We start from the raw sequence: 112,349 nt of genomic DNA, 5'->3' as shown, positions 1-112,349 counted from the left end.
GTCGGCAACATTCCGATTATCTTCATCATGATGGTCGCCGCGTTCCTCATCGTCGCGTTTGTCTTGGGCCGGACCCGGTTGGGCCGCCGCATCTACCTCTTCGGCGAGAATGAGGTTGCGCTGCGGTTCTCAGGGGTAAGAAGTGAACGAGTTATTCTGATGAGTTACGCGCTTATCGGGATTCTCGTGGGAATCGCAGGAATCATTATGACCTCACGTGCGAACTCGATGCGCGTCGGCGTGGGCGATTCCTATCTGCTTCAAGCCATCCTCGTCGTCGTGTTGGCAGGATTCAACCCGTTCGGTGGCAAAGGACGCATTATCAGCCTCGCGGTCGGACTCGTTCTGCTGCAGCTGTTGTCGACAGCGTTCAACGCGCTCATGTTCTCCCCCTACGCCAAGAACTTTGTCTGGGGTGCCATTCTCTTGCTCGTGATGGTGCTCAATCACTACGTGCGTCACTGGCGGCTGCGGCAGCCTCCCGAGAAACCATCGCCACCGGCATCCATTGACGAGGAAGAGTCCCGACCTTCGACAATATTGGTATCGGATCGATGAGCGCCAAAATTCCTCAAGCCCCGTTCATTCTGGGCTCCAGCCTCAAAATGTATATGGGCCATCAGTCGACTTTGGACTGGGTGCGCGGCGTGCGCGACGCCTGCCAAAACCACCCAGCGGTTCGCTCTGGTCTGGCAGAGGTTTTTCTCTTACCCAGCCACCCGGCGATCGTTCCGAGTCGGGATATCCTGGTCGGTTCCGATATCAAATGGGGTGCCCAAGACGTGTTCTGGGAGGACTCGGGCGCATACACCGGAGAGGTGGGGGCCCCGCAGTTGCGTGAAATTGGATGTACCTACATAGAACTTGGGCACGCCGAGCGACGCCGTGTCCTGGGCGAGACGGATGCGATCGTGTCGGCTAAGACGTATGCCACATTTCGCAACGGACTCATCCCCGTTCTTTGCATCGGTGAAGATTCCTTGGTGAACGCCGACGCGGCGTCCCTCGAGTGCATCCGACAGCTCGACGCTTCACTTGAAAAGAGTCGTGAGGCAGGTGCAGTCGGGCCGGTCGTTATCGCGTACGAGCCCATATGGGCTATCGGTGCGGCCGAATCCGCTCATCCCGAATATATACGTGACGTCGTTGGCCGCATTCGTGGCTACCTCACCGCGGATGCGAGCCTGGTGGGAAGTCGGGTGATTTACGGGGGAAGCGCGGGTCCCGGCCTCCTAACCCGCCTCGGCGACGGGGTAGATGGACTCTTCTTGGGCCGATTTGGCCATGACCCCGACGCCTTCGCGTTGATCCTTGACGAGGCATGGGAGTTCAGTCAAACGCTTGCCAACCAGGTGTCCTAACCGCTCGTATCGGTACTGTACAGAGAAAAGAGATCCAGGGATGACGCTAAAACCATTACGAATCGTGATCGGCAGCGATGACGCCGGACATCAGTACAAAGAGGTCCTCAAAATGGACCTTTCGGCCAATAATCTAGTGAGTTCGCTGATTGACGTCGGCGTCGATGATGATGGCCACACCGGGTACCCCACGGTTGCAGTTGCGGCAGCAGAGATTGTTGCACGTGGTGAAGCTGACCGCGCTCTGCTGTTCTGTGGAACTGGAATCGGCGTAGCAATTGCAGCGAACAAGGTCGTTGGCATTCGTGCAGCGTCTGCCCACGACAGTTTTTCGGTCGAGCGCCTTGTACTGAGTAACAACGCACAGGTGCTGACCATGGGACAGCGGGTGATTGGTATCGAACTTGCTCGACGCCTCGTTCGAGAATGGCTCACCTATCGATTTGATGAGAATTCGGCATCACAGAAGAAAGTGCAACTCATCGATCAGTACGAAGAGACAGGATCTTGCTGATCCAGGGGTTAACGCCGACGTCGATGACCCGAGAGAGGTGGTTTTGTGGCAGCCACTCTGCCAATGATGGCGGTACCAACATCACAGGCGCCGGCTCGAACGTTCGAAACCTCTTATTCACACCGGCACCAGCCCCAACCCCAGGCCCGGGAAATCCTCCAGCGTTTTAAGCTTTGCTACTACTGACTCACGCTCCTAGGTCACGTCCTTCCTCCAGCTCACCGCGTACCCGATGACTGTGGCCACGATCGCGTAGCCGAGCAGCACGAGGCCGCCCTGCCACCAGTCCAGGGGCGCGGCGCCGGCCGGGGTCATGAGGTTGAAGATGCTCGCGCCGACGAGGGCATCGGAGGCGGCACCGGGCAGAAAGTTGCCGATCTTCGCGGTGACCTCTAGAAAAGAGGCCGCGAGCCGCAGCAACGGTTCGACGAACTGAGTGAAGGCGAGCACGATCACGATCGAGGCGACCTGGCTCGGCACGAGCACGCCGAGGCCGACGCCGATCGCCGCCCACAGGGCCATGGCGAGCACCGAACGAGCAACCAGCAACCAGGTTTCCGGATCGAGGAGCAGCGCATCCACACCGAAAGCGCTCATGATGCCGCCGCCGATGCCAACGGATGCCGCCAGCGCGATGAGTCCGAATGCCGCGCCGACCAGGAGGAGTGTGACCGTCTTGGCGCCGAGCACGACCCCGCGGCGCGGTGTCGCTAGAAACGTCGGGGTCAGCGTCTGGTGGCGAAACTCGCCGGTGGTCGCGAGGGCACCGATCAGCACCGGAAAGACATAACCGATCGAGGAGGCGAAGCTATAGATGATGGGTGGGAGGCTCCCGAAACCGCTCAGCTCGCCGCCGCCGGTATTCACCGTATCGGGGCTGATCACACCGGTCTGAAGCCCGGAAAACAACACCGCGAGGCCGCCGGCCAGCAGGCCGATGTATCCAAACAGCACGAGGGCGAGAATCCACCACAGGCGGGTGGTGAAAATCTTGGCGAACTCGGCGGCAATGGAACGCAGGAACGAAGTCATAGTGAGTGGCCTCCACCGACGAGGGTGAGAAACGAGTCTTCCAGGCCGGCTTTCTGCCGATGCAGCACGCTGAGTTCGACCCCGGCTTCGAAGGCGAGGTGGCCGAGAAGCGCCGGGTCGCTCGTTGCGGCGAGCAGACCGGTACGGCCGATCGAGAAGGAGATGCCGGCCGTCGTCAGGGCGGCGGCTAGGGCGTCGCGGTTGGGTGAATCCACGATCGTCTGGGCGGCGGCATCCGTGTCGAGGCTGGAGAGCGGGCCGAGGTGAATCAGCTCGCCGCGGGCGATGATCACGACGTCGTCGACGCTCTGCTGCACCTCGGAAAGCAAGTGCGAACTAACCAAAACGGTGCGTCCTTCGGCGGCCATGTCGCGGAGAAACCCTCGTATCCAGCGGATGCCCTCGGGGTCCAGCCCGTTGATCGGCTCGTCCAGCACAAGCACACCCGGGTCGCCGAGCAGGGCATAGGCCAGGCCGAGGCGCTGGCGCATGCCGAGCGAGTAGCCGCCGACGCGCTGCGCGGCATGGGCGGCAAGGCCCACCTGGGTGAGCACCTCCAGCACCCGGGTACGCGGCAGTCCGGCGGCGATCGCGTAGACGCCGAGGTGGTCGCGGGCGCTGCGGCCCGGGTGAAAAGTCGCCGCTTCGAGGGCTGCGCCGACCGTTTGAAGCGGATGCGGCAGGTCGCGATAGCGCACGCCGCCGAAGGTGGCCGTTCCGCTACTCGCGGCGACCAGCCCGAGCAGAATACGCAGGGAAGTGGTCTTTCCCGCGCCGTTCGGCCCGAGAAAACCGGTGACCCGGCCGGGTTTGACCGTGAAGGACAGATCGTTGACCGCGGTGACACCGCCAAAGCGTTTGCTGATGTTCGTGAACTCGATGAGCGCGCCGGTTGGCATCCGACTCCCCTCTGTGCTGCTTCAAGATATAGTGCTCCCAGCCTATTGCCCGCTTGGTCGTTTTAGGCTGCCGACCGGGGTTTATTTGGTGAGGGCGTGCTCTGCGCAGGTCGGCGCAGCTAGGGTGACGCAGTGGGTACAGACCACCAGCTGCTCCCGGCAGGAGGCATCGCGACAGTTGAGCATGTTTGTGGTCGGTGCCGCGCAGACCTGACAACTACCCAGTACGGCAGTCTCCGGAGCGAAGTCGATGGACATCCGCTGATCGAAGACATAGAGCGAACCCGACCACAACCCATCGTTGCCGAAAGCCTCGCCGTAGCGCACGATGCCGCCGTCAAGCTGATATACCTCGCCGAATCCGCGCGATTTCATGAGGCCGCTCAACACCTCACAACGGATACCGCCGGTGCAGTAGGTCACGACTGGCTTGCCCTTGAGGTGGTCGTACTTGCCGCTGTCGAGCTCGGCCACGAACTCGCGGGTGTTGGCCACATCCGGCACGACCGCATCGCGAAAATGACCGATCTCGGCCTCGAAGCGATTGCGACCATCGAAGAAGACGACGTCGTCGCCGCGCTCGGCGACGAGCGCGTTGAGCTCGGCCGGCTGCAGCTTGGTGCCGCCGCCGACGACCCCGCCGGCGTCGACGCGCAGCTCGCCGGGGGCGCCGAAGCTCACGATTTCGTCGCGCACCTTGACCACGAGCCTGGGAAAGTCGAGGCTCTGGCCGTTCTGGTCGAGGCCGGTGCCCTCGCTGAACTTGAAGTCGATGTTTTTGAATGCGGGGTAGTCGCGGGTTTTGCGAATGTACTTCTTGATCGCGGGCAGATCGCCGCCGACCGTGCCGTTCAGGCCGTCTTTGGAGACCAGGATGCGCCCGCGCAGGCCGAGCCCGGCGCACAGGTCGCGCTGCCAGAGCCGCACCGCATCGGGATCGGCCAGGGGCGTGAAGATGTAATAGAGAAGAATCTTCGCAATGGCCATAAGCCCATTTTAGAAGAGCGCGCGTAGGCTAGCCGCACTGTCTGTACTGCAACAGAGCCACCGTATCAAGGAGACCAGCTGTGACCCAGGATCCGCTCGCCCGCTTCGGCGCGGTGCCCCAGTTCGTTCTGACCAGCACCGATATGACCGACGGCGGCCCGCTGCGGGCGGCTCAGTACGGCGCCGGCGCCGGGGGAGCGGATGTTTCCCCCCAGCTGTCTTGGACCGGTTTCCCGCCAGAGACCGAGAGTTTCGCCCTGACCGTGTACGACCCCGATGCTCCGACCGGCTCCGGATTTTGGCACTGGGCCGTCGCGAATCTTCCGGTAACCGTGACCGAGCTTTCTGCCGGAGTTCACGCCCTTCCGGCTGGCTCGCTCGTGCTGCCCAACGAACAGCGACTGACCTCGTTCTCCGGTGCCGGTCCGCCACCGGGAACGGGTACCCATCGCTACCAATTCATCGTGCACGCCGTCGACGTGCCGTTGCTGAACCTCGATGCCCAGTCAACGCCAGCCGTTCTCGGTTTCAACCTGCACTTTCATACACTCGCGCGTGCGGTGCTGGAGGCGACCGGGGTCGCGGGCGGGGCATCCGCTGCCTGAGTGATCTGAAACAGGGAGTTACCCCCAAATGGGGAAACTCCCGGCGGGGATTCGAGGGAGTCGACATAACCTCAATTAGTGAGTCATATAAGTTCTGTGTTCGACATTGTTCGTCCCACTGCCCCGCAGCACACACCTCGACTTCGGTGGGCAGTGCCCGCCCTGGCCGCTCGGCACCGGCCTGGCTGCACGGCATTCGTCTGCACGCCGACGGGGTGACCGTTGACCGGTCTGCGCATCGGGAGACAGGCATCCGTCGGCTGCCGGTCTGGGCGTGGCGTGCCCTCATGCTGCGTCGAGCGACGCCGGTGCACAAGTTCAACCTGCACCCGATCAACTCCGTGGAGTATGACCTCGATATTGATTACATCGGCGACGGGCAGAAGATTCACCGGCTCGACGTCATCGTGCCCAAGCGCACGGACGTCATTGCACAGCCTCTGCCGGTCTACGTGTATTTTCACGGCGGCGGCTGGACCTCGGGCGACAAGGATCCGCTGACCAAGTACTGTGCGAGCCAGGCCGCCGAGGGCATGATCGTCATCAACGCCAACTATCGCATGGCGACCCGGTTTCAGCTGGGCCATATGATGCAGGACGGCAACGCGGTGCTCGACTGGGTCGCCCGCAACGTCGCGGCCTACGGCGGCGATCCGACGCGCATCGTGCTCGGCGGCGACTCTGCCGGTGGTCACATCGCCGCGCTGATCACGGCCGCCGCCTATGCGCCCGAACTCGCCGCGCATTACGGCATTCGTCCCCGGATCGCCGCCCGCCATCTGCGCGGTCTGGTGCAGCATTGCAGACTTTTCGGTGCTGTTCGACCGCGGTTTCGTGTTGAGCCTCAACTTTGTGCGGATGCTGCTGCCCGAGCGAGGACGAGGGCTGCACCTGCGCACCGCCGCACGGTTCATGTCGCCAATCGAATGGCTGGACCGGGGCTTTCCACCGGTGTTCGTCACGACGTCCGAGCGCGACTATTTCTACCGCGCTAACCTCAACTTCATCGAGGCGCTGCGCGCGCGCAAGATCTGGGTCGACACCCTCATTTATAGTCGGCGCAGCGTCAACACCAAGCACACCTGGCAGCAGGATGATTCGCACCCAGAGTCACAGGAGGTCTACCGCCGCCTCGGCGCCTTCGTGCGTGCGGTCGCACCGCGTGCTGTGGCCGCGGTTTAGGACCGTGCGCCGGTCGCGGCGAGCACCCCGCCGAGGCCGATCATCATCACGCCGCCGGCAGAGGACAGGTTCTCGACGCGCTTCGGTGATTTCGCGAACCAGACCCGCGCCGTGCCGGCCGCGAGGGCCCAGGTGCTGTCACCGAGCAGAGCAAGCACCACGAACGCCAGCCCAAGCACTGCGAGCTGCAGCGGCACATCGCCAGCCCGGTAGTTGACGAACTGCGGCAGTACCGCGATAAAGAATACGAGTGACTTCGGATTGCTCAACCCCACCACGAACCCCTCGCGCACGAGGCGCCACTTGGTTTTACGCGCCACGCGGGCCTCGCTCATCCTGGCCGCCTTATGTCGGTTTCGAATAGCCTGCACGCCGAGATAGATGACGTATGCGGCACCGGCGAACTTCACGATCGTGAAGAGCAGCACGGACTGGGTCACGATCGCGCCGAGTCCGAGCGACACCGCGATGATTACCGGAACCAGTCCGAGAGCGTTGCCGAGAACGCTGAGAAAGCCGCCGAGGCGTCCGAGCGCGAGCGAGCGCCCGATCACGAACAGCACGGTCGGGCCAGGAATGACGATGAGCGCGATCGACGCGAGGGCGAAGGTCAGGAGGGTGGGCAGGGAAACCATGTTTGAGCATATCGTGCAGGCAAGCCGGTCTGGGGGGGGGATGGCTGCTGGCGCTCACCCACAACGGATTGCTCGCCGCAGCCGCGGCGTCGCTAGCATCGTGATCGTGCATATGTTCTTCAGAACCCTCCTCCATGCCTTGCTGTCGCAGTTCGGCCCCCGGCTCGGTCACTTCGACGTGGCGCGCACCAACTTCGTGACGCTCCCGACGGACCAGGATATTTTGCGGCACATGAACAACGGCGTCTACCTGTCGATCATGGATGTGGCCCGCTTCGACATGCTGCACCGTACCGGCGTCTGGGCCATCTTCAAGGAGCGCGGCTGGTATCCCGTCGTCGTGTCGGAGACGATCAGTTTTCGCAAGTCGCTCAAGCTCGGCCAAAAGTTCACGGTTGAGTCGCGCATCATCGGGTTCGATGAGAAAGCCGTGTACGTCGAGCAGCGCTTCGTGCGACCGGATGCCGACGGCACTCTCGAAATCTATGCTCACGGCTACATCCGCGGTCGCTTTCTCAAGCGCACCGGTGGAGTCGTCACGATCGATGAGCTGCTGGCGGCGATCGGGGTCGCTCCCGACAACGTGACGGTGCCCGACTGGCTGCTGGAGTGGGCAGCCACCGCGGCGGTTCCGCCCACGCGCTCTCCCGCCCCCAGCATCTGGAACTAATCGCGCGGATACGGTGACGTCGGGTATGCGACGTCAAACGGGATGAACCAGTTCTCGAAGGACATCGGGCACATGCCCGGAGGACCGAGTTCAGGGTCATCTTCGATTCCGTCGAGTGACTCATCAAAAAGAAACTCATGATCGAGATCCTCGAAGAGAAGGCCTTCGAGGCGCGACCGCCACGATTCCCCGAGTTCAACCTCGTAGGCCTCCGACAAGATTTCCGCTTGGTCCAGTAGGCAGCGGAGCGCCAACTCATGCGCTACCGAAGCCGGAGCCCCAAGTCTGTCGAAATGCCAGCCGTGACATCGACGGCCGCAACGAGGAATTTTTGATCAAATCTCCAGTCGTAGTGTTGCGCAAATCGACGAGGCAGTGTGCTGAGCACCACGGACTGCTCAACGTCGAACTCGTCCTCGCTCTCCGGGGCGCCGAAAAGCTCGAACAGACCTCGCGCCTTGGCCGAGTCCTTGATCAGCTGGCCTATGAAGCTGGATTGATCCGACGCTCCAGTCGACAAATCCACCCGTTCATGCAACCTCCGAAAGTGCTCGGGAGTGAAGGCGCCGACCGTTGATGAGGTGAGCTCAATGCCAGGAGTAGCGTTGATGGGACCCGAAACGTCGAAAAGGACCGTGAGCGCACTCTCCGGTCCAGTTCGCACAAATTCCAGTTCGTCCTCGACGTCCATCGGATCGGAATAGGTGCGCGACTCTACGTCCGCGACCACGGCGGCCTCCAACGTTCGGGCGTCTGTGACCTGGGGTCTAGATCTATTCGGAGGAAGGCATGGTTGGCGTCGGGGGAATCCATGCTCGCAACGCTAGGGCGACTTGACTGCGGGGTGCTTGGTCTTTCCATGAAAATCAACCTATTCGGCTCACGTGCGCCAAGGGGGTTCCGGGCTGGGCGTATTGGCCCGGTGGGTTTGGGCTGGTCGCCAGGTCTGAGACGGGTCCCACAGGACGGGGCCGAGTAGTTGGGGTCGGCCGTGGATCATGCGGATTTTCCAGCCGCTGATGTCGATCATGTGGTGGTGGTACCAACACAATAGGACCCCGTTAGGGATCAATTGCTAATATGACCTCATGAACACGAGCGCTCACGCAGCGATTTACGCCCGCATCTCCCGCGATGTCTCCGGCGAAGGATTGGGCGTCGAGCGTCAGCTCGCGGACTGCCGCAAACTCGCCGCAGACCGAGGTTGGACGGTAGCCGAAGAGTACGTGGACAACGACATCTCTGCCTACAAGGGTAAGCGTCGGCCCTCCTACGAGCGGATGCTTGAGGACATTGCCGCAGGGCAGCGTGACGCGGTGATCGTCTACAACACCGACCGGTTGACCCGCCGCCCGATCGAACTGGAAGAGTTCGTGCAGATTTGCGAGTCCGCGAACGTGCAGCAGTTCGCCACCGTCACGGCCGACATCAATCTGGGCAATGACGACGGCATGTTCATGGCGCGGATTCTCGCCGCCGTGGCTGCGAAGGAATCGGGTCGCAAGTCGGAACGACTCAAGCGCAAAGCCAGAGAAACCGCGGAGGCAGGCAAGCCCAACGGCGGGAACCTTCGCCCGTTCGGATACGAGCGCGACCAGATGACTGTGATTGAATCCGAAGCCGTCGTACTGCGTATCCTCGCAGACAGGTATCTTGCCGGTGACTCGCTGATGTCTCTCACGAGCTGGTTGCAGGAGAACGGTGTGCTGTCTGTGGCTGGTATGGCGTGGCGGACAGGCACACTCCGCCAAACACTCACCAACCCCCGAATTGCGGGGCTGCGCTCGCACAACGGCGTCGTCGTCGCCACCGCTGTGTGGCCAGCGATCATTTCCGTGGCGACACATGAGCAGTTGGTGGCGATGTTCGCCCGCAAGGCGGTCACGGGTCGCCGCGCACCGCGTCGGTACCTGTTGTCTGGAATGCTGCGCTGCGGGAAGTGCGGAAACAAGCTGTTCAGCGCCGCCCGCGAAAATACCCGCCGTTACGTGTACATGTCCGGTCCCGACCACGGAGGCTGCGGCAAGTTGACGATCGTGGCCGCGCCCGTGGAGGAATGGCTCATGGAGGCCGTACTCATGCGCATCGACAGCCCGGAGATGGCCGACACTATGCACGGGCGGGCGATTGCCGATGAACGTCACGCCGCCCTCGCCGCCGATCTGCAAGCCGATCAAGCGCAGATGAAGGAACTGACCGGGCTCTGGGCTGACAAGGTCATCTCGAGCGCCGAGTGGAAGATCGCTCGCGAGCTGATCCAACCCCGAATCTTCAATTACGAGCGGCAGATCGCGCAGTTAACTGGAACCTCTACGCTGACAGGAATTGTCGGCAATGGCGAAGCAGTCCGCGTTACGTGGGACTCGCTGAACCTAACCCGGCAGGCCGCGATCGTCGCCGCTGTTCTGGATTTCGCCACCATCTTGCCGGGGGCTGGAGGAGGTCGCCGGGAGATGGACCCGCAGAGGATTGTTCCCACTTGGGGCCGCTGACGATCGGGAGCCGCGGTCGCCGCTTCGCGGCTGCCCCGCCGCCCCTCGATCGTTCAGCAGCACCCCAATCTGAGACACAGTTCCCGGATCGGTGATCAGCACCGGAATGCCCTGAGCAACGCATGAGGCGATGAGCCATGCGCGCACCGCTTCGCGATCTAACACGGCGTCACCGGCCCCACTGCGCCCATATGGCGGGCGGACCTTGCCAGTCCTCGTTCTCCGCTGACGACCACTGATGCGCCGGAACGGCCGAGAACCGTGCCGACGCCTGCGCCAGCACGTCACCCGCAGACGATCCAGACAGCGAGATGACTTCCGGCTTGAAACCCTGCGCCACGTCATACCGATGCAGCCCCAAAACACGAGAATCCAAATCGGTGAAGGTCTTCGCCACGTACTTCGACAGGTAACCCGCCGCGCGCCGCGCTTCAGAGAGAGGGCCGGAGCCAACCGGAAGATTCCCGAGGAGCTTGATGTGCACGAAACCGTGACCCCACGCCGACTCGATCAGCGAGCGCTTGATGTATCGGCCGACAGCGAAGTGCGCATGCAGACCGTGACCGGACTTGTGCCACTCAGGAACCCACACATACGGCAGTGGCTTTCCGCCCAGTGAAGACCGCAGGGCCCGGAAGAAGTCGCCCAGGTGCGTGCGCAACAGCGCGGGATTGTGGCATCCGTCGCCCGCAAAGGTGAGCGTGCCGAGCCGGTTGAGACGATTCGCGGCGCAGTACCGGCGCAGTGACGCCCGAGCACGGCGGCCAGCTTCTGACGCTGCCCGCTCAGGATCGGAAGCGAACCCACGGGAAACATAGGACGGCAGACGACGAATGGAGCCGTGGAACGTGCCGCCGCCCTCGCTGGCACCGGGGTACAGCGAGAACGTCCACCCAGAGTCAGGGCGAGCGAGGGTGTGAAGGTGCGCGTGGGTTGAATCCGGGAGCATAGGGAACCAGAGCTAGACGCCGACAGAGGAGTGTCGAAGGAAGACGCCAACACCGTGAAACGGGGCGCACAACTTCGAATCCCGGAATTCGACCGGGTCTGGCCTCTGGATGCATCTGTTCGAGCGGGGACACTGGCCTTTTAGCGCCGCTCAACCCCAACTGGGGTTCCGTACTCTTTGCGTACTTATGCAGCGCCTCAAGCCCTGCATCGTTCCGTATTACTAATTCAGTTCTATCGGAAGAACTACATGGCTGTCATTCGTTCACAGGATTTTCCAAGCTGCCGCGCTTTTGACCGTCCTACGGACGGCCAAAAGCTTGCCCTCGATCGCCCTGCCGGGCTCCCGAGTTATGTTGCTTATTCAAGTAAAGACACGCGCTCCGCGCGTGCCACGATGAAGCTATGAAACAACAGCAGCTCGAAGCTCTGGTCATTGCGTCGATCGACCGCGCGCGTGCCGGGAATCCGATTGAAGACGACAGGATCGAGTTCAAGCGCGAGTGGCCAGACCCGACGAAGGCGCGGCAGCTCGCTGGGTTTGCCAACCGAGCCAACGGAAACTATGTCGTCTACATTGTTGGGGCCAGCGAGAGCGGGGCAGTCTTTGCACTCGACGCAACTGACCCTGCAGATTGGTGGGCAAAGCTCTCCTCGAAATTCGATGGCGTCGCTCCGGACCTTATGCACCACATTAACGTTCCGACTGGAGCTGGAGAGTCAGTCGCCGCGCTTCTATTTGGTACCGATCGCGCCCCGTATGTCGTCAACGCCGGGGGCGGAGGATCGCCTGAGCGTGAGGTCCCGATGAGGGATGGAACCCGGACGCGAAGTGCACGGAGGGACGAACTCCTTCGTATGTTGGTGCCTCAATCCTCGGTGCCACCCGCACTGCTACTCGGGAGCAGTTTCACTGCCGAATGGTATCCGGAAGCCTCGGCCCGTGAAGAGTTTCCGAATCAAGATGCGCGACCAGCTTTTTGCTCTCTCTCAGGCACGGCGCTCATTTTTCTGGAACACACTGCCGCGTCCGGAGTCATGCTTCCGTTTCACGCCATGGAGGCAAGCTTGGAAACCAGAGACCGCGCTATACCGCTTAAGGTCCGCTTGTCTCCTCAGAAGCAAGGTGAGTCCCCGCCAGATTTTGGCGTTCACGCCAGAAGGGACGGCGTAATCGCCACTGGCCCCGGACAGTTTCCGATTGGACTGAGTGCGAATGACTTGGGGTCGGAAGAGCGCGACTTCCTCGAGGGCGTGGAGAATTGGACGGTTCGCATGAAGTTCGGTGTCATTGGAGCGCCCAGATCAGTGCAGGTCGACGGAGCACTGTCACGAGACAGGGAATTCGTTCCCTTCCAAGGCGCCATGCAAGTTCAGCTGGCGCGATGGAAGCTAAGCCCAATTCGGATCGTTACTCCGTAGGGTCGTATTAACAACTTGTTCCGTTGTCGATGTTGGTTAGTCCTCCTTCGTGCCAGGGGAGGACGTGGTGAACTTCGGTCCAGCGGGCGGGGATGGTGCAGCCGGGAATGATGCAGCCGCCGTCGCGGGCGGCGATCGCGGCGCGTTGTTTGGCGTTGAAGCAGCGGATTTTGTCGCCGAGGTAGAGCACATCGCCGTCGTCGCCGAACAGGGCTTGCTGGTAGCCGCCGGCGCAGATGAGTTCTTGCACGCGGCGGAACGATACCGGTGCTTCGATGCCGTCGATCCAGCCGACGCCGCGGCCCTGGTCGAGGTCGACGGCGTTGATGTGCACCATGACGGTGGGGGCGGCTCCGCCCATGGTCGGGGTCTTCGGGTCTCGTGCGGCCGCCTCGAGCACGGCGCGGAGGATGTCGGCGCGTTTCTCGCCCGCGGTGCGGCGGTCGCCGTCGAATCGGGTGTCGCCGGTGAACGGGTCGGCACTGAATGGTTCCGTGCCGAAAGCGGCCGAGCCGGGGATGCTCTCCACCCCGTCGATGCCGTCCAGCTCGGGCTTATTGCGGCTCTCGAGCAGTTCGGTGGGGACGAAGATGGGGGTGCGGGATCGCGCCGACAGGTAAGTGTCGAAGAGGGTGTCCATAACACCGCGCAGTTCGGGGGTGACGCTGGCGTGCACCGGGTAGAGCCCGTTGCGGAGCAGGCCGAACGTCAGCGTGCTCTTTGCCTCGACGGCGTCGTCGCCCGGGGCGGTGCCGTCGGGGTCGAGCCGGCCCTGCCATTCCATCGCTTGCGCCCGCAGGTAGTCGGGTGCGAAGCGGATGCCCGCTCCCGGCAGCCCCACGGTCTCCGACGTGATCGCGCCGGTCGCCGACGCGACCAGGGCGCGTTCGACCCGGTCGAGGTCGTCCTGCCCGACTCGGCCCTGCAACGCGGTGAGGGTTGTGGCGATGATTTCCGCTGACTCTACGCCGAAGTCGCCGCTGATCAGGCCGTCGGCGATCACCGGATACCGGGCGGGCACGGGCAGGCCAAGAGGCGTGCGCTCCACCGTGGTCTCGCCGAGCTTCAGGCGACGTTTGGCCTCACGGCCGGAGATGCCGGCAAGCTGGGTAATGAAATCAACCCGGTTACGGCATCCGTTCTTGAACGCGAGCGACCCACTGCCGAGGTCGGTTTCGGCACGGGCACCAATGTCAGTGGTCGCCCGTAATCTTGCGCCATCAACCTTGCGACCCAGCCCTTCCAAGGCCGCGAGCACCGCGACAGCCTCGCTGTCGTCGAGCTGACCAAACCGCACCCCGTCGAGAACGGAGGCCAACAATACACCCGCCTGCGCTATCACCGCGACCCGAGAAACCTCGTACTCCGGCATCGAACCGGCTGCTGCGGGCGGGGCGGTGAGGGCCATGGCGTCGGTGCCTCCTTCAGCCATAATTATAGCCGAAAGAGCACCTGAAAGCGAGAGATTCTCAGTATTATGTTGAAGGTTTTGCAGAGTTGTATACGATCTTCGGGAGCGGGGTGCCTCCTCGCGGGGAGTGCCAGCCCGCTCGGCGTCGGGGGCGTGGGCAGTTGGGGCTAGGTCTGCATAAACCTCACATCGCCAGTGCCATCCGTTGGCCATAAGTGGGCAATCTCCGTGGCCAACAGCGCGGCGTTCTCCTGTCCGCCTGCGCCCACTTCGAATTGGCCGTTAGCCTGTCTGGCTGCAATAGTCGGGAGGTGATCCAATGCACCCTCCAGACCAGCCGGTTGGTGCTCATTCCGCTGGCACACGAGCTTCTCGAATACGAGGTCACCCTTGACGCAAGCCCCGGCGTCATGCGTTATCTGGGGGCCGGCTTCCCTCGGGATCGTTCGGTAGTGGAAAAGCACCATCAAGAACGGCTCGACGTAGCGCGAGACGGTCTTGGCTTCTGGGCTGGCTTTCTTGAAGCAGAGTTCGTTGGCTGGTGGCTCCTTGCGCCGGAGAACGACGATGCGCGGGGGCAAGCAGAACTGGGGTATCGCCTGATGCCAGACTTCTGGCACCAGGGATTGGCGTCTGAAGGTGCCGCCGCCCTGCTCGCTTACGGCGTCGACGACGTGGGACTGACCCAAATCTTCGCCGAAACGATGACCGTCAATGCAGGATCTCGTGCAGTGATGAGTCGCCTCGGCCTGACCTATCTGGCACTCGCGACGAAGGGATCATCCGCTCTATCCCCGGCTCCGACCAAGGCAATGTCGATTATGCAATCACGAGAGACCACTGGGCTGCGGGCGCGCGCTGAAGAAACCTCTGAGCCAGCAGCGCCAGGCACCGGACGTCGTCGCAACCCTGGGTCTGCGCCGTGAGGGCACAGACCTTGAGTAATTCGCCGAACGTTAGCGGTCAGGCGGTGCGAACTGGAACGATCAGGTCTCTGTAGAACTGGGTATGCGCGGGGTAGTAATGCTCCCACTGTGGTAGCGGCAGCCCGGCGCGCGAGGCGACCAAGCGATCGAGGTAGTAATCCCAGCCGGGGCCAACCGTGGCGGCTTCCGACGGGGACCGCAGGCGCTGCCCGAAGGTCAGGTTGGTCATGCCGTCGCCCTCGACCAGGTGGAACATGGCACGCCAGGAATCTTCGCCCTCGCCAAAGTCGCCGTTGAAGCGGTACGGAGCCTGGCATTCGCGAACGCTCACATACTCCCATTTGGCGTCGAGTTCGGCCGTCATCTTGAACTTGACCGCTCCGGTGGCGGGCGAACCGGTATAGGTGCCGATCCACTTCTCCAACTCGGCGGGGCGGGTCAGGCTCGCCCAAACTTGTTCGATCGGCGCGTTGAAGAGCCGATTGAGCATGAGATACAGGCCGTCCTCGCGGCGAACAAGACGACCGGTGGGCTTGGCTGACATGGTGACCTCCACTATGAGTGAAACGCGAGTCTTCCCTCAGGCTAGGCCACTTTCAACCCGTCGGCTACACGCGTCGATCCGTCTACTACGCACCCTCGAGCACGGCCATCGCGGCGTTGTGGCCGCCGAGCCCGCTGACCCCGCCGCCGCGCCTCGCACCGGCCCCGCAGATCAATATGCGCGGATGCGAGGTGGCTACTCCCCAGCGCTCGGCTGGCGTGCCGCGCGGCTCGTCGTCCTCGAGGAACGGCCAGGACAGCTCGCCGTGAAAAATATTGCCGCCGGGCAGGTTCAGGGCGTGCTCGAGGTCGAGCGTGGTCTTGGTTTCGATGCAGGGACGACCGGCAGCATCCGTCATTAAGAGGGGTTCGATCCGCTCGGCCAGCGCCGAATTGAGCGAAAGCAGCACTGCGGCCTGCAACTGCGCCCGCATCTCGTCGTTGTTGCCCTCGGTGAGCGCGCGATGGGGCGTGTGCAGGGCGAAAACGGTGAGCGTGTGCGCCCCTGCCTGGGCGAGTTCGGGCGCAAGAATGCTCGGATCGGTCAGCGAATGACAGTAGATCTCGCACGGCAAAACGGAGGGAATCTCCCCGGCCAGCGCCTGCTCATACGCGGCCTGCAATTGCTCGTACGACTCGTTGACATGAAAGGTGCCGCCGAAGGCGGCCTCGGACGACACGCTCGCATCTTTCAACCGCGGCAGCCTGGTCAGCAAAAGGTTGACCTTCACCTGCGCGCCCTCCGGCTTTTCTATTACAGCGGATGCCGTTCCTCCAGCGCCCAGCAGCTCTCGCAGCACCCACGGCGCGACGTTGGCCAGAACCACCGCGCCCCGCGTCCTCTCGACGCGACCCTCCCTGCGGTAATCCACCGCTCCATCGGGGGTGACCGATGTGACTTCAGACCGGAGTTCCAGCCGCGCGCAGGCAGCGCGCGCCGCCTGTTCGAGCGCTCCGGTCACGGCGCCCATGCCGCCGATCGGCACGTCCCAATCCCCGGTTTCATTGCCGATCACGTGATATAAAAAGCAGCGGTTTGTGTCGAGACTTCGGTCGCCCGGGCTCGTGAACGTGCCGATGAGGCCGTCTGTGGCCACGACGCCGCGCACGAGATCGTTCTTGAAGCGGTCGGTGATGACGGCCCCGAGCGGCCGCTCGATCAGTGACGTCCAGAGTATGTCGTCGTCGACCAGCAGCCGGGCCTCCGAGCGGGTGAGCAGCGGTTCGCAGACCGTGGGAAGCACGGCGCGGGCCAACCGAGCGGTGTCCTCGTAGAACACATTCCACGCGTCGAAATCGGCCGCAGCCCCGATGCGCGCGAACGATGCCCGCGTCGCTTCGGCATCGCCGTTGTCGACGAGCAGCCCGGCCGCGCTGGCAGCAGACGCGATGCCGTCAAGTGCGCCAGCCCTCGCCGCGCCAACCCCGGCCGCGCCTACCCCAGGAACCGGAGTATACGACGAGTACCGCCGTCGAGCCAGCTCGATCTCGATCTCGAGCCCGAGCCCCAGCTCGCGAATGATGCGCGTCGGCAGCAGGCTCACCAGATAGGAGTAGCGCGAAAGGCGCGCGCCTGTGCCGGCGAAGGCATCCGCTGAAATGGCGGCACCACCGACCTGCGGCTCGCGTTCGAGCACGAGCACGCTGCGTCCGGCCTGGGCGAGGTAGGTGGCGGCGACCAAGCCATTGTGTCCGCCACCGATGATCACGACGTCGTGGGTGCGTTCGCTCATGCCCCGAGCCTACCGAGCCGGTTCACGTCACTTCCCGTGCTCAAAAACCGTATACTATATGAACTTCTTATACTTATGGTTTCTGTTCTGGGTGGTGCGAGAAGACCACCGCAATTCTGCGCATGACCCAGCTGGCCGTGCTCCTCGAGGAACAGTGGCAGCCCGGAGGATCCTCCGATGCCAAACTGTACTTCGGCGTGTCCGAAGGGTTCAGCTGCCCCTACGAGTCCGACGCAGCGCGGGGGTCTGGCGCCCCATCAGAAACGGATGCCGTGGCGCACGCCCGCTCCGGGGTGTCCGTCTGTCTGCCAGGGAAATGCAAACGATCGTGGGTCGAAACCGGATGCGTTGGTGCTGTCTATGCCGTGGTGCACAGTGGCCAAGGACATCAGAAGTTTCTAAACCGAAGACCCGATTAACGCACGGCGGGTGACCTCCGACTTCAGGCTGGCGTTGACCCCGGGTCGAGCGTCGTCAGGCTGAAGCCGGAATGATCGGTGTGTTCGACCGTTCGCAGTTGGGAAACGTGTTGATCGCCCGCGTGCCCGAGCTCGCTCCGGCGGCTGAGATCACCGCGCGCTGCGATCAGATCAACGCGCTGCGATATGGGTGCGTGCTACGGTAACCGGCGTCGCGGCTGCCGATATCGGGGGCGGTCATGCGAGTAGCGGATGCGAGGGCAGCTCGGCAGCGGGACGGTACCCACGTTTCGCAGACATGGCGCGAGTTGGTCGATTGTGATCTCTGTAATGGTTATAGCTGGTCTGGTTATCAGCTGACAGGCTGGTCTTGACTCTCCTGTGTGATGCGTGACACTTGCGATCCCTGACCCTCTTCATTGAGGTGTCTTGCTGCCGACATGTCCGCTTCACGCATTCAGTCGAGCCGGCCTGTGACCCTCAGAGTGACTTGATTAGAAGCCCGTCCGTACCTGTTGCTAGGTCGTGACTCATTACAGAGATGTTCCCCGAGGAAATCCCAGACCGGCACGAAATAACACCCAACCAAAGGAGTTATCGTGACCATGGTCTCACAAGTTTTCGGCCACGTCGTGGGGGTGGATACCCACGCCAAGACCCACACACTCGTGGCGATAGATCAGCTGGGCGCCCGCCACGGCATCGCGCAAACGTTCCCCACCAACCCGGCCGGCCTGAAACGAGCGCAGGCCTGGATCGAGCGGGAAACGACCGTGCCGGTGCTGGTCGCGATGGAAGGCACCGGGTCCTACGGCGCCCAATTCTGCGACCTTTTGATCGCCTCGGGTGTGCGGGTCAGCGAAACAAAACCACCCAAACGCGGTGTTCGACGGGCGGGAAAATTCGACCCGATCGACGCCGAACACGCTGCCCGTTACGCGCTCGCTCTGCCCGTCGAGCAGCTGATCACCCCGCGCAACCACGCCGGCGACCACGCCGCGCTGACCGTGTTGCTCACCGCGCGCGCCGCGCTGAAACGCTCCCGCGGCTCTTCGATCAATCGCCTCACCGCGCTGCTCCGCGGGTTCGGCTTCGGCCTGGACGTGCGCACCAGCCTCACCGATGAGCAAATCAGCCAGGTCGCCGCGTGGCGTGCTCACCGCACCGACGACGCCGGCATGGTCACCATCCGGGCGGAAGCGACCCGCGAAGCGCAGGACATCCTCCGCCGAAGCGTCGAGCTCAAAGCGAACGAGAAGGGCCTCCTCAAGCACGTCTCCGCTCTCGCACCCCGCCTCCTGGCCGAGCACGGCGTCGGCCCCTACGTCGCCGCGCAGCTGGTTGTGTCGTGGTCACACAAGGGACGCATCCGCTCCGAAGCGGCGTTCGCTCGCTTCGCCGGCGCCGCGCCGATTCCGGCGTCTTCGGGCAACACCACCCGCCACCGTTTGCACCGCGGTGGCGACCGGCAGCTGAGTAACGCGCTCTACGTCACCGCGTTCTACCGCTACCACCACGACCCCGACACCGTCGCCTACTTCGCCAAGAAGACGCAGGAGGGACAGACGCGCAAGGAGATCATCCGCAGTCTGAAACTGCTACATCGCCCGCCACCTCTATCGCGTCCTGGAGAACCTCACCGGCTAGCCAGCGACACCCGCCACCCCAGCCCGGAACCGCCGACCCAGCGGGTCGAGCCGTCTTCGACGGCCCACCCCGCCACCTTGACGCGCCCAAAAACGATCAGTGAACTTGGCCATCAATCTGGGAAAGATTTACGGCCATACGCTTGACTTCTGCCATAGAAGCGTCGGCAAGCTCGACCAACGAATGGGTGGATCTCGCAGGCGGGTGCGGCGGGTTATCGGACATCTTGCGTCGGTTCGTGACGTTGGGGCGGGAAGCTAGGCGCGTTTTCAGTGACGGCTGCTTCGCGAGGGCTGAAGCAAACCTTTTACCCGCTTTCGCGGAATCCGGCTACACCGGCGCGAGGGGCTCGAACGGGCGCGGCGGCTCGAGCGGGTCGGATTCGGTGGGTTTGGCCACCTTGCTCACCGCCCGGTCGAGGGCTTCGCGCACCGCGACCACCCCTGGTCGCTGGGCGCTCGAATGGCGTGCGGCCGAAAACAGGGTGCGGTGCGGGGTGCCAGGCAAGTCGTGTAACTGTACGGCCGGCATTCGCCCGGCCCAGACCAGGTCGGGCAGAATGCCCACGGCATTGCCCGATTCAATCAGGCGGATATGTGCGATCAGGTCGGCCGTTTCGAACCGAACGTCCGGTTCGAACCCGGCCGAGCGGCAAAGCTGCGTCGCCCACTGCCGTGACGCTGTGCCCACGGGCTCCATCACCCAGGGCAGCCCGGCGGTCTCCTCCAACGTCGCTGCGTTGATCCGTCCGGAATCCGGCGGCACCGCGAGCCGCAACGCATCCGTCGCGAGATTGATGCGGTCGAGGTCGGGCCAGTGCGCTCGGGTATGGCCGGGATACTGCTCAGCGAGCACGAGGTCGAAGTCGCGCGCCGCGACCTCGAACAGGCCACGTTCCGGCTCGCGTTCGGTCACTTCTACCCGCAGGGCCGGAAAATCCTCGGCCAGAAAGGTGAGTGCCCGCGGAATCACGGCGAGGGCGGCCGACTGGAACACGGCCACCCGCACCGTGCCAGACACCGTCGTGGTGCTCGCGCGCAGGTCGGCCTCGGCGAGCTCCAACCGCTCCAGCAGAAAGGTCGTGTGTTCGACCAGAATCTCCGCCTGCTGCGTGAGCTGCACCCGCCGGCCAACCTTCTTGAGCAGCACGACGCCGGCTTCTTTTTCGAGCAGTGCGAGCTGTTGCGACACCGCGGAAGGGCTGTAGGCGAGGGCCTCGGCGACCCCGGCGAGGGTGCCGCGAATCTTCAGTTCGCGCAGCAGTCGCAGTCGCCTGACATCCAGCATCCGCTGCCCCTTACACCCATTGACCCGCCCGAAACCAAATCATTAGAAATTGTAACGAATATCATGCAGAAACAATTGCTTTTACTAAATATAGGCTGGCCACAGACTTGAACCACCAGAGCAACCCATCCGTGAACGAAAGACTAGTCTCGTGACCATGACCAACGCCTCCACCCGCCCTACCAATGAGGATTTCAGTGCGGAGGTCGTCAAGCTCGTTAAGAAATGGCTGGACGAAAGCGCTACCATCCCAACGGATGCCGCCGCCGAGCGGCTCGCCGGCGTTCTGAAGGACCCGAACGGTCTCGACTTCACGGTGGGCTTTGTGGACGGCGTCATGCGCCCCGAGGACAAGATGGTCGCCGGCTACAGCCTCGCGAAGGTTGCCAAAAAGGCACCCGGTTTTCTGCCGCCGCACATGCGCGCGGCCATCGGCCTCGGCGGTATCCTCGGACCAGTGCTGCCCTGGGTCGTCATTCCAGCCGCACGCACGGTGCTGCGCCAGATGGTTGGCCACCTCGTCGTCGACGCGACCCCCGAGAAGCTCGGCCCCGCGCTCGTGCACCTGAAAGAGGGCGGTAACCGCCTCAACATCAACCTGCTCGGTGAGTCCGTGCTCGGCGAGAAAGAGGCGCTCGAACGCCTCGAGGCAACGAGCCGCATCCTCCAGCGTCCCGACGTGGACTACGTCTCGATCAAAGTTTCCTCGATCGCCAGCCAGCTGTCGATGTGGGCCTTCGACGAGACCGTCGCCCGCGTGATCAAGCGCCTGACGCCGCTGTTTGAGTTCGCCGCGGCATCTGCTACCCCGAAATTCATCAACCTCGACATGGAGGAATACCGCGACCTTGACCTCACCATCGCGGTGTTCGAAGGGCTGCTTGACCAGCCGCAGCTCGCCCATCTTGAGGCGGGGATCGTGCTGCAGGCCTACCTGCCCGATGCCCTGAGCGCGATTCAAGGCCTGACCCACTGGGCGCAGAACCGGCGAGCGGCTGGCGGATCACCAATCAAGGTTCGTTTGGTCAAGGGTGCCAACCTTGCGATGGAGAATGTCGATGCCGCTGTGCACGACTGGCCCCTCGCGACCTTCGGCAGCAAGCAAGACACCGACACGAACTACAAGCGCGTGCTCAACTGGGCAATGACCCCGCAGAATACGGATGCCGTCAAGCTCGGCATTGCCGGCCACAACCTGTTCGACGTGGCCTGGGCGCACCTGCTCAGCGTCGCCCGCGGCGTCGACGACCGGGTCGAGTTCGAGATGCTGCTTGGCATGGCCACAGGCCAGGCGCAAGCCGTGCGCAATGACGTCGGCCAGCTGCTGCTCTACACACCCGTCGTCGATCCTTCGCAGTTCGACGTGGCTATCAGCTACCTCATTCGCCGGCTCGAAGAGAACGCGAGCTCGGAGAACTTCATGTCGGCCGTGTTCGAACTGACCAGCAACCCCGAGCTGTTCGACCGTGAGAAGGCCCGTTTTCAAGCCTCCCTCGACGCCCTCGATGACGTGGTGCCTACTCCCAACCGGGTGCAGGATCGCTCGAGTAGCTACGACTTTGATCGCCTGGCTGCCGCCCACACGGATGCCCGGAGCCAGATTTCCGAGACCGCCCCCGACGACGATCCGCAACTGACCGGCCTGCTGCTGGGCATCACCCGCGGCTCGGTGCCCACGCACTCAACCTTCCACAACGAGCCGGACACCGACCCGTCGCTGCCCGCCAACCGGGCCTGGGGCCGGCGTATCCTGGCCCGCGCCGATGCATCCACTCTCGGAACGGACACGAACCTGGCCGCTGCGGTGCCCGACGAGGCCGCGCTGAACACGATCATTGACGGTGTGCTCGAAGCCGGAATCGCTTGGGGCCAGAAGACCGGCGTCGAACGTGCTGCGGTGCTGCACCGCGCCGCCCTGGCGCTCGCCGCCAACCGTGACCGCCTGATCGAGGTCATGGCGAGCGAGTGCGGCAAGACCATCACCGAGGGTGACGCCGAAGTGAGCGAAGCCATCGACTTCGCCAACTACTACGCCGAACGAGCCAAGGACCTCGACCGTGTGCAGGGCGCCATCTTCGTGCCGTCCAAGCTCATCGTCGTCACCCCGCCGTGGAATTTCCCGACCGCCATCCCGGCCGGTGGCATGCTCGCCGCCCTCGCGTCGGGTGCTGGCGTCGTGGTCAAGCCCGCCACCGCAGCCCAGCGCACCGGTGCCGTCGTCGTCGAGGCGTTGTGGGAAGCAGGCATTCCTCGCGAACTTCTCGCGCTGGTCAACCTGCCCGACCGTGAGCTCGGCGCCAAGCTCATCGCGCACCCCGCGGTGAACCGGGTCATTCTCACCGGCGGTTACGAGACGGCCGAGCTGTTTCGCTCGTTCCGCCGGGACCTCCCGCTGCTCGCCGAAACCAGCGGCAAGAACGCCATCATCGTCACCCCCTCGGCCGACTTCGACCTGGCCGCCGCTGACGTTGTCAAGAGCGCCTTCGGCCACGCCGGCCAGAAGTGCTCGGCCGCGAGCCTGGTGATTCTGGTCGGATCGGTCGCAAAGTCGGAGCGGTTCCTCGGCCAGCTGGTCGACGCCGCGACGTCGATCAAGGTTGGCCACGCGAGCGACCCGGTTACCCAGATGGGCCCGATCATGTCGCCGGCCGACGGCAAGCTGCTGCACGCGCTGACCACCCTCGGTGCTGAAGAGAAGTGGCTGGTCGAGCCGAAGCAGCTCGATGGGACCGGCAAACTCTGGTCACCGGGCATCCGCACCGGCGTCGTGCCCGGATCGTACTTTCACCTCACCGAGTTCTTCGGTCCGGTGCTCGGTGTGATGCACGCGCGCAATCTGGAAGAAGCCATCCGCTTTCAAAACGCCGTCGACTATGGCCTGACCACCGGGCTACATTCGCTCGACGCCGACGAGCTGGCCCTCTGGGTCGACACGATCGAGGCCGGCAACCTCTACGTCAACCGTGGCATCACCGGTGCCATTGTGCAGCGCCAGCCCTTCGGAGGCTGGAAGCGCTCAGCCGTGGGAGCCGGCACCAAGGCCGGCGGACCGAACTACCTGCTCGGCCTCGGCAGCTGGGTCAACGAGCCCGGCCGCAACAGCTCGACGCTGCACCTGCGCGGGCTCGAACAGCGCGTCACCGACATCATCGAGGCGAGCCAGCCTTTTCTCGACTACGCCGACTTCGACGTGCTGCGCCGCTCCGCAGTGAGCGACGCACTCGCCTGGCGCGAGGAATTCAATGTCGTGCGCGACGCGACCGACCTCGGCGTGGAGCGCAACCTGTTCCGCTACCGCGCGCTGCCGGTCACCGTGCGCCTGACCGAGTCGGGAACGCTCGCCCAGCTGCTGCGCGTGATCGCCGCTGCGACCCTGTCGACGTCACGTTTCGACGTGTCGAGCACCATTCCGGTTCCGCCGGCCGTGCGCAACATCCTGGCCGAGCGTGAGATTCCGGTGTTCATTGAAAGCGACGACGAGTGGCTCGACCGGGCCCGTTCCGGTGGCATCACGGCCAGCCGCGTGCGCCTCATCGGCAGCGACCCGGTGCTGGGGGCGCGGGAGGCGGCATCCGCTTTTGCCGACGCCGTCAACGGCAGCCCCGACATCGCCGTGTACTCCAACGCGGTCACCCAGGCCGGCCGCATCGAGGTGCTGCCGTTCCTGCGGGAACAGGCCATCTCCATCACCGCGCACCGGTTCGGCAACCCGAGCACTCTCTCGGACGGCGTGATCTAGAGCGCACCCAGCTGCGGAGATTCTCGTCTGGCAGCCTTCAATCGCATTTTTATGGGGGTTATCGGCGAGAATCTCCGCGGTTCTACACCGAGCAATCGATAGCGCTCACAGGCTACGTGTGGTTCGCGTACAGTTTCGTAAGTCAAACTCACAGGGGACGTATGCTTACCGCTGTCCACAACTCGACAGGGGTTCACGCTTGAACGGAAACGCGACGACGACGCATCGAAACGTCGCCTTGTTGTCGATCGCGAGTCTGATGGCGCCGCTGATCATAACGTCGGAAGAGATCGACCGACGGTTGAAGCCTGCTTTGACGCGCCTCAAACTGCCGATCGGGCTGCTGCAGCGCGTCGCCGGTGTGTACGAACGCCGCAATTGGGGGCCGAATGAGACCTTCGATGACGCCGCGGTCAAGGCCGGCAAGATCGCCCTGCGCGAGGCCGGCATCAAGCCGAGCGACGTGGGCCTGCTCATCAACACCTCGGTCACCCGCAAGCATCTCGAACCCTCCGTTGCCGTGCGAATCCACCACGGCCTGGGCCTGCCGTCGTCGGCGATCAACTTCGACATCGCCAACGCCTGCCTCGGCTTCGTCAACGGCATGACCCTCGCCGCGCAGCTCATCGACAGCGGGCAGATCAAGTACGCCGTGATCATTGACGGTGAAGACGCCGATGAGATCCAGACCAACACGATCGAGCGCCTCGGTCGCCCGGGCATCAAGCGCAAAGACTTCATGAGCGAGTTCGCGAGCCTCACCCTCGGCTCCGGCGCTGCCGCCGCCGTGCTCGGTCCAGCGGATGCCCACCCCGGCGGACACCGCATTCTAGGTGGAGTCACCCGCGCGGCCACCCAGTTCAACGGACTCTGCGTCGGCAGCGTCGATGGCATGTTCACCGACGCGAAGGCGCTACTCAAGGGCGGCATGGAATTGGTCGTCTCTGCCTGGACCGAGGCAAAGCGCGACTGGAGCTGGTCCAACATGGACCGCTACATCGTGCATCAGGTCTCCGACGTGCACACCAACGCCATCGTCAAGGCGACCGGCATGGACAAAACCAAGATTCCGCTGACCTATCCGAAGCTTGGCAATGTGGGCCCGGCGTCGATTCCGATCACGCTCTCGCAAGAGGCGTCGAATCTGCAGCCGGGCAACCGGGTGCTGCTGATGGGCGTCGGTTCCGGCCTCAACACCGCCATGATGGAGCTCTGCTGGTGAACTCCGTTCTGTAACCCTGCTCGAACCCGCTCAGAAATGGCCCTGTGACTGATACCCGAACCTCCCGTCGTCTGTCTCGCACCGTTTCGGCTCCGGCGGCACTGCCGCCGGTCGGGCTGGCGGGCCTCGACCCGGAGTGGTCCCAGCTGGTCGAGGTTGCCGAGAGCAATTCAACGGGAGAGCTGCGGCACGGCTGGCACCTGCTCGACAACGGCCCGCAGCTCGACGCGCTCGGCGTGATTGCGGTCGGAACGATTCTGTGCGTGCACGGCAACCCGACCTGGTCCTACCTGTGGCGCAGCCTGCTGTCGTCGGCAACGGATGCCGCGGCGTCGGGTGCGCCCGCCTGGCGCGTGATCGCCGTCGACCAGCTCGACATGGGTTTTTCCGAGCGCACCGGAGGTTTTCGCCCACTGGCCCGCCGGGTGCAGGACCTCGGCGACCTCACCGACGCCCTCGACTTGGCCGGGCCGGTCATCACCCTCGGCCATGACTGGGGAGGAGTGGTCTCGCTCGGCTGGGCCGTCGACCACCCCGAGCTGCTGGCCGGGGTCATGCTGCTCAATACGGCGGTGCATCAGTGCGCTGGCGTTCCGATTCCGGCGCCGTTGCGGCTCGCTCTCGGTCGTGGAATTCTCGGTCCGGCGACCGTGGCGACGCCGGCTTTTCTGGCCACGACGCTGGCGTTGGCGCATCCGTCGCTATCGAATGAGGTCAAGCGCGGCTACCGAGCGCCGTACCTGACGAGTGCTCGGCGCGGGGGAATCGGCGGGTTCGTCGCCGACATTCCGGTCGCGCTAAGCCACGAAAGTCGGCCCGAACTCGACCGCATAGCGGAGGGCGCACGCGCCCTCACGGTGCCGACATTGCTGCTCTGGGGTCCACGCGACCCGATCTTTAGCGACCGCTACCTCGACGACCTGGTCGAGCGGATGCCGCACGCCCAAGTGCACCGGTTCGAGGGCGCTGGGCATCTGCTGGCCGAGGACGCGGACTACGCTGCCGCCGCGCTGCTCTGGCTTGGTGACGCCGTCTCGGGGAGTGAGGCCGCCTCGTCGGCTGCGCCCCTGTCGTTGGTCGAGCTTGCCGAGACCGCCAGAGGGGGATCGCAAGCCGCGTGGGAAGTCGCGGGGACGCATCCACTTTGGTATTACCTCGACGAGCTGCAATGCTCCGACGAGATCGCCCTCGTTGATATGCAGCCGGCGGCCCCGCGCACCGTCAGCTGGCGCTTGCTGTCGCGGCGTGTGCGCCAGATCGCGGCCGGTCTCGTCTTCATCGGCGTTAAGCCCGGCGACCGCGTCTCGCTCCTGGTTCCGCCGAGCGCAGACCTCACCGCGGTGCTCTACGCCTGCGTGCGCATCGGCGCGATCGTCGTCGTAGCGGATGCCGGCCTCGGCCTCCCCGGCCTCACTCGCGCCGTGCGCGGCGCCCGCCCTGACTGCGTCATCGGAGCCGCTCCCGGCCTCATGGCCGCCCGCGCTCTCGGCTGGCCCGGACGCAAGATCTCGACAGCGCGTTTTCCGGCACCGATGGCCGCACTCCTGAGCATCGAGCACACCCTCGCCGAGCTGACCAGGCTGGGTCAGGCGCGCCTCGACGCCGGCGACGCACTCCCGACCGAGCCCGCGCCGACCGACGCGGCGGCCGTGCTGTTCACCTCCGGATCGACCGGGCCGGCCAAGGGCGTCGTCTATACGCACGGCCAGCTCTCCGCCGTGAGCAATGCCCTCTTTCTGCAATACGGAGTTGGCGTCGGAACCGGTCTCGTCGCCGGATTCGCTCCGTTCGCCCTGCTCGGCCCGGCCCTCGGCGCCCGCTCGGTCACGCCCGACATGGACGTCACCGCCCCCAAGACCCTCACGGCCACCGCGGTTGCTGCCGCCGTCGCCGCCATCGACGCCACCGTTGTCTTCCTTTCGCCCGCCGCGCTCGTGAACGTCGTTGCGACCGCCGGCGCGCTCACCCCCACCGATCACGCGGCCCTCGCCGGGGTGCAGCGTTTTCTCTCGGCCGGCGCCCCAATCTCCGAGAGCCTGCTCACCCAGGCCGCGGCGCTCATGCCGCAAGCGACCGCGCACACCCCGTACGGCATGACCGAGGGCCTGCTGATGGCCGACATCACGCTCGAGGGCATTCGGGCTGCTGCTGCGAGTGTTTCGATGCCTTGCAGAACGGATGCCGCAGCGCACGACGACGAGCTGGCCCCGTCCGCTGCCTCGAAACCTGAGACGGTGGTCCCGGCAAGTTCAACCAGCGGAGATGGAGAGACCGCGCCGATCGCGATGCCGACTGCGACCACTGTGAACCCGGCCGGGGGAGTCTGCGTCGGGGCCTCGACACAAACCACGCGCATCCGGATCAGCGCGCTCGACGCGAGTGGGGCATCCGTTGGTGAATTGTCGGAGCAGCCCGACGTGACCGGTGAGATCGTCGTGTCGGCGCCGCACGTCAAGGACCACTACGACCGGCTCTGGCTCACCGAGCGGGCCTCGCGCCGCGGCGCCGTGCCCGGCGAACGCTGGCATCGAACCGGTGACGTCGGTCACCTCGACAGCGCAGGCCGCCTCTGGGTCGAGGGCCGCATGCCGCATGTCATCGTGACGGCTGACGGCGTTGTCACCCCGGTCGGTCCGGAGCAGCGCATCGAAACGCTGCCCGACGTTGCTCGGGCGGCCTTCATCGGCGTCGGCCCGGTCGGCACCCAGCAGCAGGTCGCCGTGATCGAAACCGTGCCGCCGGCCAGCCGCATGCACCGGGCATCCGTGCCGCTCGCCGCCGCAGTGCGCTCCGCTGTCGGCTCGCCGGTCGCCGCCGTGCTCGTCGTGCCCGGCCTGCCCACCGATATTCGGCACAACTCCAAGATCGACCGCAGCCGGCTTTCGCGTTGGGCGACCGGCATTCTCTCTGGTGGTCGCTGGGTCAAGCCATGAAAGCCAAGCCATGAAAGCCAAATCATGAAAGTACTTGTGACTGGAGCCAGCGGATTTCTCGGCCGTGCCGTCGCCGCCAGCATCAGCGCGGCCGGGCACGAGGTGCGAACCTTTCAGCGGCGGTCGTCCGGCCTGACGGGCGTCGAAGACGTGCACGGCTCCATCACGACTGTCGCCGACACACCCTACGCCGGTCTCGCCTACGCCGTGAGCGGTATGGACGCGGTCGTACACCTGGCTGCAAAGGTCTCGCTCACCGGTGACCCGGCCGAGTTCGAGGCGGTGAATGTCGGCGGCACCCACACCGTTGTGCAGGCTGCGCAGCAGGCTGGCGTTTCCCGTTTCGTCTACGTTTCATCGCCATCCGTAGCCCACGCTGGCAGCTCTATCATGGGTTCCGATGCACTGCCGGCCTCGCCGAAACACGCTCGTGGCGATTACGCCCGTACCAAGGCGCGCGCCGAGCTGCTCGCGCTCGCTGCCGATGCTCCCAAGTTCCGTGTGGTCGCTGTGCGTCCGCACCTGGTCTGGGGTCCCGGCGATACCCAGCTGGTTGAGCGCATCGTCGACCGTGCGCGCTCAGGTCGGCTGCCGTTGCTTGGCCACGGCGCTGCGCTGATCGACACGACCTACGTCGATAACGCGGCCTCGGCCATTCACGCCGCGCTCGACGCGGCTGCCTCCGTGCACGGCCAGAGTTACGTGATCACCAACGGGGAACCGCGCCCGGTCGCGGACATCCTCGCCGGAATCTGCGGCGCGGCCAACGTGGCGGCACCGACCTGGCGGGTGCCGGCATCCGCTGCCCGCGGTGTCGGCTCGCTCATCGAGGCCATCTGGCGGCGTCGCCCGGGTGTCGACGAGCCACCGATGACCCGGTTTCTGGCCGAACAGCTCTCGACGGCGCACTGGTTCGACCAGCGCCGCACTCGCGCCGACCTGGGCTGGACCCCCGCGGTCTCCCTCGACGAGGGCTTCGAGCGTCTTGCCGCGCACTATCGCGCTCGCCTCTAGCTGCGCCGGGCTGCCTCAGCAGTTCGACCGGGCGCGGGCCTGGTCGGTTTGTGCGGCGGTGTGCACGCGAGTGTTGCCGGCCTGCGGCGGGCCGCGCGCCTACGAGCGGATACCGTAGGCCTCGTACGCAACCGCGGAGATTTCCGGCCCCAGCCTCGAAAACTGCGCGTTGGGCGCACATTGCGCCCGAATTTCCGCAGTTATGTGCGGCCCTACCCGAAGCCCAGCCGCTATGCGCGAAACCCGAGGGCCGCGCGCGCGAACCCGAGCGCCTCTGCGGGGGCCACGCCGAGCTTGCGCGCCCGGTCGGCGAACGCGGCGGCGGCGGCCTGCACCTGTTGCTGGGTAGCGTTGCCACTTGCGGCGATGAAGGATCCGTTGCGGCCGCGCGTCTCGATGACCTTGTCGCGCTCGAGCTCGCGGTAGGCGCGGGCCACGGTATTGGTGGCGAGCCCCAAATCCTCGGCGAGCTTGCGTACGGTCGGCAGCTTGTCCCCGGGGGTCAGATCACCCGCGCGAACAGCGGCGAGTACCTGCACCCGCAACTGTTCGTAGGGCGGTGTGGCGGAACGCGGATCGACCAGCAGCATCATGCCGAGGTCTTCTCGCGGCTGTCCTCATCGGGCAAGTTATGGGCGGATGGGCCGCGCCGGCGCCGGATTAGCTCGGCGGCTGTCTCGGGCCACATTCGGCGTAGGTAGTGCGTGGTGCTGCGATTGCGCAAGCTCGTCACGCTCCAACCGATCAGGGCGAAGACCAGCACCGGCCCCACGATCGCGAAGGAATCAACCAGGACCTCCCCGACCGAACCGGGCTCCGGCAGGTCAATCGCGTCACTCAGTGACAGAAACAACACGCAGGTGCTGACGGCGGCGATAATGCCCGGGATTCCGATCAGGCTGCGCAGGGTGGTACTGCGAAAGGCATCGCTCCAAGCCAGTTCGATGAATGTGCTGGCCGGTTGGCCGCGGCCGAGCAGCGCGCCGGCAGCCGCCCAGGTCAGCAGGCTCGCTGCGGCCGCGAGGGCCAGCAAGAGTCCGGCCGGCCAGAGAATTGTACGCACCGAAACGTCATCGAACACTTGCTCCGGGTTGATCGCGATGACCCCGAGCACGGCAACATAGCCGAGGGTAGCCAGCGCCAGAAAGCTTAGCGAAAACGTGCGGTCGAGCGGCGTGACGTAATCGGCCAACCGGGGCAACAGGCTGCGTGCGAGTCGCGGCGCGTCGGGAACCGGGGTGAAGGCCACACGCGAATCATTGAGGATGAGGGCGATTGTCGACGTAACCGTCATCGCTACCCCGACCAGAAGCCCGTTCCATAGGCTCTCGCTGCCGTCCATTGCGACGAGTACCGCCGCTCCGACGACGAGTCCCACCATCGATCCGACCACTCCGGCACGTTCGCGGCGGTAAAGTCGGCGCGACAGCTCGGGAACAATTTCGGGCACCAACGCGAGCCCGACCTGCTGGGAGTAGGCGTGAAGCATTCGTTTGCGCGGTTCGGCCCGCGAGATATAGGCCAAACGGATGCCGAGACCCGCCATTGCCAACGCTGCCAGAATCACTAAGATCGGATTCACGAAACCCTCCTTTTGTGTGCGTTTTGTACCAGAGTAGCAATACAAACCAGCGGGGCAATCGACGCTCGGCAGAAAAAGCTGTCGCGGCCGTGCCTAACCGCAGAAACTTCGCTCCAACGTACCCAGAAGAGTGCAGCCGAGACGCTCAGGCGCGCGGACGTTCCAGAGCTTCGGTGACGAGAGCGAGCGCCTCCTCCTGGCTCAGCCCGAGCTGCTGAATGCGAGCGGCGAACGATGCGGCCGCAGCCTGGGCTTGCCGCGCCGCCGCATCGCCATTGGGAGCGATGAATGACCCGAATCGGCCGCGGGTTTCGATGACGGCGTCACGCTCTAGCTCACGATAGGCGCGGGCGACCGTGTTCGTGGCCAGGCCGAGTTCAGCGGCGAGGGCCCGCACGGTCGGCAGGCGAGTGTCGTGGGCGAGTTCGCCGGAGCGCACGGCCGCAATCACCTGACTGCGTAACTGCTCAAAGGGCGGCGTACTCGACTGGGAATCAATGGCGATAAAAGAAGCGGGCACGGAACCCTCCGTTCGACGTTAGGAACAATTTTGCCCCGCCATAACGGATGCTGCAACAGCATACCGTTGGTACGTTCCTCCAGAATATCCAAGAGACCGGGTGAATGAGTGCCTCAGCGTTCTTGAAGCAACGTTCGTGAGGCCGCGGCGGCTCGGTAGGCTCGATCCCATGACCTTTCCGGCCAATCTACCCGCTCAACTGGCCGGGCTACTGCCGACCCTGGTCGGTGTCGTGCTGCTTCTGGCGGTGGTCGTGACGGTGCTGCGTGGTTACCGCACGCAGCATCCGTTCGCGCCGGCGCTGGCCCTGCTGCGCGGCACCCTGCAGCTGGCCGCGATCAGCCTGATTCTCAGCGGAATCATCAACGATCCGCTCTGGGTCGGTGTCGGACTGCTCGTCATGTTCGCGGCGGCCGTTGGCACGGTGACCCGGCGGATCGGCTTCAACCGGCGCCATTTGGTGCGGGTTGCCGCGGCGATGGGGCTCGGCGTTGTTGTCACGCTGACGATCGTGTTCACGACCGGAGCGATTGAATTTTCACCGCGCTACGTTCTCGCGATCGGTGGCATCATCATCGGCAATGCCATGTCGATCGCGACGCTGAGCGGACGGCGCTTCACCGAAGCGGTCGGCGATCACTGGGACGAGGTTGAGGGCTGGCTCGCGCTCGGCGCCACACCCGGTCAGTCCACCCGGGAACTCGCTCGGCAAGCGGTCTATTTCGCCATTCTCCCGTCAACGGATCAGACCAAGACCACGGGGCTGGTCACCCTCCCGGGGGCGTTCGTCGGCGCGCTTTTCGGGGGAGCCTCGCCGCTCGAGGCCGGGCGGTTTCAGATCGTCGTGCTCGCTGGCATCCTCTGCGCCGGGTCGATCGCTGCAGTGACGCTGCTGCACCTGGTCGCTCCCGTGCGTCAAAAGCCCGTCCCTGCTGCTTGACCTCCGTCGTTACCCGACCGAACGGTGGATCAGACGGGACAAGACGATCGCGCTGCGGGTGTGGTCGACGTTGGGCGCGAGGCGCACCTTTTCGAGGGCCGCCTCGAGGCCTGGAATGTCCCGGGCACGAATGTGTACCATGGCATCGGCGCTTCCGGTGATCGTTCCGGCATCGACCACCTCCGGCACGCCGGAGAGAATGCGCAAGAGTTCGTCGGGGGCGACGGTGCCTCGGCAGAACAGCTCGACGTAGGCTTCGGTGCTCATGCCGTCGACAGCCGGATCAACCTGAATGGTGAAGCTGCGAATGACCTTGTCGGCCACGAGCCGATCGACGCGCCGTTTCACAGCGGATGCCGACAAACCCACGACGGATCCGATGTCACCGTAGCCGGCTCGTGCGTTCTGGCGCAGCAGGTCGAGAATGCTGTGGTCTAGGTTGTCCATGGACCGAGTCTAAGCGACTGCTGTACGCAAATGTGCGTTCCGATGGTCATTCTCGAAGATTTATTGCGCAGATCAGCGTGAAACGTTGAATCGTGCTGTGTGAGACTAAGACTGGCGTCCCGGAATGATCGCAAGTCAATCGCGCCGGGCTCTCGTGAGCGACCTGGTCCGCCATCCACCCTACGTTTCTCGGGTTGTCAGGCCCGCTAAACGACGAAGGAGCTTCATGTCGATCAACTCTCCCGCCCCCGTTCTCGCTGCAGAAGCCACCGTTCCGGTGCGCACCGCCACCAAGCGCACTATTCTCATGTGCAAGCCGCAATTCTTCACCGTGGTATACCGCATCAACCCGTGGATGGACCCGGCCGTGCCCACCGACACTTCGCTCGCCGTCGCGCAGTGGCAGACCCTGTACGACACCTACGTCGGTCTCGGCTACGACGTGCAGCTGATCGAACCGATCGACGGACTGCCCGACATGGTCTACGCGGCCAACGGTGGATTCGTCATCGACAACCAGGCCTACGGTGCCAAGTTCACCCACGTGCAGCGCCAGCCCGAGGGCCCCGCCTACATGCGCTGGTTCGGCGCCAACGGTTTCGACGTGCGCGTGCCGGTCGAGACCAACGAGGGTGAGGGCGATTTTTTGCTGGTCGGCGACGTGATTCTGGCCGGCACCGGCTTTCGCAGCGACTCGAACAGCCATGCAGAGCTCTCGGTCATCGCTGGCCGCCCGGTCATCACCCTGCGCCTGATCAACCCAAGCTTCTACCACCTCGACACCGCCGTCGCCGTGCTCGACGACAGCAACATCGCGTACCTTCCGAGCGCGTTCGACGCGGAAAGCCTCGCGATTTTGCAGGAACGTTATCCCGACGCGATCATCGTCACCGAAGAGGATGCATCCATCCTCGGCCTCAACTCCTACTCCGACGGGTACAACGTCGTCATCGCCGCCCGTGCCAAGGACTTCGAACGCCAGCTGCGTGCCCGCGGCTACAACCCGATCGGCGTCGACCTGTCCGAGCTGCTGCTCGGCGGCGGCGGCGTGAAGTGCTGCACACTCGAGCTGCGCCGATGACCGCGCCCACTCATACCGCGACAACGAACCTGAAGGAGAACGACATGACGACGAATCTGACCGACGCACCCACAGCATCCGTTTCGCCGGAAGCAGCCGCACTCATCGCCCAGGAAAGCGTGCACGCCGCGCACAATTACCACCCCCTCGAGGTCGTCGTCGCCTCCGGTGACGGTGCCTGGGTAACGGATGTTGCCGGTCACCGCTTTCTGGATTGCCTCGCCGCGTACTCCGCCGTGAACTTCGGACACTCCAACCCGGTGCTGCTTGACGCGGCCCGCGCGCAGCTTGGCCGTATCACCCTCACCAGCCGTGCCTTCTACAATGACCAGCTCGGCCCGTTCGTGACCGCGCTCGCCGAACTGGCCGGCAAAGACATGGTGCTGCCGATGAACACCGGCGCCGAAGCGGTCGAATCGGGCATCAAGGTCGCCCGCGCCTGGGGCTACCGGGTGAAGGGTGTCGCGCCCGATCAGGCCAACATTATCGTCGCCGCCGGAAACTTTCACGGACGCACCACGACCATCATCAGCTTCTCCGACGACGAGTTGGCCCGCGCTGACTTTGGTCCGTTCACTCCCGGTTTTCGCACCGTGCCCTACGGCGACGCCGCGGCGCTCGAGGCTGCGATCGACGAGAACACCGTCGCCGTGCTGCTCGAACCCATTCAGGGCGAGGCCGGGATTGTCGTGCCACCGGCGGCATACCTGCCGACCGTGCGGGAGATCACCACGCGCCTGGGCGTGCTGTTCATCGCCGATGAGATTCAGTCCGGCCTCGGTCGCACTGGCTCGACCTTCGCCTGCGATCTGGTGGGCGTTGTTCCCGACCTGTACCTGCTCGGCAAGGCGCTCGGCGGCGGAATCGTGCCGCTGTCGGCGGTCGTCGGCAACACCGACGTTCTCGGAGTGCTACATCCCGGCGAGCACGGCTCGACTTTCGGCGGCAACCCGCTGGCCGCCGCAGTGGGCCTGGCCGTCGTGAAAATGCTGGCCACGGGAGAATACCAGCAGCGCGCGACCGAGCTCGGCACGCGCCTGCACGCCGGGCTCTCGGCGCTGATCGGCCACGGCGTGGTCGAGGTACGCGGCGTCGGGCTCTGGGCCGGCATCGACATCGATCCCGCGCTGGCCCCGGGCCGCGTCGTCTGCGAAGCCCTCCTCGCCCGCGGCGTACTCGCCAAAGACACGCACGGCTCGACCATTCGCCTCGCCCCGCCGATCGTGGTCTCCGCCGACGACGTGGACTGGGCCGTCGAGCAACTGCGCCTTGTGTTGGTCGACCTCACCGCCGCCAAGTAGGCGCCCGGGCTCGGGGCCGAGCGGCCGTAGGCTGGCAGGCATGTACACCGACCTGCCCGAAGCCGAACTCCTCGCCTACCGCAGCGGCCAGGCCGACCCGCGTGACTTCGACGCGTTCTGGGCCGACACCCTCGCCGAGGCCGAGAGCCATCCGCTCAATGTCACCGTGACTCCGGTCGATGCCGGTCTGCAAACGCTCGACGTATTCGACGTGACTTTTGCCGGCTTCGGCGGACAACCGATCAAAGCCTGGCTGCGCGTTCCCGCCGGTGCCAGCGGTCCGCTGCCGACCATCGTGCAGTTTCACGGCTATGGCGGGGGACGTGGGCAGGGTTTCCAAAACTTATTGTGGGCATCCGCCGGGTACGCGCACTTCGAGATGGATGTGCGCGGGCAGGGCTTCAACGGTAGCACCGGCGATACCGCCGACGCTGCGGGGAGCGGCCCGCAGGTGCCGGGTTTCATGACCCGCGGTATCGACTCGCGCGAGACCTATTACTACCGCCGCCTGTTCACCGACGCCGTGCGTGCTGTGTCGGCGGCCCGCAGCCTCGCGCTCGTCGACGAAGCCCGGGTGGGCGTGGTCGGCACCAGTCAGGGCGGTGGGATCGCGCTCGCCGTGGCCGGACTGGTGCCCAATCTAGCCGCGGTCGTCGCGCGGGTGCCATTTCTCTGTGACTTTCCGCGAGCATCCGTCGTCACCGACGCTATGCCCTACCGCGAGCTCGGCCAATACCTCGCCACGAATCGGCTGAAGGTAGCGCGGGTGCACGACGTGCTCTCCTACTTCGACGGCGTGAACTTCGCCAAGCGCGCCAGCGCGCCGGTGACGATGACGGCCGCGCTGATGGACCCGATCTGCCCGCCGTCGACCGTGTTCGCGGCCTACAACAACTATGCCGGACCGAAGCAGATCACGGTCTGGCCCTACAACGGGCACGAGGGCGGCGCCTGGGAGGACGACGCTCTCGCCCTGCGGGCGTTCGGCGAATATCTCGCCTGAACCAGTCTCAAGAAGGATCTTGCTACCCAAACCGGGCCTACTACCATTTTGGTATGGCTATCAATGTGCGCATCCCGGAGGAACTCGATCGTCAGCTCGAAGAGCTCGCGACGGCACAACACGTATCGAAGCACGCACTGCTCCTGCAGGGCGCAACCCTGGTTGTCGATCGCTACTCGCGTCGAGATGAAATCGAGTCGGGCCTGCAGTTCGTGCTGACCCACGACGCCGAGTTGCTGCAGCGGCTCGAAGACGCATGACGCGTTACCTGGAGGTCGCTGACGCGCTTCAGGTGAGTGAGCGGTACGGATTCTACGTCCAGGACGGCGGCCTGCTTGCGTCTGCGCTGGCACGGCCGTCTGCGTCCATGTTCGGAACGGATGCCTACGCGACCTTTGACCGCAAGGCCGCAGCCCTGCTCGAATCGCTCGTTCGCAATCATTGGCTCGTCGATGGAAACAAGCGCACCGGCTGGACCCTCATGGTGCTCTCTCTGGATCAACGGCTATGCCCACGATTTCACCGCCGACGAGGGTTTCGATTTCGTGATCGGCGTCGCAGAGGGAGTCATCGACCTCGACGAATCTGAACGCCGCCTCGCGGCGCATCGGGTCAAACGGCCATAAGCTGGCGGCGCAAACCCGGGCCAGGTTGCACCGCCCGCGGCTACGGCTATGCCGTCGGGGTCGCCTTCTTTGGCGCACGCTTCACCGGCGTGCCCGTGACGGCAGTGGATGCTCTGACGCTCTGTTTCGGCGCGGCGGCTGTGCGTACTGGAGCCTCGCGTACTGGGGCCCCGCGTACTGGAGCCTTGCGCACCGGCGCCTTCCGTGCCGGAACAGCCTCGGCCGAGGCGACCATCGGGGCGGCGACCGGCATCAGGCGGGCCAGTTGCGTCACGTGCCCGGGGTTCAGCTCTTCGAGCGAGTTCACGCCGAGCAGCCGCATCGTGCGGCTGACCTGCTCCGACAGAATCTGAATGGTGCGGTCGACGCCGGCCTCGCCGCCGGCCATCAAGCCGTAGAGGTAGGCGCGGCCGATCATGGTGAAGCGCGCACCGAGCGCGACGGAGGCCACGATGTCGGCTCCTGACATGATGCCAGTGTCGAGGTGCACCTCGGTGTGCGCACCGACCTCACGCGCGACCTGCGGCAGCAGGTGGAACGGAATCGGCGCCCGATCAAGTTGGCGGCCACCGTGGTTCGAAAGCGTGATGCCGTCGACGCCAAGATCGACGAGGCGCTTGGCGTCCTGAAGATTCTGCACACCCTTGACGACGACCTTGCCCGGCCACTGCGCCTTGATCCAGGCGAGGTCCTCGAAGTCCACGGTCGGGTCGAACATCGTGTCGAGCAGGTCGGCGACGGTGCCGCTCCAACGGTCAAGGCTCGCGAAGGCGAGCGGTTCGGTGGTGAGAAAGTTGATCCACCACTCCGGGCGCGGCAGCGCGTTGACGACCGTGCCGAGCGTGAGCGCCGGCGGAATCGAGAAACCATTGCGCTTGTCCCGCAGCCGAGCACCTGCCACGGGCACATCGACGGTCACCAGAAGCGTGTCGAAACCGGCCTTCGCGGCCCGATCGACCAACGCCATCGAGCGGTCGCGGTCCTTCCACATGTACAGCTGAAACCAGTTGCGGCCGCTCGGGTTGGCGGCCTTCACATCTTCGATCGAGGTCGTGCCCATGGTCGACAGCGCAAAGGGGATTCCGGCCCTGGCCGCCGCGTGCGCCCCGGCGATCTCACCCTCGGTCTGCATCATGCGGGTGAATCCGGTCGGCGCGATGCCGAACGGTTGTGCGACCGGGCCGCCGAGCACGTCCCACCCGGTCGAAACGGTCGACACGTCGCGCAGAATCGAGGGGTGAAACTCGATGTCTTCAAAGGCCTGGCGGGCCCGGCCGAGCGAGATTTCGGCTTCGGCGGCGCCCTCGGTGTAGTCGAAGGCTGCCTTCGGGGTGCGCTTCTGGGCGATCGCGCGCAGATCGGCGATCGTGAGCGCCGCAGCGAGTCGGCGCTTCCTCGCGTTGAACTCCGGGCTCTTGAATTTCATCAGCGGGGCGAGATCTTTAATCTTGGGGATGCGTCGTTGAACCATGGTCGTCCTTTTCTAGTGATCGCGCAGGTGGGTTTCGGCGTAGTAACCGGAGATGTGGGTGTGCATCGCAAGGCGGGCGGCATCCGCTTCACCGGCGAGAATGGCAGCGAGAATGCCGCGGTGCTCCAGCATCAGTCGAGCGGATGTTGCCGGCCAGCTCGGCAGGCCCGCCGCACCGGCCCGCGCGTACCCCTCGATCGCGCTGCGGAGGCCAGCCATGGTCGCCGTGACGACCTGGTTGCCGCTCGCTTCGGCGAGGGAGAGGTGGAACGCCGCGTCGAGGGCGAGAAATTCGGCTTCGGTGAGGGGCTGGCCTTCCATCGCGGTGAGGATCTGCACGGAGGAGGCCAGGTCGGGGGAATCACCGGTCGCGAGGTCGGTGACGATCGAGCCTTCGAGCACGAGTCGGGTTTTGACCACGTCGGCCACCGCAAAGCCCTGGGCCGCGACCTGCAGGCGCATGAGCGCGGACATGCCGCCGCCGGGTCGGGCGACGATGATCGCGCCCGCTGAGGGACCCGATCCGACCGCCGTGCGGATCAGACCGAGCACTTCGAGCACGCGCAGGGCCTCGCGCACGCTGGATCGGCCGACGCCGAGGTCGGCGGCAAGGGTGCGCTCGGGCGGTAAATGGTCCCCGGGACTGAGCCGACCGTCGAGCAGATCGCGTTCGACCGCGTCGAGTACGACCTGCCAGGCGCGTGGGGCGGTCATAGGGTCCTCTCGGTGACATGTGGTCTGACCACAGGTTACACGATCACCACCCGCTCGCGCGATAGGCAAATCCGTCAAAGCTCGGGAGCACCCGCTTGGTGCACACGCGCCTGGCCTGCCACCCGGGCGCACCAAGCAGCAGCGCGACGCGCGTCTCGCGCCGCCCAGGCGAATCAGGGCCGAGAGACGTCCGCCTCCACCGCGCGTGGGAATCAGTCATTTGTTCGCGAGAGCAGCACATGGCCGGGTTGCGCCAGCCGCGTAGACCGTGGGGGTACTTACATCCTCAGCCCAAGAGCGCTGATCATGCTGCGCCCGTCGTCGGTGATTTTGTCGGGAGTCCACGGCGGCATCCAGACCCAGTTGATCCGATGGCGTTCGACCACGCCGATGAGTGCCTGCTCGGTCTGTTCCGTGAGCACCTCTTGCTCGGGGCAGCCGGCCGAGGTGAGGGTCATTTGGATGACGAGCGTATCGGTGTCGTCGTCCCAGGCCAGGCCGTAGATCAGGCCGAGGTCAAAGACGTTGATGCCGATCTCGATATCCATAACGTTCTTGAGTGCTTCTTCGATGTCATCCAGGCGTGCCGGAGTGAGTGCTGAGACCATGTTCCCAGCCTACGGTCGCGGCGGGTCGCGCTCTGCCCGACTAACGCGTCAGCACGACGTTGACGGGGCTCTCGCCGCGCAGTATTCGCTCTATTTGGTGGCGAACGAGCAGGGCCATGCGTGGCAGCATCGCGCTTGAGGCGCCCCCAACGTGGGGGGAGATAATCACGTTCGGCAGCGCGAAAAGCGGATGCCCCGCCGGCAGCGGCTCCGGATCGGTCACGTCGAGCGCGAGCCGCAGGCGGCCGCTGGTGGCGTGTGCGAGTAGCGCATCCGTGTCGGCGACCTGACCGCGGGCAATGTTGACGAGCAAGCTACCGTCTTGCATTTGCGACAGGAAGGCGTCGTCGACCATGCCGGTGGTCTGCGTCGTGAGCGGCACGCCGACCACGACGATATCGGCCCTCGAAAGCAGCTCGGGTAGGGACTCGAAGCTATAGATCATGCCGCGCTCATCGTTGCGGGCCGTGCGGGCGACCCGGATGACGGTGGTTTCGAAGGCGAGCAGCCGAGTCTCAATGGCGTGGCCGACGCCGCCGTAGCCGAGCAGCAGAACGGTGCGATCGGCGAGGCTCGCATGGTGCGAGGGTGCCGCCCACGTACCGACATCGGCGGCGCGCACGAAGTCGGGAATGCCTCGCTGGGAGGCCAGGATGAGCGCGAGGGTGAGCTCGGCGGTAGAAGTTTCGTGCACGCTGGCCGCGTTGGCGTAGACGTGCCCGGCTGGCAGCACCCGGTCGACACCGTCGTAGCCGATGGACTGGCTCTGCACGAGCCTGGTATTGACTCCGGCGAGGTGGGCCAGCCGGTCGGTTTTGCCCATGTACGGCGTGACGACGATATCGATCTCGGGAACCGGTGCTGGGCCTTCCATCGCCCACTCGATGATCTCGACGCCGTCGGGCAGATCGCCGAGGGCGGCGCGCAGTTGGGGCTCGGGCAGGCTGACGCGCAGTATTTCGGGGCTCATCGGTCAAGCCTAGACCGACACCGATGCTGCGAGCACGACCGGAGAAATGCTCTGCTCAACAGCCGAGGGGCGGTGTGTAAGGCGGCGAGGTCGCCTGGGTCATCCCGTGCCCGTCTCAGGGATTCCGAGGAAGTGCTTTCTGCTCCGGCTGAAGCCGGACGATGTTCTCTCCGGGGGCGATTGATAATATTGGCGCATGAGCAAAGACGTTGATCACGCTGCTGTCCACGATGATCGAGCTTTCTTTGGACAACCGCGTTCGCTTGCCAACATCTTCGGCGTCGAGATGTGGGAACGTTTCTCCTTCTACGGCATGCAGGGCATTTTACTGTTGTACCTGTACTTTTCGGCGGCCGACGGCGGTCTCGGAATTGCACAGGCTACGGCGGCCGGCATCGTCGGCGCGTACGGTGGTGGGGTCTACCTCTCGACGATCCTCGGCGCTTGGATCGCCGATCGTCTCCTCGGCTCGGAGCGGGTGCTGTTCTACAGTGCCATCGTCATCATGCTTGGCCACATCGCCCTGGCCAGCGTGCCCGGAGTCGGTGGGCTGGCCGCCGGCCTTATCCTGGTGGCAGTTGGCAGCGGTGGACTCAAGGCGAACGCGACGTCCGTTGTTGGCACGCTCTATGCGTCGGATGACCCGCGGCGAGACGCGGGATTCTCACTGTTCTACCTCGGCATCAACCTCGGTGCGTTCGCCGGACCGATCCTCACCGGACTGTTGCAGACGACCGTCGGTTTCCACCTCGGGTTCGGCCTCGCTGCCGTTGGCATGGCAATCGGCCTCATCCAGTATTCTCTCGGCCGCAAGCGACTACCGGATGCCGCCCGGCGGGTTCCCGATCCCCTGCCGCGTTCACGTTGGTCCCGATACATCGTCCTTGCGATTCTGGCGCTCGGCGTCATCGTCGTGCTCGAGCTCACCGGAGTGATTACCGCGAGCAATTTGGTCACTATCGTGATCGCGCTGACGATCGTCGCAACGGTCGCCTACTTCGTGGTGATTCTTTCGAACCGCCATATCACGACCGTAGAGCGCAAACGGGTCTATGCCTTCATCCCGCTTTTTATTGCCAGCGCCGCGTTCTGGTCTCTGTACCAGCAGCAATTCACGGTCGTCACGATCTACTCGGACGAGCGACTCAACCGTGAGCTGTTCGGCTGGGAGATGCCGGTGTCCTGGGTGCAGTCCATCAACCCCGTTTTCATCATCGTGCTCTCCGGCATCTTTGCCGCCCTGTGGACCAAGTGGGGCTCGAGGCAGCCTTCCACGCCGATCAAGTTCGCGGTGGGAACCGCGGTGATGGGCGGTGCCTTCCTGCTGTTCCTGCCGTTCGCCGGCGGTGCCGCGAATTCGACGCCACTCCTGGCGATGATCGGAATCCTGCTGATCTTCACGGTTGCGGAGCTGCTGCTCTCACCGGTCGGGCTCTCCGTTGCTACCAAGCTCGCACCGGAGGTCTTCAAGACTCAGATGGTGGCGCTGTTCTTTCTTTCGGTCGCGCTCGGATCCGCCGTGTCGGGGGTGCTCGCCACCTGGTACGCGACGGCGCCGGAGCGACTCTATTTCGGTGTTCTCGGCGGCATCGCTATCATGCTGGGGCTCATGCTCGCCCTGATCGCGCGTCCGGTGCTGCGCCTGATGGGCGGGGTGCGCTAAGCCCTCCGGAGCGGTGAGTGCCCAGTCGGTGCCCTCGATAAAATAGCTGGCGCGATCACTGCGTCAAGCGAAATCTCGATCCGGCACTGACGCGTGCGGCTACCGTCTGAAATTGAGTTCCGGGCCCGGGCCCGGAACTCACAGGGCTAGCGCGGAACCGTCGCCTCGATGATTGCGATCTCCCGCGTGGCGGTCTCGCGATTGTGCTCGGCGGCGCGCTCTCGGCCCAGATCGGGCTCGTCGTCTGAGTTCGACCGCTCCAGCACGGCGGTTCCGCCGCGACGACTCGGCCGCACCGGCGGCACCTCGCGCCCGTCGCCAGCGTGCAGCACGCGCACCCTCGGCGCGGTGAACGGATGCACCTGCACCCGCAGTCGGCGATACCGCACCATCCAAAACAGCACGACCAGTGCGGCCAACAGGCCCGAGACCGCGGCGAGGCCGAGGGCCCAACGGGGGCCGAAGGCATCGGCTACCCAGCCGACGAGCGGGGCGCCGAGAGGAGTGCCGCCGACGAAGATTGCCATGTAGAGCGCCATCACGCGGCCGCGCATCTCGGGTCGGGTGGTTGTCTGTACGTAGGCGTTCGCGGTGGTCATGAGCGTCAGCGACGACAGGCCGACGAGGGTGAGAGAAATGGCGAAAGTGGCATATGTCGGCATGATGGCCGACAGCCCGCAGGCCAGACCGAACATGGCAGCACCCAGCACGACGAGACGCATCCGTGCGCGGCTGCGCCGGGCGGCGAGTAGTGCGCCGATGACGGCACCAATGGCCATGATCGAGCTGAGCAGACCGAACTCCGCTGCCCCCTGTCCGAACTCAATCGTCGCCATGGTCGAGGTGAAGATGGCAAAGTTGAGGCCGAAGGTGCCGATGAGAAAGACCGCAATCATGACGACGATGATGTCGCTCCTGCCGCGCACATAGCGAAAACCGGCCAGAAGCTGACCGCTTTCGCGGGAGATCTTCGGCTGGCGACGCAGCTGGTGGGTGCGCAGCAGCGTCATGGCGAAGACGGTCGCGGCGAAGGTGACCGCGTTGATCATGAAGACCCAGCCGGCGCCGACGGCGACCGTGAGCAGGCCGGCCGCGGCGGGACCGATCAGCCGTGCGCCGTGGAACGATGCCGAGTTGAGCGCGACAGCGTTCGAGAGTTGGTCTTCGGCGACGAGCTCAGAGACGAAGGCTTGACGGGCCGGCGCGTCGATGGCGGCGACGACGCCGAGACCGAAAGCGAACAGGTAGACATGCCAGAGCTGGGCGACCTCAAGCACGGTCAAAATGCCCAGGCCGAGGGCAAGCAGTCCCATCAGGGTCTGGGTGAGAATGAGTAGCTTGCGCCGGTTGAACCGATCGGCGATGAGGCCGGACCAAGGCATGAGCAGCAACTGCGGGCCGAGTTGCAGAGCCATGGTGAAGCCCACGGCTGTAGCGTCGTAGTCGGTGAGCTGGGTCAGCACGATCCAGTCCTGGGCGGTGCGCTGCATCCAGGTACCGATGTTCGACACCAGAGCCCCAGCGAACCAGATGCGATAATTGACGACGCTCAGCGAGCGAAACATGGCACTCAACTGTCGGCGAGCTCCTTCATGATCAGAGTTGCATCGGCGAGCACGCGGTGCTGTTCGGAGCTGAGCTGGGCAATGCGCTGCACCAGCCAGGCGTCTCGACGCTTGCGGGTTTCGGTCATCATCTCGGCACCGGCATCCGTTGTGCTGAGTACAATTTTGCGCCCGTCGAGGGTTGAATCGGTGCGGGTGACGAGACCGGCATCGACCAGGCATTTCACCGTGCGAGTCATCGACGGCGGGGTCACCCGCTCGAACTCGCTGAGTTCAGTCAGTGTGAGCGGGCCGTGAACGTAGAGCACGCCGAGCGCAGAGAACTGGCCGCTGCCGAGTTCGTTCTCAGCTTTCTCCTGGCGCAGCCGACGGGCGAGGCGGCCGTTCGCCAGGCGAAACTCGTGGCTGATTTCGGCGGTGTTGTGTGCCGCGGACGGCTGGGCCTTGATAGTGCTGAGGGCGGCGGTCTTCGGGTGCATGCGGGATTCCATATATCCTTAGCATAGCAAATTAGCCTTGCTAAGTACATTTTTTCAGGCCACCGGCGCCAAACACGGCAGACTGGCCTCGTGCCTACATATACGGATGCCTCTGGCCTGGTTTTCACCTACTACGTCTGGCCGGTCGACGCCCCCAAGGCCGTCATTCAGATCGCCCACGGCGTCGGCGAACACGCCCAGCGCTATGCGGCGCTCGCCGCCGACCTCAACCAGGCCGGTTATGCCGTCTATGCCGACGACCACCTCGGACACGGCCAGACCGGACTCGACCAGCACGGCGGCGACCGCGCGTTGCTCGGCCGGCTCGGCGTTGGCGGGCTGCGCGCGGCGGTGGCCGGCGTGCATCAACTGAGCGGAATCATCCGTTCGCAGCATGAAAACCTCCCCCTCGTGCTGCTCGGACACAGCTGGGGATCATTCATGGTGCAAATGATTGTGAACGCGCACGCTGCTGAGTATGACGCGATCGTGCTCTCGGGCAGCGCCTACCGCTGGCCCGGCTACCTCGACGGCGGCGACCTCAACCGCAAACATAAAACGCTCGGATCTACCGGCGTCGAATGGCTCAGCCGGGACCCAGCGGTCGCCGCAGCCTTCGTGGCCGACCCGCTGACCACTGCGACACCGCTCGCGAAGCTGTTCGGCGTGCGCGAGGCCGCACGCATGTTCGGGCGCCCGGCCCGTGATCTGCCATCTGAGCTACCCCTGCTCGTGTTGGTCGGCGGTGACGACACCGTCGGGGGCGAACGCAGTGCGCTCAAACTGGTGAACGCGTACATTAAGCGCTCAGGGCTGCGCGACGTGCAATTGATCGTGTACCCGGGTGCACGACACGAGGTTTTCAACGAGACCAACCGGGACGAGGTCATCGGTGACCTCGTCGCCTGGCTCGACGAACGATTCAAGCCGTAGGCTGGAACCATGCATGGTGAATATAAGGTTCCGGGCGGCAAACTGGTCGTCGTTGATCTCGATGTCGTCGACGATGTCATCGTTAATTTTCGTCTGGCTGGGGATTTCTTTCTCGAGCCCGACGATGCCCTTGAAGACATCAACGCGGCGGTGAACGGCGTGCCTGCCGGCAGCACATCCGCCGCGATCGCGGACGCCGTGCGTGGCGCGCTGCCGGCCGGAGCGATTCTGCTCGGCTTCTCGTCGGAGGCTGTTGCGGTTGCCATTCGTCGGTCGCTCGCCCAGGCGAGCACCTGGCGCGACTACGACTGGCAGGTCATCCACTCGCAGACGCCGGTCGCCCCCGTGCTACAAATGGCCCTCGACGAGGTGCTCGCGATCGAGGTTGGCGAGGGACGCCGCCAACCCACTCTGCGCATCTGGGAGTGGAACGAACCGGCCGTCGTCATCGGCAGTTTTCAGTCGCTCAAGAACGAGGTCGACCCCGAGAACGCTGCGAAGTACGGCTTCACCGTGGTGCGGCGCATCAGCGGTGGCGGTGCCATGTTCATGGAGGCAGGCTCGGTCATCACCTATTCGATCTATGCGCCGACCGACCTCGTGCAGGGTATGAGCTTCGCCGACTCCTACGCATTTCTCGACGAGTGGGTCATCACCGCGCTCAAATCGCTCGGCATCGACGCGCACTACCAGCCTCTCAACGACATCACGAGCCCGACCGGCAAGATCGGCGGGGCCGCTCAGAAACGGCTCGGCAGCGGCGCCGTACTGCACCACGTCACCATGAGCTACGACATGGACGGCGAAAAAATGGTCCAGGTGCTGCGCATCGGCCGCGAAAAGCTCAGCGACAAGGGCATCACGAGCGCTGCCAAACGCGTCGACCCTCTGCGCAGCCAGACCGGCCTGAGCCGCGCTGCGATCATCGACCGCATGAAGCAGACTTTCACCGGCCTCTACGGCGCCACCGAGGGTGACGTCACCGCCGAGGAATATGCCAAGGCCACCGAGCTCGTCGCAAATAAGTTCAGCACGGAGGAATGGCTAACCCGGGTTCCCTGACGGGCGGGCGGTTACCCCAGCCCCGGCGAGCGGATGCCCGCGGCGCGGCCGCCAGCATCCGCTCGCGCACGCATGCGCGCGTCGAAAAGCACCTACCGGCCTCGTGTCAACAGGTCTTGGTATTCCGCGTGGGTGTCGATCCAGTGCGCAACATAGGAGCAGTCGGCTACCACGGCCAAGTCGGTGCGCACGCGCACGTCGTCGAGCGCCTGCTCGACCAGGATGCTCGCCAAACCGTGGGCGCGCCGGGTCGCGTCGACCTCGGTGTGCGTGAAATGCACCGCGGATTTTGTGGTGACGTAGTCGGCCAGGCCGACGCTGTCGTCGTCGAGCCAAACCGTGTATCGGTTCTGTTCCGGGCTGTGGCGCACCCGGAGCAGACCTACTCCCGGAAGATCCTGCGAGTGAATGGTCGTCGATTCAGCAGTCATCCCCACAGACTATGCCGATAGACGGCGCGGAGGCTGAAAGAATAGACAAATGCCAAATGCATGGACGCCGACCAGCCCGAGCCGTGTCATCCACGCCAACAACCTTGAGGTGTTGCCTAGCCTGCCGGGCGGCGCCTTCACCCTGATCTATCTCGATCCGCCGTTCAACACTGGTCGGTCACAGAAACGTCAGACCACCACCTCGGTGCGTTCGGTCGCCACCGACGGATCCCATGCGACCGGAACGATCACCGGGTTCAAAGGCCAGCGTTACGAGCGCATCAAGGGCGACCTGCTCGGCTACGATGACAAGTTCGAGGACTATTGGGCTTTTCTGGAGCCGCGTCTGATCGAGGCTTGGCGGCTACTGGCCGACGACGGTACGCTCTACCTGCACCTCGACTACCGCGAAGCGCACTACGCCAAGGTACTGCTCGATGCCCTGTTCGGCCGGGAATGCTTTCTCAACGAGCTCATCTGGGCCTACGATTACGGCGCCAAGTCCAAGAATAAGTGGCCCACCAAACACGACACGATTCTGGTCTATGTGAAGAATCCGGCCCGGTATTACTTCGACTCCACGACCGTCGACCGCGAGCCGTACATGGCGCCCGGCCTGGTCACGCCCGAAAAAGTGGCCAAGGGCAAACTGCCGACGGATGTCTGGTGGCACACGATCGTCTCGCCCACCGGCAAGGAAAAAACCGGCTACCCCACCCAGAAACCGGTCGGAATTCTACGGCGCATCATCCAGGCGTCCAGCCGTGAGGGCGACTGGGTGCTCGATTTCTTCGCCGGCAGCGGCACCACCGGTGCCGTCGCGGCCGCCCTCGGCCGCCGCTTCGTGCTGGTCGACCAGAACCCCGAGGCGCTTGCCGTGATGCGGGCACGGTTCGAGCTGGTGCCGGGCGTTGAATTTCTAAACCCTGACGCTTGACTCGAACCACCCTCGTGGCACTCGTTTGAGAAACCGGCACGGGTTCAAACCCGTGCCAGCTTCTCAACCATGTGTCGCGACCCGCCCCGTGATGTAAGGAAGACCTTTGAGATTTCGCATTTTCACCGAGCCCCAGCAGGGCGCCACCTACGACGACGTTCTGGCCGTCGCGCAGGCCACCGAGCGACTCGGCTTCGACGCCTTCTTTCGCAGCGACCACTACCAGGTTATGGGCGACGGCGATGGCCTGCCCGGCCCGACGGATGCCTGGACCACCCTCGCCGGGTTGGCGCGCGAGACGAAACGCATCCGTTTGGGAACCCTGGTCTCCTCGGTGACCTACCGGCCGCCGGGCATTCTGGCCATTCAGGTCGCGCAGGTCGACCAGATGTCGGGCGGACGAGTGGAGCTCGGACTCGGCACCGGCTGGTTCGAGCGGGAGCATCTCGCCTACGGTATTCCCTTTCCGGCCAAGCGGTTTGGCATGCTCGAAGAGCAGCTCGCGGTGATCACCGGCCTGTGGAACACGCCGGTCGGAGCCCGATACGACTTCGCGGGCGAGCACTACACCCTGGTCGATTCGCCCGCCCTGCCCAAGCCCACACAGGTGCGGGTTCCGGTGATCGTCGGGGGCGGCGGCGCGAAACGCACCCCGGCCCTCGCTGCCCGGTTCGCGACCGAGTTCAACCTGCCGTTCCCCGAATTCGACCAGATCAGAGCCAAATATGACGGCGTGCGCGCGACCTGCGATGCCATCGGCCGCGATCCAGCAGAGCTGAGCTATTCGGTGGCGCTGATCGCCGTCGGTGGCTCAAACGAGGCAGAGTTCGCCCGCCGGGCCGCCGCCGTGGGTCGCGAGCCGGCCGAACTGCGAGAGCACGGCCTGGCCGGCACCGCATCCGAGATCGTCGACCGGCTCGGTACCCTCGCCGATTCCGGCGTCGAGTGCGTCTACCTGCAGATCATGGACCTGTACGACCTTGAGCACCTCGACTGGTTCGCCGCCGAGGTCGTGCCACAGCTTCGCTGATCCGTAACGAGTGCCGCGAGTCGGCGGGCGGCATTCAGGACTCTGAAAGCCCCCGACGCTAAGCTCGAATCATGTTGCAGAACAACGAACCCACGGACGCCGACCAGCGGCGTACCCGGCGTCGGTTCCTGATCGGCGTTCTCATTGTTGGGGTCCTCGTCGCCCTCGCGGCGGTCGCGCTCTATCTCAGCGCTGCCTTCAGCGTCTAACCCCGCCCCCCAAAAAAACCGAAGCGCCCTCGAACGAAGTGAGTATCCTGTGCAGTTGACCCGGTGGCAACGACTCGGCCTGACGGCAGCCGTTGGAGCCGTGCTCGCGGTCGGTGCGACCGCGCTCGTCGTGCAGGCCATCGAAGGTCCCGACGCGCCCTCGACTACCGCGCATACAACGGCGCCAGCAACGGATGCCGCCACCCCCGCCGCAACGGACCGCGCCACCCCCACAGACCCGGTCGATGCGGTTGAGGTCGAATCGGGGCCGGCACTCAGCGCCGAAGTATCGGCGCAGCTGGACTACGTGCTCGCGCACTGGGACGAGAAAGACTACAACTCCGCCGACTGGGGCGTGCTCGGCATCAACGATTGCGTCAACTTCGCCAGCCAGGCCATGATCGCCCGCGGCTGGACCATGGACGATGTTTGGTCGAGCCCGAAGAACGGTAACGCCTACGACGCATCCGCCGCCTGGCGCAGCTCGACGGCCTTCATGAAGTATATTGCCGCCACAGGCAAAGCCACGGCCCTCACCGATCAGCAGCGCGACCAGGTCAAGGTCGGCGACATCGTGCAGTTCGACTGGGACAACACCGGCGACCGCGATCACACCGGCATCGTTTCGAAGGTCGAGCGTACGGGGGACGCCATCTCAATTTCGTTTGCCGGGCACACCCTAAATTCCGATTACCGCTCGGTCGACACGGCGATCACGGAGGACCACCCGGGCGGCACGGCGTACTACTGGAGCGTCCCTTGACGGCTCCCACACCTTTTGAAATCGTGGGCGTCGGTTCCGACGGCGGTCTCTTTGGAAAGGCCCTTGGATCGAGCTTGTCAGTGATTCCGGTCAGCGGAAGAAATCTCGAAAACCCAACCATTCTGCTTCGGGCGAAGCGTTACCGCTGCACCGAAAGCATGGGTTAAGCGATCGCCGTGTCGACGATAACTTTGGCCTCAAGCTGAACTTGGCGCAGGTGCTCGTCGCCGAGAAAAGACTCGGCGTAGATCTTGTAGACGTCTTCGGTACCACTCGGCCGGGCCGCAAACCAGGCGTTCTCGGTGGTGACCTTCACTCCGCCGATGGCAGCGCCGTTGCCGGGAGCAACACTGAACGCGCCGGTGATCTTCTCGCCGGCTAGCTCGGTGGCCGTGATCATCGAGCCGTCAAGCTTGGCCAGGGCGGCTTTCTGCGCGGGCGTGGCCGCGGCATCCACTCTCGCATAAGAAGGCGCGCCGAAGTGCTCGGTCAGTTCCGTGTAGCGCTCGCTCGGGGTCTTGCCGGTCACCGCGAGAATCTCGGAGGCGAGTAGGGCGAGCAGAATGCCGTCTTTGTCGGTGGTCCAGACGGTGCCGTCGAAGCGCACGAAACTCGCTCCGGCGCTCTCTTCACCGCCGAAAGCGACGGAACCGTCGATGAGACCGGGCACGAACCACTTGAAGCCGACCGGAACCTCCCACAGGTCGCGGCCGAGAAAGCCGGTGACCCGGTCGATCATCGTCGACGAGACGAGGGTTTTACCGACCGCGGCGTCGGGCTTCCAGCCTTCGCGGTGGCTGTACAGGTAATCGATGGCGACGGCCAGAAAGTGGTTCGGGTTCATCAGGCCGCCGTCGGGCGTGACGATGCCGTGCCGGTCGGCATCGGCGTCGTTGCCGGTCAGAATGTCGTACTCGTCTTTGTGCGCGACAACGGATGCCATCACCGACGCACTCGACGGATCCATGCGAATCTTCTCGTCCCAATCCAGGGTCATGAAGCGCCAGGTCGGATCGACTTTCGGGTTGACCACGACCAAGTCGATCTCATAGCGGTCACGGATGGCACCCCAGTAGCCCACGCTCGCGCCGCCGAGCGGGTCGGCCCCGATGCGGATTCCGCTGGTGCGGATCGCCCGCATGTCGATGATGTTCTCGAGGTCGTTCACGTAGTTGCCGCGAAAGTCATAGGTTTCCAGGGCGCTGGGTTCGCTCATCAGTACGCCATCCAGACCATGAGCGATGAGCTCGTTTGCCCGGTTGGCGATCCACGAGGTGGCATCGCTGTCGGCCGGACCGCCGTGTGGCGGGTTGTACTTGAAACCGCCGTCCATCGGTGGGTTGTGGCTCGGGGTGACGACGATGCCGTCGGCCAGGTCGCCGTGCTCGCCGCTGTTGTAGGCCAAAATTGCGTGCGACAGGGAGGGAGTGGGCACGTAGTCGTCGAACTCGTCCACGATCACGCGCACGCCGTTGGCGACGAGCACCTCCAGGGCGGTCGTGTAGGCCGGGCCGCTCAGGGCGTGCGGGTCGGTACCAATGAACAGCGGGCCGGTGATGCCCTGACCGGCGCGATACTCCACGATCGCCTGCGTCGTGGCGCTGATGTGATCCTCGTTGAACGCGGTGTTCAGCGAACTGCCGCGATGTCCGGAGGTGCCGAAGACGACCTGCTGGGCCGGCACCGCGACATCCGGTTTCAGGTCGTAATAGGCCTTGACCAGCCCATCAACGTTGATCAAATCAGATTCCAGGGCTGGGGTGCCCGCGCGTTCGCTCATGAGCACAGTCTGGCATCCCCAGTAGGCTGTCAGCCATGCCCGACTCGCCGAATCCGTCCCACACCCAGACTTACAGCTATCTCGGCCCGGCCGGCACCTTTACCGAAGCGGCGCTCGCCCAGGTACCCGGCGCCCGCGGCCAGATCTGGCGTCCGGTCAACAATGTGGGTGAGGCGTTCGCCGATGTCACGAGCGGCCGTAGCGTGGCGGCAATGATCGCCATTGAGAACTCGGTCGACGGCGGAGTCACGGCCACGCAGGATGCCCTCGCGAGCGTGCCGAACCTGCGCATCATCGGCGAATACTTGGTGCCGGTGAACTTCGTACTGGTCGCTCGCCCCGGCACAACGTTGGACGACGTGCGCGTCATCAACGCGCATCCGGTCGCCTATGGGCAGTGCCGTATCTGGCTCGAACAGACCCTGCCGAGCCACGGCCACATCCCCGCATCGAGCAACGTCGCCGCTGCCTCCGCCCTCTTGGACACCGATCAAGCGGATGCCGCGATCGCCCCGCCCGGAATCGACAAGCACCACGACCTCGTCGTTCTCGCCTCGAATATCGGGGACAACCCCAACGCTGTCACCCGGTTCGTGCTGGTCGGCCGCACCGCCGAACTCACCGCGCCGACCGGCGCCGACAAGACCAGTCTCATCATCGAGCTGCCGAGCGATCGCTCCGGTGCCCTGCTCGACATGCTCGAGCAGTTCGCCACCCGCGGCGTGAACCTCAGTCTCATCCAGTCCCGGCCGATCGGTGATTCCCTTGGACGGTACCGCTTCGTCGTCGACGCCGAGGGGCACATCTTTGACGAGCGGGTCGCCGACGCCCTGCTCGGCCTGCGCCGGTTCAGCCCCAAGGTGATCTTTCTCGGGTCGTATCCGCGCGCTGACAAGCGGCCGATCGAATTCACCTCCCGCTACGACGACGGCATCTTCATCGAGGCCCGCGACTGGTTGCGTGGGCTGATCGCGGGGGAGCCCACCCAATGACCGACCCGCGCTTTGACCCGAATCACGATGCCCGGTATCAGCGTGGCTATGAGCCCGGTGACTCGGCGGATTCCGGTAGCTCAAAGATGACCGAACTGTTCGCGCCTACCTCTCCCAACCAGCCAGCAGCATCCGTTGGTACAGACGGGCGCGACTCGGGCGCGCTTCCCGTGCCTGCAGACGGCACAGCTGACGACGACGAGCCTCTCGACCAATACGAGCCGCGTAATCCGTTCATCATCGCCTTGTGGATTCTTGGGCCAGCCCTCATCATCGGCGGGATGATCCTGCAGGTGCGCACGATTACTGCCACCTATTTCAGCTCGGGCTTCGCGGGATCCTCGAGTGCGGAGGTACCCATCGAGATGGTGATGCAGCAGTTGATCTACGCTCTCGCGCCCGCAATGATCTCCACCGGTCTACTCACCGTTGTGGGCCTGCTGTTCGTCCACGCCCTGCGGTGGCGTTCCCGATCGTCGCGCCTATAGCTAGCTCAGCCATCTCACTCAGGCCATCTCACTCAGGCCGGCACGCGCACGATCAGCGCGCCAGCATCGGCGTGTAGCCGCACCTTCTGCACCAGCCCGAACTCGTCGCCGTCGAGCTCGAAATCCTGGGGGTGCTCAAGAGCGATGCGAATATCGGGCCCGCGCAGGGTCGTCATCACGCGCTCATTCGATGACTCCGTAGCCGCAATCATGCGTCGCCCCACCGCCGAGCGACGCAGCACGCCGTTCTCCCAGGTCACCCGTCGCCAGATGGTCAGCCAGCCGAGCATGCCCTTGGGCTGCAGCACGGCAATGTCGAGAATGCCGTCGTCGAGGCGCGCATCGGGCAGAAACTGCAGGTTGCCCGGCAGCAGCCCGCAGTTGGCGACGAGAATGGCGCTCACCTGCGCCGGGCGGGCGGTGCGCCCAGCAACGCTGTAGCGGATGCGAAATGGCCGCGCCTTCGGCAGCGCCCGCGCCACCCCGTCAACGTAGGCGAGCCAGCCCACTTGCTTCTTGAGGTCGTCCCGGGTGTGGGCGATCATCTGCGCGTCGAGTCCGAGCCCGGCCATGACCAGAAAAACGTGTTCTTCGACCGCGCCGGCCTCGGTGGTGACGCTGGCGACGCCGAGGTCGATGGACTTGTCCGCGCCGCCGAATGCGATCACGGTGGCAGCGTCGACGCTGCCGAGGGGCAGATCGAGGTTGCGCGCGAGCAGGTTGCCGGTGCCCGACGGCACGATCGCCATGCGCACGCCGGAGTCACGCAGCGCCTCGGCTACCGCGCGAACCGTGCCGTCGCCGCCGGCCGAGAGCACCATCGAAGCGCCAGCGTCGAGCGCCTGTTTGGTGGCCGCCTGGCCGACGTTGTCCTTGCTCGTTTCGAACCACTGTGTTTCACCCCAGCCAGCGGACTGCGCGGCCGCGGCCACGCTCGCTCGCAGTTTGGCGAGGTCAACTTTCGCTGGATTATAGACGACGGCGGCGTGCTGATCGAGGCGTTCGGAGGCGGTCACGAGGCCTAGGCTACTGGGTTGACTCCGCGTTTACCCGTCCGTGTGCACTTGTAGACTGACCGGGTGATTGATCCGGTGCTGTTACGCGAAAACCCTGACCTCTTCAAGCGTTCGCAGGAGGCCCGTGGCGACTCCGTTGAAGCGGTGGATGTCGCGCTCACCGCCGACGCGCAGCGCCGCGCATCCATCACTGCGTTTGAAGATCTGCGCGCGAGGCAGAACCTGTTCGGCAAGACGGTAGCCCAGGCCCCGCCCGAGCAGAAGAAGACCCTCGTCGCCGAGGCGCGCGGTCTCGCTGCAGAAGTGAAGGCCGCTGGCGCCGTAGCAGCTGAGGCCGAGGAACGCTTCAGCAAGATCGTCAAGACCATCGCCAACCCCATCATCGACGGTGTCCCAGCCGGTGACGAGGCCAACTTCGTGACCCTGCGCACCCACGGCGAAGCCCCAGTCTTCGACTTCGAGCCGCGCGACCACCTCGAGCTCGGCGAGCTGCTCGGCGCCATCGACATGGCTCGCGGCGCCAAGGTCTCTGGTACCCGGTTCTATTTTCTCAAGGGCATCGGCGCACGCCTCGAGATCGCACTCATGAACATGGCGCTCGACCGGGCGCTCGACGCCGGCTTCGTACCGCTCATCACCCCCACGCTCGTGCGCCCTGAGATCATGGACGGCACCGGCTTCCTCGGTGAACACAACGATGAGGTCTACTACCTGCCCGCCGACGACCTGTACCTCACCGGCACGAGCGAGGTCGCGCTCGCCGGGTACCACAAGGACGAGATCCTCGACCTCTCCGAGGAACCGCTACGCTACGCCGGCTGGAGCACCTGCTACCGTCGCGAGGCCGGTTCGGGAGGCAAAGACACCCGCGGAATCATTCGGGTGCACCAGTTCAACAAGCTCGAAATGTTCACCTATGTACTGCCTGAAAACGCCGAGGCCGAGCACGATCGCCTCGTCGCCCTGCAGGAAGGCATGCTGCAGTCTCTCGGCCTGAGCTACCGGGTGATCGATGTCGCCGCCGGCGACCTCGGCTCAAGCGCCGCCCGCAAGTTCGACATCGAGGCCTGGGTGCCTACCCAGAATGCTTTCCGCGAGCTCACCAGCACGAGCAACTGCACCACCTACCAGGCACGCCGGCTGGACATCCGTTATCGCACCGAATCGGGCAAGACCGCGCCGGTCGCGACCCTCAACGGCACGCTTGCGACCACGCGCTGGCTCGTCGCGATGCTCGAAACCCACCAGCAAGCGGATGGCTCGGTGCTGGTCCCAGAGGCGCTGCGGCCGTACCTCGGCGGCCTCGAGGTGCTCACGCCGCTTGCCGTGAAGGGCGCGAAGTGACGTCGATGGTCAGCGAAGAGCCGTGGCTCGTCGCCCTCGACATTGACGGCACCACGATGCACGAGGACGGCTCGATCAGCCAGTCCGTGATTGACGAGGTCGCCCGGCTCGCCGCGGCCGGCCACGAGGTCATGCTCGCCACCGGGCGCTCGGCCGCCGCTGCCCTGCCGGTGCTCGGCCGGCTCGGAATCTCGCCGCGCTACGTGGTCTGCTCCAACGGTGCCATCACCATGCACCGCGACGACACGGCACCGCTCGGTTACCGCCGTGAATGGGTTGAAACCTTCGACCCGAGCGATGTGCTCACCTCCATTCGGGCGCACCTTGGCTCGGCCCGGTTCGCCGTCGAAGACGAGCATGGCTTTTACCGCTACACCGAACCGATTCCCGATGCCACCATCGGTATGGACAGTGAACGGGTCGACTTTGACGAGCTGCTGAAGCACCAGGCGACCCGCGTGGTCGTCATTTCGCCCGACCACGACATGGAGGATTTTCTCCAGGTGGTCGAGCGCATGGGGCTGAACCGGGTGAGCTATGCGATCGGGTGGACCGCCTGGCTCGACATCGCTCCCGACGGCGTCAACAAGTCGACGGCGATGGAGCGGGTGCGCGTGGCCGTCGGTGTTCCGCGTGAACGCGTCATGGCCGTCGGCGACGGGCGCAACGACATTGACATGCTGCAATGGGCCGCCGAATTCGGTCGCGGCGTGGCCATGGGCGAATCGCCCGATGACGTTCTCGCCGCCGGGTCGGAGATTACCGGAAACGTGACCAGCGACGGCCTTGCCACTGTGTTGCGCACACTCTGACGGGCATCCAGCCGTTTATCAGGCATCTCTGTCAGCCTGAGCAGTCTGCCATCGGCTAGAATCGGGCCAGTTCGCCCAATTCTTCCCGGCAGGGCATTTTCGTGCTGGGAATGGGCAAACCGGGAGGGCTGTCCGAGCGGCCGATGGAGCCAGTCTTGAAAACTGGTGGGCAGAAATGTCTCGTGGGTTCGAATCCCACGCCCTCCGCAAACAGTGCAAGTGAAAACAGTGCAAGTGCAAGACAGGGCGCATGCCTCAGGCTGACCAGGCCGACAACCCGACGAGAGGACATGAGTGAGCGACCAACTTCGCCCCCGCAGTGCCGGTTCCAAGAATCTCAAGACTGTTGCCCGTCATGGTCGGCTCAAGAAGTCGAACGCTGCGGTTGCCGTTGCGAAATTCATTGCGGGCAGCGTGGCCGTCGTTCTGGTCAGTGGATTTTCCGTGGCCGCCATCGCCGCCTACGACGTTGTCGCGAGCGCGCCGCCGAGCGTGCACTTGGCTAATGAGAGCAACGGCCCGGTTCCGTCGATCGGCGCCATCGACGGCGGCGTGAACATGCTCGTCGTCGGCAGCGACAGTCGCGTCGGCCAGGAGGCCAGGTTCGGCCCGGAGGATTCCACCGGGGACCTCAATGATGTGACCATGCTGCTGCACATCTCCGAAGACCACAGCAACGCCTCGGTCATCAGCTTTCCCCGCGACATGTTCGTCGCCATCCCCTCCTGCCCAAAGGAAGACGGCAGCGGGTCGTACAGTGCAATGAGTAGCCTGAAGATCAACACCACGCTCACTTATGGCGGCCTCGCCTGCACCGTGCTGACCGTAGAGAAGCTCACCGGGCTGTCCATTCCTTTTGCGGCCGAGGTGCAGTTCAGCGGCGTCATGGCCATGTCCTCCGCCGTCGGCGGCGTTCCGGTCTGCGTGGCCACCCGCATCGAAGACGAGTACACCGGCACCTTTCTCGACCCGGGCGAGCACACACTCGAGGGCTACGAAGCTCTACAGTTTCTGCGCACCCGCCACGGCCTCGGCGATGGTGGCGACCTGACCCGCATCAACAACCAGCAGTTGTTCATGTCTTCGCTCGTGCGCACAATCAAGAGTGCTGACACGCTCGCAGACCCGACCAAGGTGTATGCCTTGGCGAAGGCGGTCACAGCTAACATGCGCCTCTCCGACAGCCTGAGCAGTGTGACGACACTCGCGTCGATCGCCATCGCACTGAAGGACATCGATTTGGATCAGGTGGTCTTCGCGCAGGTGCCCACCGGCAGCACGACCGGCGGGGTGAAAGCCGTGCAGCCAGCCTTCGACAACCTGTTCGAGGCGGTTGCCGCCGATCAGCCGCTAACCCTGAGCGGAACCACCGGACGCGGCACCGAGGCCAATCCGAACGCTCCCGTTGAGCCGGACCCGGTCGCGACCGCAGTTCCCTCGGCAACGACCGATCCTGCCGCAACAGCTGATCCGACTGCGACCGAGGCTCCCGTCGCCACCGAAGACACCGGCGTCGTGCTCTCGGAGTCGGTGACCGGTCAAACGGCTGGTGACTATACCTGCACCAGGGGACGTACGCTCGAGAACCAGTAGCCGGGCGCGGGCATCCGTTTTACGGGCCGTGATTTTCATGGTCAAAGCGGATGCCCGCGTTACGGCTAAGATGAACGAGTGTGTTTGCGCAAGCAGGTACCAAGGAGACGTCGCATAGTTCGGCTTAGTGCACCACCCTGCTAAGGTGGAGTACCCGCAAGGGTACCGAGGGTTCAAATCCCTCCGTCTCCGCAGATCTTTGAACCCCTGAATCTCTGGTAAGCACGGGGGCTCAGGGGTTTTTCTTTGCCTTGAATTGCGCCACCTGTGACAAGGTACAGCCTGGTTGAGACGCTTGGCGATCGAGGGCTGACAGGGCGATTGTGCGGCCAACCTAAGCTGAACCACATGACAACCGCAGCCGCCACCCTGCTCTGCATCATCTTGGCATTTCTTGCCATCTTCCAGCTGCTGCTGATCGCAGGTCTACCGCTCGGGCGGTTCGCCTGGGGCGGCCAGCACGCGGTGCTCCCGACGCACTTGCGCATCGGCAGCGCCGTCTCGATCGTGATCTACCTCGTGTTCGCACTTCTCGTACTCGAACGGGTGGCGCTGACGTCTCTCATCCCCACCGCGACCTTCATCGGCGTGGCCGCTTGGGTGCTCACTGGGTACTTCACGCTCGGCGTGATCATGAACGGGATCTCCCGCAGCAAACCGGAACGCCTCGTGATGACGCCGGTGAGCCTCGTGTTGGCGGGGCTGTGCCTGGTCGTCGCGATCGGGTAGACATCCACTCAAATCAGCATCCGTTCGACGTGACGCAGCGGAACCTTTCAGGAAGTCCAGACAGCAGACGAGGACCGGACTACCGTGTAGGCATGCCAATCGGCGGATTCCGCGGCGTCGCCCTCAGCCTGATCCCGGGGCTGAACACCGCCCTGCATTACCAGCGCGCGTGGCTGGTGCCTGATCTGCGTGCCGGCATCGCGCTCAGCTTCCTGCTGATCCCGGCCGGTATGGGCTATGCGGAGGCCTCCGGGCTACCCGCGTACACCGGTCTGTACGCGACGGTCGTGCCGTTGCTAATCTACGCCGTCTTCGGCCCATCGCGCATCCTCGTGCTCGGTCCTGACTCGGCGCTCGCCCCAATCATCGCAGCGTCAATCCTGCCGCTGGCGCTCGGCAATACCGAGCGAGCGATTGCCCTCGCAGGGCTCCTCGGCCTGATGGTCGGCCTCACCCTGCTCAGTGCCGGCGTGCTCCGACTCGGCTTCGACACCGACCTGCTCTCCAAGCCAATCCGGGTCGGCTACCTCAACGCCGTCGCTTTGCTAGTGATCATTTCGCAAATTCCCAAGCTGTTCGGGTTCTCCATCGAGGCTCCCGGTCCGATTCAAGGGATTGGTGCAATCGTGCAGGGTGCCGCGGCGGGGAGCATCGGCGTCGTCGCAATGCTGCTCGGCCTTGCCTCCCTCGCCGTCATCGTCGGGTTGCGTTTCCTGCTCGGCGGGCGTGTCCCTGGTGTGCTGATCGCGGTCGTCGCGTCTATTGTGGTCACGGCAATTTTCTCGCTGCAGAACGTGCTGCCGGTCGTCGGCGCTATGCCGCAGGGGCTCCCCGCCCCGGCGCTCGGCGGACTCGTCTGGGGCGACGTGGTTTCGCTGATCGCGCCGGCGCTGGGCATAGCGCTCATCGCCTTCGCTGACACCGGGGTGCTCTCCCGCACACTCGCAGCGCGCCGCGGTGACAGTGTGAACGGCAGCCAAGAGATGGCCGGCCTCGGACTCGCCAATATCGGAGGCGGGTTCTTTGGCGGCTTTCCGATCTCGGCCTCCACCTCGCGCACACCCGTCGCCGAGCAGGCAGGGGCGCGCTCCCAGCTGACGAATGTCGTCGGCGCGCTGATCATCGTCATCTTCATGCTCGTTGCCCCCGGTGTAACCGGGTACCTCCCGTCGGCGACACTTGGCGCCGTGGTCATTGTGGCCGCCGCCAGCCTGGTCGATGTTTCGGGCGTCTCGCGATTGTGGCGGATCGACAAAACGGATGCCCTGCTCTCGATCGCCGCGTTCCTCAGCGTCTTTCTGGTGGGCGTTCTGCAAGGCATTCTCGTGGCGATCGGGCTGTCTCTGGTCGCGTTCGTGCTCCGCGCGTGGCGTCCGTACCGGGCCGAGCTCGGGCGCATTCCCGGTATGCGCGGATACCATGATCGCTCACGGCATCCGGATGCCGATCGCGTTCCCGGCATCGTCATTGTGCGTTTCGACGCCCCGCTGTTCTTTGCCAACGGGGGCATCTTTGATGATTACGTGCGCTCGGTAGTGCGGCGAGCGGAGCGGGAATCGGAGGCCGCTGGCAGGCCGATCGGAACGCCCATTCACACCGTCATCCTTGCCGCCGAACCGATCACCGATATCGACACGACCGCCATCGACGAACTACTCGAGCTTGACGAGTACCTTGCGTCTCGGGGGGTGTCGCTCGTGCTGGCCGAGATGAAGGGGCCGGTGAAGGACCAGCTGCAGGCTTTCGGATTGGGTGACCGGTTTTCACCCGAGCGGTTCGCGCCGACGGTGGGCGCCGCGGTTGATACTGCGAGTGGGGAGTTTCGCGACGATATCGGTGGAGCGATTTGAGATATTGTCAGTGGTTTCTGACTCGGGGCGCTGCGCCCTTCCCAACGAATGGTGAACGAACGTTTACCACTATATATAGTGTGTAAATCACACTCTAACCACTACATATGGTTCCTTCGTCCGGCTCAAGCTTTTGCTCGATCGCTGTGGGTGCTACGACTCAAGGAGACATGCTGCGCATGTTGAAGATGGAAAACCTCAGCTCAGAAACCCTCATGGTGGCCAAACGGGACGGACGTCGGGTTGCCTTCGATGAGGCGCGCATCTACGCCGCCCTCGCCAAAAGTTTCACCGAAGTGAACGGTGAGCTGACCCCGCTCACGCACCAGATCATTCGTGACGTGGTCGCTCACGTCAACCGTGAGATCGCCTCGCACTTCACGGTCGACATCAAGATCTATGAGGTGCGGAACATGGTGGAACACGCCCTGCTGGACAGCAAGGAATACGACGCCGCCGAGGCGTACATTAAATACCGCATCCAGCGGGACCTCGCGCGCAGCCAAGCCACCGACATTAATCACTCGATCGTCAAACTGATCAGCAAAGACGAATCGGTCGTCAACGAGAACGCCAACAAGGACAGCGACGTCTTCAACACCCAACGTGACTTGACCGCCGGCGCTGTGGGCAAGGCCATCGGCCTGAATATGCTGCCGCCGCACGTCGCCACGGCCCACCAAAAGGGCGAGCTGCACTACCACGACCTCGATTACCACCCCTATGCACCAATGACGAACTGCTGCCTCATCGACTTCAAGACGATGCTGAGCACCGGTTTTCGGATCGGCAACGCCGACGTCAACCCGTCGCGGTCCATTCAAACGGCGACGGCTCAGATCTCACAGATCATCGCAAATGTGTCGTCGAGTCAGTACGGCGGATGCTTGGGGAACCGCATCGACGAAGTGCTCGCTCCCTACGCCGGGAAGAACCTCGAAAAGCACCTGGGCGATGCCCGAAAGTGGATAGCGGACGAGTCCCAGCATCAGGATTACGCTGAGGAGAAGACCTTCAAGGACATCTACGACGCTATGCAGAGTCTCGAATACGAGATCAACACCCTGTTCACCTTTAACGGGCAGACACCCTTCACCTCGCTCGGTTTCGGGCTCGGCACCAGTTGGCTGGAACGCAAGATTCAAAAGGCGATCCTGCAAATTCGGATCGCCGGGCTTGGCAGCGAGAAGCGCACCGCAATCTTCCCGAAGCTGATTTTCACCGTCAAGCGGGGCCTCAACCTCGCACCGACTGACCCGAACTGCGACGTCAAGCAGCTGGCACTGGAGTGTGCCACCAAGCGCATGTATCCGGACATTCTCAATTACGACAAAATCGTCGAACTCACCGGCAGCTTCTAGGTGCCGATGGGCTGTCGCTCCTTTCTGCAGGGCTGGACCGATGAGAAGGGCAACGATGTCTCCGAGGGGCGGATGAACCTCGGAGTCGTGACGCTCAATCTGCCCCGGATCGCCCTCGAGTCCGGCGGGGACGAGAGCAAGTTCTGGAGCATTCTCGCCGAGCGAGTGACCACGGTCGGCGACGCTCTGCTGTTCAGAATTGAGCGGTGCAAGGAGGCGACCCCGGAGAACGCCCCGATCCTGTATATCTACGGTGCTTTCGGCCAGCACCTTGCGGCCGGGCAGCCGGTCGACACCCTCTTCAGGAACAAACGCTCCACGGTGTCCCTCGGCTATATCGGCCTGTACGAGGTCGCGGCGGCCTTCTATGGCGGTGACTGGGAAACCAACAGCGAGGTGAAGGATTTCACCGTCGCTGTTCTGCGTACGCTCCAGGAGCGGGCGAAGAAATTGAGCGTCGAGTACGGCTACCAGTTCAGCGTGTACGCGACGCCGAGCGAGAGCCTGACCGACCGGTTCTGCCGGCTGGACACCGAGAAGTTCGGTTTCGTGCCGAATATCACCGACAAGGACTATTGCACTAATAGCTTTCACTACGACGTGCGCAAGAGCCCGACGCCGTTTGAGAAGCTGGATTTCGAGAAGGTGTACCCGTCGTATTCCGGAGGCGGATTCATCCACTATTGCGAATACCCGATCTTGCAACAGAACCCCAAGGCCCTTGAAGCCGTATGGGACTACTCCTACGATCGCGTCGGTTATCTCGGTACCAACACTCCGATCGACCGCTGTTACGCCTGCGGCTTCTCGGGCGACTTCGACGCCACCGAGCGCGGTTTCGAGTGTCCGGAGTGTCCGGAGTGTCCGGAGTGCCGACCCCATGACCTGCGATGTCGTCAAACGAACCTGCGGCTACCTCGGCAACCCCCAGGCCCGCCCGATGGTGCACGGCCGGCACAGCGAGATCACCTCCCGGGTCAAGCACATGCCCGGCACCACCGGCATTCGGGGCACGGATGCCGCCGCCCTGGTTGCTCTGGATGCGTAATCCCCAGCCCGGTGAGTGGCTGTCGCAGAAGCTGAGCCAGCGGTACGTCGGCGACTACAAGCCGTTTGTCTTTGTCGACGGTGAGGGGGTGCGGTGCAGCCTGTACCTGTCCGGTTGCCTATTCGCCTGTGCGGGGTGCTTCAATGAGGCCACCTGGAGTTTTCGCTACGGACAGCAGTCCAGCCAGGAACTTGAGGACCAGATTCTGGCTGATCTCGGCCAGGAGTATGTGCAAGGCCTCACCCTTCTGGGCGGCGAGCCGTTTCTCAACACCGGGGTGTGCCTGTCGCTGCTCGACCGGGTGCGTCGGGAGCTCGGCACCGCGAAGGACGTCTGGTCCTGGACCGGGTACACCTTCGAAGAACTGTTGCTGGCGAGTGTGGACAAACTCGAGATGCTCGGCAAGATTGACGTTTTGGTCGACGGTCGGTTCGAATTGGCGAAGCGCGATCTCAACCTGCAGTTTCGGGGCAGCAGCAACCAGCGGATCATCGACGTCAGAAAGTCTCTGGCCCGCGGCGAGGTGACGCTGTGGGGCGGGTTGAAGGACGCGACCAGGAGCTTCGAACAGATCGAGAAGCAGAACCTGATCTAGTGGCGGAACTCCAACCCGAGCACGTGCTGGCAACGCCGACGACGCATCCACGAGGTTCTGAGCAATCTCAAATATCCTGTCGGTATGACGACACCGCGCGACCATGAGTCCGCGTCCGCGGCCGAAAACGTGACCGACTTTGCCGACGTCAAGGCGCGGTTTGACGCCGCGACGGCTGGCTCGGGTTCGCCGGACTTGCTGGGCGCCCTCAGGAGTCCCGATGACTCAGCCCTGGCGTTCATGGATGCACCGCTCAAGCCCCTCCCACTGCTGACACCACCTGAGACTCCGCTTCTGTTCCGCCTCCGCGTCGACCTCGCCGCGATCAACTCGGACCTGGCGCGGCCACTGCGGTGATCCAGACATTCCTTGGGAACGTGGGCGGCGGCATCCGTTTGACCGGTGCCGGGTATCTCCCTCCCGCGCACGTACGGGCGCTGATGGATGAGCTCGACACGGAGAAGATCTGGCGGGGGTGAGGCTAACTGGGATTCGTAAACCTACCCGCTGTTGTTTCTGCGGGAGACGGCTACGCAGCTCCAGGTCGGCGGCGTTGGGCTAGCACACCCGGCAAAGAGAAACGATGCAAGACCGAGCGCGACACTCGCGCCCTGCCTGGTTTCCATGCGTTCACCGTACTCTTGGCGCTCCACCGCAAGCATCGCCCTTTCGGACAGGGCGTGACGACCCTGCCCAGGGGTGCGGCTCATGCCCCACGGCGATGCCACAGTGTCAGCACCGGGTGCCTTGATCAGATCCGAGGCCCTCGATCAGCTGGACGGCAGGATTCACACGCTTCGCGCACGGTACTGACCAGTTCCTTCGATAAAATGAAAGTCACCTGCACGAGGAAGTGGTGGCGCAATCATTTGGAACCGGTCCCGGCGTCGTGCTGACGCTCACGCGAACGTCAGAGAACCCGACGTGAATGCTGAGCTGCCCGATCTCGAACGCACCGTCGATGAGGGCCTGCTGATCGCCGTGTCGGCCGTGCGCATGGCAGTGAAGAACGACATCATCGTTGGCGCGCTCCGCGAACACTATGACTACGACTCCGCGCGCTATGCCAACAACGCCCGCAGTGAGCTGCACCACCTGGCCCGGCAAAACGAGGAGTACGCGCGGAGGGTCAGCCGGATGAGCAAGGACCTCGCGTCAATGAAATGGCGGCTGAGTCTGACCGACGACCAGCGACACGACCTCAAGCAGTTCGCTCTGCGCTTGCGGGTGCACGAGCGGCTGGCTCTGGCCCTCGACGCCGCTGCCGATGATGACGATCAGGTGGGACGCATCGTTGCGAGTGCTCAACGGTCGGCGAGTGAAGAGGTCAGTTCGGCCGTCTCGTCGAAGCTCATCGAACTTGCCGTCGATCAGCGTGAACCCGACTATGCCGAGCATCGCAACGAGCGCCTGGAAGCGTTTGTGCAGATCAACCTGGCCATTCTGAAGGCAAAATACGAGGCCGAAACCGGGGAAGAAATCAACGAATACTAAACAATTGACCCAGCGCTTCGTCGAATGTTTGTGAGCTCAGTGCGATGAACAGCCCAACGTTGGCGACGACTGTGAGCCAGAACGCGCGGCGAAAGCTTCTCTTCTGCGTCTTGTGTCGCGCAATTTGTTGCGCCAGGATTGCCCCCGGCCAGCCGCCGACAAATCCCCAGAGCAGAAGCGTTCGCTCCGATACCCGCCGGCGTGCGGTGCCGGCCCGGCGTTTATCCACCAGGTAGAGCACGAAGCAGACCAGGCTCGCCGCCAGATACAGACCGGCTACCCACAGAGGTGGTGACCAATACCAGCCGACGCCCAGGTAGACCACCGCGAAGCCGACAATCGCGAGATAGCTGCCGCGGCCCCGGCGAGAGCGGGCGAGAACCATGACCCCATGTTAGCCAACGGGATCTCGAATCTGAAGAATCTTGAAACTGGCTGCTACCGATATTCCGGGTTCGGCTCAAACCCGAAGCGTTCGCCGCGGTCCCAGTCCTGGCGCAGGTTGCCGTAGGCCGGGATGCCGCCGTTCTGCTTCAGGATCGAGGCGAGGTGCATGAGGTTCCAGCTCATGAACGTTGTGTTGCGGTTGGTGAAGTCGTTCCGCGGACCGCCAGACCCCTCGTCAAGGTAGCTCGGGCCCGGACCGATTTCGCCGATCCAGCCGGAATCGGCGGCGGGCGGAATCGAGTAGCCAATGTGCTGCAGGCTGTAAAGCAGGTTCGACGTGCAGTGTTTCACACCGTCTTCGTTGCCGGTGATGATGGCGCCGCCGACCTTGCCATAGAAAACGTACTGGCCCTTATCGTTGAATTCGCCCGAGTGAGCGTAGAGCCGCTCCACGATGCGTTTGGTCACCGAGCCGTTGTCACCGAGCCAGATCGGCCCGGCCAACACGAGAATGTCGGCGGCCTGCACCTTCGGGAACAGCGACGGCCAGGCATCCGTTTGCCAGCCGTGTTCGGTCATATCCGGGTAGACGCCGGTGGCGATGCCATGGTCGATGGCGCGAACAAGGTCGACCTGCACGCCCTGCTCCCGCATGATTCGAGCGCTGAGGTCAACGATGCCCTGGGTGTTGCTCACCTCGGGGCTGCGTTTCAGGGTGCAGTTGATGAAGACGGCGCGCAGGCCGGAGTAGTCAAAGGCTGCCGTGTCGGCGCGGCTGGTTTCATTCACCCACCTAGTAAATCACCCGGCCGAGGCCGATAACAGGGGTTGATTTTACCGTCGATGGCGCGCAACAGCCGGCGCTGCGACCTGAAAGCCGAAGCGCCCGGCTGATATCAGCGGATGCTGCCCGCTACTGGGTCAGTAGCCCGCGTCGTCCCGCCGCGCGTCGCAGGACCAGGCCGAGACCGGCCAGGTCGTGCAGCAGGCTCAGGACCAAGAGCGGCAACGCGTTGGCCCTAGCACTGGCCAGAGTCGAGCCGAAGAGCGGTGTCATGTTCAACGCCGCGGGTGAGGAGTTGCCGGTGCTCACCGAGGCTGCATCGGTGCCGCGAAACAAGACCAATGTCGAGGCAGCCGGCATTGTGCTGGTTGTTGAGAACGGTTTGCTGGCTGAGGAATCACCGAATATTCTCCCGACACTGTCGCTGAGTGTGATCGTTGCGGACACGTCGCTGATGATCTGGCTGCCTAGATGATTCAGTCGGCTCCGGGTATGCCGTGTGCCTCGGCGACGTTGGCCGCGCAGATGCTGATGAGCGAGAGGCTCCCTACGGAAGATCGGATGCCGCGCCGGGCGTGTTGCCACCGCCGGAGTTGAGGCGGGTCGGTGCAACCACCGCAGAGTGCCGAGCAGCAGGGTAAAGCGGTGCACAGCACGGCGACGCCGGTGCGAAGCAGGGCCAGTCGCAGGATGTGCCCACGCAGTACCGAAATTATTTCGTTCATGAGACACACCCACCCTTATGGGAGATAGAGACTTCGGTAATTACTTTCTCATTTGAGAAGTGCCAACGAGTCGGTGTCATTCCCAGAAATCTCAAAACGCGATGAACGCATAAAAGGTGGTAGAAACTCTAAAAGGGTGTCTCGTGCGTGGCCGGGCACGCCCTCGCGGCACGGGGAGGTCTCGATAACTGGTATAGTTTTCAAGTTGTCTCCGAGTGTGAAAGTTCGCGGGATCGACATGCGCTCGTAGCTCAACGGATAGAGCATCTGACTACGGATCAGAAGGTTGGGGGTTCGAATCCCTTCGGGCGCACAGATAAACCCCCGCAATCATTGGGATTGCGGGGGTTTTGTGTTTCTCTCGAAAATTCAGTCACCACTTTCATTCGCCACATTGGGCCCGACGAGTTCGCCAAGTATCCCTGAGTTGTCGACGATTTTGCGGCCCTTCTTTCCGATGTAATACTTCGCGGTGACCTTCGAGCCTTCAGGTGCAGCAACCACATGCCCGAGCTGCGCTGATGCGGCAGCAAGGCCCGCTTCGTCCTCAATCCAGGTCGCGACGGAAGCGCGGAGCGTCTTCATCTCGACCCAGACGAGAGTGGAATCGGCGCGAGCGGCGCGCCATGACCGGGCGATATTGTGTGAGTTCACGAAGTTTTCGGTACCGGTAGAAAAGATGTACTCGGGGTGACCGTTGAGATTCGCCTGTCGGTGGAGTGCGTCCAGGGCGAAACGCGGCAAGGTGATCGTGCGCATACCCGCGGGGGTCTTCGTCTTAGGCTGGAATTTGAGGCCGAGTCCTTCCAATTCGACGAGAGTCCCGCACACAGCGACCGTTCCCTGCTCGTAATCGACGTCGAAGTGCCGAAGCCCCAGGAGCTCGTTGATTCGGAGCGCAGTCCCGCCCAGAATTTCAACGACGTCCGTGAGTACAAAGGAACGGTCCCGTTGTGCGCCACCGAGGCCGGCGCGGGCCGTGCGCCAGTCAACTATCAACTGCCTCATCTGCTGAAAGTCCTCAATGCTGAGAACTTCAGGTTGTTCGTGCTCGGGACGCTTCACTTTGGGCGTATCCATCACCAAGTTGTGTGGAAGCGCCTTGTCCAGCACAGCGTCCGCGAGCACTTGCTGAAGCATCCATCTTGCTCGGCGAGCCAAGGACGGCTGGTTTTGAGCGAGCGTCGTGAAGTAGCGCTTGAGTCGGCCCGCATCGAGGTTACCGACCTCGGTGTTGCCATACTTAAGTAGGAGTGACTGCCTCGCAGTTTGACGATATGCATCCCGAGTCTGTGCCCGACGTAGTGGGTCTCCATCGATTGACCGCAGCCACAGCGCGATGGCATCCCTAACCAGCGTTTCAGGCTCAATCTTCTCGATGGCCGTGGTGAACTCCTGTCGAATTGTCACACCGTCGACATCCTTGATGGGTCTGCGTTTGCGCACCGGCTCTGTCGCGGTGAGCAATTTGGCTTTCAGGGCAGCCTCCGCGAAGCCGTTATCAGCTCCTTGAGCTGTGAACGGATACAGTTTTCCGCCAATCTCGAAACGTATACGAGCCTTCGCTTGAACATTTCCGTTCGGGAGCGGTCGAAAAGATATTTTTCCAAAGGGCGTGCCGCCGACGCCAAGCGTGCGGTTAGCCACGAGCGGCGGCCTTTGCCGAGGTCTTGGCAGCGATTTTGGCAACGATATTGGCCGCCTTGTTTCCGCCGCCGGTGAACCAAGAATCGACGGCTTGCTCTGTGAATCTAAGGTGGCGCCCGACGAAATATCCCTCGGGACCTCCGCCGACGGAACGCCACTTGTACAGAGTCGCGAGAGGGACGCGGAGCCGATTGGCGACCTCATCGGCGGTGAGGAGGGTCGCCCTAGGGTGGGTAATCAAAATGGTCATGGTTCAGTGCTTCCGGTTCGACGTGTGGATCGAGGTGTTCCGCGGTCCACTCATGTCATGCGCGGCAGCTTTCAGGTTTTTGCGAGAATGGGACGAAAGTAATAGAAACTCGAACGAATAATCTTGGCAACGCTGGTCCTGCAATGTCCTGCGCCCGCGTGGAGGTCCGTCACAAGAGTCATGCGTAGACAGAGGCCGAGATTTCGAAAACAATCTCACAGGTAGGGTTCGTGTACCTTGCTCTTGCCGTTGACGTGGCCCGCATCTACCATCCCCAGCTTCTTTAGGCTGATCAGAAAATGCGCCGGCGTACGCGCCTCGAGAATCAAAACATTGCCTTTTACGGCGGTCCGTTTTGCTCGTGCCCGCGCGTGCGAGGACTGCACGAGCACGAGCGGCACCGCGCAGCTCCACACACCAGCGCTTGGGGCTTGTCCGGATTTGTTTGCGCGTAACCGATCTCGCTCCCATGTCGGTGCCGTAGCTTCATTCCACTTGCCCTCTTCTATGGCCTGCTCGATCAGTCCCTCCTGACATGCGGTGGCGGCCGCGAGGAGAAAATTGTGTCGGAGCTTCGCGCGCGCCGCATGATCAACTCCCTCGGAGTAGCCCAGTACGAGGCCCTGGATGAGCGTTTCGGTGGAGGTGGAGACCCACAACTGTCCGTCGGTGAGCAGGCCGGTCACGAAATAGAGGTATGCGTCTTTCATATGGAGGTCATGCGCGGCAATAACTCCACCCTTGTTGCTCCCATCGCGAGTACACCGCCGAGAAAGCGATCGTCGGCGTGGCGGTGGCCGCGGCAAAATCTGCGACCACCCGTGAGCGGAGGTCAATCCAGGTGTCGGCACCCCACAGCGTCAGAGGCTATTCGATTGGGAATCCAAGTTCCTTGAGGGTAAGGGTGGGGGTGCTCTGCCGGCGTTCCTCGTGCACGGCGAGCAGAATGCGAATTGCCCAATCTTGCGTCACCGTGAGTGCGCGAAGTTTTGCGAGCATTTCTGCCGTGGGTTCCTAGGTCTCAGGGTCATCCTGCATATCCTGGGCCAGGAAGGTCCCCACGTCCAAGGGCGCAGAAATGCACCCCTGATGCAAAGCGAGCCTTCCGAAGGCTTCGTCCTCGCTGAATTGTGGCCCAGCGGACAGTCCCGCGGTAACAATATTGTCGAAGGCGCCCAGCAATGATGTCGTCGGGTCAGAACCGAACTGCTTCATGTCCCGGGAGAACCAGCGTTCGAGGCTCCTCCTGCGACCTTCAGCGAATGGTGAATTCTGGCTTAAGGGAATCGTGGTCATGGTGAGCCTTTCGGTTCGGAACTGTGCCCGTATGTCTGTGTAGCGAATAACATCAACAGGTTGGTGACGTTGATTACTTCATGCGCGGCACATTCTTCCTTTCTGCGAAAGTCGATTGGAATCGGTATAAATGGTGGTCGAATGCCACCATCGCCTCGCACGTCCGGACTGCGCCGGCTTTGTGCAGTGAAGTGCGGTAACCCGATACGATCGGTTTAGATCCGGTGAAACCGGCAACGAGGGGGAGCAATGTCGGAACGATGGCTCTCGGTTGAAGACATTGCGGAACACCTCGGTGTGAGCAGAGACACTGTCTATGCCTGGATCGCCGCGAAGGACATGCCAGCTCATCGCGTCGGCCGTCTATGGAAGTTTCAATGCAGCGAAGTCGATGGCTGGGTGCGTTCCGGTGGGGCAACGGATGGCGCTGCGCCAATTGGTGGGATCAAGTGACGAAGTACAGACTCTGTTTCACTATCAGTGGGCTCTTCGTCAGGGAATCGGCGAGTGGCGCGGAACAACGCCACGGTCCGCAAATGCAGTGGGGGTGAGATCGCGTGCGCATCATCGACAACGTAAATGAGCTGCTTGGTGACGACCTAAAGTCTGAGATTCTACCCGGCTCGAAGGTTCGCATTGCTGCGTCGACCTTTTCAATCTTCGCCTTCGAGGCTTTGAAGAAAGAATTGAATGGGATCGAAGAACTTCAGTTCATTTTCACGTCCCCTTCGTTTGTCACGGCGAAGGCGACGGATCGGGTGTCCAAGGAGCGGCGCGAGTTTTTCATCCCTCACGCCCGCAATGGTGAGTCGACTCTGTACGGGTCGGAATTTGAGATTCGCCTGCGCAACAAGATGACCCAGCGGGCGATCGCGAGGGAGTGCGCAGAGTGGGTGCGTCGCAAAGTGCGTTTTAAGTCGAATACGACTGGTGCCCCGATGCAACAGTTCGCAACCGTTGACGACAAGGCGACGTACCAGCCGATCCAGGGGTTCACTGCAGCTGATCTGGGCTATGAACGCGGTAATTCGGTCTCAAACTTCGTGACCAAGATCGATGAAGCCCCGATGACATCGCAATACGTGCAGCTTTTCGATCAGCTATGGCACGACTCTGATCAACTCGACGACGTGACCGAGGCGGTCCATGACCACATCGCGTCGGTGTATGCAGAGAATTCCCCTTCGCGGATCTACTTCCTCATTCTGTACAACCTGTTCGCCGAGTTCCTCGACGACATCAGCGAGGATGTACTCCCCAACGATTTGACCGGCTACCAGGACAGCGCGATCTGGAAGAGCCTCTACAACTTCCAACGCGACGCCGCAACGGGAATCATCAACAAACTTGAAACCTACAACGGATGCATCCTCGCCGACAGCGTCGGACTCGGGAAGACTTTCACTGCGCTTGCGGTCATTAAGTACTACGAACTGCGCAACAAATCGGTCCTCGTCCTTGCCCCCAAGAAGCTCGCCGAGAACTGGACCAACTACAACGCCAACCTGACGACGAACATCTTCGCGTCCGACCGCCTCAACTACGACGTTCTTGCGCACACTGACCTGTCTCGGACAAGGGGAGAATCGTTAGGTATCCCGCTCGACCGGGTGAATTGGGGCAATTACGACCTTGTCGTGATCGACGAAAGTCACAACTTCCGGAACGCCGACTTCACGACTGAGAAGGAGACCCGCTACCAAAAGTTGATGCGGCAGGTCATTCAGCAGGGTGTGAAGACCAAGGTGCTCATGCTTTCGGCCACCCCGGTCAACAACCAGTTCACTGACCTGCGCAATCAGCTGGCGCTGGCCTACGAGGGCGACTCTCAGCAGCTCTCGGCCAAGCTCGACATTTCCACAAGCATCGAAGAGGTCTTCCGTCAGGCGCAACGGGTGTTTAACGAGTGGGCCAAACTGCCCGTCGAAGACCGCACCGCTGACCTTATTTTGGCACGGTTAGATTTCGACTTCTTTGAACTGCTTGACGCAGTCACGATCGCCCGCTCCCGCAAGCACATCCAAGCGTTTTACGATACGACTGAGATCGGTGCGTTTCCCCACCGGCTGCCGCCGGAGTCAGTGCGTGCGCCGCTGACTGACCTACCGGACGTGCCGACGTTTAATGAGATCTTCGAGCAGCTCTCGTCGCTCACATTAGCGATCTACGCCCCACTGAGCTACGTGTTCCCGAGCCGGCGCGAGAAGTACGAGCGCTTATACGACCCGCAGGGCAATAGCGCCGTGGCCAACCTGGGGCACATCAATCGAGAACGCGGCCTCCAGCGTCTGATGACTACAAACCTACTCAAGCGCCTCGAAAGCTCGGTCGAAGCCTTTCGGCTCACCCTCGGTAGGTTGGCAACGGCGCATGACGGAACTCTCGACACACTGGAGGGGCATGCGGCTTCGGTCGCGAACCTATCCGACGAGTTTGGCGATATTGAGGCCGACGACGATGACTTCGAAGTTCCAACAGGTGCGGTGGTGGGATCGAAGGTGCGCATCGAGCTGGCCGACATGGATGTGGAGTCATGGCAACGCGACCTGAATCATGACCAGGCAATTATCGCGGACCTGCTGGGCGAGATGAACGTGATCACACCCGAACACGACCTGAAACTTCTTGAACTCAAGCGACGCATCGTAGCCAAGGTGAGCTCTCCGATTAACTCAGGCAACCAAAAGGTTTTGGTGTTCTCCGCGTTCGCCGACACCGCCGACTACCTGTACCGCGAGATCGCTCCATTTCTCGCCAGCAGTGGCCTTGAAACAGGCATCGTCACCGGCAAGAACACCCCCCGCACGACCCTTGGCAAGGGCTTCAGCTTCCAGCAATTGCTGACGCTGTTTTCCCCGCGATCGAAGTCTCGTGACATCCTCATGCCCAAAGAGTCCCGAGACATCGACGTGCTCATCGGTACGGACTGCATTAGTGAGGGCCAGAACCTCCAGGACTGCGATTACCTGGTCAACTACGACATCCACTGGAACCCCGTGCGCATCATCCAGCGGTTCGGGCGTATCGACCGCATCGGCTCCACGAACGCCCAGATCCAGCTCGTGAATTTCTGGCCGGACATCTCGCTCGACGAGTACATCAACCTCAAGGAACGCGTTGAAAGCCGCATGGTGATCGCCGACCTCGCAGCAACCGCGGACGACAACATACTTACGCAGCAGTCCAGCGACACTGCCTTCCGGAGGGAGCAACTCCGCAAACTTCAGGACGAAGTCATCGAGCTAGAGGATGTGCGCACGGGAGTATCCATCACGGACCTGGGCCTCAACGATTTCCGCATGGATCTCCTCGGCTACGTCAAGGAATACGGTGACCTCGCGGCGACGCCCAAGGGGCTGCATGCTGTCGTGCCCGCTCGGCCCGAGATGGGGCTGCACCCCGGAGCGATCTTCGCGCTGCGCAACGTCAACGCCGACGAAACCATTAACCGTGGCAATCGCCTGCACCCTCACTACCTCATCTATCTCGACAATGACGGCAATGTCATCGCTGACCACACACGGGTCAAGCATTTGCTCGACCTGATCCGTATCGGATGCCGTGTGTACGACGAGCCCATCGCCAGTGTCTGTCGCATCTTTAACACCGCGACTCGTGAGGGCGCGGAGATGAGCCACTATTCCGATCTGCTCACCTCAGCAATCCGATCGATGATCGACGTGACTGAGGAACACGACCTCGACAGCCTATTCACGCCAGGTCGAACCACCGCGCTGACGCAGGCCATCAGCGGACTCGACGACTTTGAATTGGTCGCATTCCTTGCCATCGTGGACCCGGCCAGCGGAGTTGCTGAATGAGCGCCCCCCTTTATCTCTGGCCAGCGGCGGCAAGATTTGGCCGTCCCGTCCCGAAGACCAAATTCTACGAAAAGGCAACGATCTCGCCTGCCGTGCGCGGCAAATTCGTTTCCGAAATTCAGCGCATCACCTGGGCCTACAAACTCTCCGACGAAACGATCCATCTCCGCAGCAATACAGCAGTCCCGGAGATCCAGATTTTTGCAATCGATGCAAAGGATGACGATGTCACTGACGGCGTGCTCGCGGCCATCGACAAGGCAATCCCGACGCCGATCATCTTCGAGATAAACCGTGGTCTAGGCGATCACGGCACAACGCGAATGACCGCCGCCTACAAGCAGATCGGTGCGGGGATTCCGAGACTCAGCTCCTACTTCACGACGGACTGGCATAGAGCGAATGCCACTCGAGCGCTGCTGCCCCCCGCCCTCGACCTGTCCGGCCTTTACACCAGCCTGCTGGCGCCCATTCTGCCTATTGCTCTGCGCCCCGGAGAGGCTTCGTCGGACGCCTCTGGGAGGATGGAATTAGGGCGCAAGCTCGAACGCGAGATAGCAGCCATGGACAAGAAGCTCCGAACCGAGCCCCAATTCAATCGCAAGGTAGAACTGCGACGGCAGCTTCGTGACCGAACTGCCGCGCTCAATGCACTGACCGAACCTATAACGCCAAAGACCGAGGAATCCCTGTGGAGAAGTTGAAAATGCACTCGCCCGACCTGACCGCGTGGAACATCAAGAAGTTCGCCGAACTCTTCCCCACAGTTGTTACCGAGACGCTTGACGAACATGGCAACCCGATGCGCGCCATCGATTTCGATCTTCTGCGCCAGGAGTTGGCGGATCACGTCATCGAGGGACCGCAGGAGCGCTACCAACTCGACTGGCCAGGAAAGCGGGAGGCGCTGTTCGCTGCGAACGCCCCGATTGCGAAGACTCTTCGCCCCGTACGTGAGGAAAGCGTTCATTTCGACAGCACTCAGAACTTGTTCATTGAAGGGGACAACCTCGATGCTCTGAAGCTCCTGCAGGAGACCTACCTCAACAAGGTCAAGATGATTTACATCGATCCGCCATACAACACGGGCAATGACTTCATTTATGAAGACGATTTCGCGGAGACCACACAAGACTTCCTTATGCGCTCTAATCAACTGGACGAGCAGGGAAATCGTCTTGTCGCGAACACTGACTCCAACGGGCGCTTCCACTCAGACTGGCTGAGCATGATGTTCTCTCGCCTTCGTCTAGCTAGGAGTCTCCTTCGAAGTGATGGCGTCATCTTCATTCAAATTGACGAGACCGAGATTGGCAACCTGCGAAAGGTCTGCGACGAAGTATTCGGTGGGAACAACTTCCTGAATCTAATTACGGTAAAGACGAAGGTTGCGGGTGTCAGCGGAAGTCATCAAGGGGGGAGCCTTCAGAACAATACAGAATACATCGTTGCTTACGCGCGTTCAAGAGATGAATTCTCTATTGTCACGGTTCCGACCAAGAAGCAGAATCTTATGGATTACATCAACATAATGAAGATCAGCGGAAAAAGCTGGAAGTACACAAACGTACTCGTATCACCAGGCGAGGCTAAGAAAGTAGGCGATTTCCTCGACGGCGCTGGCCAATCGATTCAGGTGTATGAGCACTCGAGTCCGGTCGTCAAATCAATTCGCGCAATCGCAGACGAGGAGTTCGAAGGCGATCTTGAGCGCGCGTACTTAGCCTACTTTCATAAAATATTCAGAACGACGAATGCGCAGACGTCAATCCGCCAACGAGTTCTGTCTCTCGGGGACGTAAGCAGCAAGGACCTGCTGAGCATTGAGTACGTTCCCGGCAAGGGACGCCACTCCGGGGAACTTGTCAAAATGTACTATCGCGGGCCCAGCCGGGAACTGTTTGCCTGGCTGAAGGACGTGGTAGACCTCGAAGATGAAAAGTTGGTCAAGAAGGAATTCCGAGGCACACTCTGGGACGATATCGATTACAACAATTTGACCAAAGAAGGGGACATTGCATTTCCGAACGGGAAGAAACCCATTCGGATAATGATGGATCTCCAGGCCATGAGTTGTGGGCCCGATGATATCGTGATGGACTTCTTCGCTGGATCTTCATCGACCGCGCATGCTGTCATGCAATTGAACGCAGACGATGGCGGCAACCGCAAGTTCATCATGGTCCAAATGCCTGAAAAGTGCGCAGAGAGCTCCGATGCGTTTAAGGCTGGATATGCGACGATCGCTGAATTGAGCAAGGAGCGCATTCGCCGAGCAGGAACCAAGATTCTTGCTGGAATTACACGCGAGAGATGGAATCAAGACATTGGCTTCCGCGTCTTGAAGGTCGACTCGTCAAACCTTTCCGATGCGTACTACACGCCCGACGCCATCCAACAGGACGAGTTAAGTCTCTACGTTGACGTGGTCAAGCCTGACCGCCGCGATGAAGACCTGCTGTTTCAGATCCTCATCGACTGGGGGATCGAGTTGTCTCTCCCGTTCCGCCAGGAGGAAGTGCTCGACAGCACGGTCTATTTCGTTGACGAGGATGCCGTTGTGGCATGCTTCGCAGCACACATAACCGAAGACCTCGTCGTCGATCTGGCGGCGCGGAGGCCGCTGCGTGCCGTGTTCCGCGACTCTGGTTTCGCTTCCGATTCAGTTCGGATAAATGTTGAACAAATCTTCAAAGAAATGTCTCCCGACACTGAAGTCAAGACGGTTTAGGTCGCAAGATGAAACTCAAGTTCAAGATCCAGCAATTCCAGACCGAAGCGGTGGAGGCCGTCGTTGACTGCTTCGTGGGACAGCCATTTGTCGACGGTATCAAATACCGTGTTGATCCCGGTAAGCGTGGTGCACCGACTCTCATCGAGGACGCTGGCCTTCGTAACGCCGACATCGTGCTGAACCAATCCGAGCTCTTGGAAAACATCCACTCACGGCAGAAAGAGCGCGGACTCCAATTATCGAAGGCAATTGTGCCAAGTCCAGCGGCGCCCGTGAATCTCGATGTGGAGATGGAGACTGGTACGGGCAAGACATACGTCTACATCAAGTCGATTATGGAGTTGCACAAGCGCTATGGCTGGTCGAAGTTCATCGTCGTAGTGCCGAGCGTGGCCATCCGTGAAGGTGTTAAGAAAACGTTCGAGATCACCGCCGATCACTTTCAGAAGAGCTACGGCACCAAGCCGCGGTCGTTCGTCTACAACTCGAGTCAATTGCACGAACTCGAAAGGTTCAGTTCCGATTCTGGGGTTCAGGTGATGATCATCAACATCCAGGCGTTCAACGCCACAGGCAAGGACAACCGACGTATTTACGACGTGCTGGATGATTTTCAGTCCCGTCGCCCAATCGACGTGATCAGCGCAAACCGGCCGATCGTCATCATCGACGAGCCGCAGAAGATCGGTGCACCCAAGTCTTTGCAGGCGCTGAGTCGTTTTAACGCGCTCATGGTGCTGCGCTACTCAGCGACTCACAAGGTTGAGTACAACAAGGTCCACCGCCTCGACGCGCTAGAGGCCTATAACAAAAAGCTAGTGAAGAAGATCTCAGTGCGTGGCATCACCGTCAAAGGTCTGGCGGGCAGCACAGCGTACCTTTACCTTGAGGCAATCGAGATCGCCAAGGGTGTGAAACCGCGTGCCCGGGTCGAGCTGGAAGTGCAGACCAAGAACGGCATCAAGCGGCAGGTGAAACGATTAGACGTGGGTGCGAACCTCTACGACATCTCCGGTGGTCTCGAGGCATACAAGGGCCTGTTCATCATCGACATCGACGCCAACCTCGACGTGATCGACCTGAGCAACGGCGACGTCGTGAGCGCGGGGCAAGTTACCGAGGATGTCACCGACGAGGCCAAACGTCGCCTGCAGATTCGCGAGGTGATCCGAGCCCACCTCGACAAGGAGCGTGAGCTGTTTGCCCAAGGCATTAAAGTGCTTTCTTTGTTTTTCATCGACGAGGTAGCCAAGTACCGCGACTACGAGCGCGAGGACTCGCTCGGTGACTACGCCCGCACCTTCGTCGAGGAGTACCAGGAGCTGGTCGCGGACGAGCTGAGCCAGTTGACGCTGGACGAGCACTCCGCCGCTTTCCGCCGCCACCTTGAAGCAATTGCAGTCGAGACGACGCACCAGGGATACTTCTCGATCGACAAAAAGTCGAAGAAGCTGGTCAATGGAGAGGTGAAGAAGGCCGGCGACGAGAAAGGGCAATCGGTCGACACGGACGCCTATGACTTGATTCTGCGAGACAAGGAACGACTGCTGTCCTTCGCCGAGCCAGTGCGGTTTATCTTCTCGCACTCCGCCCTACGCGAGGGGTGGGATAACCCAAATGTTTTTGTTATGGGCATGCTCAAGAGGAGTGAGAATACCGTGTCGCGCCGTCAAGAAATTGGTCGCGGGCTGCGGCTCGCGGTCGACCAGGACGGGGAGCGCATGGACAACGCCGTTACAGTGCACGACATCAACGAACTGACCGTGGTTACTGACGAGTCTTACACCGACTTTGTGATGGGCTTGCAGAAGGAGATTAGTGAATCGCTCGCCTCCCGTCCCCGCAAGGCGAGCGTCGAGTACTTCGTCGGCAAGGCGTTCGCTACAGAGGACGGTGAGAGCGTCGTTGAGGAAGTGCTGGCAAACGCCCTGTACCACTACCTCGTGAAGAACGACTACATCAATGAGGACAACACCATTTCAGACGTTTACACCACAGCGCGCGAAGAGGGTTCCCTTGCAGAGTCGACCTCGGATGTCCTCAGGCCAGTGATTGATTTTATGTGGCCACTCGTCGATGCGCTTCAGCTAAACATCGACTTCATTAACGATGGTCGCAAGCCTAAGAAGATTCCGCTGAATAAGGAGAATTTTGCGAAGAAAGAGTTCAAAGAACTCTGGAGTCGCATCAATCACAAAGCGATTTACCAAGTCGCGTTTGACTCCGAGGAGTTGATCGGTAAATGCGTAAGTGCGTTGGATGCCCACCTCAATGTCGCGGCGATGCAGTACGTCGTGCAGACAGGCGAGCAACGCACCACAATCGATGCTGATGACCTCGCCAACGGGACTGGATTCACCGTCAAGTCGACGAGCACTCATACTGAAACAGTCTCGTCGTCGTCTCGGGTCAGATACGACCTGCTCGGCGAGATCACGGAGACTACGCAGCTCACCCGTCGCACGGCCGGAGCGATCCTGAGCAAGATTAAGCCGACGACATTCGCGAAGTATCGACAGAACCCAGAGCAGTTCATCACGGAGGCCGTGCGTCTCATGAATGAGCAGAAGGCTACCGTCATCGTCGAGCATCTGACGTACGACACCCTCGCGGAGCGCCACGACACGGCGATCTTCACACAGAACCAGACGAAGCAGGACTTCGCGAAGGCCGGGGAGAAGCTCAATAAGCACATCTACGACTACGTGATCACCGACTCCAAGATCGAGCGCGACTTTGTGACTCAGTTGGATACCAGCACGGAGGTTGTCGTTTATGCGAAGCTACCGCGCGGGTTCTTCATCCCCACTCCGGTTGGCGACTACAACCCAGATTGGGCGATTGCGTTCCAGGAAGGCCAGGTCAAGCACGTGTACTTCATCGCCGAGACCAAGGGCTCCTTGTCGTCGATGCAACTCAAGGGCGTCGAAGAAGCAAAGATCGAATGCGCCCGCAAGTTCTTCGCTGCGATCAACCGTAAGCACGACGACGCCGTGACTTACGACGTGGTCACCGACTACAGCGAGCTCATGCAACTCGTAGGACCGGGAGAATGATCGGTGCACATGCGGGCGCTCGATCAGGCCCAATAAATTCTTGGAGCAGACCAAGGTATGAGCTGTTGTCCGACCTCGGTGAAAGTGGCCAAGATGCGGTGATCGTGCAGCGTTGTTAACCTGAGGATCAGCTCTCCGGGGGGCCGGTGTTATTGATCTTCGGAACCATTGGTCGGCGGTGCAAGAGGCTTCTTGTGGCGCCACCGAAAATTTCCGTGGGGGCCATCCTCGATTCCGTGTTCACGTCGTCGTCATCGTGGACCGCATCGCGCGCAACGCTCTCCGGGTCGAGACCGGTGACCAAAATGTGAACGAACTCACCGCCGGCCAAGACGAGGTCCGGGCCCGCCGCGCGTTCGGACATTCCTGGCCCTCAACCGCGCGACGGCCTGGCACCGCAAGACAATGTCAGTGGCACCCAGAGACAATATTGAGCGGCCCCGACACCCGCAAGTACTCAGTCTTCGTCGTTGACCCGTGCTCAGGCATCGTCAAGCTCCCAGAACATCCCGGTAGAGTCCCGGCCGTTCTCGTCGCGCCCAGTGAAATCGAACCCCTCAGGCGAGTATGCGTTTCTGGTGTCTTTGTGCCAGCCTAATTTGTAAACAGAGATTGGATCCGGAGCGAGATAGAAGCTCAAGTGGATCAAGTGGGTCAAGTAGTAGCCGCCCTCGTTGAAGCCGTCCGCGTCGAACCCCTCCTTGTCGAGCCCGTCCGAGTCATAACGGGTACCCGTGGACTCGTGCAAACCGTTTCGGCCGAAACCACGGGCATTAGTCCCCTCGACATCGAGACCGTCGTGTCCGAAGCCATTGGCGTTGCCGTTAGGGAGGAAAGCGATGAACCTCTTCCTGCCGCTGGGGGCGAATTTAGTGCCAGTTTCTTGGTGGACGCCGTTCCCATCAAATCCGTTTGGGTCGAACAGGCGGCCGTCGAGATGAGTGCCGTCGATGTTCCACCCGTCGCGGAAGAAGCCGGCGCGGTCGTACCCGTAGCTCGAACGACCGGCCTTGTTGTACCCCTCAATGTCGTACATTGAGGAAAAGCTCGGGACGTCAGTCGTTTTGGGCTGGGAAAGCAGGGGCGTGAGCTGGGGAGGGAACGAATTCAATATTTTTCCTTAGTCTTGTTCTTTTCGTGAAGACTTCCAACGGAATGTAGAAGTCATTTGCGTCATGCGCGGCAGTCTGTAGCCAATTCGATGGTGGCCGTCTTGCATTCATCGTGCTGCCACATTCGCTCTTATGGCCGAGCAGTTCTCGTCCGAGGGAGTCATGCGCGGCAAGTCTTGTGCCTTTGAGAAACATCACTGTGGGTATGCGGGGGCGGGATGTCGGCTGCCCCGAACGCCGCTTGTCGGAAGACCTGCGGAGAACTGATGTGCGCCCGGCAGACAGGGGCGTGGTTATTTCCCTGTGCTCGTCTAGACGAAATTGCGTAGACGAAGGGGAGGCTTTGCCGGCCCGACACCTGGAAATCCAGGAGCGTGGGGCCGCCCCAAACTGTTTTCTGAGCCAGTTTTTGTGGGCGCACCGCCGTTCCCGAGGTGTCCGAGCGCAGCCTCCCAGAGGGGTACGGGCTCATGACCCCGACGCAGCCAGTAGGGCACCGATCCGAGCAGCGATGCGTTCTCGGCGAGAGCCAATGGCTGGAAACTGCCCCGAGGGTTGAACGGGACGTCGAAAATGTCGAGTAGCGAAGCCGGTTCCCACAGGTCTGTGGCTGGACCAGTAGGCCGTTCGCAATCCAACGTCTGGAATCCTGGCGCCGCCGCGCCGCGTACCGGAAACCAATCTTGCCAATCGGCAAGGAACATCCGTTCGGCCACCCGATTTGCACTGGTACCGGGGGAAGATCTGACCGCTGCAGTTATGGCCTTACGCACGGTGGCGAGGATGGAATTAGTCCCGTCTCGGTCTTGGACGTCTTGACGGTTGACGCACAGAAACAGCACTGTCAGGCCACTGTCGCTCATTGGCCGGTCAGCGAGGAGCCGCGCCCACCGCGCCACTTTCGCATCGAACGCGGTCCCGGACGCTGATGCTGTCAGCTCGACCGCGATCCTCGCACCGTCAGTTCTGACCAGTGTCAGGTCGGCGGTCATCTGAGAGGACGTCCGGGGCAGCCCGAGGCCGGAGTGGGCGAGAAGGTCCACCGTGGAGATCTTTTCCCCGAGCACGCTCGCTATCTCGCCGTACTCGGCTACTCGTAATCCGAACTCAGCCGCGAGTACGTTATGGCGTTCGTACTGACGGCCGGATCCCCAGGGCAGGCCGCCCGTGACGGAAAGCCATTCCGGTCGGGTCAGCAGTGGCTGTACCGAATTTTCGAAGACGCGGTTGCGCGCTGGCCGGTACAAGGCTCCCCGCAATTCTCCGAAACTGGACCGGGTTCCGTGCGCAAATCCACCGACGTCGATCAGACCATTTTGGAAGAGACCGGTCAAAGCGTTGTCTCGGCCGCTGGCGAATCGGTGGATACCGGTGAAGGCCGCGAGCTGCTCCGATGTAGCGTTTCTCCAGGAATCGACGACGCTGAGCGCGGCCAACTTCATTGGCCGGAAGGTGTCTGATTGCACCCACGAGAAGTCGTGAGGGCGAGCATTCGTGCGGAGGTAATGCTGAAGTTTTGGCCGTCCAGCCTCTTCCTGCAGGCGCGAAACGGATGCTTCCGCCCACGCCGCATTGCTGCCGGCCGACCACAAGCCGTCCCAGTACGGGTCGTGCCGTTTCGCCGCGACGAGGTCCGGGTCGGGGCATGCCGACTGCATGCTGCTAAAGGGAATTGGATCTTCACTAATGGGAGGCTTCGTTCTCGTCGCGACATGACTTTCATGTCGAAGTAGTACGTGTGCGGCGCCATTTTTTACGTGCTCAAATTCTTGCGCGAGAGCGAAATTCCGGCAGTGTATTTCCCCGGACAAATCGCCGGATGACGCGATCGCCTTCTTTGCCTTATGTGCCGCAATCGATCAAGAGCGACGCGACGCAGGATCCGGGATTCGCGCGGGGCTCCTGTTGCCGGTTGAATAGGGCTCGAGCCAGTTTGAACAAAAGCGGGCTGCATCGTCGGGGGACAATGATGACTACTAGCAAAGCAACGCAGCAGATCCCGGTTAGGGGCACGAACCCAGAGCCGGATGGCGGCTGGACCTGGGCGCTAACCGAGCATGAGATCGCGTACGTGCAGGAGTTCAACTCCCGCCCTCCGCGCCAAGACAACTGGGCCGGGTCCGAGCGCGATGAGATGCGGCTCGATGACGAAGCTGATGGCATTCGTCGGTTGCGGAAGACGAATCGGAGCCCGCGCGGAGTGAACGGCCTAGCCGCTGGCCTGACCTTGATAGTGATCGTGCTCGCCACAGCCGGCATCACCTTCGTCGCCGTCATGAATACCGTGAACGCCGAGAAGATTCGGGTCGCCACGATCTCGCTTGAGGAGCAAATCCATGGATGAGTCCCCGGCAGGTCCTGTCGAGCCAGCTCGTGAAAACAGTGAAGTGAACGCAGCGGTACCCATCAAAACGAAGAGACAACGCCGGAGGATGCCGGGCAAGGCGTTCGGATTCACTCTCGCGGCTGCGCTGATTCTCCTCTTGGGGAGCGGTGGGTATCTCGCCTGGAGTTATCAGAACCATGCCGAAATCGTCGACCATGCAACTGTCGTCAAGGCGGTGTTCGACGCGGAGGTAGAGGCGGACGCAGTTATCGCGGCGCAGGCAAAGGCGGTGGCAGCCGCGGCAGCCGCTGCTGCGAGGGTTGCGAAGGCCGCAGCTGATGAAGCCGCCACCATGGCATTAGCTGGGTACAGCCCGGCCGGAGATGGTATGTATTACCGTTTCGCCGAAGACAGTGAGTTCACCTGCGGCTATTACGACTGCAACGTTGTCGTCGTCTCGACGGCCTCCACGACGTGCACCGGCGTATATCTGGAAGCTAACCTCATCCGAAACGATGTCGTGGTTGGATTCGTGAACGACACGGCCGGCTCCCTCGGAAAATACTCGGTTGCAGTAATGACCCTCGAGGATTACCAAGACACCGGTGGTGCTTTTCGGATCACGAAGGTGAATTGTTACTGAGCTGGGATGGTCGCGGTCTGAGTCAGTGTGGCCCGCGGGGAGTACGCAGAAATTGCAATGCTCAAAGCTCGGGGTGGGACTATTCGCGCTGAGGCGCCTCGGTGCACCGCGGCCCGACATTCCGTACGACGAGAATGGATGGCGACGGGATCTCTGCTTGGACGGTGACGCCAGTCGAGGTGGACCCCAACATGATTGGTTAAGTCCTCCGGCGTCCTTTTCTACAGGGCGTCCATTTCAAAGCACATCCGTCACATCTCGTCTGTCAGACATCCACGGCGATCGCCGGCGGTCGCTCTCGCTCCCGAGGTATCCGCATGATGTTTGGGACTATTGCCGTGCGGGGGACGTCGTCGCACATTGGCAATGCGGACGGTGACCGCGTTGTCTTGCCTCCGGTGGTGGTGACCGTCACGTCTCCGGATCAGCCTTCGTCGTTTCGTCGACGTGCGTCGTTGAACGCCGACACAAACTCAGCACGCTTGTTCCCCAGCGGGAACGGGATGCCCGCCTCCTGCCGAACCGACAGCTCGGCGGCGCGGAGTGGACCGGCGAGCATGGGGTACAGGTTAGATTTCACCACGACGACCTCATCCGGGTTGAGGGCTTGTGCTCGTTTGACACAGCCGGCGACGCTCTCTCGCAGGACACGAGTTCGTGCGGCCTGTGATCCCGCGTTGACGGGGTAGGGGGCTAGGTCAATGAGGTAGAAGCCGTCGGACCGAAGGCGCTCCAGCCAGGGCCGCTTACCGCTCTGCTTGAGGTCAACCTTCGTCGTCCCGTACATCGCTTGGACGACGCTGCGGAAGAGGTTGTCGGCGCCACCAAGGTGATCGGCGTAGAAGAAATAACGTTGCGTTGGGTCGCCGCGGTCATCGGGGGCGGACTCCGCGATCAATAAAAGATGAACGCTGTCCGGCTTCCATTGCTCCCGCAACAGCGAGTACCACGGTTCCTCATCGACCATGATTCCCACCGTGTCGGTTCGAAGTCACCTGCCCAGCGTCTCTGGCTTTCCGACGGTGGTGGTTGAGCTTGGTGTGGCGGGCCATCCGGACCACGGTCGTTCGCGCGGCGCTATGGCATCCATCCAAGCCATGAACCGTCGACAACCAGTCCGGTCGTCAAGGAGCCATTGGACGGTGCGTTGATTTCGACGATCGTCGTCGCGCAATCTAAGCACGTCGGAGACATGTTTGAGGATGCGGTCGGCTTCCTTGATAGTGAAATCTGGGCTGGCCAGTAGGAGGCGCCGAAGGGGAAGGCGCATAAGTGGTCTGCCTTCTGGCGCAGCGGCGTGCTCGACGAGATCATGAATGGTGAGGACGCCGATGGTCACGGCCGTCAACCATTCGGATCTGATCTCCTGCGCGGCTGCTCGGGCTGCATTCAACTCAACGATGGCGTTTGCGGGTCGCGAAGGAGCATCCCCCGATGTCTGAGCGGCTGTGGTCGGTTCTTGGTCCTGGGCGATCTGTGAGGTCATTGTCGGATCCTTCTGGTTGGGGAAGGGCGGCGCCGCTGTGCCGCCCGTGAATCGTCCGAGGCTCCTGCAGCGGACGCTTGTTGGTGCAGAGCAGACACCAGCAACCATCGGCGCCGTCGTGCGCACGAACGCGAGGACTACGTGTGCGGCTCGCTGGTGGCGAGGGGAGTGTCGGCGTGTCTGGAAGGCGACGATTTCCATAGCCGCACACGTACGAGTCAAATGCGAACTTCACCAGGGGGTCAAGGATGAACCGGCGAAACCGACCGTGGCGTCTGCCGCACGGCAGGAGAGCAATCGAACTCGCACGGGCACACGGTCTCATTCGCCGGGCACGTACGCTGGTTTTCACATCAAGGAGCACCGGGATGGCGACAAAGGACGACCGGCGCACGGCGGATGAGCAGCAGCGTCTCCTCAACGCGGCGTTCGCCATCAGGGAGGGGCTTGACGACATCGGTGACGATGCTCGCTCAACCGACTGGCAAGTCCGTTTCGTCGTTGCCTATGTTCGATGGTCGACCACTGCCGAATTGGAGCTGCTTGCCGACGACAAAGTCGACAGAATTTCTTCAGGAGCGCGTCGGACTCTCAGGAGGCGCCGAAATTGAGTGACGTTCGTCCAACGACCCCAAGATCAGAGCGATAATCGCATTCGTTGTCGCGCCACAGCGCGCATCCGGTTCGTTGCGGCTCTAGACGCCCGGCTGACGCGTTATGAACGGACGCACGAAGCTGCGGCCGTCTTGCATTGCTGAGCGCTCTGACGGGCAACAGTGGCGTCGGATTGGGTTGCAGGCCGCGGCGGATCCGGGCCAGCAGCTGGCATCGTATGCCGCGTTGGCACGATCCAACCCCAGGTTACCGGATTACCCAGCGATTACCCGCACTGGGTAATTTGTAAATACCTGATCAAACGGCATATCGAGCGACTTTATGAGCGCATTACCGAGGTTACCAAACTATAGCGCCAATAGAGTAGTAGAAGCAGGAGGGACACCATAGGCAGAAGAGATGTCCCATCTCTCCTCTTCTATCTATCTATACCTCTTAAATATTGGTAATTTGGTAATTAAGGAAGAATTAGGCCTTGGATTCCAGTGATTCAGCGGAATTTGAAGTAACCGAGCTCCGGTTACCTCGGGTAATCCGGGTAATCGACGCCGAGGACTAATCGGCGACGTAAGGGAACCGTGTGCACCATAACGGCGACCGCCGCTCCTTGCGAGTCGGTCGCTCCGAGTTGCGATCCTGAGGTTGCGGGGTTGGCCACCCGGTTGGTTGTCGATCGGCGATACGGTGAATGATCCTGGCGTGGTGTGCCCGGATTGCAATGCATCTCCGCGGGCAAATGGATTGCCCGTTCGGATGGTGTTTCGCCGCTTTCCAGCCGATTTTAGTGTTTGCGCATAGAGACCTTATGAACACTCAAACACGGCCCACAGTTTCCCGCTCGGCTTGGGCAGCCGATTCCTATCTACCCAACGTGCGGGAATCCGGCGCGCAAGTACTCGCGACTTCCGGAATCGCACCCCTGGTAGCCGCAGCGCGCGGTTACGTGACCCTCGAAGCTCCCGACGTTCCCGAGTTCGCCAAGCAAAACAGCATCGGAGTGTCGATATCCCGGCCATACCGCCAACTCAACGGTGCTGCTGTACGCGGCGACACGACGGTCATTCCCTGGTATTCAGCTGACCTGGTGGGCGTCGCTCACGGTGAAGGACGCACGCCGTATTACTCGTCGATTCAAATTCGCCCAAGTGCCCCCGTCACTACTTCGGCCGGAAAACTTCTGTCCTTCGAGTTCGTGCAGGGCAATGAATCAGTCCTAGATGCCAATCCCGGCACCCCCAAGGAATGGCTTTTGCGTTCTCCTCGCATCCTGGTCACCGAGGGCATCCTGAACGGCGATGCAGCCCTCACGGCGTTGCTACGCGCCAACGGCATCGATGACGTCGCCCTAGAAGTGCCGGAAGAGACTACCCGCGCGGATGCGATTCGGTCGCTCCACTCGTTGATGATGCAGATTCCAGCATCAGAACGAGTGACAATCCTGTCGCTCGACCACGTGCGCCATGGGAAGGGCAGTCACGCCTGGGAGGCGTGGAGCTTGGCCGGCCGCGAAGTTCTCCTTGCGGTTGAAGGCGACGTCGACAACGGGCGCAGCGTTTGGAAATATACGAATGGCCTCTGGACTTTCGCTGAAGGTGCCGGTGCGACCGTGAAGCTCGTCAGTTTCCAGCCCGACTTGGACCACGAACTCGACGCTCTCCTGTCGGTGCCGATGCCCGGTGCGAATCAAGGCCCGATGGTGAAATATGGTTTGGCTGACTACTTGGCGAGTGGTGAAACGTGGCACAACCTGCTCGACCGCGGTCGAGATGAGATGCCCGTCCCGCCGCTGCGGAACCGCAGCGAAGTCAAAGTCGGGACCTGGCGGGTCACGGATGATGGCAACGCAGTCGAGGTGCTCGCGTCAGTACTCTACGCGGACGCTTCTAGAGCCAACGAGTGGCAGACAGCTTTTAATATCGGCGGCCGAATTATCGCGGTTGAAACTCACCGGGGGCCCACACTGCAGGAGGTGCGGACCGCTCATTTCGGGGCCGGCATGGACGAGACCGATGAGGGGGCCCGGTCAACCTGCCGCATCGAGCTCCAATGGCTGAATCAGGACGGGGAAACTGAGCGTGCAGTCGTGACGGGCCCCGCCGCCCTGCTGATGTATCCGCCCCAGGAATGGGACAAACGAAATGCCAGCATTCCCAATGCCGTACTGATGCACCCGGAGTGGCCGCCGGCCGGAAAATGGCTTTCGGCCATCAAGGACAACACCGATGTGCCCGTCCAGCACGTCGTGTCGTGGGCCACTATGGGATATGTTCCCGCTGAGAACTCAAACATCTGTAGTTTCATTTCCGGAAGAACCGTGCTGGCGTTCAATGACGCGGACCGCGGGAAAACGATAGCCGGGGTCACTGAGAATGTGCTTCCTGGAGCATCGAGTTTCAGCCTTCCACCCACGCACGGAGTCGTTGACTCGGATGAGTGGCGGGACCAGGTCAGAAACGACCTTCGGTCACTGCGGGAACACTACGTCGACCTTGCGCCGTGGACGGACGTGAATGTCGCGGCTGTGGTGATGGCCGCGGGGTTGCGCCCGGCAGTGCCTATCGACTGCACCACGGTCATCTACTTTCAAGGACCCCCAGGAAATGGGAAGAGCTGGACCGTTTCTCAAATCCTCTCATTCCACCAGAAAATAGGGACTTGGACCGCGAAGAAACTTCCGGGCTCCATGAAAGATACCGCCACGGGGGTTGAGCAGGCGATTGCACAATCGAACGTCTGGGTGATGGACGACTTGGCGCCTTCACCCGACAAACGCCTATACGCCCTCGAACTGGCGAAGATTGGCGACATCATTCGGGCGGTCTTCAACAAGTCGTCCAAGCGGCGCTCGGGGGTGGACTTGAAGGCCCGCGAGGTCTTCGTACCGCACGCGCTGCTCCTCGTGACCGCCGAAAACCCGCACACGATTAATTCTGTGCGCGACCGGACCGTTATCGTCAACCTGGGCCAAAGCTCGCTGCGAAGCGACGACGCCCGGCAACGAATGGACCGATTCCGAGATGACAACCGCGCCCCGGGTCGGTTGATGGCAGCAGGAGTGCAGGCCTTCCAGCATCTGGCATCGGTATCGACCTGGACGGAAATGATTGACTCCATCGACCGCAGTCCCAGTGCCGGACTGGACGACAACCGTGCTGGGGACGAGGTCACGCAGTCCTATCGCGCCTCCTACTTCAGACTCGCCACCACGATTATGGCCACGGTGAAAATCGAGGGAAAGTCTGACGCCCGGCACGTCGAGATGGCCGTAGACCTGATGCTCGGATTCGTGCCGCTGACAATCCTGGCCGGGCTGGTCGGTGATGCAGGCATGCTGCGCCTGCTGGACCCCGAGAATCTCGATTCCCTACCGGCTCGCGTTGCGCGCATGGTGTCGACCTCGTTCCAGAGCCAGAGTGAACAGAGTCCTGGGCTGGCCGTGCTCGAGGCATTGAAAGATACGCTGGCCGGTGGCTACGCGCACATCGAGAACTTCACTGACGCATCGAAGCCTCCTTTCCCCATAGGGAACACCATTGAAAATCGAGCACTTGGTTGGCGCACTGACGGCGACGGGAAGGCACATCCCCTGGGCTCAGCCATCGGTTTTCTACATCACCCACGAGGCGGCGACCTGAATGCAGTACTTCTCAATGCGAGGAATTCGTTTGATGTAGCCCAGAAGTACCACCCCACGGTTATCCCGGCTGGTTCCTCGGCAGTGACGACGTTCAAAAGTTTGTGGAATGAGAAATTGATTCACCCTCGGTACCTTGAAGCCGGACAAAAGGAGGGGCGCCACGACGTCCTCATCAAGCGGAACGGACGCAACATTCGCAAGGTCCCAGTCCACCTCGACCAGCTCCTTGGGACTCTGGTCGCCGACGAAGCGTGGGACCACGACGGGAGTGCTCCCGCCTAGGGTCAGGACGCATAAGGCGAGCGCAGCGGTGCGTGGGTTCGTGTTCGCCACTTGATACTGACGAACGAGGGCCCACGTCTGCAACGCAGCGCGCCCAACTTCGACTGCGGAACGCATCTATTCGCCAGCAGGCGACACGAGTCATCGCACGAGCCGGGCAAGCAGAAGTCCTCGCCACGGACTTGCATCGGGCCGTCATCTGCTCCGGAGAATCTGCCCGGCTCCCTTGTCGACGGGTGAGGCCGAGTCGGCGTTGCGCGCGAAGCCGCTCGTCTGCGCCGGCGGGGATGCGCCGGCACTGGTATCGGGTGCCGTCCCAGCCTGACTTCGCGTTGACAGTAGGGACAGGACTGCCCGAAATCTCGGGGCGATTCACCTCGCAAGCTGGTGCCGCGTCTGTTGCCTCATCCTTGCGAAGGCCAGAGCGCTTGCCTGCCGCGCATGACATCACCAAGCACCACTGGAGCCACCACCGGGTGGCCTCACCACACGAACCCACAAGGAAAACCACACATGTCTGCAATAAGAATGGCCGCTAATCTCGTCTCTGTCATGGCTGAGGTCATCTTGATCGAGCCCTTCGGGCGAGTCGGCCTCGACCCTCAGGCGCGGGTTGCGCCGACCAAGAATTTGACCATGTCAGAACCCGATTGCACGAGCGACGGTCCAACGGCACCGAGTCTTCCCGTCGAGGTCAGGAGGCAACCAGATTTCAGGTCCTCCGTCACGAACAATTTCCATGCGTACGACGCCGACCTCGAGCGGGATGGCTTCGGCACCGTTTACAAGGACGGATTTGAAGTTGATTGGCGCACGGGCGAGGTCACGAGCTGGAGAAACCACCGTGACAACATGAACACCTGGACTTTCGATGAGCGAGATGGGTGCACGAGCAGGTTCGAATTCCCGGCCCCTCTCTCCGGAGAGGCAAAGAACGGTGTCGTTGCAGACTGCTTGGATAGCATTGGATTCCTCGTTTTCGCTTACCGCCGAGACGAGCGTGAAGGTACGGCGGAAGCGCTCGATCGCATCGAGCAGATTCTCGAATGCAGCGCCGATTTCAGCGCGGATTGGCAGCATGAAGTTGCCGTGGCCTTCTCGGAGCAGATCGATGAGGCGGAGGATGAGCTGATTTTTGAAGGCGTAACCGTGCACACCGATGAGTTATATGAGTACCGGTCGCTGACGGATGACCGAACGGGAGTATCGCTGGGCGTTGACTTCACGTTCGCGTCAACGGCGTCCATTCGTAGCCAATGGAAGGTGGCCCTCGGAGTGCTCAGGGAGCTTGTGGCGGAGCACGACGACAACGAGGGGTAGCCCAATGGCACCCAGAGGGTGACCTGCGGAGTGGCCCGGTGCCCACACCGGCATCGGGCCGCTCCGCACACGGAGAATCTCGGTGCGGTACCTCTGGCTCAATACCCCTCAGGCTTCATGCCCGGCATCCAACATCGCGTTAATGACATGTTCGTATTCTGCGCCGGTGACCAGCCGATCCTGGTGGCTTTCCTGAAATCTGCTGATCGGTCCATCACTGATGAGTATGTACCAGGCTGCGTCTGGCAGCGGTGCTTGCTGGAGGATCGGGAGTGCGCATAGCTGCTCGGTAAGTTCATCGAGAGTGATATCACCAGCGTTGTACGCGACGCAAGCCGCTCGTGCTTCCGGAAACGCGCGAGGGTCACCCATTGCCCTCGACCCAGGCCTGGTCCAGGCGCTGCGCGTACACGTTGACAAGTCGCTTCGCGGCATCGCGGAGGAGGTCGGAACCTAGATCGGGATCAGTCAGCCGGAGGGGGTCTTCCTGATATCGAGGACGTGATTGAACTCTGGTCTGAAAAACGTCAAGAAGTCGTCGTCCATGTTCACCTTATCCACTCACCAATCCCATGCGCGGCACCCAACCACTCGTCCCGACCTCCGGCCTGCCACCCTGACACGGCGTGTGCCGCGCATGATGGGTGCATGACTAATGATCTGACGTTGCCCGACGAGAAAGTGGTCGCTGTACTTGGCGACATCCACGGCGACACCCGATGGACTGGCGAGATCCTGCCGCACGTAGCTCGGAAGATCTCAGGCCTGCGGACGGTCCTGCAAGCGGGCGATTTCGGCTTCTGGCCGCCGATCCGAGGCAAAGGGTTTCTGGGCACGGTCGACTTCTGGTGCAAGAGTGCAGGCATCGAACGACTCCTAGTAACGCCCGGAAATCACGAGCACTGGACGAACTTGAATTCTGAGTTCGGAAAGAACCCGGGAGGCATCGCGCAAGTTTCCGAGACGGTTTTCATGATGCCGCGAGGCTACCGGTTCACGCTTGCGGGACGGTCGTTCCTGAGCTTCGGCGGAGCGGCCTCGCTGGACTTTTCGGATCGGGTCCCGGGTCAAACGTGGTTTTACGAGGAGGTGGCCACCGACGCTGAAGTCGACCAGGCGATCGCCGGGGGCCCCGTCGACGTCCTTTTGACTCACGAGACGATCAACGGCGGCACCCCGCTTGTCGAACGGATAATCGGCGCCAACCCGATGGGCTGGAACTCAACGGAGCTCGCCTACAGCGCCGTCAGTCGTCGACGAATTACGCGCCTCTTCGAGGCTGTAAAACCGGAGATCCTCATACACGGCCACATCCACGTCAAAGACGAAACGGTCACCACCACTGGAACGCGGGTCTATTCATTGGCCTGCGACGGCGAGCTGGGTAACGTGGCCAGTTTCGACCTCGAGACCGGGGTGTGGGAATGGCTCGGCGACCCTCGCCGCCGCTAAACCTAGACCCCGAGAAAGGGGTGGCGATCGATGGACTTGACGATGCCGCCCTTGAACGAGATCGGCTGGTCGGCATGGTCGACGTCGACGAAGGTGACGGACGCGGCCTCTCCGGGCACCAGGCGAACAGCATCAACGATTGCGTAGGGGACGTCTTCGTTAGGGGAGGCGATGGATTTTCCCGTCACCCAGTTGCGGACGACCAGGATCACCTCCGTGGTCGTGACGATGCGAAAAAGTTCGACGGTGGGCTGGGCTGTGATTGTCATGGACCTTGCATGCGCGGCACAGGGTTGGTCGGAGGTGGCGGCGCGCCGAATATCGTCTGACGCACACGGTGCTGCCGAATGTCGGGACGCGCCGTTCAACCATCCGGGCGCATCAGGGCTTCGAAGCGCTGGGCGCACCGTCGGCTACCGAAGAGCTGGGCGCACCGCCGGCGTTGCGAACATCCACAACGGATTTCTGTGCGCCCGGGCGCCCGGCGTCCCGCCGACCGTCACCTACCGATCGAGCGGCTGTCGACGCATTTGTACGGGCGAGATCCAGTCGATTCGATACGCGGGGGCTTCCATCGAGAAACCGGGAACGCCTTCGTCCGGGTCGAGACCGGCCCATGTGAGCGACCCCCGTGCCCCGACGGCAAAGGCAAAGCTTGAAGTTTCGTGGGCGCGCCCATCGCCTCGGAATTCCATTCCCTCTGTTTCGAGCGCTGGTGCGCGCGCCGCTCGCGCCCCATCGCCGTTCAGCCAAACGACCACGTGCTCCTTCAAACTGAAAACCCGATACTGGCCAAACGGGGAGCCATTCAGGAGCACTTCGACCGTCTGTGCGACAGCCTCTATGGAAAGCACCCGCCCCCACGGAACGGTGACTGGGCCTCTGCGCCCCTCGGCTGTCATCGTCCAGTGGTCGCCCACCGAGATCAGCATTTGGTCCAAGTACTCTCCCGACCATTCCGGCGCTGGCCGAAGCCAGGGCTCGGGGAACGCACGGCCAAGGCCGCCGGGGCCCACCAGGACCCGGACCAGCGGGCGACTGGCGCACTGCACCAAATATTCACCGACCGGGGTCTTGGCCGTGATGTGCGATTCGTAGGTCACGACGCGGCCCGCTGCTGAGGGCCAAGGATTCTGACCGCATTCTCGAGGACATTTTCACCTATAAAGGTGCCGCGCTCGAAGGCTACGATGGCCGGTGACCCGATTTCAAAGAAGGCGCCTGTGCACGGTTCCCAGGCCGCGCCGGCGCGAACGGACGCAGAAGCCGAGCCGTCCACGTGGAGTGCATAGAAAACCAGCTCGTCCCGGCTCGTGGCAATTGCATAGGCATAGAGGACAGCGGGCCGGGGTTTCATGTTGAAGTCATGCGCGGCAGCCCAGGTGCCGCCGCGCATGATGGTCTTAGGAGAATCCCGGCGATATATGACAGGTCGCATCCTGTCCCGCCAGGCGTTCGTCCGAGCTACTGGGAGCTTCGCAGCATCTGGGTGGCCAATTCTCTCGAAGGCCTGGTCGAGTCGGCGGCCGGTGCGGCTGGACGATCCGGCGTCGGTGATGGACTGGTATGCCGCGATCATGCGGGAAGCGCTCAATGATGCGGAAGACCTCGCGCTCATGAACTGTGACTTGTGCTTGAGGGTATGGCCGGATTTGATTTTGCCCGGCAGAGTTCGCGCCGCGTGGCAAAAATCGTTTTCAGAGCTGCGTTGATCTGACGGGGGAGTGGTCCGTTTTGCCTTTGGCACGCCGGAAAATATGCGGCGTCCTCCGCGCATGTTGCGACCATGACTACGACGACTGGATCGCTTGCCCTCCTCAACTTCACCTTTGACCCTGAGCTCGGGGCGCTCCTCGACGTGATGCCTGAGGAGAGAAGCTGGTGGTGGACGGCTGCGCACACACCGATCGAGCACACGGCGTGGTCGGCCGTTTTTCTCCACGATCTCGTGTCCGTCGTCAACGCCCGAACCGGACTCCCGTGGGCGGTCTGTGGCGATACGGGCTCGGGGCGCTGGTTTCAGGTCTATGGCGAACCGGACGCCTGCACCGTGGAGCTTTCGATCGCTGGAGATACGAACGCGATGGCGATACTCGGGATTCCTGGTGGGAGTTCAGAGATGGTCGCAGTGTTCGGCGGGGAGCACACCGTCGTGGTTGAGCGCCGGCAGGTGTTGACGCTGACGGCCGCCCATGCGGCTTTAGATTCTTGGGTGCTCGGGCTTGGCTGTGTTCCTGAGGGCTTCGACGTTCGACGCGTCCATTATTGAGAGGCTCGAACGGCCGTGGCTAAAACGGTGGATTCCGAGACCGCGGCGACTGATCTCGCATCTGCCGCGCATCCTGCTCAGAAGCCGTGAACGAAACCCCTTCGTCTAAAAACTCGCGGCCAACGTGTCTGAATGTCGGCGGCCGTGACAATCGGGGCACGATCGCAAAACTCTGGCGTCAGACGCTGAACTGAACAGGACGCGAGTGCGAGGAGCGCTCCGGGCAGTTAAACGCCCAGGCTACGCAGTAGCGCAGCGACATCGGCCTGGACGCACATCCCTAATGGAGTCTCGGAATCTTTGCCGTGCTCAGTTAGGACGATGGCCGCCGGAGGGTTGCCGGCGCTCCCTCCGAAGATTCGTGCGGCTTCTACTGCCCGCAGGTCTCTCGGCTTGAGAACGAGCCTGTCGCCGTCTTCGGCAAACCTCGTGAAATCGCGAACGCGCGCGTTGTCCAACACAACACCCATGCCCGGCGTGTACTGTTCTGCGACCCATCGTGCAACAGAGTTGGTCGTGATGAGCCGCAGCTTACCGCTCACATCCCGGACGGGTGCTTGTGAAAAGTTTGTCGGCTCTCCAGCAAGCGCCAAGAATATGCTCACGTCGTCATCCTCGGAGAGCACTTGTGGGTCTCGGAGCTTGAGCACATCTTTCACCAACGGCGGGCGCTCAATGATTATGGCCTGCGCCTCCATCCACTGCACCACGTCATTACGGGGACTGGCTATTGGAACGAGCCCATCTTCGTATGGGTTGTGTACAATCGCATTGCGAAGGCGAGAGTACTGGCGGAGTCGTTGCTTTTGCCCTTCCGTGAGCTCCTTAGAATCACGAACGAGGTTGCTGAACCCTTCTTCATTCTTAGTGAACGGCTTCGTGGAACGCTCCCGGAGAACTTGCTCTATCGCATGAAATGCATCGAGGAACCGTCGTGCGTTCGTGTCGCTCATGATGCTCCTTTGGTTCGCCGGAGGCTAAGCCGCTCTACCTGCTGGTCATCGTCGTCAACACAGTGCGGTTCAGCTTTTCTATTTTATGCGGGGGTGAGTTCGGGGAGAACCACCGCCTCGTCGATGATGCCGATGGGGTCGTTCATGGTGGCCAGTTCGAGCATTGGGCCTCGGAGGAGTAGCGGCGTTCGCCAGCCGGCTTCCCCAATTGTCGTCCTGCTCGATCAGGACCGACCCTGGTGGGCCTAGCAGGGCCGCGGCGTTCGATGTGTCGGTATAGCGTGTACCCCCAACGGAACGTCAGGGCTCAGTTGGAACGTCTGTCAGACACGGCGTGTTTCAATATTTCTTGACACCGGCTGATTCGGCCCTCAGAAAAACCCTGACGCGATGACTTTCTCAAGCCGTCATGTTTTGATCTAAGAGGATCGGGGAAACCCCGTTTGTCCCGAAGACGAGCTTCGCGTGTCAAGGAGCCTATAATCGCCAGCATGATTCAGGGACCAGCCATGGCCATTGGTGAGTGCGTCGACATCGATAACGACGGCGTTACCGTAACCCTCACGCGAGAAGACGAGACGGAATGGTCCCTGACGCGTGACCGCGGCGGGCAGATTCAGCACTCATGCGCCATTTATTCGAGCACTGTGAGCGCACGGGTTGTGTGGCGGGTCGCGCCCCTTCCCGCCCGCGACAGCGTGCAACGCTTCGATGAGTGGGATCAAGCACTCCGACATGCACTGTCAATCAGGTGAGCTCAGTGACTGGGCCAGGTGGGAATGTCTGTGGAGGGCCAGACTAATGTCAACGTGGTTTGTGAAGCCGGGTGATTACGTTCGTGTTACCGAGGACGTTGGAGATGACCAAGATCCTAATGCTCACGGCGAGCAACGGGTCTATACCTTCTACGTCGCATCGACAGGCTTCTTCGACGATGTTGCACAACAAGGCCCAATGGACATCAGCTCCGATGGGGGGTTGCATTTCAGTGAAACATCACCAGAGATAAAGCTTGAAGTTCTAAAGTCGTCGCCCGTTCCGTGGGAGCAAGGGTTTCAAATCCGTGCCCTCTTGAATCAGGAATACTTTGGTTCAACTTTCGATGCTCCAGGGGAAGCTGCCTTACTGGCGGGGGAAGTAACACTGGTGCCGGGATCGCATGCGGGTCGGTGGGTCGTGGTCGAATACCGTGATTTCCTGCAGACTCTCCGTGGTGACGTTCTCGACAATGACGAGGATGCTCCCTACTATTGGAGGGATCCGGAGATTTCGCTGAACATCGTGCTGCGGGGTCGAATCTCGGCCGCGCCCACCGAATTCGTCTACGGCCTGATCGAGCAGAGTTGGTCAAAATTTGCCGAACCACCGATTGGGTTCAAGGGCGACGTTGTTGCTTATGCTGCGCGTACGGATCTCTATAAGCTCCTGACCCATGTCGATTGGGCATGCTTGCTTGGCCTTGATGATTCCATTGACGTTGATCTGTGAAGACCCTGCAGCCCTACGTGTTAGGGGCTGGTGCGCCGATGTGTTGCGACGCCTTCAACTTCAGCGACCTGACGGTGCGAAGCTGCTCTCCAAGAAGTAGTCGCGCGTCTGTGAATTTCCAGACCACCTCAGGTTGACTCGCAAGTAACGATGGAAAGGTCCATCCAACCAGCAACCTGCGAGACATAGTTGATGGAATCACCGGTCCGCGACTTTTCGTGACGCCAGGCAGTGCCGGCGTCGCGACGACGAGATGGGCGGCAACGCTTGTCTTGCGAGACAGCGGCCTGAGATCGATTGCAAATTTGGCCTACCCGTTCAGCGCGTGCCCAGCCGTGCTCGACTGCGTCGTGCATATCGCGCCTCGTGCATGCGGGGTGATTTCCGACCATACGATGAACGCATGTCCGAGAACGTATTACCTCCTCTGCCCGGGTCTGGTCATGGGGCAGGTGGGAACCTGTATATCAGGAGCTTGGCACCCCAGTTCGACGGTGATCAGCACCAGCTGTACGCGGACCTGTTGTTGAGAGCGCTGAACACTGACGGAACGAAGAACATCGCTCTCACCGGTGCGTATGGAACGGGTAAGAGCAGCATCCTGTCCAGTCTCAGGGACACACACAGTCGTCGAGTGGTCGAATTGTCGCTCTCGACCATTGCATCGGATGTTCCGGACACCGGTTATTCGGGTGGGGTGTTGTCTCGCACGAACCAGATCCAGAAGGAACTCGTCAAGCAGCTCCTTTACCGTCTTCCGGCCAGCAAGGTGCCACAATCGAGATTCCGTCGAGCCAGCGTGCCGGATAAGCGCCGTGACTGGGTGATCGCCGGCATCGGAGGCGCCGCAGCGTTCGTTCTCCTGTTCGGCCTCGGCCTCATCCAATCACTTGTCGAAGCGCTCCTTCCCATTCCTTGGCGGCAATGGGTCGCGTACGGGCTACTCCTGGCTTCCATGGTGGGCGCAACTTGGACCGTGCTCGTCATCGTGCGAGGTCGGCCTGCGCTGAGCGCCTCCGTGCAAACTGGACCGGCGACGATCACATTGTCGAAGCAATCCGAAACCTACTTCGACGAGTACCTCGACGAAATTGTCTACTTTTTCCAAGCAAGTCGCCGCGACATCGTCCTGATCGAGGACATTGACCGATTCGAGGACGTGCAGGTCTTCGACACCCTGCGCGCACTCAACAGCCTCCTGAATGAATCGACACAGATCGGGCGGCGAATCGTCTTCGTCTACGCGATCCGGGACAGCGTGTTCGAAGAGATCGGATCCCAAGCCGAAGTCAAGCCACCCACAGACCCTATGCCAGTGACCGACCGCGCTAAATCGACTCTGAAAAGGGCGAGCCGCACCAAGTTTTTCGACGTCATCATCCCAGTGGTTCCATTCGTCAGCGCCGATAACGCTCGAGACATCATGTCCGGTGCAATGGCGAGCGACGACTTCGAGATCAATCCAACGCTCATCCGACTCGCCGCCCGGCATGTGGCCGATATGCGAATGATCCACAACATTCGAAATGAATTCGAGGTGTACCGAAATCGGCTCATTGTCACGGAGAACCGGATCCCGGGGATCGACGACGACCTGGTGTTTGCGATTGTTCTCTATAAGAACACTCACCTTGCGGACTTTGAGAAAATCCGGCACCGGGAGAGCTCACTCGATCTGCTGTACTCCGTATGGAGAGCCCTCGTTCAGGAGAACATAGCGGCGGGCACAACACGACTTATGCAGCTGCGCCAGTTGCGGAGGCAGGAGTCCACGGCACAGGCGCGAGCTCGACGACTGGGCCGACAACTTGAGGAATTCGCCGGGCTTCTGCGCGCGGCAGCGCAAGCCTCCAACCCTCAGGCAACAGTGGAGCTCCAAACGCCCGCGACAGGCGCAAACATGGAGGAACCGAACGTCTGGGCGCAAATTGTTGCGGAAGGTTCGCAGACCATCAGACTGCATAACCCGGTAAGTCGATACCAAACGGCCATCGACTTGTCTTTCTCCACAGACCAGCTCAGCCAGGTTCTTCGGACGACCATCAACGATGACGATTGGGAGACTGCTGACCTGGCGAAGATCGACGCGAATATTCGTCAGGCCCAGTACGATCTCGAGTTTCTTCGGCACCACACGTGGCAGACGCTCGCTAAGGAAGCACAGCTCGCTGTCAACCCCGTTCCTTTCGCGCTAAACGACTCGACGGGTGCTCCCGTTGCCAAGAGCATCTCCTTCGACAGCGTCATCGATGCGACGTTGGAATCCGACCTAGCGCGTGAGATGGTCCGACATGGCTTCCTCACATCCCACTTCGCGCTCTATACGGCCAGCTACTACGGCAATCATCTCGGCCCGGACGCGATGGAGTACATCCGGCGGTGCATAGAGCCGGGCGAGCCCGACATGACGTACGAGATCGGCGAAGACGAGGTTGCGCAGATCCTAAGAGAGCAGGGTGCTGCTACGAGCGACGTCGCTGATCTTTTCAACGACGCCAGCATCTTCAACGTCAGCATCCTTGACTACCTTCTCTCACACCGGCCCGAGGCAGCTTCGGCTGTTGCGTATCGGCTGTCGCGCCTCGACGAACAAGAGCAGGAATTCCTGGATACTTACACCTCACATGGTGCCCACCCAAACGCGCTCCTCGCAGCGATGGCACCCCACTGGAAAGGGGTTCTCCTGTACATTGCGTCCCCGCGACTCGGCACCGACTCGCAGACTGACTCGATCAACGCCGTTCTCGGCGCACTGCCACACTCACACTACGAAACCGACGACGAGGTCGCATCGATAATCGAAGCGACGTACTATCGCATGGATGCGGTCACACAACCGACGTCCGATAAAGCAGCACACATCGTCCTCGGGGTCGTCAAAGCCGCCGGCGCCACACTCACCGATCTCGCACCACTCAACGCGACCGCACGCAAAACCGCCGTGGAACTGCACCTGTTCTCACTCACCGAACCTAACTTGCGGATCCTCATCCCTTCGGGGCCTATCGCCCTTGACACTCTCCGCAAGGACACGGCTCTTTACCAGTACGCGATCGAGCAGCTGAGCGCCTTCCTCGCCCTCGCAACGACACCGCCGAACTCGGTTCTGATGGTCTCCGACCCGAAGGCGTTCACAGCCATCCTCATTGATATCGTCGAAAGCGCGAGCTCGACACTCGTTGACGAGGTTGTCAGAAAAACTGACGCCCGATTCCAGGTCCCACGCCTCGACGACGTACCCTCCGAAGTCTGGCCGTCCCTTGCAGCCCACCTCAGGACAGACCCCACGTTCGAGAACGTCTCCACCTATCTTGCGGAATACGGGCTCGACGCCTCCCTAGCCGCTTTGCTCAACAAGGCCAAGAAGATCACCACGTGGGAAACGTACCCCGCACCTGATCGACTCGATGTAGCCCTGGCCGTTCTGAACGCACGTTCAGAGCTTCCTTCTGTCACCGTACGAATCCGCATCGCAAGAAGCATCGCTCCTGAAACGATCCCCACAGAACGGATCCAACCTGAATCCGGCGATCTGATAGCGAAGCTGATACGCGCCCACCTGGTGCCCGACGACGCCTCCACGTTCGACGAACGTCTCATGATCGACTGGAAAACCCTTGCCGCAACCATCGAAGCATCAAGAAACTTCGCAACCTTCGCTTCGCCCAGCATCCTCACCCCGGGTCACGTTCCCGCACTGCTTCGACGGCCTTCGATCCAACTCGACATCCGCCGAGGTGTCGTATCAGATCTTCGCTCCTATCTCGCCGAAGCCACCCGCAAAGAAGCCTTCGACATCGCCAACACGCTGATCGAAACCGGCTGGCAACTCTCCTACGAGCTACTCGAAGCGCTCCGAACGTCTGGAGCGAACACTGGTCAAGTCGTCGCACTCATCCACAGCCGCGGCGAGGACCTGTCCACGGATCACATGAAAACCCTCCTTCAGTCCCTCGGTAGTGAGTACTCACGGATAGCCTCCGGGGGGCGCGGCCAGCCCACCTTCACCGTCACCGATGCCCACACATACATTCTGAACCGGCTCCTCGGAGACACCATCAAAGGAATCGAAACCAAGTCCTTCAAGCTCAAGGGGCTTCAGCTGGTGGCCAGTCTTCAAACTTGACCTTATGACGCCTACCGGCTCAACCCGAGCTGTGGTGGGAGGCCGAAGGGGCGCTGGCGCGGATGCAGTGATGGTCGAAGGCGTTTGCCCTCGATTTGATCGGTTGTGTCGATGTGGGCGCCGACTTCCCCTTCGCCGTCATAGGCGAACCTTGCGGGCGGTTGGCGGATGCGAGTTCTCGGGACGTGGGGGAGCGGATACCGCGTGGAGCTCAGCGGTGCCGATGCGAATGTGTTGGCCCGCGGCAGCTCAACCAGTCCGCTGCAGAACTGCTGGCTTTGGAGGACGGACATTCACAGCCGGGGGCGCTCTGACTGCGGGGACAAGGCGCGCAGTTGCAGTTCGTGCACCCATGATTTCTTTGCTGTGGTGACGAGCTTCTGGTCGGTCTTTGACAATCGGATGACATTGCCTATCAAGTCGAAGGCGCCATTGATCATGGGGGGCAGGTCTTGGATGTCCACGGTGGAGGCTCGGTGGAGGATCTCGGCGGCGATTGCTGGCTCGACACCTTCAAGCTTCATCAGCGCGAGAATTTCACGAGCATCCTTCTGGCCCTTCTCGGAGAAGTGCCGGTCGAGGAGTGCCGCCATCTTGGTCGCGATGTGGGCCTCGAGGCGCAGGAGGGTCCACTTCTCGAACGAGAGCTCGTCGGGGTATTCGGCGAGCACCTCTACTTTCAGCCGCAGCTTGCCACCGAGTTGAGATTCGTAGGGCCGGTAGATGTCGAGGTGACCGTTGTCGATCGTTGCCCGGAGCTTTCGTCCTTGGTGGTTATTGCTGGGCGAGAGGTCTGTCATCAGCGGTTCGAGTTTGTGGAGGCACTCCTGGGAGGTGATGAAGTCGATGTCGAGGCTGATTTCGCCTCCGACTCGAGCGAACGTTGCCCACCCGCCGATGAGAATCGACGGCTCGAGGTCGTGACCCAGCCGGTCGACGAGTGCGTGGATGACTCCGTGCCCGTCTTCGTAGAGGTTAGGCACTGGTGCGTTGCTCCCAATCGGCGTCGGCGAATAGTTTTACTTTCAGCGCACCGGTGAACTCGGCGGCTTGCCATCCTGGGCTCGCCCACAGGTCGGCGTAGGTTTGCGCGAGGCTGGCGTATCCGGATCGCCAGGTGCGTGCCGCGACCGGATCTTCGGAGAGGATGATGACCTCATCGCCCATAGGAAGGTCAGCCTGCGCAAGTGCTTGGGCGGTGTAGACGATCCGTCGGCCGAGATCGGCTACCGTGTTGCGCCCTCCGAGGTAGTGGACGGCTGCTCGGCTGCCGCTCAGTGCGTAGTCGACCTCGTCAAGGAGGTTTTGGGTAGCGGGAAGGGTTGTTGACACCATCGTGTCGGCACGTAGGTTGCGGTGAGCGGCGAAGGCTTCGAGAAGTTTTTCGGGAGAGACGACGGTGTAACCGCGACGCGAATTGGCACGAACGGCTCCGATGTCGAGAAGTCGTCCCAGCGCCTGATGAGTGGTGGACGGCGCTACGGCAGCCGCGTCGGCGATAGCGCCGATGCTGGCCCAGTCTCGTTGATCGTCCAGCGCGGCGTCGGCCAACGTGCGCCAGACGATCTCCACGTTCGTCCCCGCACCATCACTGCATATTTCATAAAAATACGGAAGGCGACATCCGCATTTACACGGAGGAGAGCACGGGTCTTGAATTCCGGATGTTGGCGGGCGCACTGCTTGAATCAAGCGCTTGCTACCGTAAGCGTGAGGGTAGCTGGCGATGTCGCCGTCGCGGTAGGTGAAGACGGTTCGCCACTTTGGCCCGCCATTCGCCACATTGCGTTCGCCACTATGGGGCTCCCGGACCAGTGCGGCAATTGGCAACGGGAGTACACAAAAGCCTGATCAGACGGAGAAAACTGAACACTGCCGATCGGTATTGAATAGTGGCGAAAACCACGACCCTAGATCAGAAGGTTGGGGGTTCGAATCCCTTCGGGCGCACACTAGCCCCGGTCGACAATGCGTCGATCGGGGCTTCTTCTTTTCCCGTTTCCAGCCACACCAGGTCAACTTCCGTCTTCATGGCCCAGAGCATCAGCGTCTGGTGCGAGGGCGCGTGCCCATCGTTCATCCACGTGCTGACGGTTGCCTCGGCGACCTTCATGAACTGCGCAATCTCGGACCGGGATACCTGGGCGACTTTCAAGCTCTTCTTCATTCGATCGCCCAGCGTGAACTGCAAGGCCATTTTTCGGGTCATCGTCATCGTCATTCGTGGAGTCTCTCACAAGGTAGTGAGAATATGCAACACGCCGTATCGAGTAGTTGTCAGAATATCTAACCTTGTGAGACTCTAGGGGAATGCTCCAACTCATTACGACATCAGAATTAGCTGAAAGTCGCGGCCTCACGCCGTCGGCCATCTCGCGTCAAGTGTCTGAGGGGCGGCTCACGCCGGCCTATCAGCTGCCCGGGCTGCGCGGCGCTTTTCTATTCCTTCCCGAGGATGCCGAGCCTGAGCATTGAGCTGGCAAGCTGCCGAGTGGTTGGACAATCTGCCGTACGACGCTATGAAGCCCCTTGCAACCCGCGTGCTCCTCAAGCTCGCCAACGTTGCGGGTCAGGACGGCTCAAGCGCGTACCGCAACCTCTGGGAGGTCGCTGCCGAACTCGGTGTCGACCGTCGGAGTATCCAGCGCTCCTACCGTGAGTTGGAGGCCGCTGAACTAATGCACAAAGGCGATCAACGCACCCTCTCGCACATCAGGGCCGACCGCCGCCCCGTCGTCTACGACCTGAACTTTGGGTGGCAGCGTGAGTTCGGTCGACCGGAGTTACCGATGCCCGAGGACGGCGACCCCATCCCCTGCCCGGAGGCCTCTGAATGGGGGGATTTTCACGGGGCGACAAACGGGGCGACATATGAGGTTCCACTAGGAACTAAGAGAACTACTTACTTAACAGTTAAAGACTTAAGTACTGTTCCTGAACGTGCGCATGAGCGCGAGAGCAACACGGACGCCTCCGGCGACTCCCTCCGGGACGCTGGCGCGTCTGCCGCACCGAGACCCGACTGGGTCGGTTGCGGACGCCTCAAGCGGCGTCACGAGCTGGTGGCAGACGGCACGTGCTGCGCCGTGTGCGGAGATCGCCCGCCCCGGCAGCAGACCGCGTCATGAGTCGCCGACGCACCTACGAGGCACCCGCCCGGCACCGGTTCTCGATCCGGTCCGAACGGCTCGCCGACCAGCTCACGGTAATCCTCTGGCTGACTAACGCGGCCATCATCCTCGCGTTCGCCATCGTCATCGTTTCAATGCAGCTAACGACTGGAGCAACACAATGACCACGACACACACCTCGCCGACGTTACCGAAAGCGCAAGGTCAACGCTGGCGCGTCGAGCGGGCTGGGACGGGCCGAGGACCGGGCTACGGCCTCGGCTGGTTCGCCACGTGCATCAGCACCGAGGTAGGCGCATTCTTCCCGACGTTCGATGAGGCCCTCGCGTTCGCCAACGAGCAGGCCACCGAGCAGCTGGAACCAACGTGCTGATGCGCAGCGAGCACTGGAAACGGCTCCAGCGCATCAACGGTCGTCGGTGTGTTGACCTTGGCCTTTATGGACCGCCTCGCCAGGCGCTCACCACCGATCAGCAGGCGGAGTACACAGCGTTCTGGCACCTATTCAGCGAGGCCCACGCCATGGACCAGGTACACGAATCACGAGCAGCACGGAGAACCAAATGACCACCCCCGCCGACCTCCGCAAAGCGAGCATCCAAACACGGATGGTCGTGATCTACAAGGCATTGAACGCCGAGGCCAAGCACCATGAAGGCGCATCGCGAGCCGTCGACCTGCGAACAGCAGCTACGCAAATCCTCTCCGCATCCCGGGGCCGGGGTGCCACCCTCGCAGCTCGTGAGGCCCTGTTGGAGAGCGCGGAAAGCGCGTACTCCAAGGTGCTGATCGAGCGCTGGTTTCCCACCGAGGTCGCCCTCGCTGTCTGCCCCAAACGTGATAACTCGCCATGCAGCTACAGCGACGGATACTGCATCGACTGTGGAGGCGTCGAATGACCCCCGTCGACTCGCTCCCGGTCTGGTTTGCGCTCCCGGTCGGGGTTGTTCTGTGGGCCGTGTGGCTACTGCTGGTAGGGGCCGACCGACGCCGCGCGGGCCGCGACCTTGACTTCCTCCGCGTGCTTGCGCAGGGCGCTCAAGACAGCGCCGCGAATGATCGCGTAGGAGATCATCAGCGTCAGTACCAAACCGATCACGTACACCGTCACCCCCAGCAGGGCGTACAGGGCAATTGGCGCGGTATCGATGTTGTTGAGCATGACTCCACGGTATCGGTTCGCCAACCGTGCTGTGTCTGGGTGGCGAGCTGATGGCCGCGAAGATGCCGCTGGCCACGCCGGCCGAGGTCGCCGAGTGGCTCCAGGTGACCGTCGACCGACTGTCCAAGATGCGCAAGGCCGGCAAGGGCCCGAATTACATCAAGGTCGGCCGCACCGTGCGCTATGCGTGGCTCGACGTGCACCGCTGGTGCGAGGGCAACCGAGCAGCGCCCACGGTGCACCTAACGGCGTCTCGTGGGTGACCGTGGCGGTCGTGCCGGGGTAGCCATGACCAAGCTGGTGCTCGACACCTACGGGCGCGATTGCCACCTGAGGCTCAAGGGCTGCACCCGCATAGCCACCACCAAAGACCACCTGGTGCCCTACAGCCACGGCGGCGAGGACACTCTAGAGAACTACCGCCCAGCTTGCAAGCACTGCAACTCGAAGCGACAGAACCGCGTGATAGCCGGGTTCGGTGCATCCGTCGTCGTCGTGATCGGCCCACCTGCCGGCGGCAAGACCACCTACATCGCCAAGCACGCCAAGCCCAGCGACCTCTCCGTCGACATGGACGCCATCGCCCGCGCACTCATGCCCATACCGCCAACCCTCACGCACACCTACCCCGACCATGTGCGACACGTGGCCAGCAAGACCAGGGCAGCAGCCATCCATGCAGCCACCCGCCTCCGGGAACGTGTCACGGTCTGGGTGATCCATGCTGTGCCCCGGCCCGACGACCTCGCCGACTACCGCAAGCTCGGCTGGCAGATCATCACGTGCGACCCAGGCCGAGCCATCGTCGAGCAGCGCATCCGCGCTGAGCGGCCAGCCTCCATGCTCGCCCATGTCGCGAGGTGGTACGCCATCTACGGCGAGCCCGACACCGAGGAGTCGAGGCTGCCTGTCGAGGCTGCCGCTGCGGCCGAGCTGGTCGCCGAGGGCGTCGATCCGTGGTGAGGCCGACGACGAGACGGCCCGTTTTTCTGGCCCGTGCACGCTGGACGCCCCAGTGTCCACCGTCCTCCTCTCCCCATCAACCCCCCAAAAAAAGAAAATTCTGGCCCCGAAAATGACTGAGACAGGCACCCTGTTTGACCTGCAAATCACTGCGGATTCGCAGGGATTGACCGGGAATTACGGCCAAGGCCCGACCGAGCTTGAGACCCGGGCAGCTATCGCCGAAATCGAGGTTGCCGCTCAGCTCACCGGCGCCAGACGCACGATCAAACAGCTGTGCATTGCCCTCGCCGTCAGCATCGACAAGGGCAACACCAAAGGCCGAGCCATTGCCAACGAAGCCGGGCAACTCTTCGCCATGATGAACCAGCTCGACCCGAGCGAGACCGACGCCGGCGGCCTGGGCACCCTCACCCCCGAAACAGAACGGCTATTCAATGGCTTTGCCAGAGGTCCAATACTCGAGTCCGAGCCAGCGGATGCCGACGCCCCGCCAGGGGACCACGAAACGGAACTATAGCCGCCCAACCTACGGAGGCCACGCCGCCGCGATTGCCGCCGAACAGGGCACCCCATTCCTCCCCTGGCAGCGCTACGACGCCGACGTAGCGCTGGAGGTCGAGCCGGACACTGGATTGTTCTACTACTCGACCATCCTGACGACCGTTCCCCGCCAGGCCGGCAAGACAACACTGGCCCTGTCCACGAGCATCCAGAACGCCCTACTCACCAAGAACCGCCGCGCCTGGTACACCGCCCAATCCGGCGCACACGCCACCGAGAAGTTCCTCGAAATGGCCGACGTGTGGAGCGAATCCACCCTGAAAGGCATGGCCAAAACCCCGCGCCGGTCCAACGGGTCCGCCGCGCTGGAGCTGCTCAACGGCTCGAAGTTCCGGCCCTTCCCGCCGACCGCCGACGCGCTGCACGGCAAGCAGGGCGACAAAGTCGACGTAGACGAATTCTGGTTCTTCACCATCGTCGCCGCGACGATCCTCAAACAGGCCATCCAACCGACGATGACCACCCGCCGCATGAAAACCGGCCAACGGCCCCAAACGTGGTACTGGTCGACCGAGGGCACCGTCGAATCGACCGCGCTCAACGCCATGCTCGCCGAGGCCCGCTCGACCACCCCCGCCGAACGAACCGCATTCCTCGACTGGGGCATCGGCCCCGACGACGACCCCGACGACCTCGACCTGATCTTCGCCACGCACCCCGGCGCCGGGCACCTGTTCGACTTTTCCGACCTCGAACGATTCCGCGAAGAATTCCGCGACTCACCCGGCGAATTCGCCCGAGCGTTCGGCAACCGCCGCACCGGAGCGACCGAACGAGTCATCCCCAAAGCCGCGTTCGAGGCCGCCGAGTGGGACAAGACCCCCGCAACGCCGGGCCGGGTCTGTTTCGGCGTGGCGACCGGCGTCGACGGCGTCGACACCTCGATCGTTGCCTCCCGCAAGTACGGCCGCAGCGGCGAGGCCTCCCTCACGGCCATGGTCGACGGCGGCCACCAACCGGGCACCTGGTGGGCGCTCGACAAGCTCGAACAACTCCAGGGCCTCTACCCCGACGCCTGGTTCGCAATCGACAAGTACGGCCCCAGCGCCGCCCTCTACGACGCCGCCGAGCGCGCCAAACTCAACCTCCTCCAACTGGGCTCCGGCGACGTGATCGCCGCAACCCAAAACACCGTCAGCGGCATCACGAACCCGACCGGCCCGACCCACCGGTACAAGCCACACCCCGCGTTCACATCCGCCGCCGAGCTCGCATCGAAACGGTTCACCGGAGACGGTACCTGGTTGTTTGGCCGGCGGCTGTCAATCGGCTCGATCAGCGGACTCGAAGCATGGACGCTGGGAGCCTACGGCGTAGACCACCTACCCGAAATCGCCGGAATGCAACTCGGCTAGAGCGGCCCTGAATAGCCCTGAACGGCCCTCTAAAGCCCCGGGGAGACTCTCGGTTAGGTGCTTCGTGTCCGTGACGTTCACAGTTGCTCTCATGTCAGCCAGCCGGAAAGTCCTAGAGTGGTTCGGCCTGGCCTACCCCGCCACGGTCACCCTCGCCGCCGAGACCTCCGCCGCGACCGCCAGTACCCCCAACGACCCCCGCCAATCCACCCGCTACGCTCACGTCGGCGTCGCCGAGGCGCTGTCGCTTTCGACCGTCTACCGCGGCATCCAGATCCACGCCACCGCCGCCTGCCAACTCAGCATCCGAGTGGAACGCTCCGGCGTCACCCTCGCCGACACCCTCGCCGCCACCCCGTACCTCGCCTGGTCGCGGTCCGCATTCCTCGAGTACGCCATCGTCAGCCTCTACACCGACGGCAACGCCTTCTGGCGCATCATCCGCGCCGGAGTCAGCGCACGCAACCCCGGCGCGGTCATCGACCTGCTCCCGATCAACCCGCACGAGGTCACCCTCAGCGAAGACCCCCGCACCGGAGCGATCAGCTACGGATACCGCGGCGAAACCCTCACCGAGCGCGACATCGAACACCTCAAGCTGCTCCGCGTGCCCGGGATGCTGCGCGGCCTCGGCCCGATCCAGTCCGCACGCATGGAGCTGCGCGGAGCGATCGATGCCCGCGACTACGGCTCCATGTGGCTTTCCGACAGCCAAACCCCCGACGGCATCCTCACCACCGATCAGGTACTCGCCCCCGGCGACCCCGCCAAGTACCGCAACGTCTGGTACGGGCGAAACCCCGACGGCACCGATCCCGACGACCCCGCGCAGCGCCGCCTCAACGAACGCCTCCGCGTCATGGGCCAAGGACTTCACTACACGCCGCTGATGCTCAAACCGGCCGACGTTCAATTCCTCGAAACCCAGCAGTTCACCACCACCCAACTCGCCCGCCTGCTCGGTGTCCCCGCGTCTCTGCTTCTCGCCGCCGTCGAAGGCAACTCCCAGACCTACTCCAACGTCGAACAGGACTGGATCGCCTACGCCCGGTTCTCGCTCATGAAACCGCTCAAGGAAATCGAGGAAGCCATCACCCGACACCTCCCGCGCGGCCAGACCGCCCGGTTCAACCTCGACGCCCTCCTCCGTACCGACACCAAGACCCGCATGGAGGGCCACGCCCTCGCGATCAATGCCGGCGTCTACGACGAGGAGGAGGCCCGCGCCATCGAGGGGCTCCCACCCCGCACGGCCGCACAGCTCGCCGCCTACGCCGCCCGCCCAGCCCGTACCCCCGCCCCGACCACTGGAGCCACATCATGACCGACGCCCCGATCCACTTCATGGCCTACGGCACCAACATCACCTTGTCAGCCGAGACCCGCACGATCAGCGGAACGATCACCGTGTTCGACGTGCCCACCAATGACTACCGCCGACTGATCCTCCACGAGGGCGCACTCCGGCCCCGCCTGCCTATCTCCCGCGTCAAGATGCTCCGCGACCACGACCCGCGTGACCCGGTCGGCTACATGGCCAGCCTCTCCGCCGACACCAGTCAAGCCGTGTTCAAGGTCGCCACCGGCAAATCCGGCGACCGCGCCCTCTTCGAGGCCCACCCCGACCAGAAACTACGCGACGGACTCAGCGTCGGCATCCAGGTCCTCTCCGAACCCGGCGCATACCTCTACGACCCCGAGACCGGCGAATATCACGTCTACGCGGCCGAGCTGCTCGAAGTCAGCCTCTGCGCCATCCCCGCCTACTCCGACGCCGTCCGCGCGTCCTACGCCGCCCCAACGACCATCTACAACCTCACCACGCCAGCCCCCGCCCCGACCACAAAGGAAATCACCATGGACCCTGAAACCCTCGCCGCCCTCACCCTCCAGCTCGACGCCCACACCGCCGACCTCGACCGCACCGTCGAAACCCGCCTGACCGCGTTCACGGCCGCCGGCACCGTAGCGACCGGTCAGCAGTACCTCACCTACGGCGACTTCGTCAAGGCCTACGTTTCCGGTGTGCAGGAGGCCCGCGACTTCTCCCTCGCCTATGCCGGATCGACCAGCGCCGACGACTACACCCGCAACGTCTGGCTGGCCGATGCCATCCGCCTGGTCGAAAAGACCCGAAAGATTGTCAACACCTTCACCCGCGAACCACTGCCCGACACCGGCATGACGCTCGAATACGCCAAGCTGGCCAGCAACACCACCCAGGTCGGCAAACAGGCCGCCCAGGGCAACACTCTCCTCACCGGTAAAATCGCCCTCACCTCGGCATCGACCGACGTGGACACCTACGGTGGCTACACCAGCGTCCCCCGCCAGATCATCGACCGCGCCAACCCCGCCTACCTCACCACCACGTTCCGCGCCATGCTCATCGAGTATGCCCGCGCCACCGAGGCCGCCGTCCGCGCCATCTTCGACGCGACCGTGACCGCCGCCGTCGCCGCCGAGAACACCGTGACCCTCGCTGCCGCAGCGACCGCCTACGACTGGCTCGACTTGATCATCGACGCCTCCGAAACGTTCGAGACCCGCGGGTACGAACTGGCCGGAACCCTCGTATCCAAGGACGTGTTCAAGCGCCTCGTGCGCCTGGAGGACACCTCCGGCAACTCCCTCATGCGCGTCTACGGTCAGGGCGTCAACCAGACCGGCGAAATCGACGTGACGGCGCTTGACGGCACCCTCGCCAACGTCAAGTTCAAGCTGCTCGCCGGGGCCGCCGCGAACACCGCCGCCTTCTATAACCCGCTCGCCCTCACCACATGGGAGACCGCAAGCCCGACGCAGCTGGAGAACGGCAACGCCAGCAACCTCACCCACGACTACAGCGTTTACGGCTACCTCGCATCGGCCAGCCAGTTCCCCGACGCGCTGCTCGCCATCGACTTCGCCACCGCCGTCTAACCATGGCCGACGAGACAGCATCCGCTACCACCGACATCGGGTGGTACGTCGACGCCCTCGGGGAGGACATCGCCTACGCGACGACCTCCCAGTCGGAAGCGACCGCACTCGTCACCAACTTCATCGGGGGAGCCACCAACCCATTCAACGTTCCCGTGGCTGTCGTCGCGCGGGCCGTGCTCGAAGTCGGCGCAGACCTCTACTACCGCAAGGCCAGCCGCAACGGCATCGCCGGATTCGACGGGGTCGAGGCTCAACCCTTCCGGTTGAACCGCGACCCCATGGCAGCCGCCTACCCGCTGCTTCGCCCCTTCCTCGTGGTTGGTCTCTGATGGCCTCCCCCCGGATCGAGCAAGGCCTCGCGCTGGTCACCCTCCTGCAGGCGGCACTTACCGACGCCGGCCTCACCAAAGCGATCGCCACGATGAACGCCGCCGAGGTGCCGTCCGGCTCCCGATACGGCGTCGTCGTCGTCGCGGCCCCCGAACTCGACTTCGCCACCTGGAACGATCCCACCCCGCTCTGGGAAGTGCACGTCGTAGCCGGCCCCGCCACCGACTACCTCGCCGCGTGGGACACGATCGACACCATCATCCAGGCGTTCGTCGTCGCCCAGATCAATCTCAAGACCGGTACCCCCGGACAATACCAACCGTTCCAGGGCGTAGCGCTCCCCGCCTACACCCTCAGCCTCAACCCTCTCGACTTAGCCTGAATCCACCGGTCGACCTTTGAAGGAATCTTGATTTCGGTTTGGCGGGTTTTCTGATTTTCGGGCGTGGGTG

113 protein-coding genes, 3 tRNA genes and 2 pseudogenes (1 of these 118 running past the window's edge) are annotated in these 112,349 nt (G+C 62.5%); 71 read left to right on the top strand and 47 right to left on the bottom strand.

The features are described 5' to 3' along the window. The 3 genes in view from CXY71_RS14715 to CXY71_RS14705 are tightly spaced (at most 40 nt apart) and all read left to right on the top strand, a layout consistent with a single transcriptional unit that may run on beyond the window. Positions 1 to 558, top strand: the 3' portion of a protein-coding gene (locus tag CXY71_RS14715; protein WP_104136838.1) for an ABC transporter permease. The gene continues 510 nt to the left of window position 1, outside the view; 558 of the gene's 1,068 nt are visible here — the last part of the coding sequence; its start codon lies beyond the left edge, outside the window; it ends in the stop codon at positions 556 to 558. After that, positions 555 to 1,361 (top strand): triose-phosphate isomerase family protein, encoded by an 807-nt coding sequence (locus CXY71_RS14710; RefSeq protein ID WP_104136835.1) that lies wholly within the window; start codon positions 555 to 557, stop codon positions 1,359 to 1,361. Before CXY71_RS14715 ends, CXY71_RS14710 begins: the two co-directional genes overlap by 4 nt. Before the next feature lie 40 nt (positions 1,362 to 1,401). Next, a complete protein-coding gene (locus CXY71_RS14705) occupies positions 1,402 to 1,875 on the top strand; it encodes a ribose-5-phosphate isomerase (RefSeq protein ID WP_104136832.1) in 474 nt (157 codons plus the stop codon). Positions 1,876 to 2,070: 195 nt separating this feature from the next. Here CXY71_RS14705 and CXY71_RS14700 read toward each other — a convergent pair whose 3' ends face one another. The 3 genes from CXY71_RS14700 to CXY71_RS14690 form a co-directional block, all read right to left on the bottom strand. Further along, the gene (locus CXY71_RS14700) at positions 2,071 to 2,907 is read right to left on the bottom strand and encodes an ABC transporter permease (protein WP_104136830.1); all 837 of its coding nucleotides are present in this window, start codon (positions 2,905 to 2,907) and stop codon (positions 2,071 to 2,073) included. Beyond that, positions 2,904 to 3,806 carry an ATP-binding cassette domain-containing protein gene (locus tag CXY71_RS14695; protein WP_104136827.1) on the bottom strand — a complete coding sequence of 301 codons (903 nt, stop codon included), beginning with the start codon at positions 3,804 to 3,806 and terminating at the stop codon, positions 2,904 to 2,906. The genes CXY71_RS14700 and CXY71_RS14695 overlap by 4 nt, the downstream gene beginning before the upstream one ends. A gap of 81 nt (positions 3,807 to 3,887) precedes the next feature. Further along, complete coding sequence (locus tag CXY71_RS14690) at positions 3,888 to 4,793, bottom strand: rhodanese-related sulfurtransferase (RefSeq protein ID WP_104136825.1); 906 nt, start codon at positions 4,791 to 4,793, stop codon at positions 3,888 to 3,890. 80 nt (positions 4,794 to 4,873) lie between these two features. Between CXY71_RS14690 and CXY71_RS14685 the strand changes: the two genes are divergently transcribed. The 3 genes from CXY71_RS14685 to CXY71_RS22135 all read left to right on the top strand — a co-directional run bounded on the left by CXY71_RS14685 (position 4,874) and on the right by CXY71_RS22135 (position 6,580). Continuing rightward, entirely contained in the window at positions 4,874 to 5,398 is a 525-nt protein-coding gene (locus CXY71_RS14685) for a YbhB/YbcL family Raf kinase inhibitor-like protein (protein ID WP_233204656.1), read from the top strand. Positions 5,399 to 5,544: 146 nt separating this feature from the next. Beyond that, a complete protein-coding gene (locus CXY71_RS14680) occupies positions 5,545 to 6,393 on the top strand; it encodes an alpha/beta hydrolase (RefSeq protein WP_233204655.1) in 849 nt (282 codons plus the stop codon). Further along, positions 6,350 to 6,580: a hypothetical protein gene (locus CXY71_RS22135; protein WP_233204654.1), complete on the top strand. Its 231-nt coding sequence runs from the start codon at positions 6,350 to 6,352 to the stop codon at positions 6,578 to 6,580. Before CXY71_RS14680 ends, CXY71_RS22135 begins: the two co-directional genes overlap by 44 nt. Here the strand turns inward: CXY71_RS22135 and CXY71_RS14675 are convergent. Continuing rightward, on the bottom strand, positions 6,577 to 7,215 hold the full coding sequence (locus CXY71_RS14675) for a LysE family translocator (RefSeq protein ID WP_104136822.1): 639 nt from the start codon (positions 7,213 to 7,215) through the stop codon (positions 6,577 to 6,579). The genes CXY71_RS22135 and CXY71_RS14675 overlap by 4 nt on opposite strands. 112 nt (positions 7,216 to 7,327) lie before the next feature. On the opposite strand from CXY71_RS14675, the gene CXY71_RS14670 reads away from it, so the two are divergent. After that, complete coding sequence (locus tag CXY71_RS14670; RefSeq protein WP_233204653.1) at positions 7,328 to 7,885, top strand: thioesterase family protein; 558 nt, start codon at positions 7,328 to 7,330, stop codon at positions 7,883 to 7,885. On the opposite strand, the gene CXY71_RS14665 is transcribed toward CXY71_RS14670, so the two are convergent. Together CXY71_RS14665 and CXY71_RS14660 are read right to left on the bottom strand one after the other, a co-directional pair. Further along, positions 7,882 to 8,103 carry a hypothetical protein gene (locus tag CXY71_RS14665; protein WP_146071684.1) on the bottom strand — a complete coding sequence of 74 codons (222 nt, stop codon included), beginning with the start codon at positions 8,101 to 8,103 and terminating at the stop codon, positions 7,882 to 7,884. The genes CXY71_RS14670 and CXY71_RS14665 overlap by 4 nt on opposite strands. A 44-nt stretch (positions 8,104 to 8,147) precedes the next feature. Then, positions 8,148 to 8,615 (bottom strand): hypothetical protein, encoded by a 468-nt coding sequence (locus CXY71_RS14660; RefSeq protein ID WP_104136816.1) that lies wholly within the window; start codon positions 8,613 to 8,615, stop codon positions 8,148 to 8,150. 358 nt (positions 8,616 to 8,973) lie between these two features. On the opposite strand from CXY71_RS14660, the gene CXY71_RS14655 reads away from it, so the two are divergent. Beyond that, positions 8,974 to 10,377, top strand: a complete 1,404-nt coding sequence (locus tag CXY71_RS14655) for a recombinase family protein (RefSeq protein ID WP_104136813.1) — start codon at positions 8,974 to 8,976, stop codon at positions 10,375 to 10,377. 169 nt (positions 10,378 to 10,546) lie between these two features. On the opposite strand, the gene CXY71_RS14650 is transcribed toward CXY71_RS14655, so the two are convergent. Beyond that, positions 10,547 to 11,326: a hypothetical protein gene (locus CXY71_RS14650; protein ID WP_104136810.1), complete on the bottom strand. Its 780-nt coding sequence runs from the start codon at positions 11,324 to 11,326 to the stop codon at positions 10,547 to 10,549. 404 nt (positions 11,327 to 11,730) lie between these two features. Here CXY71_RS14650 and CXY71_RS22130 point away from each other — a divergent pair, with 404 nt between their 5' ends. Continuing rightward, a complete protein-coding gene (locus CXY71_RS22130) occupies positions 11,731 to 12,747 on the top strand; it encodes a helix-turn-helix domain-containing protein (protein WP_104136808.1) in 1,017 nt (338 codons plus the stop codon). Positions 12,748 to 12,754: 7 nt separating this feature from the next. Here CXY71_RS22130 and CXY71_RS14640 read toward each other — a convergent pair whose 3' ends face one another. Beyond that, on the bottom strand, positions 12,755 to 14,179 hold the full coding sequence (locus CXY71_RS14640) for an HNH endonuclease signature motif containing protein (RefSeq protein WP_158253110.1): 1,425 nt from the start codon (positions 14,177 to 14,179) through the stop codon (positions 12,755 to 12,757). Positions 14,180 to 14,469: 290 nt separating this feature from the next. On the opposite strand from CXY71_RS14640, the gene CXY71_RS14635 reads away from it, so the two are divergent. After that, positions 14,470 to 15,084, top strand: a complete 615-nt coding sequence (locus CXY71_RS14635) for a GNAT family N-acetyltransferase (protein ID WP_199184319.1) — start codon at positions 14,470 to 14,472, stop codon at positions 15,082 to 15,084. Between the two features lie 37 nt (positions 15,085 to 15,121). Here the strand turns inward: CXY71_RS14635 and CXY71_RS14630 are convergent, their stop codons facing one another. The 3 genes from CXY71_RS14630 to CXY71_RS22390 form a co-directional block, all read right to left on the bottom strand. Then, on the bottom strand, positions 15,122 to 15,628 hold the full coding sequence (locus CXY71_RS14630; RefSeq protein ID WP_104136803.1) for an SRPBCC domain-containing protein: 507 nt from the start codon (positions 15,626 to 15,628) through the stop codon (positions 15,122 to 15,124). Between the two features lie 85 nt (positions 15,629 to 15,713). Further along, complete coding sequence (locus CXY71_RS14625) at positions 15,714 to 17,360, bottom strand: NAD(P)/FAD-dependent oxidoreductase (RefSeq protein WP_104136800.1); 1,647 nt, start codon at positions 17,358 to 17,360, stop codon at positions 15,714 to 15,716. Positions 17,361 to 17,617: 257 nt separating this feature from the next. Next, complete coding sequence (locus CXY71_RS22390; RefSeq protein ID WP_255411369.1) at positions 17,618 to 17,749, bottom strand: hypothetical protein; 132 nt, start codon at positions 17,747 to 17,749, stop codon at positions 17,618 to 17,620. Between the two features lie 635 nt (positions 17,750 to 18,384). On the opposite strand from CXY71_RS22390, the gene CXY71_RS14620 reads away from it, so the two are divergent. Further along, positions 18,385 to 19,572: a transposase gene (locus tag CXY71_RS14620; protein WP_104136797.1), complete on the top strand. Its 1,188-nt coding sequence runs from the start codon at positions 18,385 to 18,387 to the stop codon at positions 19,570 to 19,572. 184 nt (positions 19,573 to 19,756) lie between these two features. On the opposite strand, the gene CXY71_RS14615 is transcribed toward CXY71_RS14620, so the two are convergent. Next, a complete protein-coding gene (locus tag CXY71_RS14615) occupies positions 19,757 to 20,713 on the bottom strand; it encodes a LysR family transcriptional regulator (protein WP_104136795.1) in 957 nt (318 codons plus the stop codon). A gap of 157 nt (positions 20,714 to 20,870) precedes the next feature. Here CXY71_RS14615 and CXY71_RS14610 point away from each other — a divergent pair, with 157 nt between their 5' ends. The 4 genes from CXY71_RS14610 to CXY71_RS14595 all read left to right on the top strand — a co-directional run bounded on the left by CXY71_RS14610 (position 20,871) and on the right by CXY71_RS14595 (position 29,621). Further along, on the top strand, positions 20,871 to 24,452 hold the full coding sequence (locus tag CXY71_RS14610; protein ID WP_104136792.1) for a bifunctional proline dehydrogenase/L-glutamate gamma-semialdehyde dehydrogenase: 3,582 nt from the start codon (positions 20,871 to 20,873) through the stop codon (positions 24,450 to 24,452). A gap of 199 nt (positions 24,453 to 24,651) precedes the next feature. Further along, the gene (locus CXY71_RS14605) at positions 24,652 to 25,674 is read left to right on the top strand and encodes a 3-oxoacyl-ACP synthase III (protein ID WP_104136790.1); all 1,023 of its coding nucleotides are present in this window, start codon (positions 24,652 to 24,654) and stop codon (positions 25,672 to 25,674) included. Positions 25,675 to 25,718: 44 nt separating this feature from the next. Beyond that, positions 25,719 to 28,607: an alpha/beta fold hydrolase gene (locus CXY71_RS14600; protein WP_233204652.1), complete on the top strand. Its 2,889-nt coding sequence runs from the start codon at positions 25,719 to 25,721 to the stop codon at positions 28,605 to 28,607. A 24-nt stretch (positions 28,608 to 28,631) separates the two neighbouring features. Continuing rightward, positions 28,632 to 29,621 (top strand): NAD(P)-dependent oxidoreductase, encoded by a 990-nt coding sequence (locus CXY71_RS14595; RefSeq protein ID WP_104136787.1) that lies wholly within the window; start codon positions 28,632 to 28,634, stop codon positions 29,619 to 29,621. Between the two features lie 230 nt (positions 29,622 to 29,851). Here CXY71_RS14595 and CXY71_RS14590 read toward each other — a convergent pair whose 3' ends face one another. From CXY71_RS14590 to CXY71_RS14580, 3 genes are all read right to left on the bottom strand, one after another. After that, positions 29,852 to 30,214, bottom strand: coding sequence for a GntR family transcriptional regulator (locus tag CXY71_RS14590; protein ID WP_368665888.1), 363 nt, complete (start codon positions 30,212 to 30,214; stop codon positions 29,852 to 29,854). After that, the gene (locus CXY71_RS14585) at positions 30,211 to 31,203 is read right to left on the bottom strand and encodes a hypothetical protein (protein ID WP_146072841.1); all 993 of its coding nucleotides are present in this window, start codon (positions 31,201 to 31,203) and stop codon (positions 30,211 to 30,213) included. The genes CXY71_RS14590 and CXY71_RS14585 overlap by 4 nt, the downstream gene beginning before the upstream one ends. A gap of 145 nt (positions 31,204 to 31,348) precedes the next feature. After that, positions 31,349 to 31,723: a GntR family transcriptional regulator gene (locus CXY71_RS14580; protein WP_233198201.1), complete on the bottom strand. Its 375-nt coding sequence runs from the start codon at positions 31,721 to 31,723 to the stop codon at positions 31,349 to 31,351. Between the two features lie 169 nt (positions 31,724 to 31,892). Here CXY71_RS14580 and CXY71_RS14575 point away from each other — a divergent pair, with 169 nt between their 5' ends. Next, a complete protein-coding gene (locus CXY71_RS14575) occupies positions 31,893 to 32,663 on the top strand; it encodes an ABC transporter permease (protein WP_104136781.1) in 771 nt (256 codons plus the stop codon). A gap of 9 nt (positions 32,664 to 32,672) precedes the next feature. On the opposite strand, the gene CXY71_RS14570 is transcribed toward CXY71_RS14575, so the two are convergent. Then, positions 32,673 to 33,110 (bottom strand): Lrp/AsnC family transcriptional regulator, encoded by a 438-nt coding sequence (locus CXY71_RS14570; protein WP_104136778.1) that lies wholly within the window; start codon positions 33,108 to 33,110, stop codon positions 32,673 to 32,675. A 226-nt stretch (positions 33,111 to 33,336) separates the two neighbouring features. On the opposite strand from CXY71_RS14570, the gene ddaH reads away from it, so the two are divergent. From ddaH to CXY71_RS22690, 6 genes and pseudogenes are all read left to right on the top strand, one after another. Beyond that, entirely contained in the window at positions 33,337 to 34,191 is an 855-nt protein-coding gene (ddaH, locus tag CXY71_RS14565) for a dimethylargininase (protein ID WP_104136774.1), read from the top strand. 44 nt (positions 34,192 to 34,235) lie between these two features. Further along, entirely contained in the window at positions 34,236 to 35,492 is a 1,257-nt protein-coding gene (gene rocD, locus CXY71_RS14560; protein WP_104136942.1) for an ornithine--oxo-acid transaminase, read from the top strand. 40 nt (positions 35,493 to 35,532) lie between these two features. Then, the gene (locus tag CXY71_RS14555) at positions 35,533 to 36,495 is read left to right on the top strand and encodes an acetylxylan esterase (protein WP_104136771.1); all 963 of its coding nucleotides are present in this window, start codon (positions 35,533 to 35,535) and stop codon (positions 36,493 to 36,495) included. A gap of 53 nt (positions 36,496 to 36,548) precedes the next feature. Beyond that, complete coding sequence (locus CXY71_RS14550; protein ID WP_233198200.1) at positions 36,549 to 36,755, top strand: ribbon-helix-helix protein, CopG family; 207 nt, start codon at positions 36,549 to 36,551, stop codon at positions 36,753 to 36,755. Continuing rightward, positions 36,752 to 36,928: pseudogene (locus CXY71_RS22695) on the top strand (death-on-curing protein); the annotation flags it as partial. The gene CXY71_RS14550 and the pseudogene CXY71_RS22695, both read left to right, overlap by 4 nt. A 19-nt stretch (positions 36,929 to 36,947) precedes the next feature. Further along, entirely contained in the window at positions 36,948 to 37,121 is a 174-nt protein-coding gene (locus tag CXY71_RS22690; RefSeq protein ID WP_368665892.1) for a hypothetical protein, read from the top strand. 46 nt (positions 37,122 to 37,167) lie between these two features. Here the strand turns inward: CXY71_RS22690 and CXY71_RS14540 are convergent, their stop codons facing one another. The 4 genes from CXY71_RS14540 to CXY71_RS14525 form a co-directional block, all read right to left on the bottom strand. Beyond that, positions 37,168 to 38,592 carry an alpha-hydroxy acid oxidase gene (locus tag CXY71_RS14540; RefSeq protein ID WP_104136768.1) on the bottom strand — a complete coding sequence of 475 codons (1,425 nt, stop codon included), beginning with the start codon at positions 38,590 to 38,592 and terminating at the stop codon, positions 37,168 to 37,170. Between the two features lie 12 nt (positions 38,593 to 38,604). Next, positions 38,605 to 39,306, bottom strand: coding sequence for a FadR/GntR family transcriptional regulator (locus tag CXY71_RS14535; RefSeq protein ID WP_104136766.1), 702 nt, complete (start codon positions 39,304 to 39,306; stop codon positions 38,605 to 38,607). A 278-nt stretch (positions 39,307 to 39,584) separates the two neighbouring features. Next, the gene (locus tag CXY71_RS14530) at positions 39,585 to 39,914 is read right to left on the bottom strand and encodes a metal-sulfur cluster assembly factor (protein WP_104136763.1); all 330 of its coding nucleotides are present in this window, start codon (positions 39,912 to 39,914) and stop codon (positions 39,585 to 39,587) included. A gap of 40 nt (positions 39,915 to 39,954) precedes the next feature. Continuing rightward, entirely contained in the window at positions 39,955 to 40,884 is a 930-nt protein-coding gene (locus CXY71_RS14525; RefSeq protein WP_104136760.1) for a 2-hydroxyacid dehydrogenase, read from the bottom strand. Positions 40,885 to 41,080: 196 nt separating this feature from the next. Here CXY71_RS14525 and CXY71_RS14520 point away from each other — a divergent pair, with 196 nt between their 5' ends. After that, positions 41,081 to 42,547, top strand: coding sequence for a peptide MFS transporter (locus CXY71_RS14520; RefSeq protein WP_104136758.1), 1,467 nt, complete (start codon positions 41,081 to 41,083; stop codon positions 42,545 to 42,547). 146 nt (positions 42,548 to 42,693) lie between these two features. Here the strand turns inward: CXY71_RS14520 and CXY71_RS14515 are convergent, their stop codons facing one another. Together CXY71_RS14515 and CXY71_RS14510 are read right to left on the bottom strand one after the other, a co-directional pair. After that, on the bottom strand, positions 42,694 to 44,121 hold the full coding sequence (locus tag CXY71_RS14515; protein ID WP_199184318.1) for an MFS transporter: 1,428 nt from the start codon (positions 44,119 to 44,121) through the stop codon (positions 42,694 to 42,696). Then, complete coding sequence (locus CXY71_RS14510; RefSeq protein ID WP_104136936.1) at positions 44,118 to 44,591, bottom strand: MarR family winged helix-turn-helix transcriptional regulator; 474 nt, start codon at positions 44,589 to 44,591, stop codon at positions 44,118 to 44,120. The genes CXY71_RS14515 and CXY71_RS14510 overlap by 4 nt, the downstream gene beginning before the upstream one ends. A 90-nt stretch (positions 44,592 to 44,681) precedes the next feature. On the opposite strand from CXY71_RS14510, the gene CXY71_RS14505 reads away from it, so the two are divergent. Together CXY71_RS14505 and CXY71_RS14500 are read left to right on the top strand one after the other, a co-directional pair. Continuing rightward, positions 44,682 to 45,524, top strand: a complete 843-nt coding sequence (locus CXY71_RS14505; protein ID WP_104136753.1) for an alpha/beta fold hydrolase — start codon at positions 44,682 to 44,684, stop codon at positions 45,522 to 45,524. Positions 45,525 to 45,533: 9 nt separating this feature from the next. After that, on the top strand, positions 45,534 to 46,586 hold the full coding sequence (locus CXY71_RS14500) for a biotin/lipoate A/B protein ligase family protein (protein WP_104136751.1): 1,053 nt from the start codon (positions 45,534 to 45,536) through the stop codon (positions 46,584 to 46,586). 92 nt (positions 46,587 to 46,678) lie between these two features. Here the strand turns inward: CXY71_RS14500 and CXY71_RS14495 are convergent, their stop codons facing one another. Further along, positions 46,679 to 47,017, bottom strand: coding sequence for a GNAT family N-acetyltransferase (locus CXY71_RS14495; protein ID WP_104136748.1), 339 nt, complete (start codon positions 47,015 to 47,017; stop codon positions 46,679 to 46,681). Between the two features lie 49 nt (positions 47,018 to 47,066). Between CXY71_RS14495 and CXY71_RS14490 the strand changes: the two genes are divergently transcribed. The 4 genes from CXY71_RS14490 (at position 47,067) to CXY71_RS14480 (ending at position 49,956) form a co-directional block, all read left to right on the top strand. Continuing rightward, complete coding sequence (locus CXY71_RS14490) at positions 47,067 to 47,954, top strand: site-specific DNA-methyltransferase (protein ID WP_104136745.1); 888 nt, start codon at positions 47,067 to 47,069, stop codon at positions 47,952 to 47,954. 106 nt (positions 47,955 to 48,060) lie between these two features. Further along, positions 48,061 to 48,984: an LLM class F420-dependent oxidoreductase gene (locus CXY71_RS14485; RefSeq protein WP_104136742.1), complete on the top strand. Its 924-nt coding sequence runs from the start codon at positions 48,061 to 48,063 to the stop codon at positions 48,982 to 48,984. 71 nt (positions 48,985 to 49,055) lie between these two features. Beyond that, complete coding sequence (locus tag CXY71_RS21175) at positions 49,056 to 49,193, top strand: hypothetical protein (RefSeq protein ID WP_158253108.1); 138 nt, start codon at positions 49,056 to 49,058, stop codon at positions 49,191 to 49,193. 55 nt (positions 49,194 to 49,248) lie between these two features. Next, positions 49,249 to 49,956 carry an amidase domain-containing protein gene (locus tag CXY71_RS14480; RefSeq protein ID WP_233204651.1) on the top strand — a complete coding sequence of 236 codons (708 nt, stop codon included), beginning with the start codon at positions 49,249 to 49,251 and terminating at the stop codon, positions 49,954 to 49,956. 163 nt (positions 49,957 to 50,119) lie between these two features. Here CXY71_RS14480 and pgm read toward each other — a convergent pair whose 3' ends face one another. Further along, positions 50,120 to 51,736: a phosphoglucomutase (alpha-D-glucose-1,6-bisphosphate-dependent) gene (gene pgm / locus CXY71_RS14475; RefSeq protein ID WP_104136738.1), complete on the bottom strand. Its 1,617-nt coding sequence runs from the start codon at positions 51,734 to 51,736 to the stop codon at positions 50,120 to 50,122. 35 nt (positions 51,737 to 51,771) lie between these two features. Between pgm and pheA the strand changes: the two genes are divergently transcribed. Beyond that, positions 51,772 to 52,728 carry a prephenate dehydratase gene (pheA, locus tag CXY71_RS14470; RefSeq protein WP_104136736.1) on the top strand — a complete coding sequence of 319 codons (957 nt, stop codon included), beginning with the start codon at positions 51,772 to 51,774 and terminating at the stop codon, positions 52,726 to 52,728. Beyond that, the gene (locus CXY71_RS14465; protein WP_104136733.1) at positions 52,725 to 53,216 is read left to right on the top strand and encodes a hypothetical protein; all 492 of its coding nucleotides are present in this window, start codon (positions 52,725 to 52,727) and stop codon (positions 53,214 to 53,216) included. The genes pheA and CXY71_RS14465 overlap by 4 nt, the downstream gene beginning before the upstream one ends. 32 nt (positions 53,217 to 53,248) lie before the next feature. On the opposite strand, the gene CXY71_RS14460 is transcribed toward CXY71_RS14465, so the two are convergent. Further along, positions 53,249 to 54,232, bottom strand: coding sequence for a diacylglycerol kinase family protein (locus tag CXY71_RS14460; protein ID WP_104136730.1), 984 nt, complete (start codon positions 54,230 to 54,232; stop codon positions 53,249 to 53,251). Positions 54,233 to 54,295: 63 nt separating this feature from the next. Between CXY71_RS14460 and serS the strand changes: the two genes are divergently transcribed. The 11 genes and pseudogenes from serS (at position 54,296) to CXY71_RS14405 (ending at position 65,058) form a co-directional block, all read left to right on the top strand. Beyond that, positions 54,296 to 55,576, top strand: a complete 1,281-nt coding sequence (serS, locus tag CXY71_RS14455) for a serine--tRNA ligase (protein ID WP_104136727.1) — start codon at positions 54,296 to 54,298, stop codon at positions 55,574 to 55,576. A 5-nt stretch (positions 55,577 to 55,581) separates the two neighbouring features. Next, positions 55,582 to 56,388 (top strand): HAD family hydrolase, encoded by an 807-nt coding sequence (locus CXY71_RS14450; protein ID WP_104136933.1) that lies wholly within the window; start codon positions 55,582 to 55,584, stop codon positions 56,386 to 56,388. Between the two features lie 122 nt (positions 56,389 to 56,510). Beyond that, a tRNA-Ser gene (locus tag CXY71_RS14445) sits at positions 56,511 to 56,595 on the top strand. 87 nt (positions 56,596 to 56,682) lie between these two features. Then, entirely contained in the window at positions 56,683 to 57,981 is a 1,299-nt protein-coding gene (locus CXY71_RS14440) for an LCP family protein (protein ID WP_104136724.1), read from the top strand. A gap of 103 nt (positions 57,982 to 58,084) precedes the next feature. Continuing rightward, positions 58,085 to 58,173 (top strand) — tRNA-Ser (locus tag CXY71_RS14435). A gap of 156 nt (positions 58,174 to 58,329) precedes the next feature. Continuing rightward, positions 58,330 to 58,710, top strand: coding sequence for a hypothetical protein (locus tag CXY71_RS14430; RefSeq protein ID WP_104136722.1), 381 nt, complete (start codon positions 58,330 to 58,332; stop codon positions 58,708 to 58,710). Positions 58,711 to 58,802: 92 nt separating this feature from the next. Beyond that, the gene (locus CXY71_RS14425; RefSeq protein WP_104136719.1) at positions 58,803 to 60,560 is read left to right on the top strand and encodes a SulP family inorganic anion transporter; all 1,758 of its coding nucleotides are present in this window, start codon (positions 58,803 to 58,805) and stop codon (positions 60,558 to 60,560) included. A gap of 107 nt (positions 60,561 to 60,667) precedes the next feature. Beyond that, a pseudogene (gene nrdD, locus CXY71_RS14420) lies at positions 60,668 to 63,004 on the top strand (anaerobic ribonucleoside-triphosphate reductase). Next, positions 62,962 to 63,564 carry an anaerobic ribonucleoside-triphosphate reductase activating protein gene (nrdG, locus tag CXY71_RS14415; RefSeq protein ID WP_104136930.1) on the top strand — a complete coding sequence of 201 codons (603 nt, stop codon included), beginning with the start codon at positions 62,962 to 62,964 and terminating at the stop codon, positions 63,562 to 63,564. Before nrdD ends, nrdG begins: the two are co-directional and overlap by 43 nt. Positions 63,565 to 63,648: 84 nt before the next feature. Next, entirely contained in the window at positions 63,649 to 63,921 is a 273-nt protein-coding gene (locus CXY71_RS14410; RefSeq protein ID WP_104136717.1) for a hypothetical protein, read from the top strand. 567 nt (positions 63,922 to 64,488) lie between these two features. Next, positions 64,489 to 65,058, top strand: coding sequence for a hypothetical protein (locus CXY71_RS14405; RefSeq protein WP_104136714.1), 570 nt, complete (start codon positions 64,489 to 64,491; stop codon positions 65,056 to 65,058). Here CXY71_RS14405 and CXY71_RS14400 read toward each other — a convergent pair. The 3 genes from CXY71_RS14400 to CXY71_RS21170 form a co-directional block, all read right to left on the bottom strand. Then, a complete protein-coding gene (locus CXY71_RS14400) occupies positions 65,045 to 65,443 on the bottom strand; it encodes a DUF1294 domain-containing protein (RefSeq protein WP_104136711.1) in 399 nt (132 codons plus the stop codon). The genes CXY71_RS14405 and CXY71_RS14400 overlap by 14 nt on opposite strands. Before the next feature lie 53 nt (positions 65,444 to 65,496). Next, a complete protein-coding gene (locus CXY71_RS14395; RefSeq protein WP_104136709.1) occupies positions 65,497 to 66,234 on the bottom strand; it encodes a flavodoxin family protein in 738 nt (245 codons plus the stop codon). A gap of 124 nt (positions 66,235 to 66,358) precedes the next feature. Further along, on the bottom strand, positions 66,359 to 66,502 hold the full coding sequence (locus tag CXY71_RS21170) for a hypothetical protein (protein ID WP_158253106.1): 144 nt from the start codon (positions 66,500 to 66,502) through the stop codon (positions 66,359 to 66,361). Here CXY71_RS21170 and CXY71_RS14390 point away from each other — a divergent pair. Continuing rightward, positions 66,501 to 66,704 (top strand): hypothetical protein, encoded by a 204-nt coding sequence (locus CXY71_RS14390; protein WP_104136706.1) that lies wholly within the window; start codon positions 66,501 to 66,503, stop codon positions 66,702 to 66,704. The two genes, CXY71_RS21170 and CXY71_RS14390, sit on opposite strands and share 2 nt — an antisense overlap. Before the next feature lies 1 nt (position 66,705). Here CXY71_RS14390 and CXY71_RS20735 read toward each other — a convergent pair whose 3' ends face one another. Beyond that, positions 66,706 to 66,954, bottom strand: a complete 249-nt coding sequence (locus CXY71_RS20735; protein ID WP_146071628.1) for a hypothetical protein — start codon at positions 66,952 to 66,954, stop codon at positions 66,706 to 66,708. Positions 66,955 to 67,194: 240 nt separating this feature from the next. On the opposite strand from CXY71_RS20735, the gene CXY71_RS14385 reads away from it, so the two are divergent. Beyond that, positions 67,195 to 67,267: transfer RNA gene (locus CXY71_RS14385), tRNA-Arg, on the top strand. A 56-nt stretch (positions 67,268 to 67,323) separates the two neighbouring features. Here CXY71_RS14385 and CXY71_RS14380 read toward each other — a convergent pair. The 5 genes from CXY71_RS14380 to CXY71_RS14365 all read right to left on the bottom strand — a co-directional run bounded on the left by CXY71_RS14380 (position 67,324) and on the right by CXY71_RS14365 (position 70,147). Then, the gene (locus tag CXY71_RS14380; protein WP_104136704.1) at positions 67,324 to 68,601 is read right to left on the bottom strand and encodes a tyrosine-type recombinase/integrase; all 1,278 of its coding nucleotides are present in this window, start codon (positions 68,599 to 68,601) and stop codon (positions 67,324 to 67,326) included. Continuing rightward, the gene (locus tag CXY71_RS14375) at positions 68,594 to 68,851 is read right to left on the bottom strand and encodes a helix-turn-helix domain-containing protein (protein ID WP_104136702.1); all 258 of its coding nucleotides are present in this window, start codon (positions 68,849 to 68,851) and stop codon (positions 68,594 to 68,596) included. The genes CXY71_RS14380 and CXY71_RS14375 overlap by 8 nt, the downstream gene beginning before the upstream one ends. 215 nt (positions 68,852 to 69,066) lie before the next feature. Next, on the bottom strand, positions 69,067 to 69,561 hold the full coding sequence (locus CXY71_RS14370) for a hypothetical protein (protein WP_104136699.1): 495 nt from the start codon (positions 69,559 to 69,561) through the stop codon (positions 69,067 to 69,069). A gap of 157 nt (positions 69,562 to 69,718) precedes the next feature. After that, a complete protein-coding gene (locus CXY71_RS22385; protein ID WP_255412641.1) occupies positions 69,719 to 69,850 on the bottom strand; it encodes a hypothetical protein in 132 nt (43 codons plus the stop codon). A 15-nt stretch (positions 69,851 to 69,865) separates the two neighbouring features. Beyond that, positions 69,866 to 70,147: a hypothetical protein gene (locus CXY71_RS14365; RefSeq protein ID WP_146072840.1), complete on the bottom strand. Its 282-nt coding sequence runs from the start codon at positions 70,145 to 70,147 to the stop codon at positions 69,866 to 69,868. Between the two features lie 249 nt (positions 70,148 to 70,396). On the opposite strand from CXY71_RS14365, the gene CXY71_RS14360 reads away from it, so the two are divergent. The 5 genes from CXY71_RS14360 (at position 70,397) to CXY71_RS14340 (ending at position 79,758) form a co-directional block, all read left to right on the top strand. Continuing rightward, the gene (locus CXY71_RS14360; protein WP_104136694.1) at positions 70,397 to 70,600 is read left to right on the top strand and encodes a helix-turn-helix domain-containing protein; all 204 of its coding nucleotides are present in this window, start codon (positions 70,397 to 70,399) and stop codon (positions 70,598 to 70,600) included. Between the two features lie 104 nt (positions 70,601 to 70,704). After that, a complete protein-coding gene (locus CXY71_RS14355; RefSeq protein WP_104136691.1) occupies positions 70,705 to 73,968 on the top strand; it encodes a helicase-related protein in 3,264 nt (1,087 codons plus the stop codon). Then, positions 73,965 to 74,672, top strand: coding sequence for a DUF4391 domain-containing protein (locus CXY71_RS14350; RefSeq protein WP_104136688.1), 708 nt, complete (start codon positions 73,965 to 73,967; stop codon positions 74,670 to 74,672). Before CXY71_RS14355 ends, CXY71_RS14350 begins: the two co-directional genes overlap by 4 nt. Then, a complete protein-coding gene (locus CXY71_RS14345) occupies positions 74,660 to 76,699 on the top strand; it encodes a site-specific DNA-methyltransferase (RefSeq protein WP_146072839.1) in 2,040 nt (679 codons plus the stop codon). Before CXY71_RS14350 ends, CXY71_RS14345 begins: the two co-directional genes overlap by 13 nt. Before the next feature lie 8 nt (positions 76,700 to 76,707). Next, complete coding sequence (locus CXY71_RS14340; RefSeq protein WP_104136685.1) at positions 76,708 to 79,758, top strand: type III restriction-modification system endonuclease; 3,051 nt, start codon at positions 76,708 to 76,710, stop codon at positions 79,756 to 79,758. A 481-nt stretch (positions 79,759 to 80,239) separates the two neighbouring features. Here the strand turns inward: CXY71_RS14340 and CXY71_RS14330 are convergent, their stop codons facing one another. Then, positions 80,240 to 80,794: a hypothetical protein gene (locus CXY71_RS14330; protein WP_146072838.1), complete on the bottom strand. Its 555-nt coding sequence runs from the start codon at positions 80,792 to 80,794 to the stop codon at positions 80,240 to 80,242. A 387-nt stretch (positions 80,795 to 81,181) separates the two neighbouring features. Then, on the bottom strand, positions 81,182 to 82,528 hold the full coding sequence (locus CXY71_RS14325) for a hypothetical protein (protein WP_104136674.1): 1,347 nt from the start codon (positions 82,526 to 82,528) through the stop codon (positions 81,182 to 81,184). Positions 82,529 to 82,836: 308 nt separating this feature from the next. On the opposite strand from CXY71_RS14325, the gene CXY71_RS14320 reads away from it, so the two are divergent. Further along, positions 82,837 to 83,214, top strand: coding sequence for a hypothetical protein (locus CXY71_RS14320; RefSeq protein ID WP_104136671.1), 378 nt, complete (start codon positions 82,837 to 82,839; stop codon positions 83,212 to 83,214). Then, on the top strand, positions 83,207 to 83,839 hold the full coding sequence (locus CXY71_RS14315) for a hypothetical protein (RefSeq protein ID WP_146072837.1): 633 nt from the start codon (positions 83,207 to 83,209) through the stop codon (positions 83,837 to 83,839). Before CXY71_RS14320 ends, CXY71_RS14315 begins: the two co-directional genes overlap by 8 nt. A gap of 424 nt (positions 83,840 to 84,263) precedes the next feature. Here the strand turns inward: CXY71_RS14315 and CXY71_RS14310 are convergent, their stop codons facing one another. Next, on the bottom strand, positions 84,264 to 84,806 hold the full coding sequence (locus CXY71_RS14310) for a hypothetical protein (protein WP_146072836.1): 543 nt from the start codon (positions 84,804 to 84,806) through the stop codon (positions 84,264 to 84,266). 24 nt (positions 84,807 to 84,830) lie between these two features. Further along, positions 84,831 to 85,325, bottom strand: a complete 495-nt coding sequence (locus tag CXY71_RS14305; RefSeq protein WP_104136662.1) for a hypothetical protein — start codon at positions 85,323 to 85,325, stop codon at positions 84,831 to 84,833. A 368-nt stretch (positions 85,326 to 85,693) separates the two neighbouring features. Between CXY71_RS14305 and CXY71_RS14300 the strand changes: the two genes are divergently transcribed. From CXY71_RS14300 to CXY71_RS14290, 3 genes are all read left to right on the top strand, one after another. Continuing rightward, a complete protein-coding gene (locus CXY71_RS14300) occupies positions 85,694 to 85,936 on the top strand; it encodes a hypothetical protein (RefSeq protein WP_104136659.1) in 243 nt (80 codons plus the stop codon). Between the two features lie 809 nt (positions 85,937 to 86,745). Next, the gene (locus CXY71_RS14295) at positions 86,746 to 89,859 is read left to right on the top strand and encodes a hypothetical protein (RefSeq protein ID WP_146072835.1); all 3,114 of its coding nucleotides are present in this window, start codon (positions 86,746 to 86,748) and stop codon (positions 89,857 to 89,859) included. 513 nt (positions 89,860 to 90,372) lie between these two features. Continuing rightward, a complete protein-coding gene (locus tag CXY71_RS14290) occupies positions 90,373 to 91,179 on the top strand; it encodes a hypothetical protein (RefSeq protein WP_146072834.1) in 807 nt (268 codons plus the stop codon). Positions 91,180 to 91,287: 108 nt separating this feature from the next. On the opposite strand, the gene CXY71_RS14285 is transcribed toward CXY71_RS14290, so the two are convergent. Then, complete coding sequence (locus tag CXY71_RS14285; RefSeq protein WP_104136651.1) at positions 91,288 to 91,551, bottom strand: hypothetical protein; 264 nt, start codon at positions 91,549 to 91,551, stop codon at positions 91,288 to 91,290. A 129-nt stretch (positions 91,552 to 91,680) separates the two neighbouring features. Here CXY71_RS14285 and CXY71_RS14280 point away from each other — a divergent pair, with 129 nt between their 5' ends. Then, positions 91,681 to 92,631 (top strand): metallophosphoesterase, encoded by a 951-nt coding sequence (locus CXY71_RS14280; protein WP_146072833.1) that lies wholly within the window; start codon positions 91,681 to 91,683, stop codon positions 92,629 to 92,631. 2 nt (positions 92,632 to 92,633) lie between these two features. Here CXY71_RS14280 and CXY71_RS14275 read toward each other — a convergent pair whose 3' ends face one another. The 3 genes from CXY71_RS14275 to CXY71_RS14265 all read right to left on the bottom strand — a co-directional run bounded on the left by CXY71_RS14275 (position 92,634) and on the right by CXY71_RS14265 (position 94,408). Beyond that, positions 92,634 to 92,900 carry a hypothetical protein gene (locus CXY71_RS14275; protein ID WP_104136645.1) on the bottom strand — a complete coding sequence of 89 codons (267 nt, stop codon included), beginning with the start codon at positions 92,898 to 92,900 and terminating at the stop codon, positions 92,634 to 92,636. Between the two features lie 234 nt (positions 92,901 to 93,134). After that, the gene (locus CXY71_RS14270; RefSeq protein ID WP_104136642.1) at positions 93,135 to 93,734 is read right to left on the bottom strand and encodes a hypothetical protein; all 600 of its coding nucleotides are present in this window, start codon (positions 93,732 to 93,734) and stop codon (positions 93,135 to 93,137) included. After that, complete coding sequence (locus CXY71_RS14265; RefSeq protein ID WP_146072832.1) at positions 93,731 to 94,408, bottom strand: hypothetical protein; 678 nt, start codon at positions 94,406 to 94,408, stop codon at positions 93,731 to 93,733. The genes CXY71_RS14270 and CXY71_RS14265 overlap by 4 nt, the downstream gene beginning before the upstream one ends. A 9-nt stretch (positions 94,409 to 94,417) precedes the next feature. Here CXY71_RS14265 and CXY71_RS14260 point away from each other — a divergent pair, with 9 nt between their 5' ends. Continuing rightward, positions 94,418 to 94,900 (top strand): hypothetical protein, encoded by a 483-nt coding sequence (locus CXY71_RS14260; RefSeq protein ID WP_104136636.1) that lies wholly within the window; start codon positions 94,418 to 94,420, stop codon positions 94,898 to 94,900. A 227-nt stretch (positions 94,901 to 95,127) separates the two neighbouring features. Here CXY71_RS14260 and CXY71_RS14255 read toward each other — a convergent pair whose 3' ends face one another. Further along, the gene (locus tag CXY71_RS14255) at positions 95,128 to 95,853 is read right to left on the bottom strand and encodes a hypothetical protein (RefSeq protein ID WP_104136633.1); all 726 of its coding nucleotides are present in this window, start codon (positions 95,851 to 95,853) and stop codon (positions 95,128 to 95,130) included. 801 nt (positions 95,854 to 96,654) lie between these two features. Here CXY71_RS14255 and CXY71_RS14245 point away from each other — a divergent pair. Together CXY71_RS14245 and CXY71_RS14240 are read left to right on the top strand one after the other, a co-directional pair. Continuing rightward, entirely contained in the window at positions 96,655 to 97,341 is a 687-nt protein-coding gene (locus CXY71_RS14245; protein WP_104136627.1) for a hypothetical protein, read from the top strand. Between the two features lie 253 nt (positions 97,342 to 97,594). After that, positions 97,595 to 101,467 (top strand): hypothetical protein, encoded by a 3,873-nt coding sequence (locus tag CXY71_RS14240; RefSeq protein WP_368665887.1) that lies wholly within the window; start codon positions 97,595 to 97,597, stop codon positions 101,465 to 101,467. A 293-nt stretch (positions 101,468 to 101,760) separates the two neighbouring features. Here the strand turns inward: CXY71_RS14240 and CXY71_RS14235 are convergent, their stop codons facing one another. From CXY71_RS14235 to CXY71_RS14225, 3 genes are all read right to left on the bottom strand, one after another. Beyond that, positions 101,761 to 102,450, bottom strand: coding sequence for a hypothetical protein (locus CXY71_RS14235; RefSeq protein WP_104136621.1), 690 nt, complete (start codon positions 102,448 to 102,450; stop codon positions 101,761 to 101,763). After that, a complete protein-coding gene (locus CXY71_RS14230) occupies positions 102,443 to 103,039 on the bottom strand; it encodes a hypothetical protein (RefSeq protein WP_104136618.1) in 597 nt (198 codons plus the stop codon). Before CXY71_RS14230 ends, CXY71_RS14235 begins: the two co-directional genes overlap by 8 nt. A gap of 343 nt (positions 103,040 to 103,382) precedes the next feature. Then, positions 103,383 to 103,688, bottom strand: coding sequence for a helix-turn-helix domain-containing protein (locus CXY71_RS14225; RefSeq protein ID WP_104136615.1), 306 nt, complete (start codon positions 103,686 to 103,688; stop codon positions 103,383 to 103,385). 89 nt (positions 103,689 to 103,777) lie between these two features. On the opposite strand from CXY71_RS14225, the gene CXY71_RS20730 reads away from it, so the two are divergent. The 5 genes from CXY71_RS20730 (at position 103,778) to CXY71_RS14205 (ending at position 105,497) form a co-directional block, all read left to right on the top strand. Beyond that, complete coding sequence (locus tag CXY71_RS20730) at positions 103,778 to 103,942, top strand: hypothetical protein (protein ID WP_146072831.1); 165 nt, start codon at positions 103,778 to 103,780, stop codon at positions 103,940 to 103,942. Positions 103,943 to 103,986: 44 nt separating this feature from the next. After that, on the top strand, positions 103,987 to 104,595 hold the full coding sequence (locus CXY71_RS22685; protein WP_368665891.1) for a helix-turn-helix domain-containing protein: 609 nt from the start codon (positions 103,987 to 103,989) through the stop codon (positions 104,593 to 104,595). Next, positions 104,592 to 104,762, top strand: a complete 171-nt coding sequence (locus tag CXY71_RS21160) for a hypothetical protein (protein ID WP_158253102.1) — start codon at positions 104,592 to 104,594, stop codon at positions 104,760 to 104,762. The genes CXY71_RS22685 and CXY71_RS21160 overlap by 4 nt, the downstream gene beginning before the upstream one ends. After that, positions 104,759 to 104,971, top strand: a complete 213-nt coding sequence (locus CXY71_RS14215; protein WP_104136609.1) for a hypothetical protein — start codon at positions 104,759 to 104,761, stop codon at positions 104,969 to 104,971. Before CXY71_RS21160 ends, CXY71_RS14215 begins: the two co-directional genes overlap by 4 nt. 190 nt (positions 104,972 to 105,161) lie before the next feature. Further along, positions 105,162 to 105,497: a hypothetical protein gene (locus CXY71_RS14205; protein WP_104136603.1), complete on the top strand. Its 336-nt coding sequence runs from the start codon at positions 105,162 to 105,164 to the stop codon at positions 105,495 to 105,497. Positions 105,498 to 105,562: 65 nt separating this feature from the next. On the opposite strand, the gene CXY71_RS14200 is transcribed toward CXY71_RS14205, so the two are convergent. Beyond that, positions 105,563 to 105,760 (bottom strand): hypothetical protein, encoded by a 198-nt coding sequence (locus CXY71_RS14200; protein WP_104136597.1) that lies wholly within the window; start codon positions 105,758 to 105,760, stop codon positions 105,563 to 105,565. 50 nt (positions 105,761 to 105,810) lie between these two features. Between CXY71_RS14200 and CXY71_RS14195 the strand changes: the two genes are divergently transcribed. From CXY71_RS14195 to CXY71_RS14160, 8 genes are all read left to right on the top strand, one after another. Further along, complete coding sequence (locus CXY71_RS14195) at positions 105,811 to 106,023, top strand: AlpA family transcriptional regulator (RefSeq protein ID WP_104136594.1); 213 nt, start codon at positions 105,811 to 105,813, stop codon at positions 106,021 to 106,023. A gap of 25 nt (positions 106,024 to 106,048) precedes the next feature. Continuing rightward, on the top strand, positions 106,049 to 106,723 hold the full coding sequence (locus tag CXY71_RS14190) for an HNH endonuclease (protein ID WP_104136591.1): 675 nt from the start codon (positions 106,049 to 106,051) through the stop codon (positions 106,721 to 106,723). Positions 106,724 to 106,835: 112 nt separating this feature from the next. Continuing rightward, positions 106,836 to 107,243 carry a hypothetical protein gene (locus CXY71_RS14185; protein ID WP_104136588.1) on the top strand — a complete coding sequence of 136 codons (408 nt, stop codon included), beginning with the start codon at positions 106,836 to 106,838 and terminating at the stop codon, positions 107,241 to 107,243. Continuing rightward, complete coding sequence (locus CXY71_RS14180) at positions 107,203 to 108,642, top strand: hypothetical protein (protein ID WP_104136585.1); 1,440 nt, start codon at positions 107,203 to 107,205, stop codon at positions 108,640 to 108,642. The genes CXY71_RS14185 and CXY71_RS14180 overlap by 41 nt, the downstream gene beginning before the upstream one ends. Positions 108,643 to 108,712: 70 nt before the next feature. Continuing rightward, positions 108,713 to 109,966 carry a phage portal protein gene (locus tag CXY71_RS14175; RefSeq protein WP_146072829.1) on the top strand — a complete coding sequence of 418 codons (1,254 nt, stop codon included), beginning with the start codon at positions 108,713 to 108,715 and terminating at the stop codon, positions 109,964 to 109,966. Beyond that, positions 109,963 to 111,564: an HK97 family phage prohead protease gene (locus tag CXY71_RS14170; RefSeq protein WP_104136579.1), complete on the top strand. Its 1,602-nt coding sequence runs from the start codon at positions 109,963 to 109,965 to the stop codon at positions 111,562 to 111,564. Before CXY71_RS14175 ends, CXY71_RS14170 begins: the two co-directional genes overlap by 4 nt. Positions 111,565 to 111,566: 2 nt before the next feature. Further along, on the top strand, positions 111,567 to 111,896 hold the full coding sequence (locus tag CXY71_RS14165) for a hypothetical protein (protein WP_104136576.1): 330 nt from the start codon (positions 111,567 to 111,569) through the stop codon (positions 111,894 to 111,896). Then, a complete protein-coding gene (locus CXY71_RS14160; RefSeq protein WP_104136573.1) occupies positions 111,896 to 112,279 on the top strand; it encodes a hypothetical protein in 384 nt (127 codons plus the stop codon). Before CXY71_RS14165 ends, CXY71_RS14160 begins: the two co-directional genes overlap by 1 nt. The last annotated feature ends 70 nt before the right edge of the window (positions 112,280 to 112,349 follow it).

Origin of the sequence: Cryobacterium sp. Y62 (genome assembly GCF_002929785.1) — a bacterium.
Lineage (GTDB): Bacteria > Actinomycetota > Actinomycetes > Actinomycetales > Microbacteriaceae > Cryobacterium.
Note: the sequence above shows the minus strand (reverse complement) of the source record. Positions and strands in the feature narration are given on the sequence as shown.

Excerpts from the sequence above, each read along its gene's own strand:
- CXY71_RS14710 (WP_104136835.1), top strand. The coding sequence starts at position 555 with ATGAGCGCCAAAATTCCTCAAGCCCCGTTCATTCTGGGCTCCAGCCTC.
- CXY71_RS14705 (WP_104136832.1), top strand. The coding sequence starts at position 1,402 with ATGACGCTAAAACCATTACGAATCGTGATCGGCAGCGATGACGCCGGA.
- CXY71_RS14700 (WP_104136830.1), bottom strand. The coding sequence starts at position 2,907 with ATGACTTCGTTCCTGCGTTCCATTGCCGCCGAGTTCGCCAAGATTTTC.
- CXY71_RS14695 (WP_104136827.1), bottom strand. The coding sequence starts at position 3,806 with ATGCCAACCGGCGCGCTCATCGAGTTCACGAACATCAGCAAACGCTTT.
- CXY71_RS14690 (WP_104136825.1), bottom strand. The coding sequence starts at position 4,793 with ATGGCCATTGCGAAGATTCTTCTCTATTACATCTTCACGCCCCTGGCC.
- CXY71_RS14675 (WP_104136822.1), bottom strand. The coding sequence starts at position 7,215 with ATGGTTTCCCTGCCCACCCTCCTGACCTTCGCCCTCGCGTCGATCGCG.
- CXY71_RS14670 (WP_233204653.1), top strand. The coding sequence starts at position 7,328 with ATGTTCTTCAGAACCCTCCTCCATGCCTTGCTGTCGCAGTTCGGCCCC.
- CXY71_RS14655 (WP_104136813.1), top strand. The coding sequence starts at position 8,974 with ATGAACACGAGCGCTCACGCAGCGATTTACGCCCGCATCTCCCGCGAT.
- CXY71_RS14650 (WP_104136810.1), bottom strand. The coding sequence starts at position 11,326 with ATGCTCCCGGATTCAACCCACGCGCACCTTCACACCCTCGCTCGCCCT.
- CXY71_RS22130 (WP_104136808.1), top strand. The coding sequence starts at position 11,731 with ATGAAACAACAGCAGCTCGAAGCTCTGGTCATTGCGTCGATCGACCGC.
- CXY71_RS14640 (WP_158253110.1), bottom strand. The coding sequence starts at position 14,179 with ATGGCTGAAGGAGGCACCGACGCCATGGCCCTCACCGCCCCGCCCGCA.
- CXY71_RS14630 (WP_104136803.1), bottom strand. The coding sequence starts at position 15,628 with ATGTCAGCCAAGCCCACCGGTCGTCTTGTTCGCCGCGAGGACGGCCTG.
- CXY71_RS14625 (WP_104136800.1), bottom strand. The coding sequence starts at position 17,360 with ATGAGCGAACGCACCCACGACGTCGTGATCATCGGTGGCGGACACAAT.
- CXY71_RS22390 (WP_255411369.1), bottom strand. The coding sequence starts at position 17,749 with ATGTCCTTGGCCACTGTGCACCACGGCATAGACAGCACCAACGCATCC.
- CXY71_RS14620 (WP_104136797.1), top strand. The coding sequence starts at position 18,385 with ATGGTCTCACAAGTTTTCGGCCACGTCGTGGGGGTGGATACCCACGCC.
- CXY71_RS14615 (WP_104136795.1), bottom strand. The coding sequence starts at position 20,713 with ATGCTGGATGTCAGGCGACTGCGACTGCTGCGCGAACTGAAGATTCGC.
- CXY71_RS14610 (WP_104136792.1), top strand. The coding sequence starts at position 20,871 with ATGACCAACGCCTCCACCCGCCCTACCAATGAGGATTTCAGTGCGGAG.
- CXY71_RS14595 (WP_104136787.1), top strand. The coding sequence starts at position 28,632 with ATGAAAGTACTTGTGACTGGAGCCAGCGGATTTCTCGGCCGTGCCGTC.
- CXY71_RS14590 (WP_368665888.1), bottom strand. The coding sequence starts at position 30,214 with ATGATGCTGCTGGTCGATCCGCGTTCCGCCACACCGCCCTACGAACAG.
- CXY71_RS14575 (WP_104136781.1), top strand. The coding sequence starts at position 31,893 with ATGACCTTTCCGGCCAATCTACCCGCTCAACTGGCCGGGCTACTGCCG.
- CXY71_RS14570 (WP_104136778.1), bottom strand. The coding sequence starts at position 33,110 with ATGGACAACCTAGACCACAGCATTCTCGACCTGCTGCGCCAGAACGCA.
- ddaH (WP_104136774.1), top strand. The coding sequence starts at position 33,337 with ATGTCGATCAACTCTCCCGCCCCCGTTCTCGCTGCAGAAGCCACCGTT.
- rocD (WP_104136942.1), top strand. The coding sequence starts at position 34,236 with ATGACGACGAATCTGACCGACGCACCCACAGCATCCGTTTCGCCGGAA.
- CXY71_RS14555 (WP_104136771.1), top strand. The coding sequence starts at position 35,533 with ATGTACACCGACCTGCCCGAAGCCGAACTCCTCGCCTACCGCAGCGGC.
- CXY71_RS14550 (WP_233198200.1), top strand. The coding sequence starts at position 36,549 with ATGGCTATCAATGTGCGCATCCCGGAGGAACTCGATCGTCAGCTCGAA.
- CXY71_RS22690 (WP_368665892.1), top strand. The coding sequence starts at position 36,948 with ATGGAAACAAGCGCACCGGCTGGACCCTCATGGTGCTCTCTCTGGATC.
- CXY71_RS14540 (WP_104136768.1), bottom strand. The coding sequence starts at position 38,592 with ATGGTTCAACGACGCATCCCCAAGATTAAAGATCTCGCCCCGCTGATG.
- CXY71_RS14535 (WP_104136766.1), bottom strand. The coding sequence starts at position 39,306 with ATGACCGCCCCACGCGCCTGGCAGGTCGTACTCGACGCGGTCGAACGC.
- CXY71_RS14530 (WP_104136763.1), bottom strand. The coding sequence starts at position 39,914 with ATGGTCTCAGCACTCACTCCGGCACGCCTGGATGACATCGAAGAAGCA.
- CXY71_RS14525 (WP_104136760.1), bottom strand. The coding sequence starts at position 40,884 with ATGAGCCCCGAAATACTGCGCGTCAGCCTGCCCGAGCCCCAACTGCGC.
- CXY71_RS14520 (WP_104136758.1), top strand. The coding sequence starts at position 41,081 with ATGAGCAAAGACGTTGATCACGCTGCTGTCCACGATGATCGAGCTTTC.
- CXY71_RS14510 (WP_104136936.1), bottom strand. The coding sequence starts at position 44,591 with ATGCACCCGAAGACCGCCGCCCTCAGCACTATCAAGGCCCAGCCGTCC.
- CXY71_RS14500 (WP_104136751.1), top strand. The coding sequence starts at position 45,534 with ATGCATGGTGAATATAAGGTTCCGGGCGGCAAACTGGTCGTCGTTGAT.
- CXY71_RS14495 (WP_104136748.1), bottom strand. The coding sequence starts at position 47,017 with ATGACTGCTGAATCGACGACCATTCACTCGCAGGATCTTCCGGGAGTA.
- CXY71_RS14490 (WP_104136745.1), top strand. The coding sequence starts at position 47,067 with ATGCCAAATGCATGGACGCCGACCAGCCCGAGCCGTGTCATCCACGCC.
- CXY71_RS21175 (WP_158253108.1), top strand. The coding sequence starts at position 49,056 with ATGTTGCAGAACAACGAACCCACGGACGCCGACCAGCGGCGTACCCGG.
- pgm (WP_104136738.1), bottom strand. The coding sequence starts at position 51,736 with ATGAGCGAACGCGCGGGCACCCCAGCCCTGGAATCTGATTTGATCAAC.
- pheA (WP_104136736.1), top strand. The coding sequence starts at position 51,772 with ATGCCCGACTCGCCGAATCCGTCCCACACCCAGACTTACAGCTATCTC.
- CXY71_RS14465 (WP_104136733.1), top strand. The coding sequence starts at position 52,725 with ATGACCGACCCGCGCTTTGACCCGAATCACGATGCCCGGTATCAGCGT.
- CXY71_RS14450 (WP_104136933.1), top strand. The coding sequence starts at position 55,582 with ATGGTCAGCGAAGAGCCGTGGCTCGTCGCCCTCGACATTGACGGCACC.
- CXY71_RS14430 (WP_104136722.1), top strand. The coding sequence starts at position 58,330 with ATGACAACCGCAGCCGCCACCCTGCTCTGCATCATCTTGGCATTTCTT.
- CXY71_RS14425 (WP_104136719.1), top strand. The coding sequence starts at position 58,803 with ATGCCAATCGGCGGATTCCGCGGCGTCGCCCTCAGCCTGATCCCGGGG.
- nrdG (WP_104136930.1), top strand. The coding sequence starts at position 62,962 with ATGCGTAATCCCCAGCCCGGTGAGTGGCTGTCGCAGAAGCTGAGCCAG.
- CXY71_RS14410 (WP_104136717.1), top strand. The coding sequence starts at position 63,649 with ATGACGACACCGCGCGACCATGAGTCCGCGTCCGCGGCCGAAAACGTG.
- CXY71_RS14400 (WP_104136711.1), bottom strand. The coding sequence starts at position 65,443 with ATGGTTCTCGCCCGCTCTCGCCGGGGCCGCGGCAGCTATCTCGCGATT.
- CXY71_RS14390 (WP_104136706.1), top strand. The coding sequence starts at position 66,501 with ATGTTCAACGCCGCGGGTGAGGAGTTGCCGGTGCTCACCGAGGCTGCA.
- CXY71_RS21170 (WP_158253106.1), bottom strand. The coding sequence starts at position 66,502 with ATGACACCGCTCTTCGGCTCGACTCTGGCCAGTGCTAGGGCCAACGCG.
- CXY71_RS20735 (WP_146071628.1), bottom strand. The coding sequence starts at position 66,954 with ATGAACGAAATAATTTCGGTACTGCGTGGGCACATCCTGCGACTGGCC.
- CXY71_RS14375 (WP_104136702.1), bottom strand. The coding sequence starts at position 68,851 with ATGACCATTTTGATTACCCACCCTAGGGCGACCCTCCTCACCGCCGAT.
- CXY71_RS14370 (WP_104136699.1), bottom strand. The coding sequence starts at position 69,561 with ATGAAAGACGCATACCTCTATTTCGTGACCGGCCTGCTCACCGACGGA.
- CXY71_RS22385 (WP_255412641.1), bottom strand. The coding sequence starts at position 69,850 with ATGCTCGCAAAACTTCGCGCACTCACGGTGACGCAAGATTGGGCAATT.
- CXY71_RS14365 (WP_146072840.1), bottom strand. The coding sequence starts at position 70,147 with ATGACCACGATTCCCTTAAGCCAGAATTCACCATTCGCTGAAGGTCGC.
- CXY71_RS14360 (WP_104136694.1), top strand. The coding sequence starts at position 70,397 with ATGTCGGAACGATGGCTCTCGGTTGAAGACATTGCGGAACACCTCGGT.
- CXY71_RS14350 (WP_104136688.1), top strand. The coding sequence starts at position 73,965 with ATGAGCGCCCCCCTTTATCTCTGGCCAGCGGCGGCAAGATTTGGCCGT.
- CXY71_RS14340 (WP_104136685.1), top strand. The coding sequence starts at position 76,708 with ATGAAACTCAAGTTCAAGATCCAGCAATTCCAGACCGAAGCGGTGGAG.
- CXY71_RS14330 (WP_146072838.1), bottom strand. The coding sequence starts at position 80,794 with ATGTACGACATTGAGGGGTACAACAAGGCCGGTCGTTCGAGCTACGGG.
- CXY71_RS14325 (WP_104136674.1), bottom strand. The coding sequence starts at position 82,528 with ATGCAGTCGGCATGCCCCGACCCGGACCTCGTCGCGGCGAAACGGCAC.
- CXY71_RS14320 (WP_104136671.1), top strand. The coding sequence starts at position 82,837 with ATGATGACTACTAGCAAAGCAACGCAGCAGATCCCGGTTAGGGGCACG.
- CXY71_RS14315 (WP_146072837.1), top strand. The coding sequence starts at position 83,207 with ATGGATGAGTCCCCGGCAGGTCCTGTCGAGCCAGCTCGTGAAAACAGT.
- CXY71_RS14310 (WP_146072836.1), bottom strand. The coding sequence starts at position 84,806 with ATGGTCGATGAGGAACCGTGGTACTCGCTGTTGCGGGAGCAATGGAAG.
- CXY71_RS14305 (WP_104136662.1), bottom strand. The coding sequence starts at position 85,325 with ATGACCTCACAGATCGCCCAGGACCAAGAACCGACCACAGCCGCTCAG.
- CXY71_RS14300 (WP_104136659.1), top strand. The coding sequence starts at position 85,694 with ATGGCGACAAAGGACGACCGGCGCACGGCGGATGAGCAGCAGCGTCTC.
- CXY71_RS14295 (WP_146072835.1), top strand. The coding sequence starts at position 86,746 with ATGAACACTCAAACACGGCCCACAGTTTCCCGCTCGGCTTGGGCAGCC.
- CXY71_RS14290 (WP_146072834.1), top strand. The coding sequence starts at position 90,373 with ATGTCTGCAATAAGAATGGCCGCTAATCTCGTCTCTGTCATGGCTGAG.
- CXY71_RS14285 (WP_104136651.1), bottom strand. The coding sequence starts at position 91,551 with ATGGGTGACCCTCGCGCGTTTCCGGAAGCACGAGCGGCTTGCGTCGCG.
- CXY71_RS14275 (WP_104136645.1), bottom strand. The coding sequence starts at position 92,900 with ATGACAATCACAGCCCAGCCCACCGTCGAACTTTTTCGCATCGTCACG.
- CXY71_RS14265 (WP_146072832.1), bottom strand. The coding sequence starts at position 94,408 with ATGCGCGGAGGACGCCGCATATTTTCCGGCGTGCCAAAGGCAAAACGG.
- CXY71_RS14260 (WP_104136636.1), top strand. The coding sequence starts at position 94,418 with ATGACTACGACGACTGGATCGCTTGCCCTCCTCAACTTCACCTTTGAC.
- CXY71_RS14255 (WP_104136633.1), bottom strand. The coding sequence starts at position 95,853 with ATGAGCGACACGAACGCACGACGGTTCCTCGATGCATTTCATGCGATA.
- CXY71_RS14245 (WP_104136627.1), top strand. The coding sequence starts at position 96,655 with ATGTCAACGTGGTTTGTGAAGCCGGGTGATTACGTTCGTGTTACCGAG.
- CXY71_RS14240 (WP_368665887.1), top strand. The coding sequence starts at position 97,595 with ATGGGCGGCAACGCTTGTCTTGCGAGACAGCGGCCTGAGATCGATTGC.
- CXY71_RS14225 (WP_104136615.1), bottom strand. The coding sequence starts at position 103,688 with ATGACGATGACGATGACCCGAAAAATGGCCTTGCAGTTCACGCTGGGC.
- CXY71_RS20730 (WP_146072831.1), top strand. The coding sequence starts at position 103,778 with ATGCTCCAACTCATTACGACATCAGAATTAGCTGAAAGTCGCGGCCTC.
- CXY71_RS22685 (WP_368665891.1), top strand. The coding sequence starts at position 103,987 with ATGAAGCCCCTTGCAACCCGCGTGCTCCTCAAGCTCGCCAACGTTGCG.
- CXY71_RS21160 (WP_158253102.1), top strand. The coding sequence starts at position 104,592 with ATGAGTCGCCGACGCACCTACGAGGCACCCGCCCGGCACCGGTTCTCG.
- CXY71_RS14215 (WP_104136609.1), top strand. The coding sequence starts at position 104,759 with ATGACCACGACACACACCTCGCCGACGTTACCGAAAGCGCAAGGTCAA.
- CXY71_RS14205 (WP_104136603.1), top strand. The coding sequence starts at position 105,162 with ATGACCACCCCCGCCGACCTCCGCAAAGCGAGCATCCAAACACGGATG.
- CXY71_RS14200 (WP_104136597.1), bottom strand. The coding sequence starts at position 105,760 with ATGCTCAACAACATCGATACCGCGCCAATTGCCCTGTACGCCCTGCTG.
- CXY71_RS14195 (WP_104136594.1), top strand. The coding sequence starts at position 105,811 with ATGGCCGCGAAGATGCCGCTGGCCACGCCGGCCGAGGTCGCCGAGTGG.
- CXY71_RS14190 (WP_104136591.1), top strand. The coding sequence starts at position 106,049 with ATGACCAAGCTGGTGCTCGACACCTACGGGCGCGATTGCCACCTGAGG.
- CXY71_RS14185 (WP_104136588.1), top strand. The coding sequence starts at position 106,836 with ATGACTGAGACAGGCACCCTGTTTGACCTGCAAATCACTGCGGATTCG.
- CXY71_RS14180 (WP_104136585.1), top strand. The coding sequence starts at position 107,203 with ATGCCGACGCCCCGCCAGGGGACCACGAAACGGAACTATAGCCGCCCA.
- CXY71_RS14170 (WP_104136579.1), top strand. The coding sequence starts at position 109,963 with ATGACCGACGCCCCGATCCACTTCATGGCCTACGGCACCAACATCACC.
- CXY71_RS14165 (WP_104136576.1), top strand. The coding sequence starts at position 111,567 with ATGGCCGACGAGACAGCATCCGCTACCACCGACATCGGGTGGTACGTC.
- CXY71_RS14160 (WP_104136573.1), top strand. The coding sequence starts at position 111,896 with ATGGCCTCCCCCCGGATCGAGCAAGGCCTCGCGCTGGTCACCCTCCTG.